A 113,697-nucleotide genomic window follows, 5' to 3' on the forward strand; every position below is an offset into this window, starting at 1 on the left:
GTGGTCGTGCGTGGATTGAGACAGCAGAACGGCGCGATGAGCGAGTGCCTACCCGCAGGCTGGGTCAGGCCTGCACCGCGATTACATTGAACGCGGCCGCGTCAGATCGCATTCCAGAAAAATCGCGCCGGGGATCGGATTGAACACGTAAGCGTCGATCGGCTCGAAACCCAGCGATGCATAGAGCCCGAGTGCCGCTTGCATAGTGGGCAGCGTGTCGAGACGCATGCGGCTATAGCCCGCTTCTTTCGCGGCCGCCAGGATACGCGTGGCGAGTTGCCGCCCCACATGCAGACCGCGTCCCGCCGGACGCACATACAGGCGCTTCATTTCGCAGATCGTGTCGTCGATCGGACGCATCGCGACACAGCCGACGATATCGTCAGGATCGTCGCCCGTGCCGTCGCTCGCGAGCAGCACGCGGCCGCGTGGCGCTGCGAATTTGCCCGGCAGACTGGCGAGTTCGTCGTCGAATTGCTGAAAGCAGAGATCGAAGCCGAGACTCTCCGCGTACTCGCGAAAGACGGTCCGTACAGCCTCGATCTGCTCGGGGAAGCGGGCAGTATGCAGATGGATCATGCGATGGGTCGGGTCATTGAACATGCAGCGGAAATCGGATCTCGAAGGTGGTCCCCACGCCCTCGCGCGACGCAAACTCGATCTGTCCATCGAGCACGCGGCATAGCTCCTTGACGATCGCGAGCCCGAGACCCGCGCCCGGGATTTCTTCGCCGGCCGCGCGCTCGAACTCGTCGAAAACGCGCTCGGCATCGGCGGGCGCAATGCCGACGCCGGTGTCGGACACGCGAATCGTCCAGTGTTCGGGGCCATGCATCGCGAAGCGGAATTCGACTTGTCCCGACTTCGTGTACTTGATCGCGTTGGACAACAGATTGACCGCGATTTGCTTGAGCTTCAGCCGATTCGACGTGACGACCGGCAGCGCCGCGTCGAACTCGCTGCGCAGCGAGAGTCCTTTCGCGTCGATCGACGGCTGTGTGGAAGCGATGAGTTCGTCGAATAGTTCACGCAAATCGACGTCTTCGAACACGAGTGTCGCCGTGTCGCCGAGTATGACCGAGTACTCGACCATCTGGTCGACCAGTTGCTTCATGTCGGCGGCCTGACGGTTCGCGAGTGTCAGCGCGGCATCGGCTTGCGACGGCGCTCGCTCGATCAGTTGCAGCGCGACCGAAAACGCGTTGAGGAAATTGCGCAGATCGTGCGCAACGCTGCGCGTAATCTGCATGCGTGAATCATACAGATCGCCGACCAGCCGTTGCTTGAGCGTCAATTCGGCATTCGCGCGTTCGAGCCGGCTTGTGTATTCGTCGATCTTGCGATCGCGCTCGCCGACCACTTCCTTGATCGACGCATACCTGACCACGCTGAACGCTTCGGCGAGCAGATGCCGCGCGCGGCTCTCGTGACGGCGCGAGCACGTCCGGTCGCGTTCGACGAATTCTTCGAGCGCTTCGACGAGCACCTGCTGAAAGAGGTCCAGTTCGCGCACCAGTTCTTCGATCCGGTAGCCTTGCTGCAAACGGACATTGCCGTGCTTCTTCGCGTCGCGCTCGATCGATGTTTCGGCGCGTTCGAGATCTTCTGCATCGAGCGCCATGCACAGCTGGTCGAGGATTTCCGGCAAATGGTCGGCCAGCTGTTGATACGTGAGCTTGTCCGCTTCGACGAGATCGGCGTCGATGGCGACGGCATCCATCCATTGACGCGTCAGACGGCCCCGTTCCGCACGGATGAAGTTGGCGAAATTGCGCAGCGGGCTCACGCGTCTGTCGGTCATGATGGATACCGGAATGGAGTTTCTACAACATACAAACACGCGAACAGTTCCGAACGCCTCGATTTGGCGCGGGCAGCGCAGGCCTATTTGCGCCGGCAATCGGCCAGGCATCCGATGCGCGCCCGCAACCGGGTCATTATCCGCGCAATTGCCGCGTGTGGAACACCTCTTGCGAGACTCTCATCAGACAAAGAAGCAAGTTTCGTCAGCAAACCATGATGTATTCGATATTGCTGGTGGACGACGAACCGGAAATTCTAGCCGCATGGCGGCTGATTCTGGAAAGCGAAGGGTATGAGGTGAGTTGCGCGAGCAACGGCGCCGAAGCGCTCGCCTGTGTCGTCGCTCACGTTCCCGACCTGATCGTTACGGACTGGATGATGCCGATCATGGACGGCGCGGAGTTGTGCCGCCGTTTGAAATCGATGCCGCTATCCGTCAACGTACCGATTCTGGTCCATACCGCGGTGCCGCCGTCGGACAGCGAAGCGCAGTACTGCAGCGCATGTTTGCTGAAGCCGATCGGGGCGGATCTCTTTCTGACCACGATCGCGCAACTCTGCGCGCCACGGTGTTGATACGGCACGATTCGCCGCGATTGCCGTGGTGTGAGCAAGTCAAGCGCGTGCCACGTCGTCGTTCAGCACATCGGTTGAGTCGGCCTTCAGGAAATCGACGAACGCGCGCAGCGGCGCGGGCACATGGCGATGGCCCGGATAGTACAGGAAGGGCCCTGAAAACCGCTGCCACCACGGTTCGAGAATCGCTTCGAGCGCGCCGCTGTCCAGATGCGGGCGCAGCATGTCTTCGAACAGGTGAATGATCCCGAGACCCGCGACCGCGCCGCTGACCGCGAGGTCGATCGCGGCGCCAGGCCGCACCAGCAGCGGTCCGGTCGGATTCAATTGCAGCAGCTCGCCATCGCGCTCGAAGTACCAGGTCGGCATCGCGCCGCTCGCGAACTGGCCGCGCAGACAGGCATGCGCGAGCAGTTCGCTGGGATGCTCCGGACGGCCGTGCGCGTCGAGATATGCAGGCGACGCGGCGGTCGCGAAGCGCTGCACGCGTGCGCCGATCGGCACCGCGATCATGTCCTGCTCGAGGCGCTCGTCGTAGCGAATGCCCGCATCGCAACCGATCGACAGCACATCGACGAAACCATCCTCCACGACGACCTCGACGCGAATGTCCGGGTACTGCTTCAAAAAGCGCGCGAGCACGTCGGGCAGCACGATGCGCGCGACGCTCGACGGCACATTGAGCTTCAGCGTGCCGGTCGGCTTGTCGCGAAAGCCGTTCAGCACATCGAGCGCCGCTTCCATTTCGCCGAACAGCGGCGTCAGCTTCTCGATCAGACGCAGCCCGGCTTCGGTCGGCGCGACGCTGCGCGTGGTGCGGTTCAGCAGGCGCAGCCCGAGTTTCGTTTCCAGACGCCGCACCGCGACGCTCAGACTCGACGCCGACACGCCGCTCACGCGCGCCGCGTCGCGAAAGCCGCCCGCGCGGCAAACCGACACGAAGGCGGCCAGATCATTCAGTTCCATGACGATTGATTGTGCAGAATTTTGAACAACCCGTACAAGTTAGACCCGTTTATTCAACAACGCAATTCCGGCGATACTGCCGCTCATCACTTCACAAGGAGATCGTGATGCCGAACTTCAGCTCCATCGACACTTTCGTGCTAGCCGGCCGTGCGGTGCGGCGCATGGGCTACGGCGCGATGCAGCTGGCCGGCCCCGGCGTATTCGGGCCGCCGAAAGACCGCGGCGCAGCGCTCGCGGTGCTGCGCGAGGCGGTCGCGTCGGGCGTCGACCACATCGATACCAGCGATTTTTACGGGCCGCACGTGACCAACCAGGTGATCCGCGAGGCGCTGCACCCGTACCCGCGCGATCTGACGATCGTCACGAAGGTCGGCGCGGTGCGCGACAGCGCCGGCGCCTGGCTGCCGGCGCAGGAGCCCGCCGATCTCGAGCGCGCGGTGCACGACAATCTTCGCAACCTCGGGCTCGATGCGCTCGACGTGGTCAACATGCGCGTGATGGGCAACGTGCACGAGCCGAGCGAGGGCTCGATCGAAAAGCAGGTCACGGCGCTCGCCGAACTGCGGCAGCGCGGGCTCGTGCGTCATATCGGCCTGAGCAACGTGACGGCCGCGCAGATTGCCGAAGCGCAGCGCATCACGAAGGTCGTGTGCGTGCAGAACCATTACAACCTCGTGCATCGCGACGACGATGCATTGATCGATGCGCTCGCGGAGCAGGGCATTGCCTACGTGCCGTTTTTTCCGCTGGGTGGCTTTACGCCGATTCAATCGTCGGAGCTGTCGGAGCTTGCGCGCAAGCTCGAGGCGACACCGATGCAGGTCGCGCTTGCCTGGCTATTGCATCGGGCGCCTAACATTCTGCTGATTCCGGGCACGTCTTCGGTGGCACATCTGCGCGAAAACCTGCAGTCGGCGAAGTTGAAGCTCAGCGACGAAGTGCTCGATCAACTGGATGCGATCGGCGCTGAAAAGGGCTGAAGGTCGGCTTTGCACCATGCGTCGTTTGCAACGGGCGACGGCGGTCCGGATCTGCCGTCGCCCGCCCGAATCGCGTTGACGGCACGGCGGCGCTCTACGGCCGATACCGCAGCGCGTCGATCAACATCACGAGCGCTCTCGACGATTGCCGGCGGCTCGGGTAATACAGGTGATAGCCCTGAAACGTCGGGCACCAATCCTTGAGGACCTGCTTTAGTTGCCCAGCGGCGACATACGGCCGTGCCAGATCTTCCGGCACATAAGCGAGGCCGCCTCCGGCGAGCGCTGCGCTCAGCATCTGTCCGGTGCCGTTGAACACGAGCTGACCTTCGACGCGCACCTTCAGTTCGTGTCCATCCTTCTCGAACTCCCACGCGAACAGACCGCCGTAAGTCGGCAGGCGCAGATTGATGCAGTTGTGTTCGGTCAGGTCCTGCGGTTTTCGCGGGCGCTTGTGCTTCGCGAAGTAGCCGGGCGCGCCGACCACCGCCATGCGCAGGTCCGGCGCGATGCGCACCGCGATCATGTCTTTCGCGACCTGATCGCCGAGACGGATGCCGACGTCGTAGCGTTGCGCGACGATATCGGTCAGCCCGAAATCGATGACGACTTCCACCTTGATGTCCGGGTACTCCGGCAGCAGTTGCGCGAGTTTCGGCTGCAGGATCGTGTTCGCCGCATGCTCGTCGGTCGTGATGCGGATCGTGCCGGCGGGTTTGTCGCGCAGCTCGCCCAGCGCCGCGAGTTCTTCCTCGATCTCAATGAAGCGCGGTGCGACGCTGTTCAACAGTCGCTCGCCAGCGGGCGTAGGCGAGACGCTGCGCGTGGTGCGCGTGAGCAGACGAATGCCGAGCCGCGCTTCGAGGCCGCGCATCGTATGGCTCAGCGCCGATTGCGACACGCCGAGTTTGGCGGCCGCTTTGGTGAAGCTGCGTTCGCGGGCGACCGCGATGAACGCGAGCAGGTCGTTGAAGTTTTCGCGCGGCATTCATGAATCCCGTTCATGGGGTTTTGCCGATTCTACCGGCTAGTCGCATCTGCGCGCAGCGATTAGATTTGGAAGCTACGCAGGTAGATCGAGCAGGAGCTCAGGCAATGACGAATCACGCAGAGACGAAATCGAAATCGGAAGCGCAGCCCAGCACGGCTCGCAATGCATTCGGCGATGTCGCACCGGCACTGGCGGACTACACCGACCGGATTCTCTTCGGCGAGGTGTGGGAGCGTCCGGGGCTGTCGCCACGCGAGCGCAGCTTGATTACGGTGGCGAGCCTTGTTGCGCTCTATCGCAGCAACGAACTGCCGTTTCATATCGGCAAGGCGCTCGATAACGGCGTTACGCGCGATGAGCTGATCGAGCTGATTACGCACCTCGCATTTTATTCGGGCTGGCCGACCGCGAGCACCGCGCTTGCGGTGGCACGGCAGGTTTTCGCAAGCCGCGACGCCGGAGTGCGTAAAGGAGACTGACGGATGGATTACCACTATCTGGGCCGCAGCGCCCTCAAAGTGTCGCCGCTATGTCTTGGCGCGATGATGTTCGGCGGCGAGACCGACGAGGCGACATCGGCGCGCATCATCGACAAGGCCTACGATCAGGGCGTCAATTTCATCGACACGGCCGACGTCTATCACGCGGGCCGCTCCGAGGAAATCGTCGGCCGTGCGATCGCGGGACGTCGCGACGACTGGGTCGTCGCGACCAAGTTCGGCTTTCCAGCCGCGTCTGGGCCGAACCGGCAGGGGCAGTCGCGCAAGTGGATCATGCAGTCGGTCGAGGCGAGCCTGAAGCGGCTCGGCACCGACTATCTCGACATCCTGTACTTTCACCGCACGCTCGACGATGCACCACTCGAAGAGGGCGTGCGCGCGATCGCGGATTTGATCCGCGAGGGCAAGGTTCGTTATCTCGGCGTGTCGAATTTTCGCGGCTGGCGCATCGCCGAGATCGCACATCTGGCCGATCAATGCGGGATCGACAGGCCCGTCGCGAGCGAGCCGCTGTACAACCTGGTCGACCGCAGCGCCGAAGTCGAGCAATTACCGGCCGCGCAACACTACGGGCTCGGCGTCGTATCGTATAGCCCGCTCGCGCGCGGCGTGCTCAGCGGCAAATACTCGCAAGATGTGCCGCCGCCTGCCGACTCGCGCGCCGGCCGCGGCGACAAGCGCATCCAGCAAACGGAGTGGCGTCCCGAGTCGCTGAAGATCGCGCGGACCATCGCCGAACATGCGGCACGGCGCGGCACGACGTCGATAGCGTTTGCGCTGGCATGGGTGCTGCACAACCGCCTCGTCACCAGCACGATTGCCGGGCCGCGTACCGAGGCGCACTGGGACAGCTACATGGAAGCTTTGCAATTTCAACTCGGTCCCGACGATGAACAACTCGTCGACAGTCTGGTTGCGCCGGGGCATGCATCCACGCATGGTTATACGGACCCCGGCTATCCGGTCAAAGGGCGGCGCGTTGCGTGAAGCGCGCGCCGGGGTGCACGGAGCGATTGCACGCCGTTCACACCGACGCCGCAATAAACTCGCGCAACCATTGATGCGCGGGATCGCGATGCACACGCTCATGCCAGAGCATCGCCATCTCGTAGCCCGGCACCTCGACCGGCGGCTCGACCATCCGCAATGTGTCCGAGCCGCGCACGAGACGCGCGGGCAGCATCCCCACGAGATCGGTGCTCGCGAGCACCGACTGCATGAACAGAAAGTGCGGCACCGACAGCACGACCTTGCGCGCGAGCCCCAGCTTTGCGAGTGTCTCGTCGGTGACGCCGAAAAAGCCGCCGCCATCGGGCGACACGATCACGTGTTCGAGCTTGCAGAACTGCGCCAGAGTGGGCCGGCGCTTCAGCTTCGGATGACCCGCGCGGCCGACCAGCACGTAGCGCTCGGCAAACAGCACGCGACGGCGCAAACCTTCGGGCGCGCCTTCGCTGGTATGAAAGCCGATATCGATGTCGCCCTGTTCGGCCTGGCGAGCGAGCCGCGGCGGCACCGCCTCGACGATCGCGAGACGCGTGCCGGGTGCCGCCGCGCGCAAGCCCGCCAGCATCGGCAGGATGATCGTCGACTCCGCGTAGTCCGTTGCGGCGATGCGCCAAGTTTGCGTCGCCGCGGCCGGATCGAACGGGCTGGTTGGCGCGACCGCGCGCTGCAGTGTTTCGAGCGCTTCGCGTAGCGGTTCGCGCAGTGCCTGCGCTTTCGCGGTGGGCCGCATGCCGCGCGGTCCGGGCAATAGCAGCGGATCGCCGAATACGTCGCGCAGTTTCGCCAGATGCACGCTGACCGACGGCTGCGAGAAGTTCAGCCGTTCGGCGGCGCGAGTCACGTTGTGCTCTTCGAGCAGCACATCGAGCGTGACCAGCAGGTTCAGGTCGAGTCTTCTGAGATTAACCACGGCAATACCTGACATATTCGGAATTCATTTCCAATATACCTCGGCGATGACTATCGTGACTGTTTTCAGCCACGAAGGTCTCGTCATGAACGTTCTTATCATCTATGCGCATCCGGAACCGAAATCGTTGAACGGTTCGCTGAAGGACTTCGCAGTCCGTCATCTCGAGCGGGCCGGCCATACGGTGCAGGTGTCCGATCTGTACGCGATGAACTGGAAAGCGTCGCTCGATGCACACGACACCATCGAGCGTCATAGCGCCGAGCGCTTCTTCGCGTCGCTCGAATCGAAGCATGCGTTCGAGAACAGCTTGCAGCGCGAGGACATTGCGCGCGAGCAGGACAAACTGAAGTGGGCCGATGCGGTGATCCTGCAGTTTCCGCTGTGGTGGTTCTCGATGCCGGCGATCATGAAGGGCTGGGTGGAGCGCGTCTATGCGTACGGTCTCGCGTACGGCGTCGGCGAACATTCCGATGCGCGCTGGGGCGAGCGTTACGGCGAGGGCCGTTTCGCGGGCAAGCGCGCGATGCTGGTCGTCACGACAGGCGGGTGGGAGTCGCACTACAGCGCGCGTGGCATCAACGGTCCGATCGACGACGTGCTGTTCCCGATCCAGCACGGCGTGCTGTATTACCCGGGCTTCGACGTATTGCCGCCGTTCGTCGTCTATCGCACGAGCCGTGTCGACGACGCGAAGTATGCCGAGGTCAGCGCGGCGCTCGGGCGACGGCTCGACACGCTGTGGACGAGCGCGCCGATCGCGTTCCGGCCGCAGAACGGCGGTGCGTATGAGATTCCGGCGCTCACATTGCGGGACGATCTGGCGCCGGGGCAGGTTGGGTTTGCCGTGCACGTCGAAGATGTCGGCGCGGCGAGCGCAACGCAAGCGAACGAAGCGGCGGAAGCCTGACTGGATCGTATGTTTCGCTGAAATTTGGTTGTAAGTCGCCATTGCTAGAGTCGTCGGCGTACACAGGCCGAAGCATGCCAGGACGGCTTTATTCTGGATGCCTGACGAAGGTAAGCAGCCGGAACGTAGCTGAATCGAGCGGAAGGGCGACCCACCATGAATCCAGTTCGTAGGTTCTGGCTCATTTTGATGCTGATCGCATCGCCGGCGTGGGCGTTCCAGTCGCGCGTCGTCACGATCCCGAGCGCGGCGATGCATCGTACGTTCGACGCCACCGTCGTGCTGCCCGATCAGTACGCGCGCGGCAACCAGGCCGCGCGCTTTCCGGTCGTCTATGTGCTGCACGGCTCAGGCGGCGACTACACGGACTGGACCGCGAATTCGCACATCGGCAAGCTCGCCGATCGCTATCACGTGATCCTCGTGATGCCCGACGGCGGCCGCGATAGCTGGTACATCGATAGTCCCGTCGATCCGCGCAGTCGCTATGAAACCTACGTGGGCACCGAAGTGGTGGGCTATATCGACAGCCATTTCCGCACGATCGCGACGAGGCAGGCGCGCGCGATCACAGGCTTGAGCATGGGTGGATTCGGCGCGCTACGCATCGCGCTCGACATGCCCGATGCGTTCGGCGCGGCGGGCAGCATCAGCGGTGCGGTGGACCCGCGCAGCAGCGAAGACGAGCCCGGCATCGCACGGGTGTTCGGCGACCCATCCCAACATGCGGACTTCTGGGATAGCGAAGCGATCGTCGCCAGCGCGGAGGATTTCGGCCGCGACCATATCGCACTGACGATCGATTGCGGCATGAACGACTCGCTCGTGCAGTCGAACCGTCTGCTGCACGAGAGGCTCGTCGAACTCGGCGTGCCGCACGATTACGCGGAGCGGCCCGGCGGCCATACATGGAAGTACTGGTCGAACGCGGTCAAATACCAGGTGCTGTTCTTTGCCGGCACGTTCAGGCAGGCGGCGCGCGAAGTGCGTGACGCACGCGCCGCGGCCGCGGCTTGAGCGGCGCACGCGGCTGTCCGCGTCAATCGATTCCGTGAAATACCGCGTCGTCCGGTCCCAGGTAGACGGGCGGGCGCCACGTGGCATCGCGCATCGAATGCTGGACCTGTTTGTCAACGCCGAGCAGTACCGCGAAAATCGCCATTCGCACCGGAATGCCGTTGTCGGTCTGCCGGAAAATCGCGAGCCGCGAATCGTGATTGAGGTCGGTGCTCAGATCGTTCGCGCCGGGGCGGCTGTCGCGCGGCAGCGGATGCATGATCAGCGTGTCGGCGCCGCACACGCTATCGACGAGCGCCTGGTTGATCTGGAAGTCGGGCGTGTAGCCTTCGAACGATTCGTCGGCGAAGCGCTCCTTCTGGATGCGCGTCGCATACACGACGTCGGCGCCGCGCAGACCGGTGCGCAGGTCATGCGTCTGTTCGATCACGTGACCATTGCGCGAAATCTGCTCGACGATATAGCCCGGCATTTCGAGCATCGGCGGCGAAATCAGCGTGAACTTGATGCCGCGATACAGCGCCAGCAGCTTCACGAGCGAATGCACGGTACGTCCGTACTTGAGGTCGCCGACGAGCGCGATGTGCGCGCCGTCGACGATCTTGCCCAGGCGCGAGAACTCACGCTGGATCGTGTACAGATCGAGCAGCGCCTGGCTCGGATGCTCGCCGGGACCGTCGCCGCCGTTGATCACCGGCACGTTGGTCGCGCGCGCGAATTCGGCGACCGAGCCTTGCTCCGGGTGGCGGATCACCAGCGCGTCGACATAGCCGCTCATCACGCGGCTCGTGTCGTAGATCGATTCGCCCTTCGCCATCGAAGAAAACGTGAAGCCGGTGGTGTCGCACACCGAGCCGCCGAGCCGGCAGAACGCCGCGCCGAAGCTCACGCGGGTACGGGTGCTCGCCTCGAAGAACAGATTGCCGAGCACCGCGCCTTCGAGCACGCGCGAGATTTTGCGGCGCCGCGCGATCGGCTGCATGATGTCGGCGACGCGAAACAGCGCCTCGACCGAGTCGCGCGAAAACTGATCGACCGACAGCAACTGCGGCTTGCCCTCGAACAGCATCTGGCTTGCAAGCGATTGCGAGTCTACGCTTTGCGTATATCCTTCGCCCGGCTCCGTATTGGCGACGATCTCCGACACGAAGCGCTCGACGATTTCCGGCATCGCCCGCGATTCCTGCGAGTCGTCCGGCAGCAGCCACGTATCCAGCGCCCGGCGCGACACGCCGATGCGGTTAGCGAACGTATCGCGCGTCATGTTCAGGCGACGCATCGCATCGCGTAGGAAGGCTTGTTGCGGAACGCTCATGAGGGCACCTGTCGCAAGTGTGGGGTCGGCGGGAGTCAGACAGCAAAACGCGTTGATGTACGCGGTGCGTATATTAGTTGCCGGCGCGTAGATGTCAAGCGTTTTCCTGCGCGAGCTGCTTCATGACGCGCCGAAGGCCCCGTGGCGCGGGTTTCGCGGTTACACTGCGGCTCATGCACTCCGGCCCTATGTTCCCGCTCCGTTCTTCGACCTTCGCCCGCGCCACTTTGGCGAGCGCGGCGGTTGCACGCGCGAACGGTGTTTCGCGTAACGTCGGCGCCAAAGCCAAAAAACAGCCGCTCATCTGACCGGAGCGCGCCGTTCCGTCGTCAGATGTGCGACGGAACGACTGGTCGACCGCCCGCCTGCGGCTTTCTCCTGTGTTCTCCCTCGCACCGCTGACCCGGATTCGATACGGTCGTCATCGAGGTAGAAAACATGTCTGATTTCTCGGGTATCTGGATTCCGCTGATTACGCCATTCGCCGACGGCGCCGTCGATCACGCCGCGTTGCGCGCGCTGGTGCGCCGCTATGCGGACGCCGGCGTGGCTGGGCTCGTCGCGCTCGGCACGACCGGCGAGCCCGCCACGCTCGACGCCGCCGAACAGGACGCCGTGCTCGCGACGATTCTCGACGCCGCGCAGGCCGACGCCGACGCCACCGACGCCACCGACGCGCAGCGGCGTCCGTTGCCTGTGCTGGTCGGCGTCTCGGGCAATCACACGGCGAGCATGCTCGCGCGGATAGAGCAGTTGAATCCGTTGCCGATTGCCGGCGTGCTGATCGTCGCGCCGTATTACACGCGGCCCGCGCAGGACGGCATCGTCGCGCATTTCAGCGCGCTGGCCGACGCCAGCGCGCATCCGGTCGTGCTCTACGACATTCCGCAGCGCACCGGCGTGCGGCTCGAACTCGACACGCTGCTGACGCTCGCCGCGCATCCGCGAATTCAGGCGATCAAGGATTGCGCCGGTTCGCTCGACACGACGCTCGCGCTGATTCGCGACGGCCGTCTGCAGGTGCTCGCGGGCAACGACCTCGAGGTCTTCTCGACGGTGTGCGCGGGTGGCAGTGGAGCGATCGCGGCATCCGCGCATTGGCGGCCCGAGCGCTTCGTCGCGCTGTACCGCGCGTTGACCGAGGGCAAGCTCGACGAAGGACGGCGCATTTTTCACGCGCTCGTGCCGCAGATCCAGCTCGCGTTCGCCGAACCGAATCCCGCGCCGATGAAGGCGCTGCTCGCGGCGACGGGGTGGGTGCGCAATGAATTGCGCTTGCCGATGACGCGCGCGAGCGCGGCGTTGACCGAACGGCTCGCGGCGTTGGGAGAGACGCTGCCTAGATAGCCACTCCGCTCGCGCCCATCGTTCTGCTGCGTAGCATGGCGCCGAAGTCGTCGGCGCTGACTGGCTTACCGAGCAGGTAGCCCTGCATTTCGTCGCACATCATCGAGCGCAGCTTGTCGAGCTGCGATTGAGTCTCGACGCCCTCGGCGACTACGTCCATTTCGAGTGAGTGCGCGAGCGCGATGATCGCCGACACGATCGCGCTGCCCGCCGCGCCGTTCGCGTCGAGACCGTGGGTGAAGAAGCGGTCGATCTTCAGCTGCTTCACCTGAAAGCGCTGCAGATAGGCGAGGCTCGAATAACCGGTGCCGAAGTCGTCGATCGAGATGTCGAAGCCGCTCGCCTGAAACGCGCGGATCACTTCGACGGTGCGCGCGGCGTCCTGCATCGCGACGCTCTCGGTGATCTCGAACATGATCTGCTCGCACGCGACACCCTCGTTCCTGACGATCTCCTGGATCGTCTCGACGAGGTCCGGCTGCAGCAACTGACGCGGCGACAGATTGATCGCCACCTTCATCGCCGGCAGGCCCTGTTCGATCCAGCCGCGAATGCGCCGGCAGGTCTCGCGCACGACCCAGTAGCCGATCTGCACGATCTGCCCGGAGCGCTCGGCGACCGGGATGAATTCGGCCGGCGTCAGCGCGCCCAGCTCCGGATCGTGCAGGCGGATCAGCGCCTCGGCGCCCGCGAGCGCGTCGCCGCCGTGCTGAAACTTCGGCTGGAACAGCAGCGAAAAACGCTCGTTCGCGAAGGCGTCGTGCAGCACTTGCTGGATCTGCAGCGTGCGCGTGGCGGCCTCGTTCATGCTGCGCTCGAAGAAGCGGTAGGTGCCGCGGCCGGCGCGCTTCGCTTCGTACATCGCGGCGTCCGCGTGCTGGAGCAGCGTCTCGACGCTCTCGCCATCGCGCGGATAGAGCGCAATGCCGATGCTCGGCATCACCTGCAGCGGTTGTTCGTCGCTCCACGTGCCCTGGCGCATCCGCTCGAGCACGCCGTCGGCGAGCGCGGCGGCGTCTTCGCCGCAAGTAAGATGTTCCGCGAGCACGACGAACTCGTCGCCGCCGAGCCGCGCGACGGTGTCGCTCGAACGCACGCATTGCTGCAGACGTTGCGCGAAGGCGGACAGCACCGCGTCGCCGGCCGAGTGACCGAGCGAATCGTTGATCGTCTTGAAGCCGTCGAGATCCATGAACAGCACCGCGAACGATGAGCGCTGGCGGCGCGCGACGCTAATCGCGCGCTCGATCCGCTCGGTCAGTGTCGCGCGGTTCGGCAGGCCCGTCAGCACGTCGAGCGTCGCGAGCCGCACGATCTGGCCGTTCAGCTTCGACACCGCGCCGAGCAGGAAGGTGGTGCGCACGTCGAAGCGCGACAGCATCAGCGTGACGATCAGCACCGCGAACGTGAGCAGGATCACCGCGGTGGCGAGCCATTGCGCGTCCATGTCGTTGGCCGCGCCGCAGATCGCACCGGGCGCGAAATCCGCGGCGCCCATCGCCGTATAGTGCATGCCGCTGATCGCGACGCCCATCACCAGCGCCGCGGCCAGACGTTTGCGCGCGATATGACGCTCGTGTTCATTGCTGAGCGCGCGCGCCATCCACAGCGCGGCGCTCGATGCGCCGATCGCGATCGCGATCGAGGCCGCGAACCATACAGGCTGATAGTGGATGGCGGGCGCCATGCGCAGCGCCGCCATCCCGGTGTAGTGCATGCCGGCGATACCGATTCCCATCACCACGCCGCCCGCCAGCAGCCGGGCCGGCGTCAGGCGTTGCTGGGTCGTCAGGAAGAGCGCCAGATACGAAGCGCCGATCGCGAGCGCCAGCGAACAGGCGGTCATCGCGATGTCGTAGCCGAGCGGGATCGGCAGCGAGAACGCGAGCATCGCGACGAAGTGCATCGACCAGATGCCGACGCCGAGCGCGAACGCGCCGCCGAGCCGCCAGGCATGCCGCCGGCGCGCCGAGGCGAGCAGGAAGATGCGGCCCGTCAGATCGAGCGCGGTGTACGACGCGAGTGTGGCGACCGCGAACGAAATCGCCACGAGCCATAAATTGTAGGAACTCTGCATGTTGGGTTCGCCGCGCGAGGAATGCGGCTTGACATCTTATCGGCACTCTTAGCATTTTGTTTAACTTATTTGCGCCTTTCCAACAGGGGCCAAAACGGGCTCGCGGACGATGGCGGAGCCGCACTGGAAGGCTTGTCCGAGGGCGGGCCGCGCTATGCGGCGGAGCGCGGGTCGGACGACGGATTGGCGTCCTGACGGCTGAGCGCGAAGCCCTCGTCGAGCCAGCCGGTGACGCCGCCCGCCATCAGCTTGACGGGCCGCCCAAGCCGGGCGAGCCGCAGTGCGCCGCGCGCCGCGCCGTTGCAGTGCGGGCCCGCGCAGTAGGTGACGAACAGCGTGTCCGGCGCATAGGCCGCGAGCTTCGTCGCGACGATCTTGCCGTGCGGCAGATTCAGCGCGCCTGGCACGTGGCCCTGCGCGAACAGCGCGGGACTACGCACGTCGAGCAGCACGAAGCCGGGCGCGCCGCTCGCGAGCGCGGCGTGGACGTCGGCGCAATCGGTTTCGAAGCGCAGCGACGCGTGGAAGTGTGCGATCGCGGCGGCGCTGTCGGCGGCGGGAATCGCGGTGACGGCGTTCGGAGCGGTGGTGAGGTTGTCGTGAGTCATGGCAAGGAACGAGGAGTTGATCGGGTGGTCTGGTGGCCGAGTCGATTGTGACGAGCGGCGGGTCACCCGGTAAGTGGCGTGATCGTCAATCTTCGGTAACATCGCGCCATGCACAATCATCTCGTCGTCGCGCTGGCCTACGACCGGCTCTGCACCTTCGAATTCGGTTGCGTGACGGAACTGTTCGCGCTCGAGCGTCCCGAGCTCGGCGTGCCGTGGTATCGCTTCGCGGTCTGCGCGGGCGAGCCCGGTCCCATCCGTGCGGCGGGCGGCATCACGCTGGCCGCGCCGTACACGCTGAAGCTGCTCGCGAGCGCCGACACGATCGTGATTCCGGGTTGGCGCGATGCCGACGAAGTGCCGCCGGCCGCGCTGCTGCGCAGGCTCCGCGCGGCGTACGAGCGCGGCGCGCGGCTGTGCTCGATCTGCTCGGGCGTGTTCGTGCTCGCGGCGGCCGGCGTGCTCGACGGCAAGACCGTGACGACCCACTGGCGCTACGCGGACAAGTTGCAGCAGCGCTATCCGCAACTGCGCGTGCGGGCCGACGCGCTGTATGTCGATGAAGGGCAGGTGATCACGTCGGCGGGATCGGCGGCCGGGCTCGACATGCTGCTGCATCTGGTGCGGCGCGATCATGGCAGCGCGGTCGCGAATCGGGTCGCGCAACGGCTCGTGGTGCCGCCGCACCGCGAGGGTGGCCAGGCGCAGTTCGTGCCGCGTCCGATGCCGCACGACGAAAGCGGACGGATCGCGAAGCTGATGGACTGGATGCGCAGCCATGCGGCCGAGCCGCATACGCTGAGTTCGCTGGCCGGGCGGGCGGCAATGAGCACGCGCACGCTGCAACGGCAGTTCCGCGACGCGACCGGCATGGCGCCCTATGAATGGCTCGTCAGGGAGCGCGTCGCGCTTGCCCGTGAGTTGCTCGAAGCCGCCACGCCGCTGCCGATGGCGCGCGTCGCCGAGCTGGCGGGGTTCGGCTCGGAGGAGTCGTTGCGGCGGCATTTTCGGCGGATCGCGTTGACGAGTCCCGGGGCGTATCGGCGCAGGTTTGGCGGGGAGGGGTGAGCGCGCGCGGCGCGCGGCCGCATCGGCGGCGGCGCCTGCGGCAGGAAACGTGGACGGCGCTCAGGAATGCGGCGGCCGCCCAGCCAGCGCCGATCACGGCGCTCGTCGCGACCTCGATCAACGAAGTGCGCAGCGCGCAGGGTTCGCTGAATCCGCGCCGAACCCGGCATTGAATTCGCGGCACGCGCCGAGGTCACAGCAGCAGGCACGCAGCTCACGTCGAGCTTGCTCATTCAACGGAACCCGCTATGTCCGACATCGCAAAGATCATCGCCAGCTTCAACGCCGGGCGCGACCCCGAACGGCTCGCGATGAAATACAAAGCCATGCGCGGCTCGCCGTTCGTGTTTTTGCGCGGCACCTGTCATCTGTTCTATCAGCGACTGCCGCGCGCGAACGTCCTCGACGACGCGCCGCACGTGTGGATCTGCGGCGACATGCACCTCGAAAATTTCGGCAGCTACAAGGGCGACAATCGCCTCGTCTACTTCGACAACAACGACTTCGACGAAGCCTGTCTCGCACCGGCTCCGTACGAGCTGGTGCGTCTGTTGACGAGCGTGCTGGTCGGCGCGGCCGACCTGAAGCTGAGCCGCGCTGAAGCGCTCGCGCTATGCCACACCGCGCTCGATGCCTACGGCGCCGCGCTCGCGTACGGCAAGTCGCGCTGGATCGAAGCGGAGACCGCGGTCGGCATGGTGCGCGATCTGTTCGTCGCGCTCGCGAGCCGCACGCGCGCCGCGCATCTGGACCGGCGCACGGTGCTCAAGGGCAAGACGCGCATGCTGAAGGTCGACGGCAAGAAAGCGCTGCCGGTCAGCGATGAGCGGCGCGCGGCGGTCGTGCAGTTCATGCAGCGGTACGCGGCGACGGAGCCGAATCCCGACTTCTACCGCACGCTCGATGTCGCGCGACGCATCGCGGGCACGGGCAGCCTCGGTGTCGATCGCTACGTGATTCTGGTCGAGGGCAAGGGCTCGCCCGACGGCAACTACCTGATCGATCTGAAAGAGGCGCTGTCATCGTCGGTCAGTGCTCACGTGAGCGCAACGCAGCCGAAGTGGCAGACCGAGGCGCAGCGTGTCGTCGAGGTGCAGCGGCGCAATCAGGCGGTCTCGCAGGCCTTTTTGCACGCGGTCGAATTCAATCAGCGCTCCTATGTGCTGCGCGGTTTGCAGCCATCGGAAGATCGCGTCGCCCTTGCCGACTGGGACGGCAAGCTGCCGCGGCTCGAAGCGGTGATCAACAGCATGGCCGAGTTGAGCGCGTGGGCGCATCTGCGCAGCGGAGGACGGCAGAAGTCGGCGATCGCGGACGATCTGATCGCGTTTGGCAGTCGGCGCGATTGGCAACTGCCGTTGATCGATCTGGCCACGCAGTGCGAGGCACAGGTCGCGGCGGATTGGAAGGCTTATTGCGAGGCTTATGACCGGGGGAGTTTCGAGGCGAGCGGCGCGGGCCAGTAGACGAGCTTCGTCTCGCCAGCCTGCGAGAGCGTTTTAGCGCCGCTGACGGCGTCGCGGTGATCGGCGCCGCTCGATGACGAGCTGGGAAGTTGCGCGAGTCAGGCCCGCTCGCGATTGACGAAGCGGGAAGCGCAGCAGAATCACGTGCGCGCGGGCCGTCCGGTCCGCGCGTCGAAAGTCGCGTTGTCTCATATGTGCCCCAGCAACTTCCACCAAAGCGGCCCAACCACCAGCCAGGCGACCATGTAAAACAGGCTCATCAGAAAGCCCGCCTTCCACCATTCACCCTGGGTCACGTAGCCCGCGCCGAACATCACCGGACCGGAGCCGATGCCATATTGCGTCAGGCAACCGTTCACATTGCTGAGAATGCCGAGCGAGACCGCGGCGACGAAGGGCGGGACGCCGGCGGCGACCATCAGCGCCATCGAAAGTGGAAACAGCGCGCTGATATGCGCGGTGGCGCTGGCGAAAAAGTAGTGAATGTAAACATAGATCGCCGCCACCAGCATATAGACGGCCAGCATCGGAAAGCCCGCGAGATGCGCGCCGAATTCCTTGCCGAACCAGGCCACCATGCCATATTCGTTGAGCTTGGAGGCCAGCATGATGAGCAGGCCGATCCAGATCATCGTGTCCCAGGCGGACTTCTCGTTCAGCGCGTCCTGCCAGGTCAGCACGCCGCTGATGAACAGCAACGACACGCCGATCGCCGCCGCGAGCGTCGCGCCGATGCCGAGATCGTCGCCAAACACCCACAGCACCAGCAAGCCGACGAAGATGCACGCCATGATGATTTCTTTGACCGAGATGGAGCCCATCGTCGCGAGCTCCCGTTGCGCGAGGTCGGTCGCATCGGGGGTGCGTCTGACATGCGGCGGGGCGATCCACAGCATCGCGATCGGAATCACGGCGAGGCACAGCAGACCGGGGATGGACGCCGCCAGCGCCCAGTCGAGCCAGCTGATCGACACGCCCTGGTCCGCGGCCAGCTTGACGGCCAGCGGGTTGCCCGCCATCGCCGTGATGAACATACCCGCCGTGATGATGTTCGCGTGAAAGGCGCAGAGGATCAGATAGCGTCCCACCTTCGCGCGTGACTCCGGATCGTCGGCGTGGCTGCCCAGCACTTCGGAAATCGCTCGCGTGATAGGCAACATCACGCCGCCCGCGCGCGCGGTGATGCTCGGCATCGCGGGGGAGATCACGAGTTCGGTCAGCACGAGCCCGTAGCCGAGTCCCGTCGTGCGCTTTCCCAGCAATCGCATGAACAGAAGCGCGATCCGGCGGCCAAGGCCGGTCTTGATCACGCCGCGTGAAATGAAAAACGCGAGCATCACGAGCCAGACGAGGTCGGTGCCGGTGGATCGGGTGACGTCGGCGAACGTCAGGACGCCGACCAGCACGCCGATGGTCGAGCCGATGATGGCAACCACCGACATCGGCAGCGGGGCGGTCATGATGCCCGCAATGGTCGCGACGAACACGGCGAACATATGCCAAGCCTTCGGCTGCAGGCCGGCGGGCGCGGGCAGAAACCACAGCACGAGGCCGACCGCGACCGGCACCAGATATTTCCAGATGCCCGCCGGCAGTCCGACCGAGGGCTTCGGCGTGGCGGGCGGGGAGCTGGTGGGTTGTGAAACCTTGGCAGGTGTGGGAGCCATGATGGACCTCGTGCCGGCGTTGCTGGGTCTTTTCGGAGTGCGCGAGAAAGCGTCACCGCTCGTGAAGCACGCTTTGCGTCGCCTCCTTGACGATGCGCGCGCTGCCCAGCAAGGCCTCGCGCTCGATAGGGTCAAGTTCAGGATAGGCGATCAGGCGCGCGCCCGCGCCATTGACGACCATCGGCAGCGACACGCACACGTCCGGTACGCCTTCCACTTCGGGCTGGACGATGCCGACCGTCAGGATCAGATCCATGTCGTGCACGATGGCCTCGCAGATCCTGCCTATCGCGCTGGCGATGCCGTAATGGGTGGCGCCTTTGCCTTCCTTGATGAGCTTCGCCGCCTCGTGAACGGAGCGCAGGATCAGATCCCTGCTGGCGGGGCCAAGCTCCTTGCCGTTCCTCGTCAGGAAGGTTTCGAGGGGCATGCCGCAGACGGTCGCGGCGGACCATTGGATTACCGCCGATTCGCCATGCTCGCCGAGCACATAGGCGTGAATCGCGGAGGCCACCACGCCGAGCCGTTCGGACAGCAGGGAGCGCAGCCGCCCGGTGTCGAGCGAGGTGCCGGTGCTGATGACGCGCTCGCGCTCGCCACGCAGCTGGTCGTACACGGCGCCGGTCAGAACGTCGCACGGGTTGGTTGCGATCAGGTAGATGGCCTCGGGCGCGAGCGGTGCAATGCGCCCGACGATTTCGGTCGCGATCTCCGCATTGGTTCTGGCAAGGTGCAGGCGCGTCTCACCGGGTTTGACCCCGGCGCCGGCCGTGATCACGACGATGTCGGCGTCGCGCGCGTCTTCGTAGTCCCCTGCGCGGAACCGGCTGTGCCCCCAGAATGCCGCGGCATGGGCGAGATCCAGAGCCTGCCCTTCAGCGCGCACCCGCGCGACGTCGATGATGACGACTTTCGCGCTCGGAATGGCCAACGCCACGAACAGGGCTGCCGATCCCCCAACCAGTCCCGCGCCGACTATAACGATCTTGGCCTGCCGCATCGCGAACCTCGTCAAGTTCGGGTTTCACCCCCGAAGCATAGTCGCACGCGCGCGTTTGTCATCAATCAGACCTTAGTCCTACACGGCGGCGGCGCGTTTTTCCGCCTCTGGAGAGAAGGCGAGCGCTCGGTGAGTTGCGGCGACATCGGTTGCTCGGCACGCCGCGCGCCTGCGAACTGGTGCCTGAATTCAACCGGTGTCATGGCCTTGGCGGCTTTGAATTGCCGGTTGAAATTCGCCACGTTTGCAAACCCGGAGCGCGTCGCAATGACGGAAATCGGCGCTTGCGTGTCCGTCAACATCCGGCACGCGTGGCCGATTCGCACACGCGTCACGTAGCGCCCGACGCTCTCGCCAAGATGCTGCGTGAAATGCCGCGTCAAAGAGCGCTCGGACAGCCCCGACGCCTTGGCAAGCGCGGAAAGCCGCAGCGGATGCGCGAACTGTGTCTCGATCAATGCGAGCGCGCGATTGAGCTGATCGGATTCGTGGCCAGTGGCTGCGCCGGTCCGCGCAGCGAATGCGCTTGGGGATGCGAGCGGCGTGGCGGGAAGCGTCGACAGCAGATCCAGCACGTCGAGCGCCGCCTGCAAGCGTTCGCGCGGTTTGTCGGACAGCAGGCGGTCCAGGTGCTCGCGCATGCGCGTGCCGGCACCCTCTTCGAATGCGAGGCCGCAGGCCGCTCTGCGCAACAGGTCGCAGAGGCTGTTGTATTCGGGGCAGACATCGGCGAGTCGCCGCAACCACGCGCCGTCGAACCAGACGACGATCGCGACCTGCGGGTGCGCCGCGTCGATCGAGCGGTTCGAGGCCCAGGTGTGCGGCAGATTCGGCGGCACCAGCACCAGATCGTCCGCGCCGTAGGTCGCGACCGAGTCGCCGATGTACCGCTTGCCCTGACTGTTCATCGTCAGCGTCAGCTCGTACTCGGGATGGTGGTGCCATTCGAAAGGGATGCGGGGCAGCCGGCGGTGATAAACCCTGACCGAACAGTCCCGGCCAAAATCCACATGTTCGAAAGCGGCTTTCATGTCCGAAATCGTCAAATCTTTGACCGGATAGTATCACGCGCGCACTGCTCGTTCGCGTACGCTTCAAGCATCAGAAACCCCATGGAGACGATGCAATGGCCTTGCAAATCGACGACCTGCCGGCAGCCATCCGTCAAGCGAAGCGCGAACTGCGCGCAATGCTGCCGAACTACCGTGAAGTGTTCGCCGACGTCGCAGCGGCGATGACGAAGGAGGCCGAGCGAATCGCAACGCTGCGTGAGCGCGGCGAGCCGGTGATTCCGGAAATCCAGTTCGCCGACATCGTCGCGAACCGCGTCACCGACGAGCAGATCGCGCTCGTCAAAGCTCGCGGCGCCTGCGTGATCCGCAGGGTGTTCGACCGGTCGCTCGTCGAGCAATGGGATCAGGACATCGCGGAATACGTCGAGCGCAACGACCTCGACGCCAAGCTGCTGAATCGCGCGGAAGACAAGTACTTCGGCCAGCTCGCTTCGAGCAAGCCGCAAATCTACGGCGTGTACTGGTCGAAGCCGCAGGTGCTCGCGCGCCAGTCGAGCGCGCTCACCCAGGCCCGCGTGTTCCTGAACCGGCTGTGGCGCACCGAGAGCGAAGGGCGCGTGCATTTCGATCCGAACCATGTGCCGGTGTATGCGGACCGCCTGCGTCGCCGGCCGCCCGGATCGGAATCGCTCGGATTGTCCGCCCATTGCGACGGTGGTTCGGTCGAGCGCTGGATCGAGCCGAATTTCCGCAACGTCTATCGCCATGTGTTCTCTGGCCACTGGCGCGACTACGATCCGTTCGATGCCGCGTGGCGCACCGAAGTCGAGGAGATCGCTTCGCCGGCCGTCTGTTCGATGTTCCGCACGTTCCAGGGCTGGACCGCGCTGACGCCGCAAGGTCCGGGCGACGGCACACTGCAATTGGTGCCGATGGCGAACTCGATGGTCTACATCCTGTTGCGCGCGCTTCAGGATGATGTCGCCGAAGACGATCTGTGCGGAGCGATGCCGGGGCGCGCGCTGTCGATCAAGTCCGAGTATCACGCGCCGCTGTTTCATGCGCTGTCTTCGATTCCGTTGATGCAGGCGGGCGACACCGTGTTCTGGCATAGCGACGTCATTCACGCGGTCGAGGACGAGCATCGCGGCAACGGTTATAGCAACGTGATGTATATCGCTTCGCTGCCGGCCTGCGCGAAAAACGATGCGTACCTGAAGCGGCAACTGCCGAGCTTTCTCGAAGGCAGGAGCCCGCCGGATTTTCCGGCCGATAACTTCGAAGTCGATTTCGTCGGCCGCGCGACGGCGGACGATCTCACCGAGCTTGGCCGTGCGCAGATGGGCTTCGATTCGTGAGCGGAAGGGACATGGCTGCCTCTGGACCGGGAGCGGAACTTGCTGCCATTTCAGCATGGCAACGACCCAAGGAGGACCGGCCATGGCCACCACACCGAACAAGGACGAAAACCCGCTCCGGCCGGATCAGTCCGACGTCGTGCAGACCGATCTGCCCGACATCGGTCCATCGCAGGACCCGGACGCGCCGCCGCTCGATCCCGACATCGACCCCGATCGCGAAGACGACAAGCCGTAGACGAGCGCATTCGCTCGATAAATAAAATAGATGTGCCGCTGGGCGGTTCAGTGCAGCGTCAATCGTGGCGACGGGCTGATGCCACGGCGCAGCGCGTGAGCGCGGCGTGTCCCTGCGCCGCTACAACTGACTCTCGATCGCGGCTTTGTCGATGACCGACCAGACTTGCTGGATCTTGCCGTCACCGAACTCGTAGAAGACGTTCTCGCAGAACTCGACGCGTTTGCCTTGCACGGGAAGCCCGAGAAACATGCCGATGGGCGTGCAATCGAAATGCAATCGGCTTGCGATATGCGGCGGCTCGCAAACCAGCATCTGAATCTCGAAGTGCAGGTCCGGAATTTCGCGGAAATCTCTTTCCAGCATCTCGCGATAGCCGGGCAAACCGATTCGTTGTCCGTTGTACTTCACGTCTTCGCCAACGAAGTCCCGCAGCTTTGACCAGTCCTGCGTGTTCAGACAGGCGATATATCCGCGGTAGAGTTTCGACAGATTGAATTCGCTCATCGCAATCGTCTTCCATGCCTAGGTAGATAAGCAGATTGTCGGCGATCTGGGATTTAGCGTTGAATGGCGGCTCGGGATCTTCGTCTGAAGCCGCAACCATCCGCTGCAGTCGAACGACCTCGATGCACCCCGCATCACCCTCGCACGGATGCGAGAAACCCTCTCCAGACAAACCCGGATTGCTGCTCCGATTTCGCCACTGTTATCGTTCACTCGACAGTGTGGAAGCGCTTCCACTTAAGCGTTCCCAGTAAGTTCGAACGAGAGCGCATCGAGTTCCGCCACACCCGGTTCAACGACCTCATCGCAGGAGAGAATCCGTGGTAAACAACGCATCCGCAGTCGTCGACGCCGAACAACCAAGCGCTCACGGCGACCCGCATTCCGATCCATTCACACCGCCCGCCGATTCGTCGCTATGGCGCCAGGATTTCCTGCTCGGCGCGGCCACCGCGTCGTATCAGATCGAAGGCGCGGTCAATGAAGACGGCCGCCTGCCGTCGATCTGGGACACGTTCTCGGCCACACCGGGCAAGGTGCTCGCGGGGGACACCGGCGCCGTCGCATGCGATCACTATCATCGCTGGGAACAGGACGTCGATCTGCTCGCGGGCCTCGGCCTCGAAGCGTACCGGCTGTCGACCGCATGGCCGCGTGTGATGGACGAAAACGGCGCGCCGAACCACAAGGGACTCGACTTCTACAAGCGCCTGCTCGGGCGGCTAAAGGAGAAGAACATCACGACTTTCGTCACGCTGTATCACTGGGATCTGCCTCAGCATCTCGAAGATCGCGGCGGCTGGCTCAATCGCGAAACCGCGTACCGTTTCGTCGATTACGCGGATCTGATGAGCCGCGAACTGCACGGCTTCGTCGATGCGTGGGCGACGCTCAACGAACCGTGGTGTTCGGCGTATCTCGGCTACGGCAACGGTCATCACGCACCGGGACTCTCGAACCTGCGTTTCGCCGCGCAGGCCATGCATCATCTGCTGCTCGCGCACGGTCTCGCGATTCCGGTGCTGCGCGCGAACGATCCGCGTTCGCACAAGGGCATCGTCGCGAACGTCGGGCGCGGCACGCCGAATAGCGACAGCGCCGCCGACCGTCGCGCGGCCGAACTGTTCGAAGTTCAGCACAACGCGTGGATTCTCGATCCGCTGTTCAAGGGCGAGTATCCGCAAGACCTGGTCGAGCTGTGGCCGGGCAGCGAGCCGCTGGTGCTCGAAGGTGATCTGCAGACGATCAATACGCCGCTCGATTTCCTCGGCATCAACTATTATTTCCGCACCAACGTGGCGAGCGACGGCGGTCATGGATTCAAGGACGTGCCGCTTGCAGATGTCGAGCGTACGCAGATGGGATGGGAGGTTTACCCTGACGGTCTTCGCGATCTGCTGACCGGCTTCAAGGACACCTATGCCAATCTGCCGCCGATCTACATCACCGAGAACGGCATGGCATCGGACGACAAGGTCATCGACGGCCGCGTCGAGGACACGCAGCGCATCTCGTTCCTGAAGCGCCATCTCGCCGCGGTCGATCAGGCGATCAAGGCGGGCGTCGACGTGCGCGGCTATTTCCTGTGGTCGCTGATGGACAACTTCGAGTGGGCTTTCGGCTATGAGCGGCGCTTCGGCATCGTGCACGTCGACTACCAGACGCAGAAGCGCACGATTAAACGCAGCGCGGAGCTGGTGTCGAAATTCCTCGAAGATCGCAAGGCGCAGGCGCAATAAACACAATCAAAACGACGCAGCAACGATGTAAAACCGGGTGGAGCTGGTTGGTATTTCGACTTGACACACGGGCGCGGAGCCTGGAGGAGACGGAATGAACAGCAACAGAATGGTCTTGCGAGGCGTAGTTGCGGCACTGGCGCTGTATGGCGTCGTCGCGCACGCGGAGCCGCTCAAGGCTAACGTGATTCACTGGTGGACCTCGGGCGGCGAGTCGGCCGCAATTCGTCAGTTTGCCGTCGCGTACGACAAGGCCGGCGGCCAATGGGTCGACAACGCGGTCGCCGGCGGGGACCAGGCGCGCGCCACCGCGATCAACCGCATCGTCGGCGGCGATCCACCCACAGCCGCACAGTTCAATACGTCAAAGCAGTTCCATGATCTGGTCGATCAGGGACTCCTGAATAACGTCGACGACGTCGCCGCGAAAGAAAACTGGAACGGCATTTTTCCGCAATCGATTCTCGACAGCATCCGCGTGAAGGGCCATTTCTACGCGGCGCCGGTCGACATCCATATGCCGGCGTGGTTCTTCTACTCGAAGCCGGTGTTCCAGAAAGCGGGCATCGCGAGCGAGCCCAAAAGCTACGACGAATTCATCGCCGATCTCGGCAAGCTGAAGAGCGCGGGCGTGATTCCGCTCGCGTTCGGCGGCCAGCCGTGGCAGGAGAAGATCACGTTCGACGCGGTGCTCGCCGATGTGGGCGGCCCGGACCTGTATATGAAGGTCTATCGCGATCACGATCAGAACGCGGTGAATTCCGAGGCGTTCAAGAAGGTGCTCGTGTCGTTCAAGAAGCTGCACGACTACGTCGACCCGGGCTCGCCTGGCCGCAACTGGAACGACGCGACCGCGCTCGTGACTTCGGGCAAGGCCGGCATTCAGATCATGGGCGACTGGGCAAAGGGCGAGTTCGTCGCGGCGAATCAGACCGCGGGCAAGGACTTCGGCTGCTTCCCGGGCTTCGGTCCGCGTTCGCCGTACCTGGTTGCGGGCGACGTGTTCGTGTTCCCGAAGACCGACAGCGCGTCGGCGATCAAGGCGCAGAATCTGCTCGCCACGGTGATGACCTCACCGTCCGCGCAGGTTGCGTTCAGTGCGAAGAAGGGCTCGATTCCGATTCGGGGTGACGTGGATGAAAGCAGCCTCGACATCTGCGCGAAGGAGGGCATCGCGATCATGAAGGACAAGTCGCGCCAGTTGCCGAACCCGGAAATGCTGCTGTCGCCCGACACGCAGGGTGCGCTGACTGACGTCGTGACGAACTTCTGGAACAAGAACGAGTCCGTCGACGACGCGCAGAAAGCGTTCGCCAGCGCACTGAAGGGCTAGGCCTCGCCATGCACGCGCTCAAGCTGCCAGCCGAGGGTTCGAACCCACCGGGCAAGTCGCAACCCAGGCCGCGAAACAAGCCGCTGAACCGGCGGTTTTCGATCGCGGTCTGGCTGGCCTTGCTGCCGATGCTCCTGACCGTCGTGTTCACGTATCTGGGCACGATGGTCTGGACCGCACGCGTGTCGCTCAGCAATTCGCACACATTTCCGTCGAACGACTTCGCGGGCCTCACGCAGTACGTACGGCTGTTCCACAACGACCGCTGGCTGATGTCGCTGCAGAACATCGTGATCTATGGCGCGTGCTTCATCGTCGCGTGCATGGTGATCGGTTTGCTGCTGGCGATCTTCATCGATCAACGGGTGGTTGCGGAAGGCGCGTTGCGCACGGTGTTTCTGTATCCGTACGCGATGTCGTTCGTTGCGACCGGGCTCGTGTGGCAGTGGATTCTGAATCCCTCGCTCGGGGCGCAGCAGGTGCTGCGCAACCTCGGCTTCCCGCATGCGCGCTTCGACTGGATCGTCGATCAGGACTGGGTCATCTACACGATCGTGATCGCGACCGTCTGGCAGGCTTCGGGCCTCGTGATGGCGCTGCTGCTCGCGGGCTTGCGCGGCATCGACGAAGAGTTGTGGAAAGCCGCGCGCATCGACGGCATTCCACGCTGGCGCGTGTATGCGAGCATCGTGGTGCCGATGCTCGGACCGTCGATCTCGACCGCGTTCGTGTTGCTGTTCGTGATGGTCGTGAAGCTGTACGACGCTGTCGTCGCGATGACCCAGGGCGGCCCCGGCACCGCCAGCGAAGTGCCGGCCAAATTCATCATGGACTATCTGTTCGGACGCGCGAATATCGGCCTTGCGTCGGCAGCATCGATCGTGCTGCTCGCGACGGTGCTCGCGGTTCTCGCGCCATTCTTCTATGCACGCAGCCGTGCGGCGCTGCGCGGGGAGAGAGGATGAACACGCTCGATTCCACGCTCAAAGGCGGCCTGCCGCAGCGCGCGCGCACGCGGCCTCGCCGTTCGGTGTTCTCGCCGGCGCGCCTCGGCATCTACGCGTTCCTGCTGACCGCCGCGGTGTTTTTTCTGTTGCCGCTCTACGTGATGCTGGTCACGTCGGTCAAACCGATGAGCGAAATCCGCCTCGGCAATCTGCTTGGGTTTCCGATGCATTTCACGCTGGACGCGTGGGTTGCCGCATGGCAGTCGGCCTGTACCGGGCTCGATTGCAACGGCATTCGGGTCGGCTTCTGGAACTCGGTGCGCATCGTCGCGCCGAGCACGGTGCTGTCGATCATGGTCGGCGCGGTGAACGGCTACGCGCTGTCGTTCTGGCGGCCGCGCGGCGCGGGCCTGCTGTTCGGCGTGCTGCTGGTCGGCGCGTTCATTCCGGTGCAGGTGATGATCTATCCGCTCGTGCGGGTGCTCGCGAGCGTGCATCTGTTCAGCTCGCTGCCCGGCATCGTGCTGATTCACACGATGTTCGGCATGCCGGTGATGACGCTGCTGTTCCGCAACTACTACGCGTCGATTCCGCAGGAGCTGTTCAAGGCCGCGCGCATCGACGGCGGCAGTTTCTGGCGCATCTTCTTTCAGCTGATGCTGCCGATGTCGACACCGATCATCGTCGTCGCGCTGATCATGCAGGTCACGAACATCTGGAACGACTACATTCTGGGCCTCGTGTTCGCCGGCACGAAGAATCTGCCGATGACGGTGCAACTGAACAACATCATCAACACGACGACCGGTGAGCGGCTCTACAACGTCAATATGGCGGCGACCATTCTGACGTCGATGGTGCCGCTCGCGGTTTATTTCATCTCGGGCCGCTGGTTCGTGCGCGGCATTGCGTCGGGCGCCGTCAAGGGGTAAGGCATGACAGACATGGCTAATACGATCGATGCGGCCGCCGTGCCGGGTGCAAGCGCGGGCGCTGCCTCCGACGCCGCGGCGCTCACGCATCCGGCCAATGTGGCGGTCCGCAATCTGACGATTCGGCTCGGCGCGAACACGGTGATCGAGAACCTCGATCTCGACGTGCTCGCCGGCGAGTTCGTCGTGCTGCTGGGGCCGTCGGGCTGCGGCAAGTCCACGCTGCTGCACAGCATCGCCGGATTGATCGACGTCAGCGACGGCAGCATCGAGATCGCCGGCGAGGACATGACGTGGGCCGATCCGAAAGATCGCCGCATCGCGCTGGTGTTCCAGTCGTACGCGCTCTATCCGACCATGAGCGTCGAGCGCAACCTGTCGTTCGCGCTGCGCATCAACGGCACGCCGAAGGCGGAAATCGCAAGGCGTGTCGCACGCGCGTCGGAGATGCTGCAACTGGGGCCGCTGCTCAAGCGCAAGCCGTCGCAGCTGTCGGGCGGACAGCGGCAGCGCGTCGCGATCGGCCGCGCGATCGTGCGCGAAGCCGATGTGTTCCTGTTCGACGAACCGCTGTCGAACCTCGACGCGAAGCTGCGCACCGAGCTGCGCCGTGAGCTGAAGCAACTGCACCACAGCCTCGGCGCGACGATGATCTACGTGACGCACGACCAGGTCGAGGCGATGACGCTCGCGACACGGATGGCCGTGATGCGCGGCGGCGTGATCCAGCAGTTCGGCACGCCGGCCGAGGTCTATGCGCGGCCGAACAACCTGTTCGTCGCGACCTTCCTCGGCTCGCCGGCGATGAATCTGCTGAAGGGCATGCTCGAAACGCGCGACGGCGTGCTCCACTTCTGCTCCGGGAATGCGCAGATCGACGTGTCGGCATACGAGTTCACGCAGGCACCCGCGCACGGTGTGCCGTGCGTACTCGGTGTGCGCGCCGAAGACGTGCATATCACGGCAGGCGGCAGCGAGCGCGGAAAAGTTTCGCTGATGGAGCCGATGGGCAACCACCGCGTGATCTGGCTCGACTATCATGGCGAACAGATCGCGTCGATCGATCAAACAAAAGCGCCGATTGCGGAGGATGACAGCGTGGCGTTCTCGTTCGACGCCGCGCATGTCTCGCTATTCGACGAAGCGAGCGGCGCGCGCTTATAACGCCGCGCCGCGTCACGCGCGAAGCGGCTCGTCGAGACAGGTTTGATGGAGAACCGCGTGGCAACACTCAAGGACGTCGCGCAACTGGCCGGCGTCGGCATGTCGACCGCCTCACGAGCGATTTCCGGCAAGGGACCGATTTCCGCCGATGCCGCGGCGCGCGTTAAGGCGGCGATCGAGGCGCTGAACTTCCGCCCGTCGTCGATCGGCCGGGCAATGGCGACGCAGCAGCTAGGCATCATAGGCATCTTCGTGCCGACCTTCTTTGGTCCGTACTACGGCACGATCCTGAAGCAGACCGACACCGAGTTGCGCGCGGTCGGCCGGCATGTCGTGGTCGCGACCGGTTGCGGCGAGGTGTCGCCGCGCGAGCAGGCAATCGAGGCAGTGCGCTTTCTGATCGGCCGCGATTGCGATGGCGTGGTCGTGATCAGCCACGATCTGCACGACGAAGACCTGATCATGCTGCATGGCATGCATCCGAAGATGGTGTTCCTGAATCGCGCGTTCGAGCAGTTGCCGGAAGCGTCGTTCAGCGCGGATCATCGGCGCGGCGGCGAACTCGCGGCGCGCACGCTGCTCGATCACGGGCATCGCGACATCGCGGTGATTTCCGGGCCCGCTACCGCGTCGGACAACGTGATGCGGATCGACGGCTTTTTCGCCGAACTCGCGCGAGCAGGCATTGCGCGCGACGACGTCCTGCTGATCGAATCCGACTTCTCGCCCGAAGGCGGCTACGCGGCCGCGCAGAAGCTGCTCGAGACGCAGCGGCGCGTGACCGGCCTGTTCTGCGCGAACGACACGATGGCTGTGGCCGTGCTCGCGCGTTTTCACCAGGCGGGCATTTCGGTGCCGAACGACATTTCCGTGATCAGCTACGACGACGACTACTCGGCCGCGTACGCGGCGCCCGGGCTCACGTCGGTGCATATTCCGACCGGAGACCTGACGCAAAACGCGGTGCGCTGGCTGATCAACCAGTGTTACGGCACCACGTGGGAGATCTTCCGCGAGTTTCCGGTCAGCGTGACGATGCGCGAATCGGTCGGGCCAGCGCCGATACAGAAGAAAAATACGCGTGGCGCAACCCGGTAGAAGGATTTGCCTAATCGTGGCAGTGTGATGTGTGGCGCGCGGACGCGCGCCGTCCCGGCTGTGTTATGCCGGCGCCGTTTCAAACTTGCGAACTAAACGGGGACGCGGCTACCAGCTATACGCGGCGAGGCTTTTCTCGTAGTCCAACGGATTTTTCTTCGAGTTTTTTGACGCGAGCCGTCGCGCGCTTATTCGCGTTTTCACTTACGGATGTGACGGTCTTTTAAAGGTCGTCGTAATTCTTCGCAAGACTGCTTTGCGGTTTTCCCTCATTAAACTTGCGTCAGATTTCTTTAAACTCCGCTGTAACAAGTTGTTACGGGGTGAGTGTGATGCTGGCCATCTTTCTGATCGCCTGTCCGATCGGCATCGCTGCGCTGTTTAGCTTTGCGCGCCATGTGGATCCGCAGACCGGACGTTTCAAACGGTAGATTTTTTTCGCGCGTTTTTTTCCGCGGCCGTGCCGTGGAAATTTTCGCATTGCGATTCGCATTCGTTGGTTCGTCGTCAATTTGAAAGGGGCAACCGTTTGCATCCTTTCGATTTGCTTTCTCGTTTTCGTTTTCGTCAATAGCCCGTTTTACCTTTCAGCAAGTCTTGCCTTGGCGTGCGGGTTCGCGGCACGATGCGCGATTACCTTCGATTTGGGTCGGCATCGCATATGCGAGATTCTCTGCAGAAAATGGCGGCACGTGCGAGCGTGCTGAAGGGCGTTCTTCCTTTGAGCCGGATCGCGGCGGCGCGTGATGCGCTGGCCGGTGTGCAGCTTGCGTCGATGGATATACCGCAGGTGCTCGGCTATGCGCGCATTGCCGGCATGCCGGCCGTCACCGGGCTTTATACGGTATTCCTGCCGCTCGTCGCGTTCGCGTTTTTCGGCGCGTCGCGGCATCTGGTCGTCGCTGCCGATTCGGCCACGGCGACGATCTTCGCGAGCCGTCTCGAGACGATGGCAGCCGCGTCGAGCGCCGAATACGCGGCGCTCGCGGCGATGGTCGCGCTGCTGACGGCCGGGTTGTTGCTCGTCGCGCGCATCTTCAAGCTCGGTTTTCTCGCCGACTTCCTGTCGCGCACCGTGCTGGTCGGCTTTCTCGCCGGCGTCGGCGTGCAGGTCGGCATCGCGATGCTCGCAGACATGCTCGGCGTGCCCGGACATGCGACGCGCAGTGTGGACCAACTGCTGCTCGTCGTGAGCAAGGCCGCGCAGATCAATCGGCCGACGCTGGCGATCTCGCTCTTCGTGGTGGCTGCGATTCTCGTCTGCAAGCGTTTCTGGCCGCGCCTGCCGGTGCCGTTGATCGCGGTCGTCGGAGGCATTGCCGCGAGCGACCTGTTCGGATTCGCCGCGCACGGCATCTCGATTCTCGGTCCGGTGGAGGGCGGCTTGCCGCCGCTGCGAGTTCCGTCGGTGACGTGGCAGCAGACGCTCGATCTCGTGCCGGTCGCGGCGTCGTGCTTCGTGATGATCGTCGCGCAAAGCGCCGCCGCGAGCCGGGTGTTCGCCGAGCGCTATCACGAGGTGGTCGATACCAACGCGGACCTGCTCGGCATCGCGGCCGCCAACGCGGCGGCGGCGTTTTCCGGCGCGTTCGTCGTCAACGGCAGCCCGACGCAGACCGCGATGGCCGATCGAGCCGGCACACGCAGCCAGTTCGCGCAGCTCGTGTTCGCTGCGGTCGTGGTGATCGTGCTGCTGTTTTTCAGCCGCTATCTGCAGTATTTGCCCCACTGCATTCTCGCGAGCATCGTGTTTACGATTGCGGTCGGCCTGATCAACGTGCAGTCGCTCTTTTCGATTCGCCGCGAAAGTCCCGGCGAATTCGCGCTAGCGTTGTTCACGGCGGCGGCGGTCGTGCTGATCGGCGTCGAGCACGGCATTCTGGTCGCGGTCGCGTTGTCGTTGCTGCGTCACGTCCGACACAGCTACCGCCCGCACACGATGATGCTCGCGCCCAATGGCGACGGCATGTGGGTGCCGGTGCCGGCGGTGCCCGGCATCGAGACCGCGCCGGGGCTGATCGTCTATCGCTTCGGCGCCGACCTGTTCTACGCGAACGATCATTTTTTCGTCGACGATGCGCGCCGCCTGATCGAGCACGCACCGAACGCCGTGCGCTGGTTCGTCGTCGATGCGAGCGCGATTACGGATGTCGATTATTCGGCGGCGCGCTCGGTGGGCGAGTTGTGCGCGGCGCTCAAGCGCGATCGGATCGAAGTGGTCTTTGCGCGCGTGAATCGTTATTTGCGCTCGGATATGGATCGGCATGGCATCACGCCGATCGTCGAGGAGCGCTGCATTTTCGGCACGCTGCATGAGGCGCTGAGCATGGCGGGGGTGGAGAAGCCGCATGAGCAGGTGAAGGGAGCGCCATAACGGGGAGGGCGCGTGCGGTATCGGAACGAGCAAAAAGTTGGTAGCAAACGTTGTCTGCGCCTCATTTTTTGTCGCCTGGCTGGATTAGGCTGATCTTTCGCTGCGATTAGCAGATATTAATTACAAAAACATGAACAGCTTCGACTCGACCATCGAAACATATCTGTCCAGCATACGCTTCGGTCATTTCACGACCCAATCGATACAAGCCATCGCCGACCTGTACTCCTTTAAAGGCTTGGTATTGATTCCGGTGCTTTGGTGGATCTGGTTTCAACGGGACGAACGCGCCCAATGGCGGCGCGAAATCGTGCTCGCGACGCTTCTCAGCGGTGTCGTGGCGCTCTTCGTCGGAAGGCTGCTGGCGCACTGGTTGCCATTTAGAGTGCGTCCCATCTATAACCCCGAACTTCATCTGCAGTTCGCACGCGGCGCGACCAAGGCTGCGCAGTTGTCGGATTGGAGTTCGTTCCCGAGCGATCACGCGATGCTATGGATGGCTATCGCCACCGGCATCTTCCTCGTGTGGCGGGGCATCGGCGTGCTGGCGCTTCTCTATACCGCGCTGTTCATTTGCCTTCCGCGCGCCTATCTCGGCTTTCACTATCCGACCGATTTGCTGGTGGGCGCCGCGCTGGGAATCGGGATCACGTTGATCCTGACGCGCGATGCGATTCGCAAGCGCTACGCGACCCCGGTGCTGCGATGGATCGAACGCTATCGGGGACCTTCGGCAATACTCGCCTTCCTTCTCTGCCTTCAACTCGTCACGCAGTTCGAAGAGTTGCGTGCTCTGGCGAGCGGCGTGTTCAAGCATCTATGACCCGCCCGGCGCCTCGCTTTCAGTGAGCTGAGATTAGCGAGCACCCTCTATTGCCATCTCATGCAATATTCTGTCTAATGAAATCAGAATAAAACGTCCGATTCATTCGAATCGCTGACACAGTCGACGGGGGTTCACTTCATGTACTCTCTGCTGCCGCTCAAGGCCCAGGTGTGTCGTCACGCGCGAACGCTCGCCGGGTATTTTCCAGCTCCATTTACACGCGACGAATCAAGCGGTGTCGACATCCTCGGTGTGATGACGCCGAGGCTGCTGAACGGGACCACGCTGCTGAACCTCAACTATGGCGAAGTTGACCGCTTCACCGACAAAACCCGCGCGACGGGCACCTTGTTCGTCGCGATAGGCGACGACTTCGTGCGCGTCGCCACTTCGGTCAAAAGGCAAACCGGCGAGCGGGCCGTGGGCACGGTACTCGACCGCTCGCACCCCGGCTATCGGATGCTGCGCAGCGGGCAGCCCTACACCGGTTACGCGACGCTATTCGGCAAGCAATACATGACACGGTACGAGCCGATCCGGGACAGTTCCGGCGACGTAATCGGCGCGCTATACGTCGGCCTCGATGTCAGCGAGGTGTGGAACCTGTCGATCGGAGCCAGGCTCGCGCTGCTGACCCTCGCCGCGAATACCGTACTCCTGCTGGGCTATGGTCGGCTGCTGCAGGCAGTGATCCTCCCGGACCAGGCGAGGAGCCCCGTCGGGGCGTCGCCGCCTTTCCTGCCAACCGCGGTGATCGGCTTCGGGCTGCTCGGCGCGCTGCTGGTCAGCGCGCTGGTCTACGTGACGACCCGGCGCGGTCTCGGCATGCAACTGCTCGAAGCGAAGGCCGCCGCGGAAAAATTGGCGGCCGGCGACTTGACCGCGCAAGTGCATGTCAGCCGGCGCGACGAACTGGGCCAGTTGATGCAGGCGATGAACGGCATCAGTGTCGGCCTCGCCTCGGTAGTCGGCAACGTGCGACGCGCGTCGGATATGATCGCGCTGGGCGCGCGCGAGATTGCCGCCGGCAACGCGGAGCTGTCGTCCCGCACCGAGGCGCAGGCCGGCTCGCTCGAGCAAACCGCTTCGACGATGGAGCAATTGACTGCGATGGTCCGAGCCAATGCCGAACGCGCTTCGCACGCCAACCAGCACATCGCGTCGGCCTCCGATCTCGCGGTCAAAGGCGGCACCGTGGTGGGCCATGTGGTCACCACCATGTCGCTGATCCGCGGCAGTTCACACAAGATCGTCGACATCATCAGCATGATCGATTCGATCGCCTTTCAAACCAATATCCTGGCTTTGAACGCGGCCGTCGAGGCGGCGCGCGCCGGCGACCAGGGGCGCGGCTTTGCGGTCGTCGCCGCCGAAGTGCGCAGCCTGGCCCAACGCAGCGCGACGGCCGCCAAGGAAATCAAGGCGCTGATCACCGACTCGGTCGGCAACGTCAACGCAGGCGGAGAACTGGTCGACCAGGCTGGCCGGGACATGACCGAAATCGTTACGGCGGTCGATAGTGTGGTCGCCTTGATGGGTGAGATCACCCACGCGAGCAACGAGCAAAGTACCGGCATCGGCGAAATCAATCGCGCGATCGGACACATGGACGAGATGACCCAGCAAAACGTTGCTCTGGTGGAGCAGGTGGCAGCCGCGGCGGCCAGCATGCAGGAACAGGCGTCCACGTTGGAGGATGCCGTGCAGGTTTTTCGGCTGGTAGGTGACGGGCCAAACTGATCATCGCGGTCAGTGCCGCAAGCAGCGCCCGCACTTTCCTGCACTAGAATGGGTTATTGCCGACGTCGTAACGTATCTGGTCAGCACGACGTGCAGGATTCTCGTTGGAGGAATGCCATGCCGACTTACCGGTACAGGTGCGAGAAGTGCGGTGAGATGTTCGAACATGCCGAGCATCTTGCTGAACATGAAAACGCTCATCCCGCTTGCCCGAAGTGCGGAAGCGAGAAGGTCCAGCACATACCCACGCCATTTGTGCCGAAAACGTCCCGAAAGAGCTGAAATCTGTCTTCGCGGTTCTCAGGGACGTTCGAACGTCGGTTCTCGCCTAACGACGGATCTTCGCTCGCCGATTCTCGCCGTCGCCTCGTGGAGATTGGGGGACCTGGCTGGGAGCGTGCAAATCTGGCAACAGGCTGCGATGTAAGCGCGCAAGTATCGTACCGCCGATCGCATGGAGGCCCCTAGCGGCCGCCCGGCAGAACTTGCGATGAATTGATCCCAGACATTGCAGCCACAGTATCTGCTTACCGCTCAAGCCGCACCACCGTGGTGGCCGCCCCAGAGCCGCAAAGCGGGAGCAGTGCTTCAAATCCGACGAACCGTTGAAATAGCCCTCGAATTGCCGCGAGGGCAGAAAAGAGTTCTGCACGAAAGCCCAACGGACGAAGAGAAATCACTTTCCCACCCCCGACCTTCTGCAGGGGGCTGGGCCGACGTATGCTGGAAATCCATGTGACTCGACTCTAATACTCGCCATGGATACGCGAGATGCGTTCGATATATCGCTAAGCGAAGTCGATTCGGCGTTCGAGGCCTTGGAACTAGCCCGTGCCACCTCGGGCGAGGATTCACTCGCTTACACCGAGGCGTGCGAGCGGTATCGCACTACGATTCTCAGGTGGAAGTCAATTTACGCGTTGCTGGCTGCCAATGGAGCGCGAACCATGATGCCAAACGTTGGTAAGGGACGGCGCCTGCTCGTCCTCCGCAGAGGACATGAGCCGATTGCCGAATCCATCTTCGTGATCGCCCGAGTGCGAGGCTTCGTTTCCACGCTTGAGACGTGCGCTGATGCGGTACGGGGGCAAATCGTGAGCGACGCGCAACTGACGGTGCTTGACGGCGACTGCCATCTTGCATCGAAGTTAAAAGCGATCGAGTTGATCAACAGGCACTGCCCGCAATGCCGCGTCGCGGTTCTGTCCAGTACGCTGTCTCCTTTCGCAGAGTGGCCGGGAGTCGATGCGGTCATCGACCGTGGCGCATCGCCAAAGCAGATGCTCGAGTGTTTCTGCCAACTGATTGATTCCTCCCGGCTCGACGACAGCGCTGTTCTTGCGCCCCCCCCCCCCGATATTGGCCTATGGTCGGCATGATTCATAGCGCGCTTGGCAAGCACGGATTCAGTCAGGCGTTTCGTGTGGTTTGCTGCGATCAGCGGGTCCAGCTTTAGGCATCGGCTTCGCAATTTCGGCAGCGACGAAGTGACCACTTCGACTTGACCATGGCAATCGAGAAGCGCTCGCGATAATCTGCAGCGTGCGCGCCGGACAGACCGGGGAATTCCGCCGAACAAGTTGCTGTCACGAGGGAGTTCATTTCACGATGCCTGACCAAGCCGGTAGCGAAGCTCTCACGATTTCAAATCAATCCGCTAGTGAACCCGCATTGCGTCAAGTTGCAACGTCGAGGCTGTTTCGCGGCTCGACGCTCGCCATGTTTCTGTCGGGACTCGGCACGTCAGCGGCCGCGCCACAGATCGTTCTTTTCCTGGTGAAGGAACTCGGCGCCTCGCTGCCGTTGGCCGGACTCTATTACTTGACGAGCCTTGCAGCTCCGGTGGCGGGGTATTTCGTCGGCCGGTACTCGGATCGCACCGGTAATCGCCTCGGTCTTTTCCGCCTGTGTGCTGCCGCGGGATTTGCAGGCTGGGCGGGGCTTGCCCTCTCTACTTCGGTCTGGATGCCGTTCTTCATCGCCGTTGCCTTGCTGGCCGTGTCCGGTGCGACCGCGTCGCAGATTTTCGCGGCTGTCCACGATGAACTGAGCCGCAATCCCGACGACGCAAACGAGCGTGTCGTTGCCATCATCCGCATGGCGCTTACCGGCGGCTGGATCGTCGGTCCTATGTTGGGAGCGTGGGCGGCGGCGGCCTATGGCCTGCGCCCCATGCTGTGGATGACCGCCATCTGCATGCTTCTTCAGATCGCACCTCTCGGAACGCTGAACCCCGTTGCAAGGCTGAAGACCGAGTCGGCGAGCGAGCCCGTGCATCACCACGCCAGCCTGCGAGCCATGCTTCCTCTGCTGGCGTTCACTGGACTCTTCGTGCTGGTCTACGCGGGGGAGCCGGTGAAGTACGGATTCCTGCTGATCTATATGGAAGAGCACCTGAATCTGAGTCCGGCCGTACGGGGAGCGGTCATCGGTGTGCAGCCTTTCATCGAGCTACTCATCATGCCCTTCAGCATCGGACTGGGCCGCCGGCTCGGCAACGTGTGGTTGATGTGCATCGCGGCCGCCTTGGGAGTGTTTGCTAACCTTTGCTTTGCGCTGTGGACGTCCGCAACGGGCATGTTCGCCGGACAGGTTCTGATGGGGGGTGTATGGGGCATCTTTATGGTGCTGGGCATCCTCGTTGCTCAACGCCTGCTTCCCAGCGCGGTGGCGACCGCATCGGCGATTTTCATGAGCTCGACGGCCCTCGCGTCGGCGCTAGGCGGGGTCGCCGGCGGTCTCGGGGTAAAAATGCTGGGCCTGCCGAATGTGTTCCTGCTGCCAGCGCTGTTCGCTGGTATTGCCGTGATCGGACTCGCATTGACGGCACGCACCGAAACCCGACGGCAGGCGTAACAATGCATCACGCTCAGCAGGTTGAGCGTATTCTATGAAGCCTCCTGACGAATTCGTCGGCAGGTCGTGAGGGTCTCATGGATACGACAGAGCGAATCATCAAGTGGCGCGGTCTGCGGCATGTAGACGGCGCCGTCAGCGAACCGCGCAACCCGCTGCCCGCGGTGTGCGACGTATCGGTGACGAACGTTTGCAACGCCGCATGCGACTTCTGCGGGTTCTCTCGCGAGAAGAATCTGGCGGGGCCGCGTCGCTATCTCGATCCTGAGGAATTCGCGCGCGCACTGCCGATCCTGCGCAGACGCCGGATTCGTTACATGACGCTGCAAGGCGGCGAGCCGCTGGTTCATCCCCAGATCGCATCGCTGGTGGCTTCGGCCACCAGGGCCGGCATTCAGTGCGGGGTGATCACGAACGGCTGGTTTCTGCCGCGCCACATCAAGCAACTAGCGGAGGCCGGCCTCAAGCGTCTGCTGATTTCCATCGATAGCGCGGACATGCGCGAGCATGAGCGTAATCGCGGCCTGCGCGGTCTCGAGGCCCGCATCCGCGAGGGCATCACTCAGGCCCATCGCTTCGGCATCGAGGTGTGCGCATCGATTACGGTGAGCCGTCTGGTCAATTACGAATTGCTTCCCGAGACGCTCGAGCGGCTTGGCTTCGATGCGGTCGTTTTTTCCTATCCGCGGCGCGAGGCGTTTGGATCGACATCGCTCGTGTACGACGAAGACTCGAAACTCGTCGACCTGAACACCGACGAACTACTCGAAGCGTTGAGCGCGATCGCGCGCCTGAAGAACCACTTCCGTGTGATGGACCCGAGCGCCGCGCTGGACGAGGTCGCGCGCTTCGTGCGCGGTGAACCGCAACTGGTTCCATGTATCGGCGGCAGCAAGTACTTTTATATCGACTGGAACCTCGATGTCTGGCGTTGCGAGGCATGGCCTGAGCCGATGGGCTCCGTGTTCGACCTCGACCGTCTGCCCGATCAACGGGAGCCCTGCAATGCCTGCATGATGGGATGCTACCGGCATGCCAGCATTCTGATGCACGGCGCGATCGCCGTGACCGATTCGGTGTACGCGCTGGGCCGGGGGCAGCTTCGCGCTGCTGTCAGCTTGTTGTTCCGGCGCAGTGTCGCGTATTCGCTGTGGGCGCTTTCGGTCGAGGAATTGCCTCGAGCGTCGCTGATGTCGTTCGCAAGACGGACTGGCGGACGCCGTTTCACGCCGCAAAGTGGATAGGGCTCGCCCATTCGAACGCTGGTCCGCGTTACTCGAGCGGCGCAATCGCGCCTTCCGACAAGGTCTTGATCACGTCGGTGATCTGGTCGCACGAACGTGCGCCTTCGATCAGAAGCATGCAGTCCGGAAAACCGCGAATATCGGACTGTGTTTCAATCATCGTCCGGTGCCGCTGCTGTTTATCTATGGCGGCCGCGACGCTCTCGTCGACACGCCCGCGACGCTGACGCGCGCTTTCATGAGGACGTAATCATGGCACCCGAAATCGAAAGAGTTGCTGCGGAGGACTTCTTTGCTGGCTTTGCGAGGCTCGACATCGAAACTGACGACGTCGCGTTTCGAGGCGTCATCGGCGGAACCGGATCGCCGGTGCTGCTGCTGCACGGCTATCCGCAGACCCACGTTGCATGGCGATTGATTGCTCCGACGCTCGCGAAATCTCACACCCTCGTCGTGCCCGACCTGCCGGGATACGGTGCCAGCCGGAGCCGCAACGATCAGCGGCGATGGACCAAACGCCGTATGGCCAGTGCGCTCGTCGCGTTGATGGCGCGGCTCGGGCACGAACGATTCGCCGTAGTCGGGCACGATCGAGGCGCTCGCGCCGGATACCGGCTCGCGCTCGACCACCCTCGGCGCGTCACTGCTTATGCATCGCTGTGCGTCGTGCCCACGCTCGATGCTTTCGCGACTGTCGATAAGACCTTTGCGCTCGACGCCTGGCACTGGTTTTTTCTGGCGCAGCCCGCGGACCTTCCAGAGCGAATGCTGGCGGCCGATCCTGACGCTTTCATCGACGCCGCGCTTGCGAAGATGGCCGGAGGACTCGAGCGAATCGATCCTCGGGCGCTCGCTGCCTATCGAGCCGCATTCCGGAATCCCAGCGTACGGCACGCGATTTGCGAAGACTATCGTGCCGCTGCTTCAGAGGATCTGGAACACGACGCGAGCGACGCAGCGGCGGGCCGAAAGCTTGCCTGTCCGGTGCTGGTGCTGTGGAGCGAGAAAGAGCAGAGGGCGAGGAAGGCTTCACCCACAGACACGTGGTCCAGGTGGGCAGAAAACGTGACCGGCAGGGGTCTGCCCGGTGGCCATCTGCTGCCCGAGGACGCGCCGAACGAGGTGTTGAACTCCCTGCAAGATTTCCTGATCGAACGGCTTTAACTGGCTGCTGGCACCGCGCTTTTGCGGCCGGACCCAGCGGCTGTGCTCGTCATCGGAAGCGAGAAATCCGTCAAAGGACCGATTCGATTGCCTAAGATCAAGTTACGCGCTCCGCGAGGAATGCACCGTGGCTCGCGAGCGTCTCAATCGTCGCGCAGCCGTTTCCCGCGCGCGACTTTTCCACAAGGAGGTCACGATGAAATCAGACGACAAGGGCGACGTGCGCGCTTTCGTGCAAACGGCGGAGCAGGGTGGCGAGCATGTCTGGGTAATCACGCTGGTCGACTTCGCGGCCCGTGAGGTCAGACGCTCGCTCGTTTCGGACGAGACATATGCGACCGCCGCCGCTGCCAGAGATGCGGGGCAGGCCCATTTGAAGGGCTTGGAGCAAGACCGCTAGGCCCACTCACCGCCGCCTTGTTTTCGGCCACGGAAGTACTAACGTTGGTCTATAAGTAAACCGGCGGTAACGGGGGCGCAAGAGGGCAAAGCTCATGGCCAGTACCCAAGGAAGCACCGGATCGCCGTTTGCGGCGTCCGTCGAAGCGGGCAGCTATCGCGTCACGCGACCGCAGAACGCAAGCGATGTGATCGACCTGCTGCAAAAGCGCGATATTCAGATCGTCGATCTGAAATTCACCGATCTGCCCGGACTCTGGCAGCATTTTTCGATCACGCTCCCCGAAGTTCACGACGACCTGTTCAGCGCCGGCATCGGTTTCGACGGTTCATCGATCCGCGGCTTCCAGGAGATCCACGAATCGGACATGCTGCTGCGGCCCGACCCGGCAACCGCCTTCGTGGACCCGGCTTGCGGCACGCCGACGCTGTCGATCATTTGCGACGTAGTCGATCCAGTGCTGCGACTACCGTATTCGCGCGATCCGCGCTACGTGGCGAAAAAGGCGGAGAACTATCTGCGCCAGACGGGCATCGCGACGACGTGTTATTTCGGGCCGGAGCTCGAATTCTTCATCTTCGACTCGATCCGCTTCGGCCAGGATCAGCACTGCGGCTATTACTACGTCGAGTCGGCCGAGGGCGACTGGACCACCGGCCGCGACGAGGGCGCCTACGGCGGCGGCAACCTCGGCTACAAGCAGCACTATAAGGAGGGCTATTTTCCGGTGCCTCCTCATGACACGCTGCAGGAGATCCGCTCGGAAATCGCGCTGACGCTGCAGCAGGCCGGCGTGCAGATCGAAGTGCATCACCATGAAGTCGCGACCGCCGGACAGAACGAGATCGACATGCGCTTTGCAACGCTGACCCGCATGGCCGACAACGTGATGATCTACAAGTACATCTGCAAGAACGTCGCGCGTCGGCACGGCAAGGTTGCAACCTTCATGCCGAAGCCGCTGTTCGCCGACAACGCGAGCGGCATGCATTGTCACCAGAGCCTGTGGAAAGACGAGCAGAACCTTTTCTACGACGCGGGCGGCTGGGCGCTGACTTCCGACATGTGCCGCTGGTACATCGGCGGATTGCTCCAGCACGCGCCCGCGCTAATGGCCTTTTGCGCGCCGACGACCAATTCGTACAAGCGCCTCGTGCCGGGATACGAGGCGCCCGTCAATCTGGCGATGTCGCAGCGTAACCGCTCGGCCGCGGCGCGCATTCCGATGTATTCGGATTCGCCGAACGCGCGGCGCGTCGAGTTCCGCTGTCCGGACCCGTCGGCCAATGCGTACCTGGCTTTCGCGGCGATGCTGATGGCCGGCCTCGACGGCATCGAAAACAAGACCGATCCTGGCGAGCCGCTCGATCGCAACATCTATGATCTGCCGCCCGAAGAAGCGCGCAACATACGGCAGGTGCCGGGCTCCCTCGAAGCGGCGCTGGCGGCGCTCGAAACCGACAACACGTTCCTGCGCAAAGGCGATGTCTTTACCGACGACGTGATTCAGACATGGATCGACTACAAGCGCAGCCGCGAGATCGACACGATCAAATTGCGCCCACATCCATGGGAGTTTTATCTGTACTTCGATATCTAGAAGAACAGGCCTCAAACCTCAAAGCAGGATCGGCGCGCAAATCAGTAGAAATACCGCGGAGTACTCGCGGCATGCAAGGAGAGTACGAGGCCATGGTTCGCGTGAGTATCGAAGGGCGCGAGATTCAGGCGCCGGGCAATTGCTCGATTCTGCAGGCCATGGGGCATGCGGGGCAGACTCTCGTCGAGGGTGTCGGCTGCATGTCCCAGGGCGTGTGCGGCTCGTGCCGTGTAATGGTGCGGCGTAGCGGCGAGCAGGAAGTCAAAACCGCGCTCGCCTGCGAGACCCTCGTCGAAGAGGGCATGCAGGTCGCCTTCCTCGATTACTTCACCGAGTCGGAACGTCACCTGTATCGAATGGAAGAGATCAGCGACAGCTGGCAGGCGCTCGGCAAGATCGCCGAGATCTTCCCCGAAGCGGCGCATTGCCGTCATTGCAGCGGCTGCGATCGCGCCTGTCCGAAGGGGCTGGACGTGCAGCGCGGCGTGAACCTGGCGGTCGAGGGCAATCTGCCCGCATCGAGCCAGGTGTTCGACGAATGCGTGATGTGCAACCTGTGCACGCTCGCATGCCCCGAGCATATCCGGCCCAACCATCTGGGTGTGTTCGTGCGCCGGATGATCGCGTCGCTTTCGCTGCGTCCGGCCAATCTGATGCGACGGTTGCAGCAGATCGAGAGCGGCGAGCTGAAGATCGACTTCGATGCGCCTGGCGCTCAACCGCCGCGCTGAGCGGAGCGAATCGTCATGTCCGCCGGCATACCCTACGAAACCGCGCGGCAGCGCTACCGCCCCGGGATGGCGGCCACGCTCCGCGGCGACGACGTTCCGGTCGATGAACTGCTGAAGGCTTATCACCCCGATCATGGGCCGCATGCGCGGGTCGCGCTGAGTGTCGGGGTCAATCGCGGCGAGCCGTGTCAGCCCGATCTCGCGCGGCATCTGCAGGCCAACGCGCTGATCGACGATGTCGATATCGCCGGCGCGCAGCTGATGACGACCGACGTGCTGGTAATCGGCGGCGGTGGTGGCGGCTGCGCGGCGGCGCTCACTGCGGCGAAGCAGGGCGCGCGTGTGATCCTCGCCACCAAGCTGCGTCTTGGCGACAGCAACACCGTGATGGCCGAAGGCGGAATCCAGGCGGCCATCGGCGAGGACGACAGTCCCCAACTGCACTTCGAGGACACGCTTCGCGCCGGACACTTCTGCGGCGAGCCCGAACTCGTGGCCCAGATGGTGATGGACGGCCCCGACGTGATTCGCTGGCTGATCCAGCTCGGCATGATGTTCGATCTGGAAGAGGACCAGCCGCTTGGCGGCAATCTGCTGCGCAAGAAACCCGGGGGCGCGTCGGCGGCGCGCATTCTGTCGTATCGGGACTATACGGGCCTCGAAATGATGCGCGTGCTGCGCGAGGCGGTGGACCTCGACCCGGGCATCGAGTTGTGGAACCGCTGCCCGGTGGTAGAGCTGCTGTCCGACGAGCACGGCGGTTGCGCCGGCGCGGTGATCTATAACCTCGAATGGCGTACCTTCGTGCTGGTGCGCGCGCGCGCCGTGATCCTCGCCACCGGCGGCGCGGGGCGACTGCATCTGAATTCGTTTCCGACCTCGAACCACTACGGCGCCACCGCCGACGGCCTCGTGCTCGCCTACCGGATCGGCGCGCGCCTGCGCGAACTCGACTCGTTCCAGTACCATCCGACCGGCATCGCCTACCCGCACCATCTGGCGGGCGGCCTGATTTCCGAGGCGGCGCGCTCCGCGGGAGCGAGACTGCTGAACGGCGCAGGCGAACGTTTCGTCGACGAACTCAAGCCGCGCGACGTGGTCGCGTCGGCGATCCTGCGTGAGTGCGCACTAGGCCGCGGGATCGAGCGCGACGGCCAGCCCGGGGTGTTCCTCGATACGCCCACACTCGAAATCGAGCATCCGGGCATTCTGGCCAAACGCCTCATCACGCTTCGCCATCTTGCAGACAAGTGCGGCATCGATGCGGCGCAGGAGCCCTTCCTCGTTTATCCCACGCTCCACTACCAGAACGGCGGCGTCGCGATCGACAAAGATGGCGCCACCAGCGTCCCCGGCCTTTTCTGCGTCGGCGAGATGACGGGCGGCATCCACGGCCGCAACCGTCTGATGGGTAACGCGCTGCTCGACATTCTGAGCATGGGCCGCCGTGCCGGCGCGAAGGCCGCGCAATCGAGGGAGTGGGTGGTGACGAACCGCGCCGGAATCGGTCATGTGCACGCGTGGCAGAGAGAGCTGACGCTGGCGGGACTGCCGCTTCACGTGAAGGCGCCGCAGCTCTTTCCCGCCTATGCCCATTTCGATCTGCGAGTCGATGCGGGATTGCGCGCGAGCGCGCGGGGTCGCGTGATCGGCGGCATCCGGTGACGGGAACCACGGAGCACGCGATGCAAACGCTGAATCAGTGCTTGATGAGGGACGATTTCCGTGTCGGCGCCGACCTCGATGCATGGTTCGCGCGCGGCGGCGGCGAGGGACTCGCCAAAGCGCTGGACGACCCAGAGGCGATCATCGCCGAGCTCGCCCGGGCCGACTTGCGTGGCATGGGCGGCGCTGGCTTCCCCACGCATCGAAAATGGGCGCCGGTTGCGGCCGCCCCTGACGGCGACAAGTACGTCGTTTGCAATGGCAACGAAGACGAACCGGGCACCTTCAAGGATCGCTTTCTGCTCGAACACACACCGCATCAGGTGATCGAGGGCGCGCTGATCGCCGCGGTGGCGACGCGGGCCAACCATGTCGTCTTGTACGTGAATCCGCATCAGACGGGCTCGCTCACCGCGACTCGCGAGGCGGTCAAGGAGTGGTCGGGGCACCCGCAATTCGCCGCTGTCGAGCGTTGGATCGGCGCACCCGTGTCGCTTGGCGTCGTGCCTAGTTCGGGGTTGTACATCGGCGGAGAGGAAACGGCGGTGATCGCGAGCGTCGAAGGCGGCTTTCCGTTTCCTCGGCGCAAACCGCCTTTCCCGGCCGAGCAGGGCGTGCACGGCGCGCCGACCATCGTCAACAACGTCGAGACGCTGGCCCACGTGCCAGGGATTCTGCGTCACGGCGCGCAGTGGTACCGCGAGCTCGGAGCGGGGAGCGCGGCCGGAACCAAGCTCTATTCTCTTTCCGGCGACGTGCTGCGTCCCGGCCTGTACGAACTGCCAATGGGCACGAGCCTCGAGACGCTGGTGTTCCAGCACGGCGGCGGCATGTTGCAGGGCAAGGAGTTCAAGGCGGTCTTCACGGGCGGCCCATCGAACACGCTGCTGACCAAGCGCGATCTCGACGTGGCACTGGACTTCGATTCGGTGCGTCAACGCCGTTCGCGTCTGGGGACGGGCGCGATGATCGTAGTGTCGGAAGGCACCAGCATCGTGCGCAAGGTCGCGGACTACGTGAGCTTCTTCGCCCAGGGTTCGTGCGGGCAGTGCCCGCCTTGCAAGGGCGGAACGTTTCAGATGATGCGGCTTCTGAACCGGCTCGACACGGGCCGCGGCGTGCGTGCCGATCTGGATGCACTGGAGAATCTGTGCCGCGTTCTTCCCGGCAGCGGGCGTTGCGGTTTGATCGATGGCGCGGTGACGGTGGTGGAGAGTTCCATCGATCAGTTCCGCGCGGAATATGAAGCGCTGTTGATGGCGTAGGGGCAGGGCGGCCGATAGCGCGGCTAGAACGGCCAATACAACGGCGCAATGAACACGACCACCGCCATCGACCACAACACGATCAGCAGGCCGATCTTCCAGTAGTCGCCGAACTCATACGCGCCCGGGCCGTACGTGACGAGGTTGACCGGCGTGCTCATCGGCGTCATGTGCGCCGCGCCCGCACCGAGCGCGACAGCGACCAGGAACGGCGTCGCCGACACGCCGAGTTCCTGCGAGGTGGCGACCGCGATCGGCACCGTCACGAGCGCCGCCGAGTTGTTCGAGATCACCTGGGTCAGCACCGCGGCCACGCAGAAGAGTCCCGCCAGCACCGCGCGCGGACCGCCCGAGCCGACCGCCTGGATCACGTAATCACCGATCTGATACGCGAGTCCGGTGTTCGACATCGCGGTGGCGAGAGGAATCAGCGCACCGACCAGCACGCAGGTATTCCAGTCGATCGTGTACAGCTGGTTCAGTGTGATCACGCGCGTCAATACCATCGCGGTCACGCAAATCAGCGTCGCCACCGCGGGCGGTACCGCGTTCGTCGCGAGCAGGATGACCAGCACCGCGAGGATCACGAGCGCCTCGCGCGCGCCACGACTCAGTGCGATGGTCTGGCGCCGTACCATCTGCGGAGAATCGACCATCAGTATCTGCGGGTCGGAGAAGTGCTTGTCGAGCGCTTCCCATGTTCCCCTGAACAGCAGATGGTCGCCCGCGAGCAGCGTGGTCGACGGCTCGGGCACGTTGTTGCCGCCGCGCTGTATCGCGAGCACGATCAGATCGCCTTCGTGCGTCGCCATGCCCGGAAACACGGTTTGTCCGATCAGCCCCGAGCGCGGTGGTATCACGACTTCGGCGAGACCCGAAGAGCGATTGAACAGCGCATTCGTGACCGCCTGCGCTTCGGCGAGCGGCTCGCGAATCGCGAGATGCAAGTCGTTCGCGAGCCGGGCGACGCCTTGCGCGTCGCCGCGCACCAGCAGGTGATGGCCCTCGCTCGCTTCTTTCTGCGCGAGTTCGGCGCCTTCATCGTCGGTCAGGCCGAGCACGCTGACGCCGGGGTATGGCGACAGATCGATGCCGTCGAGCGTCTTGCCGATCAACGGCGAGCCCGCGCGCACGCGCAGCCGGAACACGCCGTCCGCGAGCCGGTATTGCTCGACCAGCGTGTGCGCGTGCTGGCTGAAATCGGCCGGCAGCGAATTCGAGCTGCGCCTGGGCAACAACAGCGGGCCGAGTATCAGAATGATCGCAAGGGTGCCGGCGAACAGCGGCAGACCCACGACCGACCATTCGAAGAAGCGGATCGGCGCGCCACCGAGCGTATCGGCCGCGCTCGATGCGATCACGTTGACCGGACTGCCGAGCAACGTGAGCTTCGCGCCGGTCAGGCACGCGATCGACACGGGCATCATCAGCTGCGACGGCGCGAGCTGCGTCTGCACGCAGATGATGACCGCGATCGGCAGCATTGCGACGACGGCGCCGTTCATGCCGATCAGCGCAGTGGATACCGCGGACAGGATCAGCAGCGACGCGATCAGTCGCTTGCGGCTGCTGCCCGAATGGCGAATCAGCCACTGTCCCGCCCATGTGCCGACACCGGTCGTTTCGAGGCCGATGCCGATGCCGAGCAGCGCCGCGATGAACACGATCAGCGGATCGCCGAAGCCGCTCAACGCCTCGCGCATCGTCAGCACGCCGGTCAGGTACAGCGCGATCAGCGACATCACCGCGACGACGGCGGCCGGCACCTTGTTCCAGATGAACAGCGCCATCGTCACGGCGAGGACCATCGAGGTCACGATCATCGGGTTCATCTGTTTTTTCCCGTCGTATGGAGCTGCGCGTCGCGGCCGGCTGTTTCGCGCCCGGTGCGAGAGCGCGGCAGCCTCGCCTGCCGGCCAATGCGGGAGCCGGTGCCGCTCCTCAATACCCGAGCGCGGCACCGTCGCCGCGCGGATCGGCGCCGCCTTCGTAAAAGCCCTGTTCGCGGTCGACACCGATCGCGTGCGCATGTCCCATGTTGTCGTTCCAGTCGGTGACCATCTGCACCGGCTGGCCGCGGCGCTTCAATTCGCGCACGACCTCGTCGGAGATGCGCCCCTCGAGCGACATGTTGCGCGACTTGGTACCCCACGTGCGGCCCATCAGCCAGCGCGGCGCCTCGATCGCCTGCTGCACGTCGTAGCCGAAGTCGACGATGCGGGTGACGAGCGCGGCCTGGGTTTGCGGCTGACCTTCGCCGCCCATCGAGCCGAACGCGAGGCAAGGCTTGCCGTCGCGGGTCATCAGTGCGGGAATCAGCGTGTGGAAAGTGCGCTTGCCCGGTTGAAGGCAGTTCGGGTGGTGTTCGTCGAGCGAGAAAAACGCGCCGCGGTTCTGCATGATGATGCCGGTGTCCCCGCCGAGCACGCCGCTGCCGAAGTCGTGATAGATGGACTGGATCAGCGACACCACCATGCCGTCCTTGTCGGCCGCGCAGAAGTAGCAGGTGTCGCCGTCCGGCGCGCGGCGGTCGTGCGGGTACTGATAGGCGATGCCGGGCGGGACCGTCGAGACGTCGAGCGCGCGTTCGGGGTCGAGCAGCTTGCGGCGTTCGTCGCAGTAGGCCTTCGTGATCAACTGGTCGACCGGAATCGTGACGAAGCGCGGGTCCGTCAACCACTCTTCGCGATCCGCGAACGCGATCTTCACCGCCTCGGCCAGGTGGTGATAGTAGTCCGCGGTGCCTTCGCCCCACGCGGTCACGTCGTAGCCTTCGATCAGGTTCAGGATCTGCAAAGGCGTGAAGCCCTGCGTGTTGGGCGGTAGCTCGTAGACCGTATGACCGCGATACGTCGTGCTGATCGGCGTGACCCATTCCGCACGGTACGCGGCGAAGTCGACCGGTTGCAGCGGCGAGCCGGCGGCGCCGACGCCGTCGCAGATACGCGCCGCGAGATCGCCTTCGTAGAAGCCGGCGCGCGGGCCCTGATCGGCGAGTTGCTGCAACGATTGCGACAGCGCGGTTTGCACGAGCTTCTCGCCGTCGGCGGGCACGCGGCCGCCCGGCATGAAGATCGCGGCCGTTTCCGGGTAGCGCGTGAGGATCGGCACGTCCTGCACGGTCCAGTCCGCGAGCGAGCGGGAGACCGGCACGCCGTCGCGCGCATAGCCGATTGCCGCCGCAAACAGTTCCGCCCAGTTCAGGCGCCCGAAGCGCTCGTGAGCGAGACGCCAGCCGTCGATCGCGCCCGGCACGGTCAGCACCGCCTGCGGGCCGCGCGCCGCGATTTCGTTGTCGATGGCGATGCCGCGATAGTGGGCTAGTGTCGCGCCTTGCGCCGCCGGTCCGCTCGCGTTGATCGCGTGAATCTGATCGCTGTTGCCGTCGGCGATCAGCCAGAAGCCGTCGCCGCCGAGCCCGGCCATGTGCGGATAGGCGACGCACAGCACCGCGTTCGCGGCAATCGCGGCATCGACCGCAGTTCCACCGCGTTGCAGCATCTCGACACCGGCCTGACTGGCCAGATAGTGCGGTGTGGCGACCATGCCATGCGGTGCGCGCGTGGGTGGGCGACCGGTACGAGGCCCATTAGGATGACTCATGGTGAAAAGCTCCCCTGAGGATGAGCCGCCGCAATGGCCCAGGCGCCTGATGCTTGCCGGGAGTGTGCGACGGCAAAGCAACTGCGGCGAAGGAACGCGCGCGCCGCTTCGATCAGGAAGCCCGATCGTCGAACTCGACGCCCGCGTCTCTGACTTTGTCGTTGGAGTGATCCATGAACCGCGTGATGATCGGCAATGCTCCACCGGCGATCACGCAGAGCAGCCCCAGCCCCAACAGCAGCATGTTGCCGGTGACCGAACCCCTGCTGGTGAGCGGAAAGCCCGCGAACATCAGGAGCAGCGCCAGGGTTTCCGCAACGAGCTTGTCCATACGGGTTACCTCACGCGAATATCACGAGGAGGATCGTGCCGATGCCGGTCAGGATGGCGACGATGACCGTCCACGGAAGGGCCAGCTTCATCACCGCGCCCTCCTGGCCCTTGATGCCGGAGATGCTGGTGCCCAGCACGATGTTCGCCGGGCCGATCGCGTTGCCATACGCACTGCCGGCGGCCTGCGCGGCGATGATCGCTTCGGTCGGCAGCGAATGAAGTTGCGCGACGTCGCTCTGCAAGCCGCCGAACAGCACGTTCGACGCGGTGCTGCTCGACGTCATGAAGGCGCCCAACGCGCCGATCACGCTCGCGATGCCCGCATAGACGAGCGGCGGCGACACATCGGCGATACCGTGCGCGAGCACCTGGGTCTGGCCGCTATGGTCGAGCACCCGGCTCGTAACGAGGAAAGCGATGACCGGCAGCGATGCGGGCACGCCGTCGACGATCAGCGAGCGCCCCAGATTCTCGCCGCCATGCCGCGATTGCCACGCGCCGTAGAAGCCGTTCACGCGGTACACGATCCACACGACGATCGCGGAGATCAGCAGCATCGTCCCCGGGTGGGTGAACGGCGAGAACGGCGCGTAACGCTCGACGGCCGCGTTTCGCACGCCAAAGCCCGTGGTCACTTCGGGAAACGGCAGGCCGATGCGGAATTGCCGCATCGCATCGTTCAATGGGCCAATCAGCAGAATGCCCAAGGTAACGACCGTCAGCACGACATAGGGCAGGAATGCCATGCCAAGACTCATCACCGGCTCTTCGGTTTCGGTCTGCATGCCGACGGCGGCCGGGTCCATCGCGGGGCGATCCGGGACTTCGGCGGCGGGAACCGGCTCCCTGAACCGACGCCAGCGCGAAAGCGGATACAGGGCGACCATCGCAACGGTTGCGGCGAGGAACGTCGACAGTTCAGGGCTCAGGAACGCGAAGATCAACTGGCCGAAGCCGAGGATCGTGCCGAGGATCAGGACCAGCGGCCATCCGTGACGCACCGCTGCCCAGCGCCCGTATAACCACACAATCAGCAGGCCGCCGAAGTACGTCGGAATGAGCAGCAGCAGGCACGATTCGAAAGCGGCGCGTCCCACGTCCTGGATGTCGGCCACCTGCAACGTTGCGAGCCAGCCGACACCGAGTGTGCCGAAGAAGCGTGCCCATGCGTGCGCGATGATCGAGATGGTGGCGGCATGGACCGGTCTCACACCGATCGCGAGCAAAAGGGGGGCGACGACAGCAATCGGCGCGCCGAAACCCGCAATGCCTTGAAGAAAAGATGAAAACACCCAGCCGAGCCCGAGAATGACGAATAAGTCATTTCGGCTGAAACGGGAAATGCCGTGTCGAAGTGCGTCGTAGCCACCGGCCTGTTTGGTGATCTGATAAAGCAGAAGCGCCGGCCACATTACATAGAGAATGAATATGGCGTCCCATACGCCTTTGCCACTCGCGACAGCCAAAGTCGTGATCGGAGTGCGGAATGCGAGTACGGCAATCAGGCCGGCGACGAACATTGCGCCAGGGCCCGCCTCGGGCGCCCGCCAACGCAGTGGCACGAGAAAGACAAGCAAGGCAATGATGGAAAGTGTTGCCAGAATCCAGTGAATTAGATCGACTGGAAGGGTTATGTCATTCATCGCTCTCCCTCTCGCAGTTGATACGCCTCGAATGCTGTGAGGGGGCACTTTTCTGTATGGCCCGAGCTAATAATAGTTCGTTTTCTTAATGCCGCAAGCTAGGAGCGGAAACGGGGATTTTATTGCGCTGCGGAAATTGATGTTTTAGCGCGGCGGGTTTTCGTCTGCAAAGGCGATGTGCGGATTTGAATAAACGATAATTAACGTTTTTAAATCGGCGTGGCGAACGCCTTTTGAAAAAATTGGCGCGCGATCGAATCAGCGCGCGCAAATCGATGACGGGAATGGATGCGGGCACCGGGACACTCACTCGTCCGCGAAAAAATGACCGATGAAGAAACAGCCGGCCGCAAGCGCAGCGCCCAGTACCGCGACCGTATAGGCAAGCCTGGAGCCATGCCACAAGCTATCGAACCATTGATGCAACTGCGCCATCAGCACCGCCGCATTGCCGCCGATTTGCTGTAGCTCGATCTGATAGCGCGGATCGACCATGCTGTACATCGCGACCGCGTTATCCGGCGGCGGCACGCTGACGTAAATGAGCAGCGCGGCGATCAGACTGACGACGAGGATCGCCGCGCCGGTGAAATAGAGCCGCTTCTGCAGCGGCGAGCGATGAGTGGAGGAAGGTGCGTCGTGATCGTTGCCGTTCATCGTTTCGTGGGTGGGCGCCTTGGCAGCCGTCAATGATGGAGCCGAACCGCCAGTATCGCAGAGCGCAGCCTGGGGCCAGGCGGACGCGCTCAACCCATCTAGTTCTTCGACGTCAGCAGCTTGATCCCGGCAATCCCGAACATCACCGCGAGCGAGCCGTCGAGCCAGCGCCGGATCGCCGTATAGACGCGCCGCGCGGACGCCGTCGAAAACAGCATCGCGTAGCTGCTGAACACCGTCGCGCCGATCACCATGCAGCCAAGCACGACCGGCATCACGTGCGCGGCGCCGTGTACCGGCGACATCGCGAGCGACACGATCGACAGCCACACGAGCACCGCCTTGGGATTGGTCAGATGCAGCAAAAGGCCGCGCAGATAGAGCCGCCCGAGCGGTTCGTCGACGCGCGCCGCGCTCGCGGCCGGCTTGCCGGCGCTCAACGCCGAGCGCGCGGACTTGAAGCCGAGCCACAGCAGATACAGCCCGCCCGCGATCCGGATCGCCACGAGGCATTCCGAGTAGGTGGCGAGCACCGCCGACAGCCCGAGCGACGCGAGCAGCGCCCATGAGAACGAGCCCGATACCACCCCGAGCGCGAACGCCAATGCCGCGCGCCGGCCCGCGCTCATCGCGAGCGACATGATCGCGAGATTGCTCGGCCCAGGGCTCGCGGTGCCGACGAAATAGGCGCTGTAGGCGATCAGGACATCGGCGGTGAGCACAGGGCTGGCGATCATGGCGGGTAGATGTAAGGGCGGGGTGCGTGTTCGGCAATGCCATGCAACGCACCACACGGCCGGTTGAATGAAGCAACGATTCTGCGCGCCGTCGCGCGCCGCTCACAGATACAGTTGCGCGTACGTATGGCAGCACACTCGATTCGAAGCCGAATCGAACGTGCGTTGAACGCGGTGCGCCAAGCGCTCAACCGTGCGCCGCGCTCGCAATACACTCCGCCAACGCATCGGCGACAACCGGCCGACTGTGCCGCGGCCGCAGCACGAGTCCGATCTCACGCTCGAAAGTCGCATCGCCGAGTTCGAGTGCGACGACGCCCGCCGGCCATTTGCCGAGCCCGGCCGTATTCGGAATCAGCGCGACACCCATGCCGCGCGCGACCAGTTGCACGATCGCCTGCAACTCGTCGAGCTCGACCGCATCGCGCACCCCAAGGCGCGCGCGCCGCAGAAAACGATCGACTAGCCGCCCGCCGAACGACGCGCGGTCGTAGCGGATGAACGGCTCTCTGCGCAGCAGTTCACGCCACGAGCGGCCGCCGCGCACGAGCTTTTTCGGCGCGAGCAGCACGAACGGTTCGGCGACGAGCGTGCGCCATTCGAGCTCCGACGGCAGCGCGAACGGCGGCTTGATGATGACGGCCAGATCGAGCTCGCCCGAATCGACCTGGCCGAGCAGCCCCAGCGACACGCCCGGCACCGCGCGAATCCGCCAGCCGGGACGGTCGACGCGAAAGCGCGCGAGCGCGTCGGCCAGCAGCGCCACCTGCGCGGACGCGATCGCGCCGACCCGCAGCATGCCGCTTTCGGCGGCGCCGCCGCTGCGCTCGGAGAGCCGCGCGTAGAGCGTCATCATTTCCTCGGCGAGCGCGAGCGTTTCGCGGCCCGCCTCGTTGAGCGTCGCCGAGCGGCCGGTGCGGTCGAACAGCGGGAAGCCGAGTTCCTGCTCGAGCCGCTGCATCTGCGCGCTGACCGCCGATTGCGTGAGCCCGATGCGCGCGCCCGCGCCGGAAAACGTGCCGTACTGGCTGACGGCGATGAAGGTTTTCAACTCGCTGAGCATGATCGATCAATCGATTTTGGTGATGGTCAGGTCAAATATATATCGTTTCTCAACATTTTTATTCATGGTTAGACTTTGCCTCATCTGAGCCGATTCCCTGCCGTGCGAGTCGTGCCAGTCGTAACCCAATCCTCACACCCACCCAGCGGGTCTTCCTATCATGAGCGTTGCCGAAACCGCTTTGCCGCCGTTCCACCTGGCGTTTCCTGTTCACAGCCTCGCCGCCGCGCGCGAGTTTTACGGCGAATTGCTCGGCTGCCCGGAAGGGCGCAGCTCGGACGCGTGGGTCGATTTCAATTTCTACGGTCATCAGATCGTCGCGCATCTGGCGCCGGATGAAGTCGGTCACCGTCATACCAGTGCCGTGGATGGCGACGCGGTGCCGGTGCGCCACTTCGGCGCGGTGCTGTCGATGGAGCAATGGCAGGCCGCCGCGGATAAACTGCAGAAGGCCGGCGTCGAATTCATCATCGAACCGCATGTGCGCTTCAAGGGCGAGGTCGGCGAGCAGGCGACGATGTTCTTCCTCGATCCGTCGGGCAATGCGCTCGAGTTCAAGGCGTTCGCCGATATGTCGTCACTGTTCGCCAAATAAGCGTCGCTGGCGTTGACGCCGGCACACGGATAGCTGCAAATGAGAAGGCCGGTCGACCATTCAGGTTTGACCGGCCTTTTTCGTTGAAGGGGAATGACCGCGCGAAGCAAAATCGACTCGTGTTGCGAATAAAACTGAAAGCATGTTTCACAATATTTCGAACGACGGCCCTGCGGTGAATCAGCAAACGTTCCATTAACTGCGCGTAAATTTATTCAACAAACGTTTGCCTGGCGCCTAATTAGCTGCAAATCCGGCAATTGCTTTTCGCCTTCAAAAATGGCGCATTTGCTTTCAACAAGCTTCCTGACAATTTCGCCATTCTCGCGCCATGCAGGCGTTGGTGCTACCGATCTAGCATAAGCGGAGATTCAATCCCTCCCTCCACCCGCATTTTCTCTGGCCCGTTTCAATGTGGATCGTCAACGTAGCGCTTAAGCGGCCATACACGTTCATCGTGATGGCGATTCTGATCGTGCTGGCGACGCCCTTCGTGCTGTTCACCACGCCCGTCGACGTGCTGCCGGAAATCAACATTCCGGTCGTCAGCATCATCTGGACGTACACCGGGCTGTCGGCCGAGGACATGGCCACCCGCATCACGTCGGTCAACGAGCGGAGTCTGACCACGACGGTCAACGACATCGAACATATCGAATCGCAGTCGCTGCCCGGCATCGCGATCCTGAAGGTGTTTCTGCAGCCGAACGCGAACATCCAGACGGCCATCGCGCAGACGGTCGCCGTCGAGCAGGCGCAGTTGAAGCAGATGCCGCCGGGCGCCACCGCGCCGCTCGTCATCAGCTACTCGGCTTCCAGTATTCCGGTGATCCAACTCGGTCTGTCGAGTCCGAAGCTCTCGGAGCAGGACCTGAACGACACCGCGCTGAACTTCCTGCGTCCGCAACTCGTGACGATTCCGGGCGCGGCCGTGCCGTACCCGTATGGCGGCAAATCGCGGCTGATCTCGGTCGACCTCGATACGCGCGCGATGCTGGCCAAGGGCCTGACGCCGGCCGATGTGGTTAACGCGTTCAACGCGCAAAACCTGATTCTGCCCACCGGCACGGCCAAGATCGGGCCGAAGGAATACACGATCGACATGAACGGTTCGCCGCCGACGCTGGAAGGCCTCAACGATATTCCGGTGCGTACCGTCAACGGCGCGACGACCTATCTGCGTGAAGTCGCGCATGTGCGCGACGGCTACTCGCCCCAGACCAACATCGTGCGGCAGAACGGCCATCGCGGCGTGCTGATGTCGGTGCTGAAGAACGGCAACGCGTCGACACTGTCGATCGTCGATACGTTGAAAGGCCTGTTACCGGCCGCGCGCGCCGCGCTGCCGCCGGATCTGCAGATCACCGCGCTGTTCGACCAGTCGGTGTTCGTGAAGGCGGCGGTGCAGGGCGTGGTGCGCGAGGCGCTGGTCGCGGCCGCGCTGACCGCCGCGATGATCCTGCTGTTCCTCGGCAACTGGCGCAGCACCTGCATCATCGCGATCTCGATTCCGCTGTCCATCCTGTCGTCGCTGATCGTGCTGCACGCGCTCGGGCAGACCATCAACATCATGACGCTGGGCGGCCTCGCGCTCGCGGTCGGTATCCTGGTGGACGACGCGACCGTGACGATCGAGAACATCGAGCGGCACCTGCACATGGGCACCAATCTGCACGACGCGATTCTCGACGGCGCCGGCGAAATCGCGGTGCCGGCGCTGGTGTCGACGCTGTGTATCTGTATCGTGTTCGTGCCGATGTTCTTCCTGACCGGCGTCGCGCGCTATCTGTTCGTGCCGCTCGCGGAAGCGGTGGTGTTCGCGATGCTCGCGTCGTACATCCTGTCGCGTACGCTGGTGCCGACGCTCGCGATGCTGCTGATGGGCCACGCGCACAAGCCGAAGGCGGGCGCGAAGCCGGGTCTGTTCACGCGTCTGTATCACCGCTTCGACGCCGGCTTCGAGCGCATGCGCGCGGCCTACATCATGATCCTGAGCAGCCTGCTCGTGCGCCGCAAGATGTTCGGCACGCTGTTCCTCGGTTTCTGCGTGCTGTCGATGGGTCTGTTTTTTGCGCTCGGCGAAGACTTCTTCCCGAGCGTCGACGCGGGCGACATCCGTCTGCACATGCGCGCGCCGACCGGCACGCGGATCGAGGAAACCGCGCGGCTGGCCGACGAGGTCGAGAAGGTGATCCGCGAAGTCGTGCCGCCCAAAGAGTTGGGCACGATTCTCGACAACCTCGGCCTGCCGTATAGCGGCATCAACCTGTCGTACAGCAATGCGGGCACGATGGGCACGCTCGACGGCGAGATCCAGATCGCGTTGAACGAAGGCCACGAGCCGTCGCAGATCTACATGGACAAGCTGCGCACGATCCTGCCGCAGCGTTTCCCGGGCGTCGAGTTCTTCTTTCAGCCCGCCGATATCGTCACGCAGATCCTGAACTTCGGCCTGCCCGCCGCGGTGGACGTGCAGATTGCCGGCGCGAATCAGCAGGGCAACCTCGATGTCGCGCGCAAGCTGTTGAAGCAGGTGCGCTTGATTCCCGGCACCGTCGACACGCATATCCAGCAAAAGCTCGACGAACCGGTGCTCGGTCTGAACATGGACCGTACCCGCCTGCAACAACTGAACCTGACCGCGAACGACGTCGCGCAGAACGTGCTCGTTTCGCTATCGGGCAGCTCGCAGACGTCGCCGGGCTTCTGGGTCAACAACAGGAACGGCGTCGAATACAGGGTCCAGGTGCAAACGCCGCAGTACCAGGTGTCGTCGATCGACGAGCTGCTGCGCACCCCGGTGTCGGCCACGATGAACGGGCCGACGCAACTGCTCGGCAACCTCGTGCAGGTGTCGCCGAAGAGCCAGTTCGCGGAAGTCACGCATTACAACATCCGGCCGGTGATCGATCTTTTTGTGAGCGTTGAAAAGCGCGATCTGGGCAGCGTGGCGAATCAGGTCGACAGGATCGTCAACGAGGTGCGCGGTACGCTGCCGCGCGGCAGCACGATCACCGTGCGCGGCCAGGTACAGACCATGCGCAGTTCGTTCTTTGGGCTCGGCATCGGCGTCGCGATGGCGATCGTGCTCGTGTATCTGCTGATCGTCGTGAACTTCCAGTCGTGGGTCGATCCGCTGATCATCGTCAGCGCGTTGCCGGCGGCGCTCGCGGGCATCATGTGGATGCTGTTCCTGACCGGCACCCACTTGAGCGTGCCGGCGCTGACCGGCGCGATCATGACGATGGGCGTCGCGACCGCGAACAGTATTCTGATGGTCGCGTTCGCGCGCCAGCGGCTCTCGGCCGGCGCGCCGCCGCTCGCGGCCGCGCTCGAAGCCGGGGCGAGCCGGATCCGTCCGGTGTTGATGACCGCGTTCGCGATGATCATCGGCATGATTCCGATGGCGCTTGGTCTCGGCGAGGGCGCCGAGCAGAATGCGCCGCTCGGCCGCGCGGTGATCGGCGGCTTGCTGTTCGCGACCGTATCGACGCTGTTTTTCGTGCCGCTCGTGTTCGCGGGCATTCACTCGTGGCTTGCGCGCCGTCATCGCAACGGCGGCGGCGACAACGGCGGCGATGGCGGTGGAACGGGCGGCAATGGCGGTGGAACAGGCGGTGATGGCGGTCGAAGCAGTGGCCATAGCGACAGCCCCGCGCCGGAACACAGCAGTGCGGCGACGCCCGCGTAAAAGTTAAACGATGGTTGACTGAGATGACCGAAAAAACTCATGCATCGCTAGCGATCCCCACGCGGGAAACCGAACAGGGGGAGCACCTGCTGCCGCCGCGCCATCGCGAATGGAGGCACGCGAAGATCGCGATCCTCATCGTGTTCGTGCTGCTCGCGATAGGCACGCTGCGCACGGTGATCGCGAACGTGATGCAAAACCGCGAAGTCACGGCGACCGCGCAGCAGAACGCCACGCAGTACGTGAACGTCGTCACGCCACAGCAGACCGACGGCGGCGGCAACACGCTGCTGCCGGGCACGTTGCGCGGCTATGTCGAATCGCCGATCTATGCGCGCGCGACCGGCTATCTGCTGCACTGGTACGTCGATATCGGCGCCCGCGTGAAGCAGGGGCAACTGCTTGCCGAGCTCGATACGCCGGAAATAGACCAGGAACTTGCACAGGCGCTGGCGCAGCGTCAGCAGACCAATTCGAGCCTCGCGCTCGCGAAGAGCTCGCTGGAGCGCTGGCAGCAGCTGCGCCAGCGCGATGCGGTGTCGCAACAGGAACTCGACGAACGACAAAGCACCTACACGCAGGACCTCGCGAATCTCGCCGCTGCCGATGCGAACGTCAAGCGTCTGCAGCAGCTCGAATCGTTCAAGCGGATCATCGCGCCGTTTGCCGGCGTGGTCACGCAGCGCAACGTCGACGTCGGCGATCTGATCGACGCGGGCAGCGGCACGAGCCGGGCCCTGTTTGCGCTCGCGCAGTCGGACCCGTTGCGCGTCTATGTGCAGTTGCCGCAGGCCTACGCGCAGAACGTCGCGGTCGGGCAGAAGGTCGTGGTCACGCAGGCCGAGCTGCCGGGCCAGCAGTTCAACGGCACGATCACGCATATGTCAGGCGCGATCGACGTGCCCACGCGTTCGTTGCAGATCGAAGTGACGCTGCCGAATCCCGACGCCAGGCTGCGCCCCGGCGCCTACGTGCAGGTCGAGGTGCCGGCCGCCGCGCACGAGCGCCTGACGGTACCGGGCAACGCATTGCTGTTTCGCGCGGAGGGTCCGCGCCTCGCGGTCGTCGATGCGAAGGGCAACGTGAGCCTGCACAAGGTCGTGATCGCGGTGGACCTCGGACAGCAGCTCGAAATCGAAAGCGGTATCTCGCCGACCGATCGCATCATCATCAATCCGAGCGACTCGATTGCCGACGGCGATCATGTTCAGGTGCAGCCGCTGCCGAAGAACGGCAAGGAGGCGTCTTGATGTTCGCGGCTTCCCGCCGGGCGCGCCCACGCTGCACCGCGTTCACCGCGCTGGGCGCTTGCGCCGGCGCGGCCTTGCTCGCCGCCTGCACGGTGGGTCCCGACTATCAGCGTCCGCAAGCCGAGGTGCCGCCCGAATGGCACACCGATTCGTTCTGGCGCGTCGCCGCGCCGTCGCATGCGCCGATTGCGCCGGACTGGTGGACGGGCTTCGCCGATCCGACGCTCGCGACGCTCGAAACCCAGGCGCTCGCGCAGAACCAGACGCTCGCCGCGGCGAGCGCGCACTACGAGCAGGCCAAGGCGACACTCGCGAACACCAGCGCGCAGCGCGTGCCGGAAGTCAATTTCTCGGCCCAGGCCTCGCGCTTTCGCATTTCGCACGACCGGCCGCTGACCAACTACGCGACGCCGACCCAATCGACGGTACAGAACAACATCCAGCTCGGACCCACGCTCAGCTACGACACCGATCTGTTCGGCCGCATCCGTCGTGAGGTGGAGGGCGCACAGGCGTCGGCCGAACAGTCGGCGGACGATCTCGCGAACGCACGGCTCGTGCTGACGACCGATCTCGCCACCGACTACTTCTCGCTGCGCGAGCTCGACAACGAGATCGACGTGCTGAACCAGTCGGTGAAGCTGCAGCAGAAGGCGCTCGACTACGTGAACACCGAGCACGATCTCGGTTCGGTATCGGGCCTCGACGTGCTCCAGCAGAAATCGCAGCTCGATGCGACGCGCGTGCAGGCGCAACTGCTGCTGAATCAGCGCGCGCAATTCGAGCATGCGATCGCCGCGCTGGTCGGGGTGCCGGCGCCGCAGTTCGCGATCGAGCCGAAGGTGCTCGACATCAAGCCGCCGACGGTGCCGCTCGGCGTGCCGAGCGACGTGCTGCAGCGGCGGCCCGACGTCGCATCGGCGGAACGCGCGATGGCGGCCGCCAACGCGCAGATCGGCGTGGCCAAGGCCGCGTTCTTCCCGAGCCTGACGCTGACGCCGGGCATCGGCTGGGAGAGCACCGAGTTCGCCAATCTGCTGAGCGCGCCCACGCTGATGTGGACGCTCGGCGCGGCGGTCGGCCAGGTGATCTTCGACGGCGGGCGGCGCGCGGCCAACGTCAAGTTTGCGAGCGAGGGCTACAAGGCGACCGAGGCGAATTATCGGCAGACGGTGCTGAGCGCGTTCCAGGAGGTGCAGGACGGCATCACCGGACTGTCGGTGCTCGATGGCGCAGCGAAGCAGTCGCGCGAGGCGGTCGAGGATGCGCAGCGGCTGCTGTCGCTCGCGAACGATCGTTATTCGGGCGGGCTCGTCGCGTATCTGAATGTGATCGACGCGCAGGAATCGCTGCTCACGAGCGAGCGCACGGATGTGCAGATCCATGGGCAGCAGTTGACGCTGTCGGTGGCGCTGGTGAAGGCGCTGGGCGGCGGTTGGGATGGCGGCGCGCAAGGCAGTGCGATGGCCGCGAACGAGGCACATGCAACCGACGCTGCGGCGATGCCGCAGCAGGCGTCTGCCGGCGGCGCGCAGCGGAAAGATGCACCGGCTCCTGCGCGCTGAATCGAGGGCGTTCGTATAATGCAAGGTTGACAGCCATTAGTGGCGGGGATGCGGATGAAATTGCTGATTGTTGAAGACGAGCACAAGGTAGTGGACTACCTGCGCTCCGGTTTGACAGAGCAGGGCTGGGTCGTCGACGTCGCGCTCGACGGCGAGGAGGGCACGCACCTGGCCACCGAATTCGATTACGACGTGATCGTCCTCGACGTGATGCTGCCCAAGCGCGACGGCTTCAGCGTGCTGAAGGCGCTGCGCATGCGCAAGTCGACGCCGGTCATCATGCTGACCGCGCGCGACCACGTGAACGATCGCGTGCGCGGCCTGCGCGAAGGCGCCGACGATTACCTGACCAAACCGTTCTCGTTCCTCGAACTCGTCGAGCGTCTGCATGCGCTTGCGCGCCGCACGCGTTCGCAGGAGTCCACGCTGATTTCGGTCGGCGATCTGTTCGTCGATCTGATCGGCCGCCGCGCGACTCGGGACGGCGTGCGCCTCGACCTGACCGCGAAAGAGTTTCAACTGCTCAGCGTGCTCGCGCGCCGCCAGGGCGACATTCTGTCGAAGACCGCGATCACCGAGCTCGTATGGGACGTCAATTTCGACAGCCACACGAACGTCGTCGAAACCGCGATCAAGCGGCTGCGCGCGAAACTCGACGGCCCATTCCCGTCGAAGCTGCTGCACACGGTGCGTGGCATGGGCTACGTGCTCGAAGTGCGCGAAGAGGCCGAGTCATCATGAACCGCTCGATTGCCCGCCGCCTTGCGTCGATGTTCGCGCTGGTGGCGCTGTTCGTGTTTACGCTCGTCGGCAGCGGGCTCTTTCTGGTGCTGCGCTCGCAGCTCGAACATCATCTGCGCGAGTCGCTCGACGATCGCACGCAAATCGCGCGCATCATCGTCTCTCACGCGGTGACGCCAGAAAAATGGCGGATGGCCCGCGAAAAACTCACCGACATGACGCCGCACGACCGCAGCACCATGTACTCGGTGACGAGCGCGGAGCCGAACTTCCACTTCGGCACGCCGGTGCAGGGAACGGTCACGAAGAGCTGGCCCGGCGGCTACGCGCGCATCGCGCCGGAGGGCGGCGGCCCCGACATGCTGACCTCGACGGTGATCTTGCCGGCCAATGGCGCGCGGCCTGCGGTGCAGTTGCAGGTCGCGGCGAGCTATTCGCCGAACCTGCGCACGATGCGCGTGTTCGGCTCGGCACTCGCGGCGCTGTCCGCGCTCGGCAGTCTTGCGGTGCTGCTGCTCAGCTACTCGGTCACGCGCATCGGCCTCGCACCGCTCACGCGTCTGACGCGCGACGCATCCGCGGTCAGCCCGAACAACCGCTCGCAGCGGCTCAATACCGCGTCCTTGCCGCTCGAACTGAACGATCTCGCCAACTCGTTCAACGGTGCGCTCGAACGGCTCGACGGCGCCTACGGCCGCCTCGAATCGTTCAACGCGGACGTCGCGCATGAACTGCGCACGCCGGTCACGATCCTGATCGGCCAGACGGAGGTGGCGCTGACGCGCAACCGCTCGGTCGACGATCTGCGTCACACGCTGCAATCGAACCTCGAAGAATTCGAGCGGATGCGCGCGATCATCAACGACATGCTGTTCCTCGCGCGTGCCGACCAGGGCGAACGCGCGACGGGGTTGATCGAGGTGTCGCTCGCGGCCGAAGTCGCGCATACGCTGGAATTTCTGGAGATTCCGCTCGAAGAGGCGCGCGTGCATGCGAAGTTGCAGGGCGATGCGTTCGCGCGCGTGAACCGCTCGCTGTTCGGCCGCGCGTGCACGAACCTGCTGATGAACGCGATCCAGCACTGCGAGCCGGGCGCGACGATCAGCGTGACGATCGCGCGCGGGGAAGGTGCGATGCGCGACCAGGTGCGCGTCGCGGTGGCGAATCCGGGCGAGCCGATCGCGCCGGACGTCCTCGAACATCTGTTCGACCGTTTCTATCGCGCGGAAGTCTCGCGCACCAATAGCCGCGAAAACCACGGGCTCGGACTCGCGATCGTGAAGGCGATCGCCGAGATGCATCGTGGCACCGTATCCGCGCACAGCGCGAACGGCATCAACACGTTTTCGTTTTCGATGGCGGCGTCGGTGATGTCCACTTCGGGCGATATACCGGCCGCGCGTGCGAGCGCGAATGCCAATGCGAATGCGGCCGGCGTCGCCGCCGATACATCCTATTCGTCGCTCGCGAAAGGCAAGTCGGCCTGAACCGGCAGGCGCGGCTTCAGCGCCTGTTCGCTGGCCGAGCTCAGCGTGCTGATGCGCACGCCCAATAGCCGCAGCTTGCGGTTCAACTGCACGCGTCGCAAACATTCGGTCGCCGCGCGGCGGATTTCGGTCGCGTCGGCGGTCGGTTCATCGAGCGTCAGGTCGCGTGTGACGGTGCGGAAATCGTCGTAACGCAGCTTGATGCCGATCGTGCGGCCCACGTAGCCCTTGCGCACGAGATCGTCGGCGACACGCACGCACAGCCCCGTAAACGCGTTAGATAACGCCGGCCGATCGTGACGCGGATGCAGATCGCGTTCGAAGGTGGTCTCGCGGCTGATCGACTTCGGCTCCGATTCGACCACCACCGGCCGCTCGTCGTGACCCTGCGCAACTTCCATCAGCCACGCGGAATAGCTGCGCCCGAAATTGTCCTGCAACAGCCCGGCGTCGGCGGCGGCCAGATCGCCGACCGTCGCGAGGCCGAGCGCGCTCAGCTTCTCCGCCGCCTTCGGGCCGATGCCGTTGACCTTGCGCACCGGCAGCGGCCACACGCGCAGCGGTATGTCGGCTGGCGTGAGGATCGTCAGGCCGTCGGGCTTGTCGAGTTCGGAGCCGATCTTCGCGAGCAGCTTGTTCGGCGCGACGCAGATCGAACACGTGAGACCGGTGGCCTGATGAACGGCCTCCTTGATGCGCCGCCCGATGTCGGCCGATTCGCCCGGCAGCTCGGTCAGGTCGATATAGATCTCGTCGATGCCGCGATCCTCGATGCGGTCCGTGAACGTCCTGACGGCCGCCTTGAAGAGGCGCGAGTAGTGGCGATACGAATCGAAGTCGGTCGGCAGCAGGATCGCGTCGGGCGCGAGCGCGGCGGCCTTCATCATGCCCATTGCCGAAAACACGCCGAGCGCGCGCGCCTCGTACGTCGAGGTGGTGACGACGCCGCGGCCCGCGTAATCGCGCAGCTTCGCGAAGCGCTTGCTGCCGTCTTCGAGCAGTTGTGGCGCGCTGTTGCGGCCGCCGCCGATCACCACCGCGCGGCCGCGCAGTTCCGGATAGCGCAGCAGTTCGACGGACGCGTAAAACGCGTCCATATCGAGGTGCGCGATGCGGCGGGATGGCGAATTCATGGAAATTGAAGCGGGCGATGGGAATGAACGAAAGCGGTGACGGCGCGCGTCGCGACGCCGGTAGGCCGTAATGGTACCTTGCCGGGCGCGCCACCGGTCAGGGTCGCCGCGGCTGGCCGCATGCGTGGCATTCAACGCAATGTTGCAAAAGCGGCTCCAGTAACTATTCTTCACACTGAAATCCGCAGGTTGCGTGGCGGGTCCAGGCGGGGCCGCAACCGCTGCAGCCGAATTCGCCGCGACCGTCCACCACCGGGCTCGACTGATGATCAAGCGCATGTGGCTGATTTCGGCGTATATCGCACTCGGCTGCGCCGCAACGGTGCTGCCGGTCCTGATCAGCATCTATATCGCGAACGAAGACGTCGCCCGCCGCGAGCAGCGAGATCTGAGCCTTTACGCGGAGAAGGCCATGATGCGCACGGAACTGGTCACATATCAGGGCTTTGCCGCGATCGCGGACCTGCAGGCCGAGCACGCCGAGCCGTGCTCGCCGGAATACCTGAAACGGGCTGCCCATGTGATCTTCAACTACCGCTACGTGCGGGACGCGGGCGCGTACGGCGACGGGCGCTATCTTTGCTCGCCTCTTCTGGGCGAGGTTCGGACCCAGGATGTCGAACTGCCGCCGCCGCGCTGGCGCAGCAACGACGGCTACCTGGTCTGGTTTCAGCAAAAGAATCCGCTCAGCGACTTGCGCGAGGATATCCAGATCGGGCGCAACGGCGAATACGTGTCGATCGATCCCCAGTCATATGTCGATGTGATGGATCCAGCGGGAAGGGCTATCGCTACGATCAACACGGAGATCAATTCGATCGTTGCACTGTCGTCCGGCGCGGACCCCGACGAGATGCTCCATGCATGGAAGCAGGCGGGGCGCGTCGATAGCGATGAATGGAACTACGCGGTGGCACGCTCGGAGACGCGCGCCCTCGGTGTCGTCGTCAAAGGCCGGCGCACCAGCCTGCTCAGGGACTGGCCCGGGCTGCTGGCGACGTGGCTATCGATCGGCGTCGCGATGGGCGCCGCGTTCGGCTGGTTCGCGTTCAAACGGATCTCGCGGCAGGTGTCGTTCCAGGCCTCGCTCGAATGGGCGATCTCCCACAAAACCATCGACGTCGTCTATCAACCGATCGTGAATCTCGCGACCAGCGAATGCGTCGGCGTCGAAGCGCTGGCCAGATGGAATCTGAACGGACGCGATATCTCGCCGAATATCTTCATCGCATTGGCCGAGCAGCATGGCCTGATCCAGTCGTTGACCGACCTCGTGTTCGATAAAGCGCTGCAAGATCTGGCAGAGCTATTGCGTTCGCGGCCGTCGTTCTACGTGTCGGTCAACGTCAGCGGCGAGGATCTGCGCACGCCGCGCTTTCTGAACCTGATCACCGCGAGGCTCGCCGGAACCGGCCTGCGTCCCGCGCAGATCAGGATCGAAGCGACGGAGCGCAGTTTTCTGAACGCCGATGTGACCCGGCAGACGATCGCGGCCTTCAGAAGCGCCGGCCACCCGGTCTATATCGACGATTTCGGCACCGGCTATTCGAGCCTCGCCTATTTGCAAACCTTTATGATCGACGTGCTGAAGATCGACAAATCGTTCGTCGACACGATCGCTCAGGAGGCGGCGTCGAGCATCGTCGCGCCGCATATCATCGAGATGGCGCACGAATTGGGGGTGGAAATCGTCGCGGAGGGGATCGAGCGCAGCGAGCAGGTCGAGTATCTGGTGCGCCGGGGCGTTCAGTATGGCCAGGGCTGGCTGTTCGCGAAGGCGATGCGTCGCGAGGAACTGCTCGCATGGCTCGAGGCGCGCCGCGCGTCGCATGCGCCGGCGCAGCCCGCGATCCAGTAGTTCAGCGCCCGGCCTGGCCGGGCGCGATGCGCTTACTGCTTGATGCCTTCGGCCTGGATATGCAGCGTGGTTTTCATGTTGAAGCCGTACGCCTTGCCGAAGTCGATGCCGAAATCGTCGCGATTGAACGTCGCGACCGATTCCGTGCCGCACACTTCGCGCTTCAGCATCGGGTGCTGGATGCACTTGAACGATTCGATCTTCAGGTTGACCGGCTTGGTCACGCCGTGCAGCGTCAGCGTGCCGATCACTTCGACCGGCTTGTCGCCGTCGAAGCGGATCTGCGTGCCCTTGTAGGTCGCGGTCGGGAACTTCGCGGTGTCGAAGAACTTGTCGCCGACCAGCTCCTCGTTGAGCTTGTCGTTGCCGATGCCGACCGAGCTCAGATCGATCGTCGCCTCGACCGTGCCGGTCTTCGCCGCGCGATCGAGCACGACGGTGCCGTTGGCTTTCTGGAACTTGCCGCGCCAGATCGACAGGCCGCCGAAGTGGTCGGTCTCGAAGCTCGGCGATGTGTGCGTCGGATCGAGCAGATAGGTCTCGGCGGCAGCCATCGCGTTGAACGAGCATGCGGCGGCGAGCGCGCCGGCGGCGAGCAGGAAGGATTTCTTCAAGTTGGACTCCAGGGGTCTAAAGGTAATGCAGTGCTGCTGTGTTGAACGTTATTTGTTTGCCGCGACCAGATGAAATTTGATGACGACTTCGTCGGCGACCACTGACGTGTCTTTCCATTCGCCGGTGCCGACGTCGAACTGCGTGCGCTTGATCGGCAGCGAGCCGTCGAAGGTTTGTGTGGCGCCCTGGCTCGCGATCACGACGGGCACGACGACCGTTTGCGATTTGCCCTTGATCGTCAGCTTGCCGGTCACCTTGTACTGGTTGCCGCCGGCCGGCGCGATCGAGCTCGACACGAAGGTCGCGCTAGGGAAGGCGCCGCTGTCGAACCATTCCTTGCCTTGCGCCTGCTTGTTGTAGTCGTCGGCGCCGAGGTCGTAGCTCGCGGTGTCGATCGACACGTTCGCACTGCCCGCGGCCGGCTTCGCCGGATCGAAGTTCAGCTGCGCGGAGAACTTCCGGAACTTGCCGTCGACGGGCACGTTCATCTGTTTGGTCGTCGCGATCACGCTGCTTTTCGCGAGGTCGACGTCGGCGTGCGCGAGGTTCGCGCCGATGAGCGCAAGCGCCGCGAAAGAAGCGAGCGCCGCGCGATGAGCGGAGAGATAAAAGGGTGTCTTCATGATGGTACGCATCCTATCCGAGCTTCGCGGCGTGATTGCACACCGCGAGGAATTTGATTGCCAACCAGTCGTAACCAATCGACAGGCATTGTGCCTTTCTTCAAGCTGTCATGTCGTTATGCATGGGTCTTCAGAAACGGCACCATGCGCGCGAGCAGGCCGTCACGATCGACGAACTGATGCTTGAGCGCCGCGAGCACGTGCATCAGCACCAGTGCGAGCAGCGTGTAATTGAGCAGCACGTGCACAGTGCGCAGCGTGGCCTTCAGCGCCTGATCGGGACCGATGATGGTCGGCAGCGGCACGACGCCCAGATACACGACCTGAATGCCAGCCGCCGAGCTGTAGAAGTAGCCGGACAGCGGAATCGCGAGCATCAGCAGATACAGCAGGCCGTGCACCAGATGCGCGGCGGCCTTCTGCCATGCGGGCGTTGCGGCATCGAGCGCGGGCGCGCGGTGCGTCGCGCGCCACAGCACGCGCAGCAGCGCGAGCGCGAACACGGTCACGCCGATCCATTTGTGCCACGAGAAGTATTTGAGCTTCGTCGGCGTGAAGCCTGGGATATCCGTCATGATCCAGCCGATGTAGAAGCCGCAGATCATCAGCGCGGCGATCAGCCAGTGCAGCGCGATTGCGGCGCCGTGGTAGCGCGTGGGAGCGGAAGCCTGTGTTTGCATCGTTTTCTATCCGTTGCTCGCGATAAGCCGCGTGGGAATGCGGATAGTAGGGAGGCCAATAGAAACTGAATAGGGGGTGCGCGGGAACAGATTGTTTCTTCGTTGACGTTAATTGTGTTGAAAGGCATGCGCGTGACGAGGCACGCCGACTGCCGTGGACCGGTCGCTGCGGCAACCGCTGTGGTAACTTGTGGCCCCGAACAACAAGGTTGCGCGCGCTTTGCGCAGCCACCGACATAACCCAATATCCGGGCTTTAAGCTGTGAATTCCGTTTTTCTTTCCTGGGGCATTGCCGCGGCCGCCACCGCCGGTGTGATCACACGGCCGTTCAAATGGCCCGAAGCCGTGTGGGCCGTCGCGGGCGCGGTGCTGCTCGTCGTGCTCGGCCTGTTGCCCTGGCATCTGGCGATCGAAGCGATCGGCAAGGGCACCGACGTCTATCTGTTCCTGATCGGCATGATGCTGCTATCCGAAGTCGGCCGCCGCGAAGGGCTGTTCGACTGGGTCGCTGTGCTCGCGGTCAATCATGCGCGCAGTTCGCCGCGCAAGCTGTTCGTACTCGTGTATCTATTCGGCGTGGTGATCACCGCGTTTCTTTCCAACGACGCCACCGCCGTGGTGCTGACGCCCGCCGTGTTCGCGGCGGCGAAGAAAGCGAAGACGCCGCCGCTGCCGCTGCTGTTCGTCTGCGCGTTCGTCGCCAATGCGGCGAGCTTCGTGCTGCCGATTTCGAATCCGGCCAACATCGTGCTGTACGGCAATCACACGCCGCCGCTGGGACCGTGGATGCTGCGCTTCGCGCTGCCGTCGGTGCTGTCGATCGGCGCGACCTTCGTGATGCTGCGCTGGACGCAACGCGACGCGCTGGCTGGCGTCTGCGAGGCGAATCTCGACGCGGTCGAGCTGTCGGCGAGCGGCCGGGTCGCGCTCGCGGGCATCGCGGTGACGGCCGGCGCGCTGCTGACGGTCTCCGCGTACGACATCCAGCTCGGCATGCCGACCGCGATCCTCGGCGCGCTGACCGCGCTCGTCGTGCTGATCAAGGAACGCAAATCACCGCTGCCGATGATCCGCGAAATTTCGTGGAATGTACTGCCGCTCGTCGCTGGGCTGTTCGTGCTGGTCGAGATGCTCGATCACACCGGCGTGATCAGCACGTTCGCGGGTGCGCTGCGGCGCGCGACCGAGCACAACGAAATGGAAGCGGCCGCGTGGGCCGGCACGAGCATCGCGGCGCTCAGCAATCTGATCAACAACCTGCCGTCCGGACTGATCGCGAGTTCGACCGTGATGCAGGCGCAGAGCCCCGAGCGCGTGATCGACGCGTTCCTGATCGGCGTCGACCTGGGGCCGAACCTGTCGATCAGCGGCTCGCTCGCGACCATCCTGTGGCTCAACGCGATTCGCCGCGAAGGCGAAGACGTCGGCTTCATGAAATTCCTGAAGGTCGGTGTGCTGGTGATGGTGCCCGCGCTCGTGCTGGCGCTTGGGGCACGGATTCTAACGGGCTGAACGGACGGCTGACCGGTCCTTGCTCCGCGGGATTGCGCGGGACCCGCGGCGTGCGGCGCCGGCGAGCTGGTCCAGTTGCGCGCCGACCGAGCGCAGCCTCGCTTCGAGGTGAGCGACGCGCTGACGTTGCGCGGGCACCATCGACGACCGGTTCAACGCATGCAGCCGGCGATGCCAGTACGACAGCGGAAAACGGTCGCGCGCTGAAAGTGCATTGAAAACGACTTCGAGGTGGGCAATTTCCCTGTCGATATCTTGGTAACTCATCACAAAGGTCCAGGAAAGATGTGGGGATAGGGGCGCGCGAACCTGAAAGGGACAGCAAGCTCCGTTCCATCCCGCCTTTATGTAGTCAAAATCAGCCGTGACGGCGCAAAGCGCCACATGTGAGCGCGCCTCGCGCGCTGCGCGATGGTAAGAAGCGGCAAAGTCCATGCAAGCTTTACTGGCGGCGCTCCACCTTTCAACCAGACAACGGGAATTCACCAGGCGTGCGCGCCAGGCGCGTGTCCTATGCTGAGTCAACGGCGTGGCCCGGCCGTGTGCGATCGAAAACCGCCCGCGCGGGGGCCCGCAACGCGCTTTCAATGCGGCACGATCACCAGCGGTTGCGCATAGCTGACGGTCGGCGCGGGCACCACCGCATAGTTGGGCGCGGGCGGCGCGACCGCGGCGGCGGTGGCGGAAGAGTTCGCCGGCTGTACGGGCGGCGCCGCGACGATGGTCGCGGCCGCCACCGGAACGGCGACAGGCGGCGCCGACACGTACACGGGATTGATCGGCACCGGGTAGTAGACCGGCCGTGGCGGCGGCGCGTAGACCACGGCGGCGGGCAGATACACGACGACTCTCGCGTAGGCAGCGGAAGAACAGGCGAGACCGATGGCGGTGAAAGTCGAAGCACAGGCGAGACGGATACTCATTTGGGACTCCTGATGCGTGAAAGCCGACAGACGGCAGGCGGAACGATACGCAGCAGGTCCGCGAAGCGAAACCGCAAACTCATTTCATTCGATGTCACGCGGCACCGGCACTGGGCGCCGTGACATGATTCGACATGATTCTTGAATTGCGATCGCGCGGCGTCTGACCAAGAATTCGGCCTGTCATCGAAACGGATCGCGGCACCCAGCCAGGCGACGGTCGATGTTCCAACCGAAGGAGTCAGTCATGAAGAAGTTGCTCGCCACCGTGCTGCTGTGCTGCGCGTCCACCGTCACGTTCGCTCAGGCCGCCGCGCCGCAAGGTATCAGCCAGCAGCGCATGGAGCGCATGGAGCGCATGGAGCAGCAGTTGCAGACGCGCTTTTCAACCGCGAACACCACGCACGACGGCAAGCTGACCCGTGAGCAGGCGGCGGCCGGCATGCCGATGCTCGCGCGTCATTTCGATGAGATCGACATGCAGAAGGCCGGCTACATCACGCTGCCGCAGATCGAGGCGTTCATGCAGAAACGCGGCGCCGCACACTGAGCGGCTCGGACATCGAGGAGCTTTCGGATGGAACGCCCCGCCAGGATCATCGTGCTCGACGACGAAGCCGAGTTGCGCAACATGCTGCTGCGCTTCCTGCGCGGCCAGGGTTTCGACGTGCGCGCGGCCGAGGACGGCAAGCGTCTGAACCGCTACCTGGAGCGAGAGCCGTTCGATCTGCTGATACTCGATCTGATGATCGGCGAAGAGGACGGCCTCGAGATTTGCGCGAAGCTGCGCGCGCAAGGGCAGACCTTGCCGATCCTGATGCTGACCGCGAAGGGCGATCCGCTCGATCGCGTGACCGGCCTCGAAACCGGCGCCGACGGCTACCTCGCGAAGCCGTTCCTGCCGCGCGAGCTGGTGGCGCGAATCAATGCGCTGCTGCGCCGCCAGAAGATGGCCGCCGGCGACGTCACGGTGACGTCACAGCGCGTGCGTTTCGGCAACTTCACGCTCGATGTCGGCAAACAGGAGCTATCGCGCGCGGGCGAGCCGCTCGAGATTCATTCCGCGCAGATGCTGCTGCTGGTCGCGCTCGCGTCGTCGCCGAATCGCGCGGTGAGCCGCGACAACCTGCTCGCGCGTGCGCGAGGGCGCGATCATGATGCGCTCGATCGCAGCATCGACGTGCAGGTGCTGCGGCTGCGGCAGATCGTCGAGGACGACCCGTCGAAGCCGCGTTTCATTCGTACCGTCTGGGGCGTCGGCTATATGCTCGTCGCCGATGTCGAATCATGATGCGCTCGCTGTCACGCATGCTGCTGCCGCGCACGCTGCTCGCGCGCAACATCGCGCTATTGATCGCGCTCGTGATGCTGAGCCAGATCTGCTCGATCGTCGTGCTGCTGCATTACGTGCAGCGGCCACGCGTCGAGCGCGCGGCGGCCGTGTTCGCGACCTACGTGACGACGCTCGACAACCTGCTCGCGGCCACTCCGCCCGCCTCGCGCGCGGCGCTGAGCGCACGACTCGACGCACGCGAGCAATTGCCCCCCGAAGCGACTGACACGCCGCCGCACGATCTGTTGCACGCGTATCGCACCTATCAGCGCGGCGTGTTCATCGACAGCCTGCAGAAGCACCTGCCCGCGGATATGCCCGCGCGCTGGCAGACCGAGGGCGCACAGCGGCTGTGGATTCGCATGCATGGGTCGCTTGCCGGCGCCGGCAACGCGGCGGGCTTGGCGAGCGCGCCATACTGGATTGCGCTGCCGGTTCCCGACGACGCGCAGGGCAGCGGCCTCGAAGCGGCGATCTTCCTGTCGTTGGGTCTCGGCGTGCTTGCCGCGCTCGCCGGCTACGCGATCCAGCTGCATCTGAACGAACCCTTGCACGAGCTCACGCAAGCGGCGCGCCGCGTAAGCGCCGGCGATCTGCCCGCACCGCTGCCGACCGACGGCCCCGCCGAAATTGCCGCCGTGGGCAGCGCATTCAATCAGATGACGCGCGCGTTACAGGACGCCGAAGCGACGCGTGCGTTGATGCTCGCGGGCATCTCGCACGACATCCGCACGCCGTTGACGAAGCTGCGCCTGTCGATGGCGATGGCGATGCCGCAGGGGGCCGACAGCAGCTTCGTGATCGCCGCCGAATCGTATCTGGACCAGATCGAGACGATCCTGCAGCAGTTCATGGACTACGCGGGCAGCGGCGAGCGCGAGGAAGCGCAGCCCGGCGATCTGAACGCGCTGATCGAACGGCTCGCGGGCGACTTCTCTGGGCTCGGGCATGAGTTCGAACTTTCGTTGGGCAGTTTGCCGGCCGTTCCATATCGGCCGATCAGCATGATGCGGCTGCTGATGAACCTGATGCAGAACGCGATCGTCTACGGCGGCAGCGGGCTCGCGGTGCGCACGTGGGCGACGCAGGACACGGTGACGGTCGCGGTCTGCGATCGCGGCAAAGGTTTGACGGCGCAGGAGTTGGAAAAGCTGAAGGCGCCGTTCCAGCGTGGCCGCAATGCGCGTGCGCACAGCGGCGGCACGGGGCTGGGTCTGTCGATCGTCGAGCGGATCGCACGGCTGCACGGCGGCGGCCTGCAGTTTCATCCGCGCGAAGGGGGCGGCCTCGAAGTGTGGGTCGTATTGCCGGTCAAGGCGGCATAACCGTGAAACGGGAGGAGGGCGCGGTGTTGTTGCCGCTCACTCGCGATCGAGCCACGCGTCGAGCCCGACTCGAAACGCGACGCCCGCGATCACCGGCACGGTCAGCATCAGGATGATGCCGAAGTTCGGGATCTCGTCGCCGTACATGATCGGGTTGTACAGCACGACGCCCGACACGATCGCGAACATCACCACGCCAATGGCGACCATGAGGAGATTGCGCACGGATAGGGACAGCGTCTTGCGCTTCGGCTTGTCGTTCGTGTCGTGAGCGCCGGGTGCTTCGTCGTGTTGGGCAGGCATGATGGTTCTCGTGGCAAAAGATGCGGCATCGGAAGCGGCCGCGGTGGATACCGCGCCCGGCATCATACCCGCGCGCGCACGGCTGATGCGGTTGTCCGCGCCGTTGCGGGTACTCATCCTTACCAACAATATATGCCATTCCAGTCTGCGATTTCAGGCGTCGGCTTGCGACCTCGCGGGAAGCGCCATTGCAGCCATCTGATGTAGCACGTCTGAAGCATCATGTAGACACCTACGCCACGGCGGCAGAGGTTCGGTATCTGGACTAGGACGTCGCTTCGGTGTGATCGAGCCATTGCGCGAACTCGTGCCGCAACTGCGCGATATCGAGCGGCTTGCCGAGGAGCCGCGCACCCGGAATCGCCGTCCCGATCTCCGCGCTGCGACCGTAGCCCGACACCAGCAGCACGCGGATTGCGGGCTGCACTTGCCGCACGGCGCGCGCGAGTTCATCGCCGGACATACCGGGCAGCGTGAGGTCGGTCAACAGCACGTCGTAGTGTTGCGTGTTCGCGAGCGGCAGCGCTGCTTCCGCGCTCGCGACCGCGGTGCACGCGAGACCTAGCGCGCCCAGCAGTTCGCCAAGCGCCTCGCGCGATTCGGTGTCGTCCTCGACGAACAGCACGCGTGCGGCTTCCTGGGCCGCCTTTTGCGGCCTTTTCTTCGGCTCTTTTTTCGACGTTTTCTGCGGCGCCTTCGTCGCGCCATACGTGTTGACGGTTTCGTACGCCGCGGGCGGAACGCATGCGGCGATACGCGCTTCTCGCATCTCGGCCGCGCGGTCCGCGCGGGTGGCGCCCGCGCGTAGAACGTTACGCACCAGACGGGCGAGATCGTCGCGCCGGTACGGCTTCGACAGCAGCGTGATGCCCGCGTCGAGCTTGCCGTGGTGGACGATTTCGTCGCGCGTATAGCCCGATGTGAACAGCGTGGGCAGCGGCGGGGTGCGCGCGGCCGCGCGTTGCGCGAGCTCGACGCTCTTCAGCTTGCCGGGCATCACGACGTCGGTGAACATCAGATCGATCGGCACGTCGCTGTCGATGAACTCGAGCGCCGCGTCGCCATTCGACGCGGTCAGCACCTTGTAGCCGAGCTGCGCGAGCATTTCGACCGCGGTCAGCCGCACGTCGGCATCGTCCTCGACGACGAGTATCGTTTCGCCGCCGCCAACCGATGCCGCGGTGCCGTCGACGGTCTCCGGCGTCTCCGCCTCGCAGCAGCGCGGAAACAACAGCGACACGGTCGTGCCGCGTCCCACTTCGCTTTCGATCGACACCTGTCCGCCGCTTTGTCGCGCGAAGCCGAACACCATGGACAGGCCAAGGCCGGTGCCGTGGCCGTCGGGCTTGGTCGTGAAGAACGGTTCGAACACGTGTTGCAGGACTTCGGGCGGCATCCCCGAACCGGTGTCGGCAACCGAGAACTCCACGTATTCGCCGGGCGACAGGTCGGGTTTGCCGCGGCAGAACGCGGCGTCGAGCGTGCGGTTGGTCGCGCGCACGGTGAGCACGCCGTCGGTGCGCATCGCGTCGCGTGCATTGATCGCGAGATTGAGCAGCGCGTTTTCGAGCTGATTGCGATCGACCTGCACGTTCCACAGATCGTCGCTGAGCACCGTGTCGATCCGCACCGTTTCGCCGAGCGCGCGGTGCAGCATCTCGCTCATGCCGGTCAGCAGGCGGCGCGGATTCAGCACGGTCGGCGACAGCGGCTGACGCCGCGCGAACGCGAGCAGATGCGCGGCGAGCTTCGCGCCGCGTCTGACGGCATCGGTCGCGGCGGATAGACGCCGCTGTGTGACGGGGTTGTCGTCGGCGTCGGCGGCGAGCATCTGCAGATTGCCGTTGATCACCTGCAGCACGTTGTTGAAGTCGTGCGCGACGCCGCCCGTCAGGCTGCCGATCGCTTCCATCTTCTGCGCCTGGCGCAGTTGCTCCTCGGCGAGCGCGCGCGCCGCGATCGAATCGGCGACGCGCTGTTCGAGTGTTTCGGTCAGCTGAAGAAGCTGCTGTTCGGCGATCTTGCGCTCGTGAATGTCGATCAGCACGCCCGGAAAGCGCGTTGGTTCGCCGTGTTCGTCGAACTGGCAGCGGCCGTTCGCCTGCACCCACATATAGCCGCCGCCGGGACGCCGGATCCGGTACTCGGCGCGAAACGGCTCGCCGCTGCGGATCGCTTCGGCGGTCAGGCGGTCGTTGAGCTCTTGGTCGTCGGGATGGATGATCTGCGTGGCCGCATCGCGCGTGACGCCTTTCGACGCTGTATCGCGCCCAAATGAAAAGGTGCGCGCGAAGCGTTCGTCGCCGGTAACCTCGCCCGTGCGCACGTCGAGCACCCAGGTGCCGAGCACCGCGCCGGTGTTCAGTGCAAGTTGCAGGCGTTCGTTGGTCTCGTGCAGTTCGGTTTCGGCTTGCTGGCGCAGGCGCTCGGTGAGCACGCGCCCGGTGGTTTCGACGACCATCGAGAGCACACCGGCCGGCGCGCCGCTGTCGCCCGCGACCGGGCTGTAGTACAGATCCATCCACACGTCTTCCGGCTTGCCGTCGCGCAGCAGCACGAGCGCCTTGTCGCGATACGACAGCGTGCCGCCAGCGAGACAGGTGGCCATTACGTGACGATTGAACTCGGCGACTTCGGGCCAGCCGTCTTCGACTGGACGGCCGAGCAGATACGGATGCCGGCCGCTCGCGAAGACCGCATAGGCGTCGTTGTAGATCATGTAGCCGGGCTCGTCCCACAACAGCACGAGCGGCATCGGCGACGCGAGCATCGTCAGGACCGTCGAGGTCAGACTGCGCTGCCAGTTTTCGATCGCGCCGAGGCTGGTCGCGCGCCAGTCGAATTCGCTGATGCGTCGCGCCATCTCGCCGCGCCAGCCGGCGCAGCCGTAGTCTTGTGCCGGAAAAGGCATGCAGCGCTCCACCTGAATTCACGTCGAAAATGGTCGGCTCGGGACCGAAGCTTCGCAGGCTTCGCGCAGCCTCGCGAGCTGCAATTATTGTATGGCACATCGCCATACCGTTGATGCTTCGCGGACGCTATTCGGGGTTTTGCCGGGTAAGCAGCCATGTCCGAAAACGTACCGATTCGGCACGTGGTTCGATGCACGGGCAACATTTACCGCGAAGTGCGTTTGCTGCACAGCGAAAGCGGAAGAAGCGCCCGCATTTTCCGGCGTGGATCGATACGCGCCGTACGCGCTATGCGAGGGATGCGAATGAAACTGAGGCGTCAGTTGGACAACGACAGATACTGCGAAGTCAACGGCACTGGCGGGAACGGCTGCAAACCGGTCTGCTTGTTGAAGCTATAGCGCACGTACACGGCCGCAAGCCACTCGCGATACTCATAAGCGTTGCCGAACGACGCGGTTGCGCCGACCGCGAGCTGCGGCGCGAGCTGATATTCGCCGACGCCGCTGATCGAATACGACACACCGGTCTTGCTCTGCCCCGGGTAGACGGCGGTCAGACCGTTGCCGAGGGATTGCGCGGCGGCGGCCGCGTCGCCCTGGCGCGACGAGCCGTCGTTCAGCGGGAAGTAGTTCGACGCGTCCTCGCGATAATGCTGCACGCCGATCGAGCCTTTCACGTCGTACGTAAACAGGCCTGCGCGGCCCGACCATTCGACCGGCAGATTCAGGATCACGTACTGCTGCGGACTGAAGTAGCCGCCCTGGCCGTATGTGAAGAACGACAGATTGCGGTTGTAGCCCATGATCGTCGTGTTCACGCCGACCGTCAGCGTCTGGTCGGCGTCTTTCAGCAGACGCGTGTAGACGCCGCCGCCGCCCTTGACCGCGTTGTTGCTCGGCACGTTGGTGCCCATGTAGTGCTGATACGACGCGTTCACGTACAGGCCGCTCGTGTCGTCGTCCCACGTGAGGCTGGCGCGCGCGCCGGTCGATGTGACGCCGCCCCATTCGAGGCCGGCGGCCGCATCGCGCGCGCCCGCGTACGACAGCAGGCTGTCCGTCACCGCGCGCCGCGCGACCGCGATCGAGTACGACACCTTGTCGGTGATGCCGCCGTTGTATTGCGCGCCGCCGACGATGTTGGTCTCGCGGAAGCCGATCGGCGTCACGCCGATATCGCCGCTGATGCTGCGGCTGTCGTAGCCGACCGACAGGCCCACACCGCTCGCGGTCTGGCTGCCGTAGTTGTTGGTGCCGTTTTGCGCGGCGTTCTTTGACGAGTTGGTCGAAAGCCCCGCGCCGAAGCGCGCGAGCGTCGAGGTGCTGTTCGACGCGGTGCCGGCGTCGAGCGTGACCGGGGTCGCGCTCACGACCACGTGGCCGTTGCCCGCCTTGATGCGCCCCTGGATCGGCGCCTCGATGTCGGTGAGCGACGACAGGCCGTCCTCGCCGACGCGATTGCGGAAGATCAGGCCGCCCGACACGGTGCTCGACTGCTCGCGATTGATCTGCGCGAGCTCTTCGGCGACGCCGAGCGTCTGCGCGTTCGCGGCGTTCGTCTGCGGGTTGTTCTGTGCGCCGCCGCCGGGCGGGTAGTACGGCTGCGCGTAGCCGGCCGGCGGTTGCGGAATGTACGGCTGCTGCGCGTAGTAGCCCTGATTCGGGTATGGCGGCTGCGGTTGATAGGGCTGCTGCTGTGGGTACGGCTGGTACGGCTGATATGGCTGATACGGCTGCGCGTAGCCCTGCTGCTGCGGATACGGCGGCGGTTGCTGCGCGTAGACCGGCGCGGGTTGGCTCGTTTTAGCGGTGCTCTTCTTCGTGTTCTTCTTTGCGCTGGCGCGTGTCGATCCGTACGGCAGCGGCGTCGTCGACGCGGCGTTGGCCTGCGCTTCGCGCGCGGCCGGCGACATCGGCCATGGTGTGGCCGCATAGCCGTCCTGCGCGCCGTAGGGCTGCTGCGGATACGCCGGCTGCTGCGCATAAGGCTGCGGCTGCGGATAACCCGCGTTGTACTGCTGCTGCGGCATCGGCTGCATGGGCGCTGGGCCTTGCCCCGGATAAGGCTGCAACGGCGCGCCCGACTGGCTCGAGCCGTAGGATTCCTGGCCGTAGCCGCCGACTTCGGCGGCGGAGCGGGGCGCTCCATACGGGGCGGCGACGGGTGCGGGCGGCGCGGCAGGCGCGTTATAAGGCGCCGCGGCGGGCGCCGTATAAGGCGCGACATACGGCGCGGGCGGAGGGGGCGGCGGATAGTTCGGCACGGTCTGCGTCGGCGAGGAAGACTGCGTATTCAGGAACGGAAGCGCGGGACGCGCGGCATGGTCGGCGTCGCTCGAAGTCGCGATCGCCGTCTTGCCTTCGAATGGATTGGTGCCCGGCAGCGGCGTCGCGCCGATCTGGCTCATCGCCGCTTCCCAGCCGCGCGGCACGTTGCCGCCTGCGGTACGGGGCGCGTTCGCGACCAGCGGCGTATTGGCCGCGACCAGTGAGCGTTGCAGATAGGTCGACGCGAGCGACAGCTTGCCCTGGGCGCGATACATGCGGCCCACGGTCGCGAGCACACCCGGATCGTTCGGTGCGAGGGCAAGCGCCTGGTTCGCGAGCGTTTCGGCGTAGCTGAACTGCTTCGAGCCGGCCGCGGCCGAAATCGCCGCCTGCAGCAGGCTCAGGTCGTCGGGGCGGCGCTGCAGCGCGACGCGGAAGCTCGTGAGCGCGTTGCGGTCGTCGCCCGCGCTCGCGTACATGCGGCCGAGCGCGGCCTGCAGGTCGGGGTTGTCGGGCATCGCGGCGAGCCACGGCGCGATCACCTCGTAGGCGCTCGCGAGATCGCCGCGCAGACGTACCGCGTCAGCCTGCCGGACGACGATGCCGAGATTCAGGTTGTCGAAGTCGGTGCGCTGCTGCGGCGTCAGTTGCATGCTCTGCAACTGGCGCATCACGTTGCCGAGCTCGACCTGCTGGTTGGCCGCGGACAGAATGCCCGCGTATTGCAGCAGCAGATCGGTGTTGCCCGGCGCCGCGCTCATCGCGGCACGCACGAGACTCAGCGCACGGCTCGGATCGCCGGCCTGCTGGTACGCGCCGGCGATCACGCCGATCAGCTCGGGGTTGTTGCCGGCCACCGGCTCGGCGGCGCGCAAGGTCGCGATGGCCTGCTGCGTCTGGCCGTTCTTCGCCATGCGCGTCGCGAGATCGGCCTGCTGATGCACCCACAGCCGATGCTGCAGCGTCGTCATCGCGTCGGTGCGCTGCGCGGGCGCAATGCGGTCGAGCTGCGCGAGACCGGTCGACCAGTCCTGGGTTTCCGCCGACAGCAGCGCGCTCGCGTACAGCGCATCGGTCATGTCCGGATGGGTGGCGAGCAGACCGTCCATCATGCTGCGCGCATTCGCGACCGCGCCCTGGCGCACGTAGATGCGCGCGAGGTCGAGCCGCAGCCACGGATCGTCGGGCTTGTTCAGCAGCGCGTCCTCGAACAGGCTGCGCGCGGTGCCGAGATCGCCGCGCGCTTCGGCCGCGCGTGCCTGCGCCGCCTGCGCGTCGCCGCGCAAACGGTCGATGCCGCCGACCTTCGCCTGTTGCTCCGCGTTCAGCTGATTGGCGAACTGCAGCGCCTCGTCGGCGCGGCCCTGGGCGGCGAGCGCGCCGACGAGGCCGCGAATCGCGTCCGGGTTGTCGGCCTGGCGGCGCAGCGCCATCCGGTACGCCTGCTCGGCGCCGGCCGGGTCGCCGGTCTGAAGCAGCATTTCGCCGAGCTGCACCTGCGCGGTCACGTCCGAAGGATTCAGCGCGATTGCGCGCTCGAACAGCGCCTTCGCCTTCGCGAACTCGCCGTTGCTGCGCGCGCCGATCGCTTCGCTCGTGTAGGTCCAGTAGGTCGCGCTGTCGAGCGCGGTTTTCCAGCGCGCCGGATTGGGGCCGCGCGACGCGCGCTCCAGGTAGTTGCGCGCGTCGGCGAAATGCTCCTGCTTCAGCGCGGCGATGCCCATGCCGCCGAGCGCGTCGGTATCGTTAGGACTGTTTGCGAGCACCGACGAGAACCTGGCGCGCGCGGTCACGATATCGTCGCGGTCGAGCGCGGCGAAGCCCTCGGCGATCACGCGGCCGCGCGCGTCGGCGGCGGCGTTTTGCTGCGCGCGGGCGCGCGCCGCGGCGTCCTGCTGCACCATCGAGTCGAAGCGCGCCTTCACCGCGGCATCTTCACCGGCGGTCTGGAAAAACGACTCGTACAGCGCGGCGTCGGAGGGCCGCGCATCGAGCCACAGCAGCGCCTGGCGCCAGCTCTTTTTGGCCGCCGCGCCGACCGAGGTGTCGCCCGCGAGCTTCTGCAGCCGCGCGATACCGTCGCGCCGCGTGACGTCGCGATAGGTCAGATGCTGCGCGTACGCGAGTGCGAAGCGCGGGTCGTTCGGGTTGTCGTGCGCGAGCTGTTCGAGGCCCCGGCGCGCTTCGTCCCACCCCTGCGGCGTCGCCGACAGCGCCTGGTAGTACTCGAGTTGCAATTGCGGCGTGGCGGGTTTGCCGGTCAGCGCGCGCTGATACTCCTGCACCGCACTCGCGCTCTGACCGGCTTGCGCGAGCCGGCGCGCTTCGTTGATCGTCTGATCGCGCGGGCTGGTCTGGCCCAGCCGGCGGCCGAGCTCATCGAGATTCGGATAGTTCGGCGCGGCCGCCTTCAGCCGCGCGAGGTACTGCTGCGCGCCGGCGCCGTCCTTGCGGTCGGCCAGCACCATGCCCATGCCGAACAGCGCGTCGGGCTGCTTCGGATCGATGCTGAGCACCTTCTGCCAGGCCTGCTCGGCGAGATCGCCGCGCTGATGCGACTGCCAGTACTTGCCCTGATCGATCAGCACGGTGAGCGGATCCTGGGTCGCCTGCGCGAGCGCATCGGGCGCGGTCGCGGCCGCGCAGAGCACCGCGCCGACGGACAGCGCGATGCGCAGCGACGCGGCCAGAGCGTTCAATCGCATGCGGCCCTCCACGCGGGCACGAGACTGCCGGCTTCATCGAAGCGGAAGCGCCCATCGATGAACCCCGTGCCGAACAGACCCAGCACACGATCGTAGTAGACCGGTTCGCGGCCCGGCACGCTCGCGTCGAGCGCGGCGAGCCGCGTGCGCGCGAGGCCGAGGCCGTGCTCGTCGCCCAGTGTCTTGAAGTACGGCGCGAGCGCGCCCCAGTAGCTGAGCGGGCCTTCGCCGCTCGACGCGCCAGTGGTTGACGACACCTTCTCCGGCGGGAAGCCGTTCTGCGCGACCTTCGCGCGCATGCCGCCGAGCGCGCCGAGCCACGGCTTCGCGAGCGGATCGGCCGGCGACGCGAGGCCGGCCCACAGATAGACGCGGATCGCGTCGTAGCTGCCGACGTCGCCATTCTTCGGATCGACGACGAACCGGCCGTTCTGCCACGCCGCCCAGTCGGGCGCGAAGCCTTGCGGCGACACGGTTTTGACGAACTGGTAGGCGTTGTCGGCGAGCTTGGCCCACGGGCCGTCCGGCACCTCGTGCGCGAGCGCGCGCAGCACCGGCAGCGGCAGATAGCTCGGGTTCAGACGCGTGACGCTGCCGTTCCTGAAACCCTGCGCGCCCGGCAGCAGCATCGGCCCGAGGCCGGACAGATTCGCGACTTCGTCGTGCGCGATGCGCTCGGCCAGCGCCTGACCGAGCTGCGTGTAGGCGGGGTTGTGCCACAGACGGCCCGCCTGCAACAGATCGTAGGCGATCCAGAGGTCGGAATCCGATGCCGAATTCGGATCGAGCACACCGTACGAGCCGTCCGGCTTTTTGCCCCATTGCCACGCGGGCAGCCGCAGGCTCTGCGGGTCGAACTGGTTGCCCGCGAGATTCGCGCGGGTCCAGCCGAGCAGCTTGTCGAAGGTCGCCCGGTCGTTGGCGACCAGCGCGAAAAAGAGCGCGTAGGACTGGCCTTCCGAGGTGGTCTGCTGGGTCGGCGTCGAGTAGTCGATCACGCGGCCGTCGGCCTGCACGAAGCGTTGCACGAAGGTTCGCCAGGCGCTCCAGTCGCCGCAGGCGGCGCCGTTCTGCGCGGCCTGAGCGGGGCCGCTCGAAGCCGCAAGACTCGCCGACGCCGCGATGCCGATCCCGAGCGCCAGCGCAAAAGAGCTTCTTCTGTCGATCCTAAACCGCATACGAGTCATATCCGTTTCCATCAGTCCTTCAGTCGACGCGCGGCAAGCGCGCGCAGCGTCCGGTAGCACAGGCCCGCGATGATCAGCGCGGCGAGCACGCCGCCGAACAACAGCAGCAGCGGATGCGACGACAGCGCCCAGCGCAGATACTCCTGCGGCGACAAATGGCCGACATAGTATGCGGAGCCGTTCGACGTGATGGTGACGTCGCGGCCATGGATCACGGCCATCGCGCCTTGAATCTTCGGCAGCACGTCGGCGTCGAGCAGCGCGGCGGACAGGTCGGCGTCCGACGGACCGGCCGCGCTGATCAGCGCAACCGCGCTGCGGCCGCTCTGCAGCGGCGACTCGAAGCCGGTCAAGAGCGCCGCGCCGTTCGAGCTGACCATCGTCAGATCGGCGCGCGCGGGTGTGCGCTCGACGCCGCGCTCGCCGTGCCACCAGTCCCGCAGCTTGAACACGAGGTCGGTGAGCTGGAACGTGTGCGCGTCGCCGTTACTGGAGAACGGCATCGACTTCGACCAGCGCTGCAGCAGCGGCTGCTTGCCGGGCGCGCCGAACACCAGCAGGTCCTTGTCGGCGAAGTGGTCGACGTCGGCCGCATGGGTGACGGTCACACCGGCGACCGGAAAGCCGGTCGATTCGCCCATCCGGCCCATCGTCAGCAGATACAGGCTGTAGTCGCTCGCGTCCGGGTCGTCCGGCAGCACGACGGCGGTCTCGGAGAGATCCGCCATCCGCGTGAACGGGAAGCCGCTGTTGGCGAACGCGGCCAGGTCGGGCAGCGCCATGTAGTGCGGGAACGACGACAGATCGATCGTCGAGTTCGGATCGATCGCGCCGACCACGTTCTGCAGCAGGCGGCCCGCGCATTCGCCGGTGTTCGGGATGTCGTAGTAGAAGTGCAGGCGCAGCTGTGTGCGCGGCGTCATCAGGAGCGGCGGGATGCGGATGTTGCGGCGCGCGTCGGCGGTGCCGTCGGGCATGATCAGGTTGAAGTAGCGGCTCAGCTCGAACACCGACGTAGAGCGTGCCGGAATCGGCAGCGCCTGCACGAAGCCGTTGTTCACGCTGATGTTCAGCGACGAGCGGTCGCGCTTGGGCCGCACCGTGTAGCGGTAGCGCAGAGCGATCGGCGCGCCGCGCGTGTGCCACATGAACAGATCGGGCGCTACACGCATGTTGATGCGCACCGCGTCGGCGTCGTAGCCGAACACGGTCAGGTCCTTCGGATCGGCGAGTTCGCCGAAGCGCACCGCGCGGTCGGTCGCCAGCCAGTTCGGAGCGTCGTACGGCACGCGCGGCGTGATCGCGTTCAGCGACGTGATCGTCGCGCTCGCGCCGGACAGCGTGCTATGGCCGATGCCGAGCGACTTCGCGGCGGTCTTCAGCTCGGCCTCGTCGCGGCCGAGCACGAGCAGCAGCTTGCCGCGCGCGTTCGCATCGCGCTCGACCACCGCGATGGTCGGCCCGGTGATCTCGGGAATCGTCACGCCGGCCGGATGCTGGTCGCTGGTCGCGAACACGACCGCGTTGCCTGACAGCGGCGGGTTGTCGAGCTGGGTCGGAAACAGCGCGCCGCGATAGCCGGCGAGCGAGCCGAACCATGACGCGACGATGCCGGCCGCTTCGAGCGTGCCGTTGCCGGGTTTCTGCGCGAACACGAACGGCAGTTCGAGGCGGCGCACGTCGCGGCGGTCGAAGAACGGCTGCGGCAGAGCGGCCAGTTCCGCCTTCGTCGCGAGCGACGAGTAGGTCAGGTCGAGCGAGCTCGCGTTGCTGATCGTCGCCCACAGCGACGAGTTCGCGGGGTCTTCGCAGGCGGTCGTGTAATGGCCGATCAGTTGCAGGTTCAGGTGGTTGAACTCGGTGATGAAGCGCGGATCGATCGTGATGTCGCGCGCGACCAGCATGCCGGCCTGCTCGTGCGGCAGCGGCAGTGTCGCGGCGACCTCGCCGTTGATCAGCACCTTCAGTTGCGACAGGTTCGCCAGCAGCGCGGGCGAGTAGCTGTAGATTAGATGCAGCGTCGCGCCGGTCACGACCTCGTCGCCGCGCACCGAGAACGCGATGCCGTTCTGGCCGTCGACGCCGCGCAGTTGCAGCGGGTCGAGCGCGCCGAAGTCGGCAAACGTTAGCGTTTGACGACGGCCTCCGGGCACCAGCGTGCCGGGCTCGGCGGTAGTCGGCGTGCGCATGCCGAGCGCCTTCACCGACGACGCCGCGAGCGCGGGCGTCGGCGCGGCGAGCTGGTCCTGAGCGATTGCGTTCGGATCGAACGGTACCGCCGCGCTCGGCGCGGGCACGTTGCCGACACCGGTCGCGACTTGCGGGGTTTGCGCCGCGGCGGCGGTTGCCGGAGCAGCCGCTTCAGCGAGCGGCACGAACGACGCCAGCGCGGTCTGCAGCGCAAGCCAGCAGGCGACGCCGCGCATGATTCGCCGCGAGTGTCGCGAGCCGTGGAGGGCGAACAGACGCGATTGGGGTTCCGTGCTGTTGCGCCCGTGAGCCGGGTGTTCGGTCTTGTCGTTCGGCATCCGGTAGCCCATAGATCAGTCTTTCGTTTTTAGCTTCTTGACGTCCGCGGGACGGCTTTTGATCGAACTGCGCAAGTCGTCGTACAGATGCTCGAACAGACCCGCGATGCCGCGCACGCCGACCCTCAGCACATGCGACAGGCCGCGCAGCGGCGTGTCCGTCTCGCGTCCCTCGGCCCAGCCGGTCCACGCGTCCGCGCGGGCGAAGGTGGTCTTCACGAACTCGTACTCCTGTTCGGGCGACAACGACGAAAAGCGCAGGCCCACGCGGCCCGGCCCGGTAAAACTGACGGTGGCGGGAAACGCGTACTCTTCGTCGCCGCGGAATAGCGACACGGTCACGGGCTCCTGCATCGGCACTTCGATCATGCTGGGCAGCGCGACACCGACACCGCCTTCCGAGTAGTCGATCGTTTCGCATGCGAGCGTGCGGCCGGTCGAGAACTTCAGCATCACCGGCATCTTCATCGCGACGCGGGGCACCGCGCGGATCTGGCGACGCTCGCTCGCGGCGGCCACGCTCGCGCCGAGGATCAGCATGTTGTAGCTGGTCCACGCGAGATTGAGCAGCGTGGTCTCGACGATGCTGCGCACGTGCCAGTTCAGATAGATGTGCACGAGACCCGCGAGGAAGCCGAGCAGGTTCAGGAGCAGCAGGAACAGATACGGCCGCGAGATCGACCAGTCGAAGTAGCTCTTCTCGATCACGCCGCCCTTGGCCGTCACGTTGAACTTGCCGAGCTTCGGATTGATCAGCGCGAGCAGCGTCGGCGCGGTGATGTACGACGCGAGCACCGACTCGTACACCTCGGCCCAGAACGAATGGCGGAACATGCGCTGCATCCGCGAGTTCGTGATGCTCGCGTGCATCATGTGCGGCAGCGCGTAGATCGCGATCGTGCTGGCCGCCGCTTCGATCACATGCGCGCCGAAGAACAGGTACGACAGCGGCGCGGTCAGGAACACGAGACGCGGCACGCCGTAGAAGAAGTGCATCATCGCGTTCAGATAACAGAGCCGCTGGCCGATCTTCAGCCCCTTGCCGGTGAGTGGATTGTCGATCCGGAAGATCTGCGTCATGCCGCGCGCCCAGCGGATGCGCTGGCCGATGTGACCCGACAGGCTTTCGGTCGCGAGGCCGGCGGCCTGCGGAATCGCCAGATACGCGGTGGTGTAGCCGAGGCGGTGCAGCTTCAGTGCGGTGTGCGCGTCTTCGGTCACGGTTTCCACCGCGATGCCGCCGATCTCTTCGACCATGCTCCGGCGCAACAGCGCGCACGAGCCGCAGAAGAACGTCGCGTTCCACAGATCGTTGCCGTCCTGCACGAGGCCGTAGAACAACTCGCCTTCGTTCGGCACCTTGCGGAAGGTGCCGAGGTTGCGCTCGAACGGGTCGGCGGAGAAGAAGTGGTGCGGCGTTTGCAGCATCGACAGCAGCTTGTCGCGCAGGAACCAGCCGAGGCCGATCTGCAGGAACGAGCGGGTCGGAATGTGATCGCAGTCGAAGATCGCGAGGTACTCGCCGCTCGTGATCTTCATCGCCTCGTTGATGTTGCCGGCCTTCGCGTGACGGTTGTGCGTGCGGATCGTCCAGTTCACGCCAACTTCCTCGCAGAACGCCTTGAACTCGGGGCGGCGGCCGTCGTCGAGCACGTGGATCGACATCTTGTCGGCCGGGTAGTCGAGCGCGAGCGCCGCGTAGACGGTCGGCTTCACGACGGCGAGCGGCTCGTTGTAGGTCGGGATGAACACGTCGACGGTCGGCCATTCGTCGCGATTGGCGGGCAGCGGCATCGGCTTGCGCTTGAGCGGCCACGCGGTCTGGAAGTAGCCGAGCATCAGCACGAGCGTCGCGTAAACCTCGGCGGAGACGAGCAGCAAACCCCAGGCGGCGTCGAGCGGCTGCTCCCAGCCGGTCGTTTCGGTCAGACGCCAGTACATGTAGCGGCCCGACGCGACGATCGACAGCATGATCATCACCATCGTCGCGTAGCGGCCGGGCAGACGCCGAAACATCAGCGCGAGCACGAAGCACAGCGTCGCGAAGGTCAGCTGCTGATAGAACTCGAGCGGCACCGTGAACACGAAGTACAGCATGTACAGCGCGAGCAGCGTGACGAGCCCGGTGACGATGCGGCTGTTCCAGAAGTTCGCTTCGATGAAGCGTTCGAACCGCGAAGGCTCGCCGCCCTCGGGTTCGCGGGAGGAGGCTGGGCTGCTCATGCGACGTTCCTCGGCTGGGCGGCGATCGCGTCGAGCGCCGCCATGAGCCACGCGCCGCACGCGCGCAAATCGGCGGCGGCCTGGCTCAGTGGATCGTAGTGAATCAGCGTCGTGTCGCAGGCGAGCGCTTCGCTGACGCCTTCGTCGAGATGAATCACGCCGGGGAACACCTTGCCGGCGAGCATCTGGCGCAACACCTTCAGCACGTCCTTGGTCAGCTGGCGCGACTGGTCGATCTGGTTGACCACGTAGCCGACGCCGCCGAAGTCCGCGCGCGGCGCCGCGTAGGTTTCGATCAGCCGCTCCATGTGCGGGATCGCCGCGTACGACGCGGCGTCGGCGAGCACGATGTTCAGCGCGAAGGTGGCCGCGCTCAGCGCGGTTCGCACGTAGACCGACGAGCCGGGCGGCGTGTCGATGATGACGATGTCGGACGCATCGAGCCGCAGGCTCTGCAGCGACTGCGCGAGCCATTGCGGATGCTGGTCGATATGCGCCTCGAGGCGGCGGCGATCGTCTTCCAGCAGCGCGCCATAGGGCAGCACCGTCACGCCGTCGATGCCGTCGAACATCACCGTTTGCCACGGGTTGCCGGAGAGCGTTGCGCGCGACACGCCGTCGATGCTGTCGAGCGGCACGCCGAAGTGCAGACGCAAGGCGTTCTGCGGATCGAGATCGAGCGCGATCACGCGCCGGCCGCTGTTGGCGAGCACGGAGGCGAGATTGGCGGCGAGGGTGGTCTTGCCGACCCCGCCTTTGGCGGATACCACGGCAATGACTTTCATGGCCGACGCGAACCGTTGCTGAGCCAGGACGGGAAGCCGCCGCGCGCGGGACCGCCGGATGGCTGGGCGCTTTGCACGGGCGTGCCGCGCAGACGGTCGAAGAGCGAGTTCAGCGACGTGGTTTGGGGCGCGGGCACGGCAGCTTGCGGCGGCGCGGATGGGTTCTGCGCGGCAAACATCTTGCCGAGGATCGACGGTGGTTGGGCCGGTTGCGCGGGCGGGACAGCGTAGGTAGGTTGCGTGGCCTGTAACGGTTGCATCGGCGCTGCCGGTGCGGCGCTGACGCTAGGTGCGACCCATGCGGGCGCGGTCGGTGGAACCGAAGCTTGCGACGCTGCCGGAGCCGGTGCGGATACCGGCGGGATCGGCGCGATAGGCGCGATAGGCGCGATATGCGCGGGTGGGGCAGCAGCCGGCACGCCGGGCGCGGCAGCGATGCCCGATGACGCGACGCCCGCCGCCGCCGCGCGCGCGGCAGCCTCGTCGGGTTCATCAGCGGTTCTGAAGCGCGACGCGCCACTCGGCGCCGCCGGCTGCGCGGGAGTCGCCGGCACCGGTGGAATGTCACGCCGGTGAGGGCGCGTGAACAGCGGCGCCTTCGCGCGCGTCACCGATGCCATGTCCTTCGGTGTCGTGTCCTCATGGACGGCGACGGGCCGTGGCGCCACGCTCGCCGGCGGCTGCTGTTTCGGGTCGCGAAGCTGGCCGATCGCCGGAATGGCCGGCTGCGTCAGTTCGAGCGTGACGAGCAGCGGCCAACGGGTGCGCGCGGCGCGCGCGTCGTTTTCGCGACCGATCTCCTGGTACGCGTTGGCGTCGCCGCCGAATTGCTCGAACAGTTTTTCGATGTCGCTCGATGAACTCATGATGCCGTCGTCTGGTACATACCGTGCATTGCCCCGAGCCGATGTCTCGGAGCGCTGTTTTATTTGAACTGCCTTTCCTGCTTCCACGCGTCGGCTGTATCGACGTCGCACATTTTTTGCGCTACTACCGCACTGTCTTGAACCTGGTATGTCGTTCCGCAGAGCCGCTGATGCTCAGGCGGGATGACGGCCGAGGCGGAATTCGAGCGAGCTGTCCTCGCCGAATGCGCTCGTCTGCACGACCGACAAACCCTGCGCGCCCAACGCGCTCAACCACGTCTGATAGGCGCCTTCGAGAAACGCCGGCGTCCAGGCAAGCGCCGAATCGCCGAAGGCCAGCAGCGGCGCGCAATAGTGAATGATGCGCAGCGACTCCGCCTCATCGGCGAGTGCGACATAACCCCAATCCATCTGTTCCCAGTGAGCGTTCAACACCTGCTCGAGCTCGGCCGTCGATGAGCAGGCGGGCAGCGGATGCGCGAGCGCGAAACGATTGCCGACGCGATGCATCAGCTGACGCAATTCGTCGCGGCCGATTTGCGCTTCGAACTCGCTCGCCAGTGCGCTCAGCATGCCGCGCCACTGCGGTGAGATCTGGCGTTCGAGCAGATATTCGAGGATTGGGACCATGTTTTTCGGAAGTGGTCGCTGCCTGTTGCACATTCGCAAACGTTTGCCCAATTGAGCAGCGGAGTCGTTCGGCAATCGCACGCCGCGCCATTTACGTCATTTCTACCGGAATGTCTAGCGTGTCCGGCACACTCGTCAGAAGTCTACTTAAGACAGTGACTTTTAGCCAATTTCCATTGATGCGCATTCGAGACACATGAATTACGTAATTTTTGCTGATTCAAACTAAATTGAAACGTTTGCCTTCGCTTCATGCAAAAAGACTTGCGCAACATAGAAATCATGCATTCGGCGAGTGGTAATTCGCGCGAATCGAATTGCGGCATTGCCTGAAATCGTAATGAAAGTTATCGTCGCTTGCCGGCAGGGCCGAGAACGATCTCCGATTCAAAACAATTCGTAATGGGTACGCGGCGAACGTTAGCCATAAATGTTTATCGAACGTTTGCCGATAACCATTGGCGGAGTGACCGGAAACCCAGCCTGATCAGCCTCTATGTCTGCCATCCCAACGCAGCACCTGTCCCAGCCGAGTATGCGTGAGCGCTTTCACCGGCGCTCGCTCGAGCATCAGCGGCCGCTTGCCCTCGTGAAGCTGGGCTTCACGGTGCTTGCGTTCCTGTCGATGGTGGCGGCGCGCGAACTGGTCGGCGCGCCGGCCGCGCCGCTCGGATACCGGCTACTGTGCGCGTTCGTGCTTGCGCTGCTGGTACTGGCGATCCCATCCACGAAATCGACGGCGCTGTTCGGCGCAATCTGCGTCGCATACGAGCTGGTGCTGATCGGCGGGCTCGTGCTGAATGCGCAAGGCCTGGCACAGCCGTTGCCGTGGCTCTTGCCGGCGTTCGTCGTGATACCGATCTGCGCGGCGCCGATATGGCTCACGCCCGCGCATTTCGCCACCGGCAGCGCGCTGTTCTACGCGGTGGCGATCGCGTTGCTGCGCGGCAAATCTCAGGCGCCCGAGGTCGACGTGGCCGTGTGGACGTGGGTCATCGCAATCGGCGCGCCGACGACGGCGGTGTTCCATTTCGCCTTCTACCATTTCCGGCGCAATCACTTTCTGCTCGAAAGCCAGCTCGCGCAGCTCGCCGCGACCGATTCTCTGACGGGCCTGCAAAACCGCCGCTCGTTCGTCAAGCACGCGGAGGCACGACTTGAGACGCTGGCGCCGGGCGCGCAGATCAGCGCGATCTTCCTCGACATCGACAGCTTCAAGTCGCTCAACGACCGCTTCGGCCATGCGGTCGGCGACCATGCGCTGTTTCAGGTCGCGCAGGTGCTGAAGGACGCGGTCGCGCTTTACCACAGCGTGAGCCGCATCGGCGGCGAAGAGTTCGCGCTGCTGATCGACGACGACCTCACCGGCGCGCTGCAATTCGCCGAGCGGCTGCGCCTCGACATCTCCGCGATCGAACGGCCGGACGGCAATCTCACCGCGAGCTTCGGCGTGGCCGAGCACCGGCGCGGCGAAAGCTTCATGGTGCTGCTCGATCGCGCGGACGAAGCGTTGCTGCGGGCGAAGCAGACGGGCCGCAACCGTGTCTGCGCGGAGCGCGCGCTACCGTTCGACGCGCTGCAGCTGCCGTTCGACGACGTGCTTGCGCCGCGTTACCGCTGGGAAGACTTCTATCTGATCTCGCACTTCCAGCCGCTCTACAGCCTGTCGCATCAGAAGCAGGTCGGTTTCGAGGCGCTGCTGCGCGGTGAGCACGACGACGGCACGCTGGTGCCGCCGGTCGTGATGTTCGCGCCGAAGCCGTCGAGCGACGAAGGCGCGCTCGACCGCGCGAGCCACGCGGTGCATCTCGGCAACGCGCGCCGCGCGCTGCCCGGCGATGCGTGGCTGTTCCTGAACATCCTGCCGTCCACCTTCGTCGCCGACGGCTATGCCGACCAGTTGACGAAGATCGTGCGCGCCGCGGGGCTCGAACCCGAGCGCGTGATTCTGGAGATCCTCGAATCGCATGGCAGCAGCGTCGACGAGATGTCGCGCGCGGCGGCGCGCTATCGCCAGCACGGCTTCCTGATCGCCGTCGACGACTTCGGCGCGGGCCAGTCGAACCTCGACCGGCTGCTGCGGATTCGGCCGGACATCGTGAAGCTCGACGGCGAGCTGATTCGCGCGACCACGCACGGCACGCAGCAGCCGATCCTGCCGAAGCTGGTCTCGCTGCTGCATCAGGCGGGGATGCTGGTGGTCGTCGAAGGTGTCGAGACGACCGACGAGCTGATTCTCGCGGTCGAGTCGAATGTCGATTTCGCGCAGGGCTATCTGCTCGGGCGGCCCGCTGTCGAGATCGCGCCGCCCGAGTCGGTGCATCGCCAGATCGACGATGCATTCGACGTCATCGCGCAGGGCCGCGCGCATCAGTATGCGTTGTTCGAATCCGAGCTGGAGCCGTACCGGGTCGAACTGCGGCGCGCGGCCGACGGCTTGCGCGCCGGCGTCACGATGGACGACGCGTTCGCGCTGCTCGCGACCTTCAAGCGCTGCATCAGCTGCTTCCTTCTCGACGATACCGGCCGCCAGATCGGTCATGAGGTGCGCGGGCCGGCATGGTGCAAGGACGCCGCGTCGCTGCAGCCGGTCGCGAATCCGCGCGATGCGCGCTGGGATCATCGGCCGTACTTCCGCAATGCGGTGCTGCTGCCCGGCGAGGCGATCACCAGTAATCCGTATCTGTCGCTCGCGAGCGGGCGGCCGTGCATCGCGGTGACACTGGCCGTGCAATTGGCGAACGGGCGCTGTGTGATGGGGGTCGAGCTGGATTGGTCGGCGCGAGGCTTGCCCTGGCCGGCGGGGGAGTAGGGGAAGGCCGCGAGCGCGGATGGGGGGCGGCCCGCGGCTTTTGCGTCCGCTTTTGCGCTAATACCCGCCTTTGACCTGCGGTGCCATCGCCGCCGTGTTTTTGTACGACGCGGCGAGGTCCGCGGCTGCGCGACTCAGCAAGCCGGTGTCCGTGCCGACCGCGACGAAGCTCGCGCCCGCTGCCAGATATTCAGCCGCCAGCGCGGGATCGGGTGCGAGCACGCCCGCGGCCTTGCCAGCGCCGCGCACGGTATCGATGCCGCGGCGAATCGCGTCGCGCACGCGTGCGTCGCCCGGTTTGCCCAGCAATCCCATCGACGCGCTCAGGTCCGACGGCCCGAAAAACACGCCATCGACGCCATCCACGCGCGCGATCTCCGCGAGACTGTCGAGGCTCTGCACGGTTTCCGCCTGCACGATCACGCACAGTTCGTCGGCGGCGGTGTTCAGATAGTCGGGCACACGATTCCAGCGCGACGCGCGCGCGAGTGCGCTGCCGACGCCGCGAATGCCCAGCGGCGGATAGCGCGTGGCCGCGACCGCATCGAGCGCCTGCGCGGCCGTGTCGATCATCGGCAGCAGCAGCGTTTGCGCGCCGATGTCGAGCAACTGCTTGATCAGCGCGGCGTCGCTCTTCACCGGCCGCACGACCGGATGCGACGGATACGCGGCGACCGCCTGCAACTGCGACAGCGTGCTGCGTACGTCGTTCGGCGCGTGCTCGTTGTCGATCAGCAGCCAGTCGAAACCGGCGGTGGCGAGCAGTTCGGTCACATAGGCGTCGGCGAGCGCGGCCCACAAGCCGAACTGCGGCCTGCCGTCAGCGAGTGCGCGTTTGAAGGGGTTGGTCGGCAAGGACATGTCGTTGCTCTCAGATGAAATTCAAACCGATGCCGCCCAGCGGGCCATAGTCGACGTGGAACGTGTCGCCCGCGCGGGCCGGAATCGGGCTCGTGAATGAGCCGCTCAGGATGACGTCGCCCGCGTTCAATGATTCGTCGTACGGAGCAATCTTGTTGGCGAGCCACGCGACGCCGGTGGCCGGATGGTTGAGCACCGCCGCCGCGAGCCCGCTTTCCTCGACCGCGCCGTTCTTGTACAGCAGCGCGCCGACCCAGCGCAGGTCGACGTCGAGCGGACGCACGGGCCTGCCGCCGAGCACGACGCCCGCGTTGGCGGCGAAGTCGGAGATCGTGTCGTACACCTTGCGCGGCGCGCGCGTTTCGCGATCGAACTGCTCGATGCGGGCGTCGATGATTTCGATGGCCGGCGTTACATAGGCGGTCGCGTCGAGCACATCGAACAGCGTGACGCCTGGCCCCTTCAACGGTTTGTTCAGCACGAACGCGAGTTCCACTTCGACGCGCGGCGCGATGAAACGATCCGCGCGAATGTCCTGGCCGCTGTCGATGAACATGCTGTCGAGCAGCGGCGCGTAGTCGGGTTCGTCGATCTGCGACGAGCGCTGCATCGCGCGCGACGTCAGGCCGATCTTCCTGCCCTTGATGACATGGCCTTCGGCGAGTTTCAGCTTGACCCACTCGCGTTGAATCGCGTAGCCGTCCTGTACGGTCATCTGCGGATACTGCGCGGAAAAATGGCGCAGCTGCGTGCGGGTCTTTTCCGCGTGATCGAGTTGCGCGGCGAGGTCGCGGATGGTTTGTTCGTCTAGCATGATGTGTCAGCCCTTGAGCCGCGCATGCAGATTGTTGTGCTTCCAGGTGCCAGCTTCGCTGAACTCGTTGATTTCGAGCGACAACGCGAGCCCCTGCCTTTCGAACTCAGCGGCGAAGCACTGCTTGATCAGCGCGAACAGCGCGTCGCCGGTCACCTTCTTGACGGCCTCCGAGCGACCCGCGCCGATCTTCAGGTTTGCGTGCAGGAACGCGGCGTCGGGACGCCCATCGGCGATGCAGTACTGTTCGCAGCGCAGCGCGCGCACGCGAATGCCGCCGAGCGGATAGACGCGCTCGCCGTTGTCGCGCTGCGCGTCGAGGCACTGCGCGAGGTCTTTGCAGAGTTCGCTGAGCCGTTGAGCATCCGCGAGGTTGGCGCTGTATTCGAGTGTCAAGTGAGGCATGGCGATTTCCTCGCGAGTGTCAGACGGGTAGCGGCGTGACCGGGAAGATCGCGTTGATCTGACCGGTGCCCGAACTGCCGAAATAAGGCGTGATGACTTCGACCTTGCCGTCGTAACGATCCCAGCCGAGCGCACCGAGCAGCATCGCGGTATCGTGCATGCCGCCTTCGCCCCAGCATTTCTCGTTGTAGAGCGGCAGCATGTCGCAGAAGGTCTTCCAGTCGCCGGCTTCCCATATGCGCACCACGCTGCGATCCATCTGTTCGAGGAACGGGCTCCAGACTTTGTGCAAGAACTGATCGGCGGTGCCGTTGTTCGCGAAGTGATGCGACAGCGAGCCGCTCGCGAGAATGGCCACGGTACCGTCGTAGCGTTCTTCGATGGCCTTGCGCACCGCGAGGCCGAAGCGCGCGCTGGTTGCGAGGTCGTGCCACATGCACCAGCCCGCAACCGACACCGTCTTGAAGTGCTGATCGCCGTTCATATAGCGCATCGGCACCAGCGTACCGTATTCGAGTTCGAGCGTGGTCTCGCTGTGCGCGCGGCTTTTCACGCCCATTTCGTTGGCGACTTCCGCGATCAGCTCACCGAGCCCGACATTGCCCGGGTACGCGTACGGCATGTTCCTGATGAAGTGCGGCAGCTCGTTGCTCGTGTACACGCCTTCGAATTTCGGCGCGCAATTGATGTGGTATTCGCTATTCACGAGCCAGTGCACGTCGAACACGACGATCGTATCGACGCCGAGTTCGCGACAGCGTCGGCCGATTTCGTGGTGTCCGTCGATCGCGGCCTGACGGCAACCCTTGTGCGGACCGTCCAGCTCGGATAAATACAACGACGGCACGTGTGTGACTTTTGCTGCCAGCGCGAGCTTGCCCATCGCGGTCTCCCAGTCTTTTCGATGTCGCGGTTAGACGCCCCAGCGCGGAATATGATGCGAGCCGAGCGACACGCAGACGTTCTTCGGTTCGAGGAACACTTCATAGCTCCATGTGCCGCCTTCGCGGCCCACGCCCGACGCTTTCGTGCCGCCGAACGGCTGACGCAGATCGCGCACGTTCTGGCTGTTCACGAAGCACATGCCGGCTTCGACGGCGGCCGCCACGCGCAACGCGCGGCCCGTGTTCTCGGTCCAGATATAGCTCGACAGACCATACGAAATATCGTTGGCGAGACGGATCGCCTCGGCTTCATCGTCGAACGGAATCAGGCATGCGACCGGTCCGAAGATCTCTTCCTGCGCGATGCGCATGCGGTTGTCGACGTCGACGAACACGGTCGGCGTGACGAAGTTGCCGTGACGCAAGGCGTCGGGCAACTCGGGCGTATCGAGGCCGCCGCACGCGAGCGTCGCGCCTTCCTTCGGGCCGAGTTCGATATAGCTGCGTACCTTCGCGAGATGCCCCTGGCTGATCATCGGGCCGACGATCGTGCTGTCTGCGAGCGGATCGCCGACCGTCAGACGCTTCGCGCGCTCGATAAAGCGCTCCGCGAAGTGCGCGTAGATGGAGCGCTGCACGAGAATGCGCGAGCCCGCGGTGCAGCGCTCGCCATTGTTCGAGAAGATCATGAACACCGCGGCATCGAGCGCGCGTTCGAAGTCGGCATCGTCGAAGATCACGAACGGCGACTTGCCGCCAAGCTCCATCGAGAACTTCTTCAGGCCCGCGGCTTGCACGATGCGATTGCCGGTCGCGGTCGACCCGGTGAACGACACCGCGTGCACGTCGCGATGCGCGACGAGCGGTTCGCCCGCTTCCTTGCCGTAGCCGTGCACGACGTTCAGCACGCCCGCCGGAATGCCCGCTTCGAGCGCGAGCTTGCCGAGCATCGACGCGGTCAGCGGCGACAGCTCGCTCATCTTCAGCACGGCGGTGTTGCCGAACGCGAGGCAGGGCGCGACCTTCCAGGTTGCCGTCATGAACGGCACGTTCCACGGCGAGATCAGCGCGCACACCCCGACCGGATGAAACAGCGTGTAGTTCAGATGCGAGTCGGTCGGGTACGTGTGGCCGTCGACGCGCGTGCACATCTCGGCGAAATAGCTGAAGTTGTCGGCCGCGCGCGGCACCAGTTGCTTGCGCGTCTGCGAGATCGTCTGACCGGTGTCCTTCGTTTCGGTCTCCGAGATTTCCGGTACGTGCTTCGTGATCAGCTCGCCGAGTCTGCGGATCAGCTTCGCGCGTTCCGCAGCGGGTTTCGCGGCCCAGGCGGGGAACGCGCCTTTGGCCGCTTGCACGGCCGCATCGACTTCTTTCGCACCGCCGCGCGCGACTTCGGCGAGCACTTCCTGCGTGGCTGGATTGACGGTTTCGAAGTAGTCACTCGAGGTGCACATCTCGCCGTTGATCAGATGGTCGATCGGCATTGCCTTGTCCTTTTGCTGTTCGCTGGGTTTTTGCTGTCCATCAGGCGCGGCCGAAGTCCGCGTCCGATGCGATCGTGTTGACCAGGCGGCCGAGGCCGTCGATCTCGCAGACGACTTCATCGCCCGCGTTGACGTTGACGATGCCTTCGGGCGTGCCGGTGAGGATCACGTCGCCTGGAGCAAGCGTCATGAAACCGCTCAGATATTCGATTAGCGCGGGAATGTCGGTGACCAGATCGCGCGTATTGCCGCACTGCTGACGCGTGCCGTTGACGAACGTGCGCAGCTCGAGCTGCGTGACGTCGGCGATGTCGGCGGCGTCGACGAACCAGGGGCCGAGCACCGTGCCGCCGTCGCGATTCTTCACGCGCAGATTCGGGCGATAGTAGTTTTCGAGGTAGTCGCGAATCGCGTAGTCGTTCGCGATCATGTAGCCGGCCACGTGCTGCATCGCGTCTTCACGCGCGACGTTTTGCGCGGTTCGCCCGATCACGACCGCGAGCTCGCACTCGTAGTGCATGAACGTGACGTCGGCGGGGCGGCGCGTAACGCCGCGATGGCCGAGTACCGTGCCCGGTCCCTTCAGAAATACCAGCGGCTCTTCCTGCTTGCTGAACTGCAGTTCCTTCGCGTGCTCCGCGTAGTTCAGGCCGAGCGCGAAGATGGTGCCGACTTCGATCGGGGCGAGCCAGACCACTTCGTCCTCGCGACACACGCGGCCGTCGGCGAGACGGACACCCTGCGCGTGCAGATACGCTTCGTGAATCGCTCCCGCATAGGCAACGCGGCCGCGCATCATGATTGTTCTCCGTGGTGTTGAGCGACGCTCACGAACGAGACGGTCAAGGGCGGCAGCGTACCGATCGACAGCGTGGCGGTATCGCCGACATGCGCGACCGGCGAGCCGTGCCGCACGCCGAGCGTGAGCACGTCGCCCGCGTTCAGCGTCATGAAGTCGGTGACGTCGGCGAGTAATTGCGCGACGTTGCGCACCGACGATGCGGTGCTCGCCATAAACGGTTCGCCACCGTTCAGCGAGACGGCGATGCCGAGCCGATCCGGCGCGGCGACATGGCGCGCGGCGACGAGCGCGGGTCCGATCACGCAGAAGCCGTCGCGTGCGCGCAGCCGTACGTTCGGGCGATACACGTTGGTATGCGGCACGCTCAGATCTCCGACCAGCGTATAGCCAGCGATATAGTCCGCCGCGCACTCGACGCCGACACGCGTCGCGGTGCGACCGATCACGATGCCGAGCGACGCGCCGACCTCGACGCCGAGCGCGTCATCCGGCACGACCACGCGCGCCCGATGCCCGGCGAGCGTATTGCGCGGCTTCAGATACAGAATCGGCGCTTTCGGCGGCGCCTTGTACGGTGCCGCATGCATTGCGTCGCCCAGCGCGTTCAAGGCGGCGCGATCGTTAAGCAGGACTCCATACACCGCGCCGCTAACCGGCGCGCGACACGCGACGCCGCGCGCGAGCAACGCGGCCGCGGTGTGCGCGTCCACGTCGCGAGGCAGCGCGTCGCCTTCGGGATGCAATAGATGATCGGCAAGGGCAAACATAGGTGCGCAGCCTCGTGACGAGATTTCAGCGAAAGTTCGGCGAAAACACTAAGATGTTAGTAGTATCCGGCTTGATATGATTGACGGTCAATAGGCTGTCGGTTGATCGCGGGTTTTCCCGTAAGCTTCGACAGCTTTTCTTACCGATTCCTTGCCAACATGTCCGCTGCGTCCACCCGAGTTTTGCACCGCAATCTGCCGATGCTGTTGTTACGCGCTCGCGAAAAAATGATGGAGCGTTTTCGTCCGTTGATCACCGCGCACGGACTCACCGAGCAGCAATGGCGAGTGATTCGTGCGCTCAACGAGCACGGCCCGATGGAGCCGCGCCAGATCTCCGACATCTGCACGATTTCGAGCCCGAGCATGGCCGGCGTGCTCGCGCGCATGGAGAGCATGGAGCTCGTGACGAAGGAACGTTTCGCGGAGGATCAGCGACGCGTACTCGTGTCGCTGACCGATACGAGCGTCAAACTGGTGCGGGTGATTTCGAAGGATCTCGAGGCGCACTATCGCGAACTCGAGCGCAAGGTGGGACCGGAGATCGTCGAGCGCGTGTATCGCGCGGTCGACGATTTGCTGGCGGGGTTGTCGGAAGAGGATGAGTGACGCGGCGGCTTACCAGCCGTAAAACCTCTGCCACGCGACGCTGCTGCCGTCCGGTGCGACCGCGTGATATTCGGGAAACTGTGCGCCGGTCGCGCACGCGTGGTTTGGCATGATGCGCAGTTTCATACCGATCGGAAAGCGCTGCGCGATGTCGTCGCTCTGTGCATCGGCGTGCGGATCGGCCTGAGCCGCCGCAAGAATCCCGTGCTCCTGGTTGGCGCCGCTCACGACATAGCCCGGCAGCAACGTGCCATTGAGCAAACACGGCTGCCCATAGCCGAAATCGTGCGACTGCCGCGAGGTGCCGCGATCGCGGCTTAGCGCCATCCAGCCCGCGTCGAGAATCGCCCAGCCTTTGTCTTCCTGATGACCGATCACGGTCGTGAGTACGCTGAGCGCGATGTCATCGAGCGTGCAAACGCCCACGTTGTGCATGACCAGATCGAACAGCACGTAGACGCCGGCCCGCACCTCGGTGACGCCTTCGAGATTGCGTGCGGCGAGCGCGGTCGGCGTCGAACCGACGCTGACCGCCGGACACGCGATGCCCGCTTCGCGCAGCCGCTCGGCGGCGCGCACGCAGCCGGCGCGTTCCTGCTCCGCGAGCGCGGCGAGCGCTTCACGCGTATTCAACTCATAGCTCGAACCCGCATGGGTCATCACTCCGCCGACTTTCACACCGTTCTCGTGCAGAATCCGCCCGACGTCGAGCAGCGTCTGCTGTTCAGGCTGGATTCCGGAGCGATGGCCGTCCGTATCGACCTCGATCCAGACCTCGAATGTTTCGCCGTGCTGGTCGCCGAACCCGGCAATCGCCGCGGCGGCGGTCGGGTTGTCGACCACCAGCTTCAGATCGCAGCCCTGACGACGCAGCGCGAGCGCGCGCGGCAACTTCGACGGAACCATGCTGACGCCGTACAGGATGTCGTCGACGCCGGCCGCGAAGAACGCTTCCGCTTCCTTCAGCGTCGATACTGTGATGCCGCGCGCGCCGGCGGCGATCTGCGCGCGCACGACGTCGATGCACTTGGTGGTCTTCACATGCGGCCGGAACGCGACGCCGAGCGCATTCATCCGCCCTTGCATCCGAGCGATGTTCTTCTGCATCCGCGCGACGTCGATCAACGCGGCCGGGGTTTCGATCTGTTCGAGTTTCATGTTTGCACCTGAGGAACGAGGTGAGGTTCCAGGGTCAATGACGACGATCGCGGCCAAAGCTTGCGAGCCACGGCACGAGCCCGTCGAGCGATGCCGCTTCGACCTCGGGCGCTTGCGCACCCGCAACGAGCGGGAGGCCGACGTGGTTGTGCCAGTAGGTCCGCAGACCCACGGCCGCGGTGCCGAACATGTCGTAGCTCGACCCGGCGACGAAGGCGGCGCGCCGCGGTTCGACGCCGAGCTCGTCGAGCGCGAGGCGGTACGGGAGCGGGTCCGGCTTGTAGACGCCGGCTTCCTCGGCGGTCACGATCGCGTCCCACCGCACAGGCAACAGCGCGGCCGCCTGCAAGCCGAGCCGCGTCGAGCAGTTGGTGACGACCGCGAGCTTGCAGTGCGGCGCGAGCGCGCGCAATGCATCGAGCGCGCCAGGCCACGGCTTCAGGTTCAGCCAGTCCGTTTCGAGCGCGTTCGCGGCCGCCTCGGACAAACCGACTTGCGAGGCGGCCTCCCGCACCAGTTGTTCGTAGGGAACGTACCGGCCGCAGCCGTACGTCAGCCGCAGATAGGCGGCACGCCATGCGCGGCCCGCTTCGTCGGAGCCTGCCGCGCGGTTCCACGAGGTCCACGAGTCGAGCAGGGCGGTGAGCAGGTCGAACAGCACCGCGTCGGGGTAGGCGGGGGTGTCGGTGGCGTGGGCGGCAGCAGTCATGATTGCATGTGGGCCGGCTGTTGAGGATGAGTCGATTATAGGTTTTCGACAGGTCGTCAGCGTTCAGATGGGATGACTCTTAGATTCAGACGAACTGAATCATCGTCGCCACGGTGGCAGCGGCCTGAAGCGGCTTTGCAGATACTGCATGAAATGGCGCGTGCGCGCCGGCAGCCCCGTGCGCTGATGCGTGAGCGCGATCACGTTCGCATCCGGCGCTTTCCAGCCCGGCAGCAGACGCACGAGTTTGCCCTTCGCAAGGTCGTCTGCGACGTCCCATTCGGAGCGCAGAATCACGCCGCGTCCCTCGCAGGCCCATTGGCGGATCACGTCACCGTCGTTGCAGCTCAGATGCGCGGACACGCGCACGCTGCGGCGCGTGCGGCCCTTGCTGAACTGCCACAGCGACACGTCCTCGTTGTTTTCGCGCAGCACGATGCAGGGCAGCCGGCTCAACGCTTCCGGCGATTCGGCTTGGCCGATTCGCTTGACGAGCGCGGGCGCCGCGCAGACGAAACGCGCGTTCGGCGCGATCGTATAGCCGATCAGGTTCGACAGCGGCAGTTCGCCGATATGCACGACGATATCGAAGCGATCGAGCGTTTCGGTCAACGGCCGGTCGGACAGCGTCAGCGCGACGTCGATATCGGGGTTCTGGTGCTGGAACTCGCCGATCAGCGGCGCCAGATGGCGTCGTCCGAAACCGAGCGGCGCATTGATCTTCAGCGTGCCGACGAGGCCGCCGCGGCGAGTTTGCAGATCGTCGAACAACGCGTCGAACTGCGCGATCAGCTCGGCGCCGCGCTCGCACAGCAGCAGGCCTTCGTCGGTGAATTGCAGGCGGCGCGCGCTGCGGTTCACGAGCTGCGCGCCGAGCTTCTTTTCGAGTTGCTGCAGACGCTGCGTGACCGCCGACGGCGACAGCGCGAGCCGCCGCGCGGCGGCGATCAGGCTGCCGCTCGCGCGCAGTGTGAGCAGGAAGCGGATATCGGCCGAATCGTTCATGAGGGGAGGTGGGTGCAATGGCGGAGCGTGGAATCCAGCAGCATAATGCGTCCCGATCGATCACAGGGTAAAGTGGCGCTTCCGGTCTATCGATTCAATCATTGGAAGAGAAGTCCCATGTCGTTGCCTCATGAGTCGTCCGCGAACGACGCAGCGCCCAATACTCCGCTGAAACAGGCGGTTTTTCTGCATACGGGCTGGCGCAGCGCGGGCACGTGGGTGTGGTCGCGGCTGCGCGAGCTCCAAGGCGCGGCCGGTTTCTACGAGCCGCTCAGCAACGTGCTCGCCGATCTCAAGCTCGCCGACGTGCCCGCCTCGCGGCCGACCTTGACCTCGGGGCACCCGCCGCTCGCCGCGCCATACTTCGACGAATACCGGCCGTTTTTGCGCGAAGACGCGCGCGGCGTCGCGGGTTACGACCGGCGCTTCAGCATCGATCGCTTTACGCGCGAGCCCGATGCGACATTCCCGTCACTGCAGGCCTATTTGCGCGCGCTGAGCGCACACACGATCGAGCAGGGCCGCGTGCCCGTGTTCAAGTTTTGCCGCACGGGCGGTCGTCTGCCGTGGCTGAAGCGCGCGTTTGCCGAGGCGCTGCACGTGGGCGTGCTGCGCAATCCCGCGTCTCAGTTCGCGTCGGGTTGGCTCCTGCGGCAGCAATGGAGCAATGCGTTTTTTGTCGCCGCGCCGTTTCGCGTGCTCGGTCTGAATCAGATCGATCCGCTGGTGAGCGAGGCGATCGGCGTGTGCGGCGTGCGCCTGCCGCCGCTGCCGCCGATGCCTGATGACGCCTATGCGGTCGCGTGCGAGCAGTTCGCGCGCACGGTGGACAGCGACAACGCGTATCGCGCGTTCATCGCGTTGTGGATTCTCTGCGCGCTGCGCATGGGTGAGGGCGTCGATCTGCTGATCGATATGGAGCGGCTCGGCGAGTCGCGCGGCTACGCGACCAGTCTGAGCGCCGCGTTCGACGCGCAATGCGGCTTGGCACCCGACTTCACGAGCGCGCGCGATCTGGTCGTTGAAACGCGGCGCAGCGCGGCGCGCATGACGGGCATCGACGGCGGCGCGTTGCGCGCCGTGCACTCCGCCGCGCTGAAATTTCTGAAGGCGCAGCCGGGTATCGACCCGGCCTTCGTCGAGGTGGTCCGCCACAAAATGGTGCTGGCCAACGAGCTGACCGAAACGTGGCGCTAGCCCGCCGCCGACACCGCCGCGCGCAGCCCGAGCAGATAGCTGTCCACGCCGAAGCCGCAAATCTGCCCTTTGACGATCTCCGCGAACACCGACTGATGCCGGAACGCTTCGCGCGCGTGAATGTTCGACATGTGGATCTCGACCACCGGGACGGTCAGGATCGCGAGTGCATCGCGAATGCCATAGCTGTAGTGCGTCCATGCGCCGGCATTGATCAGCACGCCGTCGGCGTTGTCGGTGAACGCCTGGTGAATGCGCTCGCACATCGCCGCTTCGCTATTGGTCTGAAAGCTGTCGACCCGCACGCCGAGCTCGTCGCCGAGCGCGCGCAGCCGTGCGTCGATTTCTTCGAGCGTGATGGTGCCGTATTGCGCGGGATCGCGCTTGCCGAACATGTTGTGGTTGATGCCGTGCAGCATCACGAATGTTTTCATATAGCCATCCTGAGTGATCAACTGAGTAGTATCGACGCGACTTCAGCTTGTTTTAGTGGACCGCCGCCGCGACAGCGCGGGTCGTATCGACGACCGCGCCGGTCCTCGCCGCTTCGACGATCGCCTCGGTGATACGCAGATTCTGCAAACCGTCCTGCGCGCTGACGAGCGGCGGCTCCTTGCCGTGAATCACGCGCACGAAATGCTCGAGCTGCAGCTTTAGCGGATCGTCGCGCGTCATGTCGGCGACGCTGACGTCGAACGGCTTCCACCACGAGCGGTCCGCGGCCTTGGCGTAGGTCTTTAGGCGCATCGTCGGTACCGCGAGCGAGCCGAAGGTGCCCGCGATCGCGTAGCAGTCTTCGTCCGGATACGACGGATAGGCCTTGTTCTCTTGCGACGTCTGCTCCCAGCTGCGCGCGCTCGCGGCGGTATCGGACAGCATGAAGCTGCCGAGCGCGCCGTTCGCGAAGCGCAGGTTGATCGCGACCGTATCCTCGACCGGAAAGCCGCGCGTGGCATGCGACGAGAAGGCCTGCACGGCGACGATGTCGCCGCACAGCATGCGCAGGTTGTGCACCTCGTGAATCATGTTCAGCAGGATCGGACCGCCGCCGGGCTGGCGCCGCCACTCGGCGTCGGCGAAGTACTCGTCGGGTTTGAAGAACACCGCGCTGCCCATCACCGCGACGAGCTTGCCGAGCCGTCCCTCGTCGATCAGCTGCCGCGCGCGCGCCATGATCGGACTGTGCGCGCGATGATGGCCGATCAGCAGCGGCACGCCGCTGCGCTCGGCGTCGGCGGCGAGCGTTTCCGCTTCGTCGACGCTCGGCGCGATCGGCTTTTCGAGCAGCGTCGGCACGCGCGCCGCGAGGCAACGCGACGCGTGTTCGACGTGCAGCTGGTTCGGCGTTGCGAGAATCACGCCGTCGGGGCGATCGCGTTCGAGCAGCTCGTCGAGCGTGCGGAACAGCGGCACGCCCGCCTCGGCCGCGAGCGCGGCGGCCGCGGGCGACGGATCGACGATCGCCGACAGCGTGCACGCGTCGCTTTGCTGCGCGACCGCCATATGAGCGCGGCCGATGTAGCCCGCGCCGGCGACGGCGATCCGGGTGCTGGTCATGAGCGGGTTCCCTGAAAGTACTGATTAGACGCGCTAACCGGCAAGCGGGCTCAAGCAACGGCCTTTTTTCCCGCGGCCATGCTTTGCGCGCGCATCGTTTCGTAGCTGAGCTTGTCCATCGGCACGACGTTCTTTTCGCCGAGGTCGCTGAGCCGCACACGGAAGTTCTCGCGCGCGCTCCATGCGGCGATCGCGCAGACGATCGTAATGCCGAACGTGATCGCGCCGATCGTCAGCGGCACGTTGTGCGATCCCGGCGGCGCGACGTACGCGAACAGAGCCGGCAGCAGCGCGGTGATCGTCGTGCCGATGTTCTGGCCGATCGCCATCGCGGAGACGCGCGAACGCGTCGGGAACAGTTCCGGGTAGAAGCTCGGGAAGATCGCGTTGTAGCCTTGATAGATGACGCCCCACATCAGGATCGACATCACCATCGCGAGCGGCACGTTGTGAATGCTGATCGCGTACAGATACGCGAAGGAAAGCAGCCCGGCGCCGAGCGAGCCGACGATGATCGGCAGACGCCGCCCGATCCGGTCGGACAGATTGCCCACGTACGGAATCACCAGCACCGCGACGATGTTGCCGATCACCGGAATCCACAGATACAGGCTCTTCGAAAAGCCGATCCCGTACGATGGCTGCACCGCGTAGGCCGCGCCGAAAATCGTCGCGACGACCGGGATCACGTTCATCAGCGAGCACAGCACGACGCGCAGCATGTCGCGCCAGTTGTACTTGAACGCTTCGACGATCGGCGAGCGCGGCACACCGCCGCTCGCGCCTTCCTTCTCGAACGCCGGCGTTTCGTGGACTTCGCGGCGGATGATGTAGCCGGCGATCAGCACGATCGCGCTGAGCAGGAACGGAATGCGCCAGCCCCACGAGTTGAACGAGGCGTCGTCCATGTAATACGCGAGCGGCAGGAATACCGCGGCGGCGAGAATCTGGCCTGCCTGCACGCCTTGCAGCGTGAAGCTCGCGTAATAGCCGCGTCGTCCGAATGGCGCGTGCTCGAGGATCATCGAGCTGGCGCCCGAGATTTCACCAGCGACCGCGAAGCCCTGGATCAGCCGGAGCACGACGAGCAGCACCGGCGCAAGAAAGCCGATCTGGTGATAAGTCGGCAGCAAACCGACCGCCATCGTCGATAGGCCCATCAGGAACATGCAGAGCAGCAGTACATTCTTGCGGCCGTGTGTATCGCCCCAGTGCCCGAGCACGATTGCGCCGATCGGCCGCGCGACGTAGCCGACGCCGTAGGTTGCGAGCGATGCGACGATCGCGATCTTGGGGTTGCCGGAAGGGAAGAACAGTTGAGGAAAGATGAGCGCGGCGGCCTGCGCATAGATGAAGAAGTCGTAGTACTCGAGTGCCGAGCCGATCCAGCCGCTGGCGGTTGCCTTGCGCGCCTGCGAGCTATGCCCGCTACTTGCCGATGCGTTCGTTTGCATGTCGTCTCCTGAATGGGAAATGTTTTTTGTCAGCTTCTACGGCTGAATCATTGGCGCTTTTAAACGGGCACCGCGCAAGCCAGGATTTTCCTGATCTCCTTGCCGCGGTGCAGCACAACGGCATGGTCGACGCATGTCATGCGCCGCCGCGGCGCACTGCGGGTTAACCATGTCTCATCGCGCGGGGCATTGCATTCAGACCGGCATTCAAACGACCGGCCCTTGCCCAACCAATCCGTTGGAGCTAGGGTAATAGCGTTATGCGCCGACACAATGCGTCCAGATGCAAAATCAGAATGCGCTCACAGCCACGAATGAATCCTTCCTGCGCGATCTGCAACTGTTCTGTCATATCGCGCGGCGCGGCAGTTTTGTCGCGGCCTCGACGGAGATGGGGCTGTCGCCGTCGCATGTGAGCAAGCGCATCGCAATGCTCGAAGCCGGTCTGGGCGTGAAGCTCTTTCAGCGCACCACGCGCCGCGTCAGCGTAACGAGCGACGGCGAAGCCGCGCTGCAATGGGCGCAAAAAATCCTCGATGACGTGCAGGGCATGGCCGACGCGTTCGCCGATCGCCGCACCGAGCTGAGCGGCCTATTGCGCATCAGCACGAGTTTGCGGCTCGGCCGCAAGCACGTGTCGCCGATTCTCGCGATGCTGCGCGAGCGTCACCCGAACCTCGAAATCTGGCTCGAACTGCTGGATCGGCGCGCGGATGTGGTCGGCGAGAACTTCGATATCGACGTGCGCGTGGGCGAAGTGCAGGAGCCGCATCTGATCGCGCACAAGATGGTGGAGAGCGCGCGCATTCTGTGCGCGTCACCGGCTTATCTCGAGCAGCACGGCGCGCCGGTCGAACTCAACGATCTGACCGGCCACGATTGCCTGCTGTTTCGCGGCCGCGACGACCGCTTCGGGGTCTGGCGTCTCAGTGGGCCGCACGGCGAAAAGAGCGTGAAGGTGACGGGCACGGTCGCGTCGAATCTGAGCGACATCGTCGTGCAGTGGGCGAAGCAGGGCTACGGGATCGTGATGGTGTCGGTCTGGGACGTGGCCGAGAGCCTGCGCGCGGGCGAACTGGTGCGCGTGCTGCCCGACTATCAGCAATCCGCCGATGTGTGGGCGGTGACGGCCGAGCGCTTGTCGTCGTCGGCGCGGATTCAGGTGTGCATCGAGTTTCTCAGGGAGCAGCTGACACACGGACCGTATGCACTGGTGACGCGCGGCGTGGGCGGACTCTGAACTGCGCCTGCCTGGGTCCGGCGCTCACCGCTTGCGTGCTTACACGCTCGATGCCGTATCCTCTTCCGCCGCGTCGAGCTCGCTGCGCTGAAGCGTCGTGACGGAGTCGGGAAACACCGTGGCGGCCGTGACGGGCCGCGGGTCTTCGATGCTGTAACGCAGGCGCCAGCCTTCACGATAGAAGCGCAACTGCCGGTATCGCATCAGATAGACAAGACCGACGAGCGCCGCGCCGAAGCCCGATGCCGCGCCGACGCCGAGCGCCCAGCGCGGGCCGAAACGGTCGGCGACCCAGCCGACCACCGGCGCGCCGAGCGGTGTGGTGCCGAGCGCGATTGCGAGCAGGATCGCGATGACGCGGCCGCGCATCGCGGGCTCGGTGGTCAGTTGCACGAGGCTATTGGTCGAGGTGGTGAAGGTCTGCGTCGACACGCCGATCACGACCAGCACGATGCCGAACAGCACGTAGTTCGGCATCAGCGCGGCTGTCGTGCAGCCGATGCCGAATATCGCGCCCGCGCCGAGCAGCAGCCCGATGGTGGGCCGCGCGCGGCGCGCGGCGAGCAGTGCGCCGGTGACCGAGCCGATCGCCATCGTCGAACTGAGCAGGCCGTACTCGCTGGCGCCGGCACGGAACGCGGTGACGGACATCGTCGAGATGAAAATCGGGAAGTTCAGGCCGAAGGTGCCGATCAGGAACAGCATCAGGAGCGCCGCCTTCAGATCGGGACGCGTCCACACATATTTGAAGCCTTCGACGAAGCTGCCGCGCGAGCGCACATTGCGCGGCTTGATATGCAACTGGTCGAGCCGCAGCATGCGCAGCGCGCCGAGCACCGCGACGAACGACAGCGCATTGATGAGAAACACCCAGCCGCTGCCCACCGACGCGATCAGCAGACCCGCGACCGCCGGGCCGAGCATACGCGCGGCGTTGAACGACGTGGAGTTCAGCCCGACCGCGTTGGCGAGATCGCGTTCGCCGACGAGGTCGGATACGAAGGTCTGACGCGCGGGGGAATCGAACGCGGTCACGCAGCCGAGCAGCCCCGCGAACACGTAGACCTGCCATAGCTGCACGAGCCCCGTGACCGTGAGCAGACCGAGCGCCAGTGCCAGCGTGCCCATCGCCGTCTGCGTCGCGAACAGCAGTTTGCGGCGATCGAAGTGATCGGCCGCGTAGCCGGTGAGCGGCAGCAACAGCATCTGCGGGCCGAATTGCAGCGACATCACGATGCCCACCGCCGTCGCGTTGTGATGCGTAAGCTCGGTGAGCACGAGCCAGTCCTGTGCCGTGCGCTGCATCCACGTGCCGATGTTCGAGACGAGCGCGCCGCTCGCCCAGACACGATAGTTGAATATGCGCAGCGAACGGAACGTGGTGCTCACGGCAGGGGTGTCCTCAACGCGGGGTGGACGGCATGCGGGTAGTGACTCGCTTCAATTCGGGCTTTAAGCACGCGAGCGTTCGAGCAGATCGAGCACTTCCTGCGTCGTGCCGGTTTCGCCGAGGCGCGGGAAGATGCGCGTGATGCTGTTGGTGTGCGCGTCGGCGTTCAGATCGGTCATCGCGTCGACGACGAGCGTGACGTTCAGGCCGGCCTCGCTCGCGAAACGCGCGGTCGATTCGACGCCGATGCTGGTCGCGATACCGACGAGCACCACTTGCGTGACGCCTTGTTGTTGCAGATACGAGGCCAGATCGGTGTTGGTGAAGGCGCCCCACGTGCGCTTCGTGACCAGATGGTCCGACGGCTGCTGTTTCAGTTCGGGCAGCAGATCGGCGAAACCGGCCGGGAAGTCGGCGGAGTGGCGACCTTGGTCGGTGCGGCCCGGTGCGCCGGCGGTGACGTTCACGAGCACGACCGGCAGGCCGTGGCGGCGGAACGCGTCGAGCAGCGTAACCGAGCGTTCGACGATCTCGCCGGCCGGATGGGGCGCGGTGGGCAACGCGACGACGCCGCGCTGCAGATCGACGACGACCAGTGCGGTTTTGGCATCGAGGGTAGTGAGTGCCATGAGGTGCTCCTGCGAGTGGCGAGACGCGCGTGCGCGCATCGCGAGTTACAAATCGACGAGGCGTTTCAGCAGATCGACGCCCGTCGCGAGCTGTTGCTGTTCGGCTTGCGTGAAGCGCGTTTGAATCGTGCGATACAGCCAGTCTTCGCGCGCCGCGCGGCTCGCCTTGACCTTCTTGCGAAAGGACGGCGTCAGCGATAGAACCGTCTGCCGTCCATCGTTGGGATCGGGCGCGCCGTTGACGAGCCCCGCGGCTTTCAATGCCGCGAGCGTTTCTCCCATCGACTGCGGACGCATGCCGTGGGCGCGCGCGAGCGCGGTGACCGTGGCCGGGCCTTCGCGTTCCAGCAAATTCAGCACCTGCACCTGCGACGGCGTGAAGTCGCCGACATGCGACTCTTCGCGCAGACGCCGGCGTAGCTTGCCCACCAGCACGCGCAGGTCTTCGGCCAGCGTATGGAGTTCTTCCTGCGTAACGGGGAGAGGGGACTTGCTCATGCGATGAGCTCGCGCGATGACATGATCTGAAGGTATCCTGCTAAGGCTACCTTCGTATTTCGCTCGGGTCAAGATTTGATGTGACGGGACGCCGTACGCGAGGGCGGCGCGACGATCGCGCTCAACGCGCCCGCATCCGCCGGTTGAAAAAGCGCCATGCCGCGGCGCCGGCCAGCATCGCACCGCCGAGCGCGAGGCCCAGCAACACCAGCGAACTCAGATGCTCGCGCACCACCGGGACGTTGCCGAACAGATAGCCGGCCGCGATCAGCGACACGATCCACAGCGCCGCGCCGGCGGTGACGAACGTGACGAACCGCGAGAACATCATTTGCGACACGCCCGCGGCGAATGGCGCGAACGTGCGCACTACGGCGATGTAAGGTGACAGCAGGAAGGTCAGGCGGCCGCGCGCTTCGCTGAACGCGTGGGCGCGGCTCAGCGCATTGCGGTTCAGCCAGTAGTAATTGCGGGTGTAGACCTTGTCGCCGACCGCGTGGCCAATCGCGTACCCGACGATGCTGCCGCCCACCGTCGCGACGAACAGCAAGGGCGCGATGATCCACACGTTCAATGCGCCGGTGGCCGCGAGCGCTCCGCAGATGAAAATCAGCGGATCGCCGGGTAGAAAGAACAGCGGCAGAAAACCGTATTCGACGAACACGACGACGAACAGCAGTGCGTAGATTGCCGTGCCGAATTGCACGATCAGCGTACTCAGGTGCTGGTCGAGGTGCAGCGCGATCTGCAGCACATTCATCAGGTTCATGTTGGCATGAGCCTCGGGTGGCGTTCGGATCTGATGAGTGTAGTCCCGCGAGCGTGGGTGCAGGGTGCTTGCGCGAGTTTATGTCGTTTGACGCTTGTCGATGTTGCCGCGCCGATGTCAAACTCGGGTCGTCTTCATCAGATGCAAGGCCATGTCGCGCGACTCCGTCATCACCTTCCGTTTTGCCGCGCCGCACGAAGCGGAATCGATTCGTGCCATCGAATTCGAAGCGGGCCTGCGTTTCGTCGGCGTCGGCATGACCGGAATCGCCGACGCACCGCCGATGGCGCGCGAGGTCGTCGAGCGCAAGATCGATGCGCGCGAGATCATCGTCGCGCTCGATCAGCAGGAGATTTGCGTGGGCTTCGTGATGTTCGAGCCGCAGCCGGCGCGCGTCTACGTTCAGGAGCTCGATGTACTGACCTCGCACGCGGGTAGGCGCATCGGCGCGGCATTGATCGAAGAGGTCGCGCGAATCGCGCGGGCGCGGCAATTGACGCAACTCGTGCTGTCGACGTATCGCGACGTGCCGTGGAACGCGCCGTACTACCGGCGGCTCGGCTTTCGCGACCTCGCCACAGTAGAGCTCGACGCGGCATTGCTCGCGCGGCGCGACGCGCATATCGCGCGCGGGCTCGATGAGTCGAAACGGGTGTTCATGCAGCGCGATCTGGTCTAGCGCGCAAAAAAAGCGGCGGCCGTGGCTGAAATTCAGTCGCGCCCGCCGCTTCATCATTTCATACAGCGGACATGAGCCCGCTGTCACTGCCGATTACACCGCTTCCAGCGCCGGATAATCGGTGTAGCCGATTTCACCACGCGCATAGAACGTCGCCGGAACCGGCTTGTTCAGCGGCGCATCTTCAGCGAAGCGGCGCACCAGATCCGGATTCGCGATGTACAGCTGACCCCAGGCCACCGCATCCGCTTCACCGGCGTCGAGCACCTGCTGCGCGGTTTCCTTCGTGAACTTCTCGTTCACGATGTACGGGCCGCCGAACGCTTCCTTCAGCTGCGGGCCGAGGCGGTCGTCGCCGAGCGCTTCACGCGCCGCGATAAACGCGATCTTGCGCTTGCCGAGTTCGCGCGCGACATAGCCGAACGTTGCGGCCGGATCGGAGTCGCCCATCGTATGCGCGTCGCGGCGCGGCGCGAGATGCACGCCGACGCGGTTTGCACCCCACACGCTGATGCACGCGTCGGTGACTTCGAGCAGCAGACGCGCGCGGTTTTCGATCGGGCCGCCGTAGGCATCGGTGCGCTTGTTGGTGCTGTCCTGCAGGAACTGGTCGAGCAGATAGCCGTTCGCGCCGTGCACTTCTACGCCGTCGAAGCCTGCGGCCTTGGCGTTTTCCGCGCCCTTGCGGAATGCTTCGACGACACCGGCGATTTCATCGAGCTCGAGCGCGCGCGGCGTCACGAACGGACGCTCGGGACGCACGAGGCTCACGTGACCGCCGGCCGCGATCGCGCTCGGCGCGACCGGCAACTCGCCGTTCAGGAACACCGGATCCGAAATACGGCCGACGTGCCACAACTGCAGGAAGATCTTGCCGCCCGCGTCGTGCACGGCCTGCGTGACGAGCTTCCAGCCTTCGACCTGCTCCTGCGACCAGATGCCCGGCGTGTCCGCGTAGCCGACGCCCTGCGGCGTGACCGACGTCGCTTCGCTGAGGATCAGGCCGGCGCTCGCGCGTTCGGCGTAATAGCGCGCCATCAGCGCGTTCGGCACGCGAATTTCCTCGGCGCGCTGACGCGTGAGCGGCGCCATGATAATGCGGTTCGGCAGCGTGATATCGCCAATTTGCAGGGGATCGAAAAGAGTCGGCATGAGAGTTCACCTTTGGCGGCGGGCAGGGCCCGAGCCTCATAAAACTGCGTGAAAAAGGAAACGCGGCGATGCGAGTGCGGTGCTCAGAGCGTGGTGTTCATGTATTCGAGGAACGCCTGGATGACGGGCTCGTTGCGTTTGAAAAACACCCATTGACCGACCCGTTTCGACGTGACGAGCCCCGCGCGCTGCAATGCGGCGAGGTGCGCCGACACGGTGGACTGCGACAGGCCGCAGCGCGCGTCGATCTTGCCTGCGCACACGCCGTGGTCGAGCGGCAGCTCCTGATCGGCGAAATGCGCTTGCGGTTCGCGCAGCCAGCCGAGAATCTCCCGGCGGACCGGGTTGGCCAGCGCTTTGTGGATCGCATCGAAATCGGGCGTCATGTGGATGGTTTCAGGGGGTTCGACAAGCGGCACGCTGGTTGGCGTGCGCGCAACTGCATCGCTACAGTACGAATCATATATCGTAATTTAGCGATATGGGTGAAGGCACTACTGCGAATGGGGCGATAGGTTATTGACATGAAGTTTTGTTCGCGCTGAGTGGCGGTGCGCGGCGATTGACGAGCAATTACGAGTTGCAGCCTCGCCGTGCCGGCGCGATGAGTGCGTCACTGGCGCTGCCGTGTTGGAT

At 64.7% G+C, this 113,697-nt stretch carries 102 protein-coding genes and 1 pseudogene (1 of these 103 only partly in view); 49 read left to right on the plus strand and 54 right to left on the minus strand.

Features of this window, described 5'->3' with window-relative positions; all coding sequences use genetic code 11:
• Positions 1 to 90, plus strand: the final stretch of a protein-coding gene (locus tag AB3X94_RS27920) for a hypothetical protein (RefSeq protein WP_368589367.1). It extends 150 nt beyond the left edge of the window; 90 of the gene's 240 nt are visible here — the last part of the coding sequence; its start codon lies beyond the left edge, outside the window; it ends in the stop codon at positions 88 to 90.
• On the opposite strand, the gene AB3X94_RS27925 is transcribed toward AB3X94_RS27920, so the two are convergent.
• Positions 82 to 579, minus strand: a complete 498-nt coding sequence (locus AB3X94_RS27925; RefSeq protein WP_368613283.1) for a GNAT family N-acetyltransferase — start codon at positions 577 to 579, stop codon at positions 82 to 84. The genes AB3X94_RS27920 and AB3X94_RS27925 overlap by 9 nt on opposite strands.
• Positions 580 to 592: 13 nt before the next feature.
• Complete coding sequence (locus tag AB3X94_RS27930) at positions 593 to 1,801, minus strand: sensor histidine kinase (RefSeq protein WP_176107759.1); 1,209 nt, start codon at positions 1,799 to 1,801, stop codon at positions 593 to 595.
• Between the two features lie 215 nt (positions 1,802 to 2,016).
• Between AB3X94_RS27930 and AB3X94_RS27935 the strand changes: the two genes are divergently transcribed.
• Positions 2,017 to 2,379, plus strand: a complete 363-nt coding sequence (locus tag AB3X94_RS27935) for a response regulator (protein ID WP_176107760.1) — start codon at positions 2,017 to 2,019, stop codon at positions 2,377 to 2,379.
• A gap of 39 nt (positions 2,380 to 2,418) precedes the next feature.
• Here AB3X94_RS27935 and AB3X94_RS27940 read toward each other — a convergent pair whose 3' ends face one another.
• Positions 2,419 to 3,345, minus strand: a complete 927-nt coding sequence (locus tag AB3X94_RS27940) for a LysR family transcriptional regulator (RefSeq protein ID WP_368589370.1) — start codon at positions 3,343 to 3,345, stop codon at positions 2,419 to 2,421.
• A gap of 107 nt (positions 3,346 to 3,452) precedes the next feature.
• Here AB3X94_RS27940 and AB3X94_RS27945 point away from each other — a divergent pair, with 107 nt between their 5' ends.
• On the plus strand, positions 3,453 to 4,328 hold the full coding sequence (locus AB3X94_RS27945; RefSeq protein WP_368613284.1) for an aldo/keto reductase family oxidoreductase: 876 nt from the start codon (positions 3,453 to 3,455) through the stop codon (positions 4,326 to 4,328).
• Between the two features lie 94 nt (positions 4,329 to 4,422).
• Here the strand turns inward: AB3X94_RS27945 and AB3X94_RS27950 are convergent, their stop codons facing one another.
• On the minus strand, positions 4,423 to 5,316 hold the full coding sequence (locus AB3X94_RS27950) for a LysR family transcriptional regulator (RefSeq protein WP_176107763.1): 894 nt from the start codon (positions 5,314 to 5,316) through the stop codon (positions 4,423 to 4,425).
• A gap of 107 nt (positions 5,317 to 5,423) precedes the next feature.
• Between AB3X94_RS27950 and AB3X94_RS27955 the strand changes: the two genes are divergently transcribed.
• Positions 5,424 to 5,798: a carboxymuconolactone decarboxylase family protein gene (locus AB3X94_RS27955; protein WP_176107764.1), complete on the plus strand. Its 375-nt coding sequence runs from the start codon at positions 5,424 to 5,426 to the stop codon at positions 5,796 to 5,798.
• A gap of 3 nt (positions 5,799 to 5,801) precedes the next feature.
• A complete protein-coding gene (locus tag AB3X94_RS27960; RefSeq protein WP_368613285.1) occupies positions 5,802 to 6,806 on the plus strand; it encodes an aldo/keto reductase in 1,005 nt (334 codons plus the stop codon).
• Between the two features lie 37 nt (positions 6,807 to 6,843).
• On the opposite strand, the gene AB3X94_RS27965 is transcribed toward AB3X94_RS27960, so the two are convergent.
• Positions 6,844 to 7,752 carry a LysR family transcriptional regulator gene (locus tag AB3X94_RS27965; protein ID WP_176124698.1) on the minus strand — a complete coding sequence of 303 codons (909 nt, stop codon included), beginning with the start codon at positions 7,750 to 7,752 and terminating at the stop codon, positions 6,844 to 6,846.
• Positions 7,753 to 7,822: 70 nt separating this feature from the next.
• Here AB3X94_RS27965 and AB3X94_RS27970 point away from each other — a divergent pair, with 70 nt between their 5' ends.
• Both AB3X94_RS27970 and AB3X94_RS27975 read left to right on the plus strand, forming a co-directional pair.
• Complete coding sequence (locus tag AB3X94_RS27970; RefSeq protein WP_368613286.1) at positions 7,823 to 8,647, plus strand: NAD(P)H-dependent oxidoreductase; 825 nt, start codon at positions 7,823 to 7,825, stop codon at positions 8,645 to 8,647.
• Between the two features lie 156 nt (positions 8,648 to 8,803).
• Positions 8,804 to 9,664, plus strand: a complete 861-nt coding sequence (locus tag AB3X94_RS27975) for an alpha/beta hydrolase family protein (protein WP_176107768.1) — start codon at positions 8,804 to 8,806, stop codon at positions 9,662 to 9,664.
• Positions 9,665 to 9,686: 22 nt separating this feature from the next.
• On the opposite strand, the gene AB3X94_RS27980 is transcribed toward AB3X94_RS27975, so the two are convergent.
• Positions 9,687 to 10,979, minus strand: a complete 1,293-nt coding sequence (locus AB3X94_RS27980; RefSeq protein ID WP_176107769.1) for an aspartate carbamoyltransferase — start codon at positions 10,977 to 10,979, stop codon at positions 9,687 to 9,689.
• 438 nt (positions 10,980 to 11,417) lie between these two features.
• Between AB3X94_RS27980 and dapA the strand changes: the two genes are divergently transcribed.
• A complete protein-coding gene (gene dapA / locus AB3X94_RS27985) occupies positions 11,418 to 12,326 on the plus strand; it encodes a 4-hydroxy-tetrahydrodipicolinate synthase (RefSeq protein WP_368613287.1) in 909 nt (302 codons plus the stop codon).
• Here dapA and AB3X94_RS27990 read toward each other — a convergent pair.
• A complete protein-coding gene (locus tag AB3X94_RS27990; RefSeq protein WP_176107771.1) occupies positions 12,319 to 14,403 on the minus strand; it encodes a bifunctional diguanylate cyclase/phosphodiesterase in 2,085 nt (694 codons plus the stop codon). The genes dapA and AB3X94_RS27990 overlap by 8 nt on opposite strands.
• A gap of 152 nt (positions 14,404 to 14,555) precedes the next feature.
• Positions 14,556 to 15,011: a rhodanese-like domain-containing protein gene (locus tag AB3X94_RS27995; RefSeq protein WP_176107772.1), complete on the minus strand. Its 456-nt coding sequence runs from the start codon at positions 15,009 to 15,011 to the stop codon at positions 14,556 to 14,558.
• Between the two features lie 108 nt (positions 15,012 to 15,119).
• Between AB3X94_RS27995 and ftrA the strand changes: the two genes are divergently transcribed.
• From ftrA to AB3X94_RS28010, 3 genes are all read left to right on the plus strand, one after another.
• Positions 15,120 to 16,079, plus strand: coding sequence for a transcriptional regulator FtrA (ftrA, locus tag AB3X94_RS28000; RefSeq protein WP_368613288.1), 960 nt, complete (start codon positions 15,120 to 15,122; stop codon positions 16,077 to 16,079).
• The gene (locus tag AB3X94_RS28005; protein ID WP_176107774.1) at positions 16,076 to 16,252 is read left to right on the plus strand and encodes a hypothetical protein; all 177 of its coding nucleotides are present in this window, start codon (positions 16,076 to 16,078) and stop codon (positions 16,250 to 16,252) included. Before ftrA ends, AB3X94_RS28005 begins: the two co-directional genes overlap by 4 nt.
• Positions 16,253 to 16,327: 75 nt before the next feature.
• Positions 16,328 to 17,545 (plus strand): DUF2252 domain-containing protein, encoded by a 1,218-nt coding sequence (locus tag AB3X94_RS28010; RefSeq protein WP_176107775.1) that lies wholly within the window; start codon positions 16,328 to 16,330, stop codon positions 17,543 to 17,545.
• 188 nt (positions 17,546 to 17,733) lie between these two features.
• Here AB3X94_RS28010 and AB3X94_RS28015 read toward each other — a convergent pair whose 3' ends face one another.
• From AB3X94_RS28015 to AB3X94_RS28025, 3 genes are all read right to left on the minus strand, one after another.
• Positions 17,734 to 19,212 carry a DASS family sodium-coupled anion symporter gene (locus AB3X94_RS28015; RefSeq protein WP_176107776.1) on the minus strand — a complete coding sequence of 493 codons (1,479 nt, stop codon included), beginning with the start codon at positions 19,210 to 19,212 and terminating at the stop codon, positions 17,734 to 17,736.
• A 52-nt stretch (positions 19,213 to 19,264) separates the two neighbouring features.
• A complete protein-coding gene (locus tag AB3X94_RS28020) occupies positions 19,265 to 20,212 on the minus strand; it encodes a lactate dehydrogenase (RefSeq protein ID WP_176107777.1) in 948 nt (315 codons plus the stop codon).
• Positions 20,213 to 20,277: 65 nt separating this feature from the next.
• A complete protein-coding gene (locus tag AB3X94_RS28025) occupies positions 20,278 to 21,243 on the minus strand; it encodes a helix-turn-helix domain-containing protein (RefSeq protein ID WP_368613289.1) in 966 nt (321 codons plus the stop codon).
• A 95-nt stretch (positions 21,244 to 21,338) separates the two neighbouring features.
• On the opposite strand from AB3X94_RS28025, the gene AB3X94_RS28030 reads away from it, so the two are divergent.
• Both AB3X94_RS28030 and AB3X94_RS28035 read left to right on the plus strand, forming a co-directional pair.
• Positions 21,339 to 22,583, plus strand: coding sequence for a DUF1479 domain-containing protein (locus tag AB3X94_RS28030; RefSeq protein ID WP_368613290.1), 1,245 nt, complete (start codon positions 21,339 to 21,341; stop codon positions 22,581 to 22,583).
• 82 nt (positions 22,584 to 22,665) lie between these two features.
• Positions 22,666 to 22,821: a hypothetical protein gene (locus AB3X94_RS28035; protein WP_368613291.1), complete on the plus strand. Its 156-nt coding sequence runs from the start codon at positions 22,666 to 22,668 to the stop codon at positions 22,819 to 22,821.
• A 120-nt stretch (positions 22,822 to 22,941) separates the two neighbouring features.
• Here AB3X94_RS28035 and AB3X94_RS28040 read toward each other — a convergent pair whose 3' ends face one another.
• Positions 22,942 to 23,328 (minus strand): ester cyclase, encoded by a 387-nt coding sequence (locus AB3X94_RS28040; protein WP_176366676.1) that lies wholly within the window; start codon positions 23,326 to 23,328, stop codon positions 22,942 to 22,944.
• A 320-nt stretch (positions 23,329 to 23,648) separates the two neighbouring features.
• Here AB3X94_RS28040 and AB3X94_RS28045 point away from each other — a divergent pair, with 320 nt between their 5' ends.
• From AB3X94_RS28045 to AB3X94_RS28105, 13 genes are all read left to right on the plus strand, one after another.
• The gene (locus tag AB3X94_RS28045) at positions 23,649 to 25,067 is read left to right on the plus strand and encodes a GH1 family beta-glucosidase (RefSeq protein ID WP_368613292.1); all 1,419 of its coding nucleotides are present in this window, start codon (positions 23,649 to 23,651) and stop codon (positions 25,065 to 25,067) included.
• Between the two features lie 94 nt (positions 25,068 to 25,161).
• Positions 25,162 to 26,400, plus strand: a complete 1,239-nt coding sequence (locus tag AB3X94_RS28050; protein ID WP_368613293.1) for an ABC transporter substrate-binding protein — start codon at positions 25,162 to 25,164, stop codon at positions 26,398 to 26,400.
• 8 nt (positions 26,401 to 26,408) lie between these two features.
• Complete coding sequence (locus tag AB3X94_RS28055) at positions 26,409 to 27,365, plus strand: carbohydrate ABC transporter permease (RefSeq protein WP_176124737.1); 957 nt, start codon at positions 26,409 to 26,411, stop codon at positions 27,363 to 27,365.
• Positions 27,362 to 28,279 (plus strand): carbohydrate ABC transporter permease, encoded by a 918-nt coding sequence (locus tag AB3X94_RS28060; RefSeq protein WP_176107785.1) that lies wholly within the window; start codon positions 27,362 to 27,364, stop codon positions 28,277 to 28,279. The genes AB3X94_RS28055 and AB3X94_RS28060 overlap by 4 nt, the downstream gene beginning before the upstream one ends.
• A gap of 3 nt (positions 28,280 to 28,282) precedes the next feature.
• The gene (locus AB3X94_RS28065) at positions 28,283 to 29,443 is read left to right on the plus strand and encodes an ABC transporter ATP-binding protein (protein ID WP_368613294.1); all 1,161 of its coding nucleotides are present in this window, start codon (positions 28,283 to 28,285) and stop codon (positions 29,441 to 29,443) included.
• Between the two features lie 45 nt (positions 29,444 to 29,488).
• The gene (locus AB3X94_RS28070) at positions 29,489 to 30,541 is read left to right on the plus strand and encodes a substrate-binding domain-containing protein (RefSeq protein ID WP_176366681.1); all 1,053 of its coding nucleotides are present in this window, start codon (positions 29,489 to 29,491) and stop codon (positions 30,539 to 30,541) included.
• A gap of 661 nt (positions 30,542 to 31,202) precedes the next feature.
• Positions 31,203 to 32,915, plus strand: coding sequence for a SulP family inorganic anion transporter (locus AB3X94_RS28075; protein WP_176107788.1), 1,713 nt, complete (start codon positions 31,203 to 31,205; stop codon positions 32,913 to 32,915).
• 130 nt (positions 32,916 to 33,045) lie between these two features.
• The gene (locus tag AB3X94_RS28080; protein WP_368613295.1) at positions 33,046 to 33,738 is read left to right on the plus strand and encodes a phosphatase PAP2 family protein; all 693 of its coding nucleotides are present in this window, start codon (positions 33,046 to 33,048) and stop codon (positions 33,736 to 33,738) included.
• Positions 33,739 to 33,879: 141 nt separating this feature from the next.
• Entirely contained in the window at positions 33,880 to 35,481 is a 1,602-nt protein-coding gene (locus tag AB3X94_RS28085) for a methyl-accepting chemotaxis protein (RefSeq protein WP_368613296.1), read from the plus strand.
• Positions 35,482 to 35,598: 117 nt separating this feature from the next.
• Complete coding sequence (locus tag AB3X94_RS28090; protein WP_018433560.1) at positions 35,599 to 35,763, plus strand: FmdB family zinc ribbon protein; 165 nt, start codon at positions 35,599 to 35,601, stop codon at positions 35,761 to 35,763.
• 476 nt (positions 35,764 to 36,239) lie between these two features.
• Positions 36,240 to 36,860 (plus strand): hypothetical protein, encoded by a 621-nt coding sequence (locus tag AB3X94_RS28095; RefSeq protein ID WP_368613297.1) that lies wholly within the window; start codon positions 36,240 to 36,242, stop codon positions 36,858 to 36,860.
• A gap of 229 nt (positions 36,861 to 37,089) precedes the next feature.
• On the plus strand, positions 37,090 to 38,337 hold the full coding sequence (locus AB3X94_RS28100; protein ID WP_368613298.1) for an MFS transporter: 1,248 nt from the start codon (positions 37,090 to 37,092) through the stop codon (positions 38,335 to 38,337).
• 77 nt (positions 38,338 to 38,414) lie between these two features.
• Positions 38,415 to 39,581 (plus strand): radical SAM protein, encoded by a 1,167-nt coding sequence (locus AB3X94_RS28105; protein ID WP_368613299.1) that lies wholly within the window; start codon positions 38,415 to 38,417, stop codon positions 39,579 to 39,581.
• A 28-nt stretch (positions 39,582 to 39,609) separates the two neighbouring features.
• Here the strand turns inward: AB3X94_RS28105 and AB3X94_RS28110 are convergent.
• Positions 39,610 to 39,723: pseudogene (locus AB3X94_RS28110) on the minus strand (MerR family transcriptional regulator); the annotation flags it as partial.
• Between the two features lie 110 nt (positions 39,724 to 39,833).
• On the opposite strand from AB3X94_RS28110, the gene AB3X94_RS28115 reads away from it, so the two are divergent.
• The 6 genes from AB3X94_RS28115 (at position 39,834) to AB3X94_RS28140 (ending at position 46,406) form a co-directional block, all read left to right on the plus strand.
• Positions 39,834 to 40,745 carry an alpha/beta fold hydrolase gene (locus AB3X94_RS28115; RefSeq protein ID WP_176107794.1) on the plus strand — a complete coding sequence of 304 codons (912 nt, stop codon included), beginning with the start codon at positions 39,834 to 39,836 and terminating at the stop codon, positions 40,743 to 40,745.
• A gap of 196 nt (positions 40,746 to 40,941) precedes the next feature.
• Positions 40,942 to 41,145, plus strand: coding sequence for a hypothetical protein (locus AB3X94_RS28120; RefSeq protein ID WP_013091358.1), 204 nt, complete (start codon positions 40,942 to 40,944; stop codon positions 41,143 to 41,145).
• 94 nt (positions 41,146 to 41,239) lie between these two features.
• Positions 41,240 to 42,745 carry a type I glutamate--ammonia ligase gene (gene glnA, locus AB3X94_RS28125; protein ID WP_176107795.1) on the plus strand — a complete coding sequence of 502 codons (1,506 nt, stop codon included), beginning with the start codon at positions 41,240 to 41,242 and terminating at the stop codon, positions 42,743 to 42,745.
• A gap of 92 nt (positions 42,746 to 42,837) precedes the next feature.
• Positions 42,838 to 43,476 (plus strand): 2Fe-2S iron-sulfur cluster-binding protein, encoded by a 639-nt coding sequence (locus AB3X94_RS28130; RefSeq protein ID WP_176107796.1) that lies wholly within the window; start codon positions 42,838 to 42,840, stop codon positions 43,474 to 43,476.
• A gap of 15 nt (positions 43,477 to 43,491) precedes the next feature.
• Complete coding sequence (locus AB3X94_RS28135; RefSeq protein WP_368613300.1) at positions 43,492 to 45,141, plus strand: FAD-binding protein; 1,650 nt, start codon at positions 43,492 to 43,494, stop codon at positions 45,139 to 45,141.
• 20 nt (positions 45,142 to 45,161) lie between these two features.
• Complete coding sequence (locus tag AB3X94_RS28140) at positions 45,162 to 46,406, plus strand: NADH-quinone oxidoreductase subunit F (RefSeq protein WP_368613301.1); 1,245 nt, start codon at positions 45,162 to 45,164, stop codon at positions 46,404 to 46,406.
• A 23-nt stretch (positions 46,407 to 46,429) separates the two neighbouring features.
• Here AB3X94_RS28140 and AB3X94_RS28145 read toward each other — a convergent pair whose 3' ends face one another.
• The 7 genes from AB3X94_RS28145 to AB3X94_RS28175 form a co-directional block, all read right to left on the minus strand.
• On the minus strand, positions 46,430 to 48,238 hold the full coding sequence (locus AB3X94_RS28145; RefSeq protein ID WP_368613302.1) for an SLC13 family permease: 1,809 nt from the start codon (positions 48,236 to 48,238) through the stop codon (positions 46,430 to 46,432).
• Between the two features lie 109 nt (positions 48,239 to 48,347).
• On the minus strand, positions 48,348 to 50,009 hold the full coding sequence (ggt, locus tag AB3X94_RS28150) for a gamma-glutamyltransferase (RefSeq protein ID WP_368613303.1): 1,662 nt from the start codon (positions 50,007 to 50,009) through the stop codon (positions 48,348 to 48,350).
• 112 nt (positions 50,010 to 50,121) lie between these two features.
• Positions 50,122 to 50,340: a hypothetical protein gene (locus AB3X94_RS28155; RefSeq protein ID WP_013091366.1), complete on the minus strand. Its 219-nt coding sequence runs from the start codon at positions 50,338 to 50,340 to the stop codon at positions 50,122 to 50,124.
• A gap of 10 nt (positions 50,341 to 50,350) precedes the next feature.
• Positions 50,351 to 51,985, minus strand: coding sequence for an L-lactate permease (locus tag AB3X94_RS28160; RefSeq protein WP_176107801.1), 1,635 nt, complete (start codon positions 51,983 to 51,985; stop codon positions 50,351 to 50,353).
• Positions 51,986 to 52,291: 306 nt separating this feature from the next.
• Positions 52,292 to 52,642: a hypothetical protein gene (locus AB3X94_RS28165; RefSeq protein ID WP_176107802.1), complete on the minus strand. Its 351-nt coding sequence runs from the start codon at positions 52,640 to 52,642 to the stop codon at positions 52,292 to 52,294.
• Between the two features lie 98 nt (positions 52,643 to 52,740).
• Positions 52,741 to 53,379 (minus strand): LysE family translocator, encoded by a 639-nt coding sequence (locus AB3X94_RS28170; protein ID WP_176107803.1) that lies wholly within the window; start codon positions 53,377 to 53,379, stop codon positions 52,741 to 52,743.
• A 187-nt stretch (positions 53,380 to 53,566) separates the two neighbouring features.
• Positions 53,567 to 54,442 carry a LysR family transcriptional regulator gene (locus tag AB3X94_RS28175; protein ID WP_368613304.1) on the minus strand — a complete coding sequence of 292 codons (876 nt, stop codon included), beginning with the start codon at positions 54,440 to 54,442 and terminating at the stop codon, positions 53,567 to 53,569.
• Between the two features lie 160 nt (positions 54,443 to 54,602).
• Between AB3X94_RS28175 and AB3X94_RS28180 the strand changes: the two genes are divergently transcribed.
• The 6 genes from AB3X94_RS28180 (at position 54,603) to AB3X94_RS28205 (ending at position 63,771) form a co-directional block, all read left to right on the plus strand.
• A complete protein-coding gene (locus tag AB3X94_RS28180; RefSeq protein WP_176107805.1) occupies positions 54,603 to 55,037 on the plus strand; it encodes a VOC family protein in 435 nt (144 codons plus the stop codon).
• A gap of 412 nt (positions 55,038 to 55,449) precedes the next feature.
• Positions 55,450 to 58,728 (plus strand): efflux RND transporter permease subunit, encoded by a 3,279-nt coding sequence (locus tag AB3X94_RS28185; RefSeq protein ID WP_368613305.1) that lies wholly within the window; start codon positions 55,450 to 55,452, stop codon positions 58,726 to 58,728.
• Positions 58,729 to 58,751: 23 nt separating this feature from the next.
• Entirely contained in the window at positions 58,752 to 59,978 is a 1,227-nt protein-coding gene (locus tag AB3X94_RS28190) for an efflux RND transporter periplasmic adaptor subunit (RefSeq protein WP_368613306.1), read from the plus strand.
• Entirely contained in the window at positions 59,978 to 61,543 is a 1,566-nt protein-coding gene (locus tag AB3X94_RS28195; protein WP_368613307.1) for an efflux transporter outer membrane subunit, read from the plus strand. Before AB3X94_RS28190 ends, AB3X94_RS28195 begins: the two co-directional genes overlap by 1 nt.
• A gap of 54 nt (positions 61,544 to 61,597) precedes the next feature.
• Entirely contained in the window at positions 61,598 to 62,284 is a 687-nt protein-coding gene (locus AB3X94_RS28200; RefSeq protein WP_013091374.1) for a heavy metal response regulator transcription factor, read from the plus strand.
• Positions 62,281 to 63,771: a heavy metal sensor histidine kinase gene (locus AB3X94_RS28205; protein ID WP_368596719.1), complete on the plus strand. Its 1,491-nt coding sequence runs from the start codon at positions 62,281 to 62,283 to the stop codon at positions 63,769 to 63,771. The genes AB3X94_RS28200 and AB3X94_RS28205 overlap by 4 nt, the downstream gene beginning before the upstream one ends.
• Here AB3X94_RS28205 and dinB read toward each other — a convergent pair.
• Positions 63,738 to 64,904: a DNA polymerase IV gene (gene dinB / locus AB3X94_RS28210; protein ID WP_368613308.1), complete on the minus strand. Its 1,167-nt coding sequence runs from the start codon at positions 64,902 to 64,904 to the stop codon at positions 63,738 to 63,740. The genes AB3X94_RS28205 and dinB overlap by 34 nt on opposite strands.
• Before the next feature lie 277 nt (positions 64,905 to 65,181).
• On the opposite strand from dinB, the gene AB3X94_RS28215 reads away from it, so the two are divergent.
• Positions 65,182 to 66,762: an EAL domain-containing protein gene (locus AB3X94_RS28215; protein ID WP_368613309.1), complete on the plus strand. Its 1,581-nt coding sequence runs from the start codon at positions 65,182 to 65,184 to the stop codon at positions 66,760 to 66,762.
• A gap of 32 nt (positions 66,763 to 66,794) precedes the next feature.
• Here the strand turns inward: AB3X94_RS28215 and AB3X94_RS28220 are convergent, their stop codons facing one another.
• From AB3X94_RS28220 to AB3X94_RS28230, 3 genes are all read right to left on the minus strand, one after another.
• The gene (locus AB3X94_RS28220) at positions 66,795 to 67,376 is read right to left on the minus strand and encodes a YceI family protein (protein ID WP_176107812.1); all 582 of its coding nucleotides are present in this window, start codon (positions 67,374 to 67,376) and stop codon (positions 66,795 to 66,797) included.
• Between the two features lie 48 nt (positions 67,377 to 67,424).
• A complete protein-coding gene (locus AB3X94_RS28225; protein WP_176124806.1) occupies positions 67,425 to 68,000 on the minus strand; it encodes a YceI family protein in 576 nt (191 codons plus the stop codon).
• A gap of 116 nt (positions 68,001 to 68,116) precedes the next feature.
• Positions 68,117 to 68,680, minus strand: coding sequence for a cytochrome b (locus tag AB3X94_RS28230; protein ID WP_176124808.1), 564 nt, complete (start codon positions 68,678 to 68,680; stop codon positions 68,117 to 68,119).
• Between the two features lie 262 nt (positions 68,681 to 68,942).
• On the opposite strand from AB3X94_RS28230, the gene AB3X94_RS28235 reads away from it, so the two are divergent.
• Positions 68,943 to 70,193, plus strand: a complete 1,251-nt coding sequence (locus tag AB3X94_RS28235) for an arsenic transporter (RefSeq protein WP_368613310.1) — start codon at positions 68,943 to 68,945, stop codon at positions 70,191 to 70,193.
• Here AB3X94_RS28235 and AB3X94_RS28240 read toward each other — a convergent pair.
• A complete protein-coding gene (locus AB3X94_RS28240) occupies positions 70,182 to 70,628 on the minus strand; it encodes a hypothetical protein (RefSeq protein ID WP_368613311.1) in 447 nt (148 codons plus the stop codon). The two genes, AB3X94_RS28235 and AB3X94_RS28240, sit on opposite strands and share 12 nt — an antisense overlap.
• A 149-nt stretch (positions 70,629 to 70,777) precedes the next feature.
• On the minus strand, positions 70,778 to 71,116 hold the full coding sequence (locus AB3X94_RS28245) for a hypothetical protein (RefSeq protein WP_176107817.1): 339 nt from the start codon (positions 71,114 to 71,116) through the stop codon (positions 70,778 to 70,780).
• Positions 71,117 to 71,363: 247 nt separating this feature from the next.
• Here AB3X94_RS28245 and AB3X94_RS28250 point away from each other — a divergent pair, with 247 nt between their 5' ends.
• From AB3X94_RS28250 to AB3X94_RS28260, 3 genes are read left to right on the plus strand one after another with little or no spacing between them, the layout of a single operon-like run.
• On the plus strand, positions 71,364 to 71,666 hold the full coding sequence (locus AB3X94_RS28250) for an EF-hand domain-containing protein (protein ID WP_368613312.1): 303 nt from the start codon (positions 71,364 to 71,366) through the stop codon (positions 71,664 to 71,666).
• A gap of 27 nt (positions 71,667 to 71,693) precedes the next feature.
• Complete coding sequence (locus AB3X94_RS28255; protein ID WP_368613313.1) at positions 71,694 to 72,407, plus strand: response regulator; 714 nt, start codon at positions 71,694 to 71,696, stop codon at positions 72,405 to 72,407.
• Positions 72,404 to 73,774, plus strand: coding sequence for an ATP-binding protein (locus AB3X94_RS28260; RefSeq protein ID WP_368613314.1), 1,371 nt, complete (start codon positions 72,404 to 72,406; stop codon positions 73,772 to 73,774). Before AB3X94_RS28255 ends, AB3X94_RS28260 begins: the two co-directional genes overlap by 4 nt.
• Positions 73,775 to 73,810: 36 nt before the next feature.
• Here AB3X94_RS28260 and AB3X94_RS28265 read toward each other — a convergent pair whose 3' ends face one another.
• Entirely contained in the window at positions 73,811 to 74,077 is a 267-nt protein-coding gene (locus AB3X94_RS28265; protein WP_176107821.1) for a hypothetical protein, read from the minus strand.
• On the opposite strand from AB3X94_RS28265, the gene AB3X94_RS28270 reads away from it, so the two are divergent.
• Complete coding sequence (locus AB3X94_RS28270) at positions 74,076 to 74,279, plus strand: hypothetical protein (RefSeq protein ID WP_176107822.1); 204 nt, start codon at positions 74,076 to 74,078, stop codon at positions 74,277 to 74,279. The genes AB3X94_RS28265 and AB3X94_RS28270 overlap by 2 nt on opposite strands.
• A 63-nt stretch (positions 74,280 to 74,342) precedes the next feature.
• On the opposite strand, the gene AB3X94_RS28275 is transcribed toward AB3X94_RS28270, so the two are convergent.
• From AB3X94_RS28275 to bcsD, 8 genes are all read right to left on the minus strand, one after another.
• A complete protein-coding gene (locus AB3X94_RS28275) occupies positions 74,343 to 76,988 on the minus strand; it encodes a response regulator (protein ID WP_368613315.1) in 2,646 nt (881 codons plus the stop codon).
• A gap of 320 nt (positions 76,989 to 77,308) precedes the next feature.
• Entirely contained in the window at positions 77,309 to 81,964 is a 4,656-nt protein-coding gene (locus tag AB3X94_RS28280; protein WP_368613316.1) for a cellulose synthase subunit BcsC-related outer membrane protein, read from the minus strand.
• Positions 81,955 to 83,142: a cellulose synthase complex periplasmic endoglucanase BcsZ gene (gene bcsZ / locus AB3X94_RS28285; RefSeq protein ID WP_176107825.1), complete on the minus strand. Its 1,188-nt coding sequence runs from the start codon at positions 83,140 to 83,142 to the stop codon at positions 81,955 to 81,957. Before bcsZ ends, AB3X94_RS28280 begins: the two co-directional genes overlap by 10 nt.
• Positions 83,143 to 83,162: 20 nt before the next feature.
• On the minus strand, positions 83,163 to 85,691 hold the full coding sequence (bcsB, locus tag AB3X94_RS28290) for a cellulose biosynthesis cyclic di-GMP-binding regulatory protein BcsB (RefSeq protein WP_368613317.1): 2,529 nt from the start codon (positions 85,689 to 85,691) through the stop codon (positions 83,163 to 83,165).
• A gap of 3 nt (positions 85,692 to 85,694) precedes the next feature.
• On the minus strand, positions 85,695 to 87,902 hold the full coding sequence (gene bcsA, locus AB3X94_RS28295) for a UDP-forming cellulose synthase catalytic subunit (RefSeq protein WP_176107827.1): 2,208 nt from the start codon (positions 87,900 to 87,902) through the stop codon (positions 85,695 to 85,697).
• Positions 87,899 to 88,687: a cellulose biosynthesis protein BcsQ gene (bcsQ, locus tag AB3X94_RS28300; protein ID WP_176366711.1), complete on the minus strand. Its 789-nt coding sequence runs from the start codon at positions 88,685 to 88,687 to the stop codon at positions 87,899 to 87,901. The genes bcsA and bcsQ overlap by 4 nt, the downstream gene beginning before the upstream one ends.
• Complete coding sequence (gene bcsP, locus AB3X94_RS28305; RefSeq protein WP_368613318.1) at positions 88,684 to 89,553, minus strand: cellulose biosynthesis protein BcsP; 870 nt, start codon at positions 89,551 to 89,553, stop codon at positions 88,684 to 88,686. The genes bcsQ and bcsP overlap by 4 nt, the downstream gene beginning before the upstream one ends.
• A gap of 174 nt (positions 89,554 to 89,727) precedes the next feature.
• Positions 89,728 to 90,183: a cellulose biosynthesis protein BcsD gene (gene bcsD, locus AB3X94_RS28310; protein WP_368613319.1), complete on the minus strand. Its 456-nt coding sequence runs from the start codon at positions 90,181 to 90,183 to the stop codon at positions 89,728 to 89,730.
• Between the two features lie 496 nt (positions 90,184 to 90,679).
• On the opposite strand from bcsD, the gene AB3X94_RS28315 reads away from it, so the two are divergent.
• Positions 90,680 to 92,995 (plus strand): EAL domain-containing protein, encoded by a 2,316-nt coding sequence (locus AB3X94_RS28315; RefSeq protein WP_368613320.1) that lies wholly within the window; start codon positions 90,680 to 90,682, stop codon positions 92,993 to 92,995.
• A gap of 57 nt (positions 92,996 to 93,052) precedes the next feature.
• Here the strand turns inward: AB3X94_RS28315 and hpaI are convergent, their stop codons facing one another.
• Genes hpaI through AB3X94_RS28350 form a run of 7 tightly spaced genes read right to left on the minus strand, consistent with a single transcriptional unit; the run spans position 93,053 to position 99,015 of the window.
• Positions 93,053 to 93,856: a 4-hydroxy-2-oxoheptanedioate aldolase gene (gene hpaI, locus AB3X94_RS28320; protein WP_176107832.1), complete on the minus strand. Its 804-nt coding sequence runs from the start codon at positions 93,854 to 93,856 to the stop codon at positions 93,053 to 93,055.
• Positions 93,857 to 93,866: 10 nt separating this feature from the next.
• Entirely contained in the window at positions 93,867 to 94,670 is an 804-nt protein-coding gene (gene hpaH / locus AB3X94_RS28325; RefSeq protein WP_368613321.1) for a 2-oxo-hept-4-ene-1,7-dioate hydratase, read from the minus strand.
• A 6-nt stretch (positions 94,671 to 94,676) separates the two neighbouring features.
• On the minus strand, positions 94,677 to 95,075 hold the full coding sequence (locus AB3X94_RS28330) for a 5-carboxymethyl-2-hydroxymuconate Delta-isomerase (RefSeq protein ID WP_368613322.1): 399 nt from the start codon (positions 95,073 to 95,075) through the stop codon (positions 94,677 to 94,679).
• A gap of 19 nt (positions 95,076 to 95,094) precedes the next feature.
• Positions 95,095 to 95,958: a 3,4-dihydroxyphenylacetate 2,3-dioxygenase gene (hpaD, locus tag AB3X94_RS28335; protein WP_368613323.1), complete on the minus strand. Its 864-nt coding sequence runs from the start codon at positions 95,956 to 95,958 to the stop codon at positions 95,095 to 95,097.
• Positions 95,959 to 95,988: 30 nt separating this feature from the next.
• Positions 95,989 to 97,446 (minus strand): 5-carboxymethyl-2-hydroxymuconate semialdehyde dehydrogenase, encoded by a 1,458-nt coding sequence (gene hpaE, locus AB3X94_RS28340; protein WP_368613324.1) that lies wholly within the window; start codon positions 97,444 to 97,446, stop codon positions 95,989 to 95,991.
• Between the two features lie 40 nt (positions 97,447 to 97,486).
• Positions 97,487 to 98,245: a fumarylacetoacetate hydrolase family protein gene (locus AB3X94_RS28345; protein ID WP_368613325.1), complete on the minus strand. Its 759-nt coding sequence runs from the start codon at positions 98,243 to 98,245 to the stop codon at positions 97,487 to 97,489.
• Positions 98,242 to 99,015 (minus strand): fumarylacetoacetate hydrolase family protein, encoded by a 774-nt coding sequence (locus AB3X94_RS28350; RefSeq protein WP_368613326.1) that lies wholly within the window; start codon positions 99,013 to 99,015, stop codon positions 98,242 to 98,244. The genes AB3X94_RS28345 and AB3X94_RS28350 overlap by 4 nt, the downstream gene beginning before the upstream one ends.
• A 201-nt stretch (positions 99,016 to 99,216) precedes the next feature.
• Between AB3X94_RS28350 and hpaR the strand changes: the two genes are divergently transcribed.
• The gene (hpaR, locus tag AB3X94_RS28355; RefSeq protein ID WP_176107839.1) at positions 99,217 to 99,624 is read left to right on the plus strand and encodes a homoprotocatechuate degradation operon regulator HpaR; all 408 of its coding nucleotides are present in this window, start codon (positions 99,217 to 99,219) and stop codon (positions 99,622 to 99,624) included.
• A 9-nt stretch (positions 99,625 to 99,633) separates the two neighbouring features.
• On the opposite strand, the gene AB3X94_RS28360 is transcribed toward hpaR, so the two are convergent.
• The 3 genes from AB3X94_RS28360 to AB3X94_RS28370 all read right to left on the minus strand — a co-directional run bounded on the left by AB3X94_RS28360 (position 99,634) and on the right by AB3X94_RS28370 (position 102,496).
• A complete protein-coding gene (locus AB3X94_RS28360; RefSeq protein ID WP_368613327.1) occupies positions 99,634 to 100,782 on the minus strand; it encodes a DSD1 family PLP-dependent enzyme in 1,149 nt (382 codons plus the stop codon).
• Positions 100,783 to 100,816: 34 nt separating this feature from the next.
• Positions 100,817 to 101,491: an HAD-IA family hydrolase gene (locus AB3X94_RS28365; protein WP_368613328.1), complete on the minus strand. Its 675-nt coding sequence runs from the start codon at positions 101,489 to 101,491 to the stop codon at positions 100,817 to 100,819.
• 99 nt (positions 101,492 to 101,590) lie between these two features.
• Positions 101,591 to 102,496, minus strand: coding sequence for a LysR family transcriptional regulator (locus AB3X94_RS28370; protein WP_176124843.1), 906 nt, complete (start codon positions 102,494 to 102,496; stop codon positions 101,591 to 101,593).
• Positions 102,497 to 102,613: 117 nt separating this feature from the next.
• Here AB3X94_RS28370 and AB3X94_RS28375 point away from each other — a divergent pair, with 117 nt between their 5' ends.
• Positions 102,614 to 103,693, plus strand: coding sequence for a hypothetical protein (locus AB3X94_RS28375; RefSeq protein WP_368613329.1), 1,080 nt, complete (start codon positions 102,614 to 102,616; stop codon positions 103,691 to 103,693).
• Here the strand turns inward: AB3X94_RS28375 and aroQ are convergent.
• The 3 genes from aroQ to AB3X94_RS28390 are packed head-to-tail and all read right to left on the minus strand — an operon-like array spanning position 103,690 to position 106,704.
• Positions 103,690 to 104,127 (minus strand): type II 3-dehydroquinate dehydratase, encoded by a 438-nt coding sequence (gene aroQ, locus AB3X94_RS28380; RefSeq protein WP_013091411.1) that lies wholly within the window; start codon positions 104,125 to 104,127, stop codon positions 103,690 to 103,692. The genes AB3X94_RS28375 and aroQ overlap by 4 nt on opposite strands.
• A gap of 52 nt (positions 104,128 to 104,179) precedes the next feature.
• Positions 104,180 to 105,250 carry a Gfo/Idh/MocA family protein gene (locus tag AB3X94_RS28385; RefSeq protein WP_368613330.1) on the minus strand — a complete coding sequence of 357 codons (1,071 nt, stop codon included), beginning with the start codon at positions 105,248 to 105,250 and terminating at the stop codon, positions 104,180 to 104,182.
• 50 nt (positions 105,251 to 105,300) lie between these two features.
• Complete coding sequence (locus tag AB3X94_RS28390) at positions 105,301 to 106,704, minus strand: MFS transporter (RefSeq protein ID WP_176107845.1); 1,404 nt, start codon at positions 106,702 to 106,704, stop codon at positions 105,301 to 105,303.
• A gap of 283 nt (positions 106,705 to 106,987) precedes the next feature.
• On the opposite strand from AB3X94_RS28390, the gene AB3X94_RS28395 reads away from it, so the two are divergent.
• Positions 106,988 to 107,944: a LysR family transcriptional regulator gene (locus tag AB3X94_RS28395; protein ID WP_368613331.1), complete on the plus strand. Its 957-nt coding sequence runs from the start codon at positions 106,988 to 106,990 to the stop codon at positions 107,942 to 107,944.
• Between the two features lie 39 nt (positions 107,945 to 107,983).
• On the opposite strand, the gene AB3X94_RS28400 is transcribed toward AB3X94_RS28395, so the two are convergent.
• From AB3X94_RS28400 to AB3X94_RS28415, 4 genes are all read right to left on the minus strand, one after another.
• The gene (locus tag AB3X94_RS28400; RefSeq protein WP_184228333.1) at positions 107,984 to 109,333 is read right to left on the minus strand and encodes an MFS transporter; all 1,350 of its coding nucleotides are present in this window, start codon (positions 109,331 to 109,333) and stop codon (positions 107,984 to 107,986) included.
• 63 nt (positions 109,334 to 109,396) lie between these two features.
• Positions 109,397 to 109,963, minus strand: a complete 567-nt coding sequence (locus AB3X94_RS28405; RefSeq protein WP_368613332.1) for an isochorismatase family protein — start codon at positions 109,961 to 109,963, stop codon at positions 109,397 to 109,399.
• Between the two features lie 45 nt (positions 109,964 to 110,008).
• Positions 110,009 to 110,461 carry a MarR family winged helix-turn-helix transcriptional regulator gene (locus AB3X94_RS28410; protein ID WP_176107849.1) on the minus strand — a complete coding sequence of 151 codons (453 nt, stop codon included), beginning with the start codon at positions 110,459 to 110,461 and terminating at the stop codon, positions 110,009 to 110,011.
• A gap of 121 nt (positions 110,462 to 110,582) precedes the next feature.
• Positions 110,583 to 111,230: a VTT domain-containing protein gene (locus tag AB3X94_RS28415; protein WP_368613333.1), complete on the minus strand. Its 648-nt coding sequence runs from the start codon at positions 111,228 to 111,230 to the stop codon at positions 110,583 to 110,585.
• Positions 111,231 to 111,381: 151 nt separating this feature from the next.
• On the opposite strand from AB3X94_RS28415, the gene AB3X94_RS28420 reads away from it, so the two are divergent.
• Positions 111,382 to 111,909, plus strand: a complete 528-nt coding sequence (locus AB3X94_RS28420; protein WP_368613334.1) for a GNAT family N-acetyltransferase — start codon at positions 111,382 to 111,384, stop codon at positions 111,907 to 111,909.
• Between the two features lie 93 nt (positions 111,910 to 112,002).
• Here the strand turns inward: AB3X94_RS28420 and AB3X94_RS28425 are convergent, their stop codons facing one another.
• Positions 112,003 to 113,061 (minus strand): alkene reductase, encoded by a 1,059-nt coding sequence (locus tag AB3X94_RS28425; RefSeq protein WP_176107852.1) that lies wholly within the window; start codon positions 113,059 to 113,061, stop codon positions 112,003 to 112,005.
• Between the two features lie 83 nt (positions 113,062 to 113,144).
• Positions 113,145 to 113,447 (minus strand): helix-turn-helix transcriptional regulator, encoded by a 303-nt coding sequence (locus AB3X94_RS28430; RefSeq protein ID WP_176107853.1) that lies wholly within the window; start codon positions 113,445 to 113,447, stop codon positions 113,145 to 113,147.
• Positions 113,448 to 113,697 lie beyond the last annotated feature (250 nt).

It is taken from the genome of Paraburkholderia sp. BR10923 (assembly GCF_040948765.1).
Taxonomy (GTDB): Bacteria; Pseudomonadota; Gammaproteobacteria; order Burkholderiales; family Burkholderiaceae; genus Paraburkholderia; species Paraburkholderia youngii.

Coding starts and splice junctions, on each gene's coding strand:
- AB3X94_RS27925 (WP_368613283.1), bottom strand. CDS start 579: ATGATCCATCTGCATACTGCCCGCTTCCCCGAGCAGATCGAGGCTGTA.
- AB3X94_RS27930 (WP_176107759.1), bottom strand. CDS start 1,801: ATGACCGACAGACGCGTGAGCCCGCTGCGCAATTTCGCCAACTTCATC.
- AB3X94_RS27935 (WP_176107760.1), top strand. CDS start 2,017: ATGATGTATTCGATATTGCTGGTGGACGACGAACCGGAAATTCTAGCC.
- AB3X94_RS27940 (WP_368589370.1), bottom strand. CDS start 3,345: ATGGAACTGAATGATCTGGCCGCCTTCGTGTCGGTTTGCCGCGCGGGC.
- AB3X94_RS27945 (WP_368613284.1), top strand. CDS start 3,453: ATGCCGAACTTCAGCTCCATCGACACTTTCGTGCTAGCCGGCCGTGCG.
- AB3X94_RS27950 (WP_176107763.1), bottom strand. CDS start 5,316: ATGCCGCGCGAAAACTTCAACGACCTGCTCGCGTTCATCGCGGTCGCC.
- AB3X94_RS27955 (WP_176107764.1), top strand. CDS start 5,424: ATGACGAATCACGCAGAGACGAAATCGAAATCGGAAGCGCAGCCCAGC.
- AB3X94_RS27960 (WP_368613285.1), top strand. CDS start 5,802: ATGGATTACCACTATCTGGGCCGCAGCGCCCTCAAAGTGTCGCCGCTA.
- AB3X94_RS27965 (WP_176124698.1), bottom strand. CDS start 7,752: ATGTCAGGTATTGCCGTGGTTAATCTCAGAAGACTCGACCTGAACCTG.
- AB3X94_RS27970 (WP_368613286.1), top strand. CDS start 7,823: ATGAACGTTCTTATCATCTATGCGCATCCGGAACCGAAATCGTTGAAC.
- AB3X94_RS27975 (WP_176107768.1), top strand. CDS start 8,804: ATGAATCCAGTTCGTAGGTTCTGGCTCATTTTGATGCTGATCGCATCG.
- AB3X94_RS27980 (WP_176107769.1), bottom strand. CDS start 10,979: ATGAGCGTTCCGCAACAAGCCTTCCTACGCGATGCGATGCGTCGCCTG.
- dapA (WP_368613287.1), top strand. CDS start 11,418: ATGTCTGATTTCTCGGGTATCTGGATTCCGCTGATTACGCCATTCGCC.
- AB3X94_RS27990 (WP_176107771.1), bottom strand. CDS start 14,403: ATGCAGAGTTCCTACAATTTATGGCTCGTGGCGATTTCGTTCGCGGTC.
- AB3X94_RS27995 (WP_176107772.1), bottom strand. CDS start 15,011: ATGACTCACGACAACCTCACCACCGCTCCGAACGCCGTCACCGCGATT.
- ftrA (WP_368613288.1), top strand. CDS start 15,120: ATGCACAATCATCTCGTCGTCGCGCTGGCCTACGACCGGCTCTGCACC.
- AB3X94_RS28010 (WP_176107775.1), top strand. CDS start 16,328: ATGTCCGACATCGCAAAGATCATCGCCAGCTTCAACGCCGGGCGCGAC.
- AB3X94_RS28015 (WP_176107776.1), bottom strand. CDS start 19,212: ATGGCTCCCACACCTGCCAAGGTTTCACAACCCACCAGCTCCCCGCCC.
- AB3X94_RS28020 (WP_176107777.1), bottom strand. CDS start 20,212: ATGCGGCAGGCCAAGATCGTTATAGTCGGCGCGGGACTGGTTGGGGGA.
- AB3X94_RS28025 (WP_368613289.1), bottom strand. CDS start 21,243: ATGAAAGCCGCTTTCGAACATGTGGATTTTGGCCGGGACTGTTCGGTC.
- AB3X94_RS28030 (WP_368613290.1), top strand. CDS start 21,339: ATGGCCTTGCAAATCGACGACCTGCCGGCAGCCATCCGTCAAGCGAAG.
- AB3X94_RS28035 (WP_368613291.1), top strand. CDS start 22,666: ATGGCCACCACACCGAACAAGGACGAAAACCCGCTCCGGCCGGATCAG.
- AB3X94_RS28040 (WP_176366676.1), bottom strand. CDS start 23,328: ATGAGCGAATTCAATCTGTCGAAACTCTACCGCGGATATATCGCCTGT.
- AB3X94_RS28050 (WP_368613293.1), top strand. CDS start 25,162: ATGAACAGCAACAGAATGGTCTTGCGAGGCGTAGTTGCGGCACTGGCG.
- AB3X94_RS28055 (WP_176124737.1), top strand. CDS start 26,409: ATGCACGCGCTCAAGCTGCCAGCCGAGGGTTCGAACCCACCGGGCAAG.
- AB3X94_RS28060 (WP_176107785.1), top strand. CDS start 27,362: ATGAACACGCTCGATTCCACGCTCAAAGGCGGCCTGCCGCAGCGCGCG.
- AB3X94_RS28065 (WP_368613294.1), top strand. CDS start 28,283: ATGACAGACATGGCTAATACGATCGATGCGGCCGCCGTGCCGGGTGCA.
- AB3X94_RS28070 (WP_176366681.1), top strand. CDS start 29,489: ATGGAGAACCGCGTGGCAACACTCAAGGACGTCGCGCAACTGGCCGGC.
- AB3X94_RS28075 (WP_176107788.1), top strand. CDS start 31,203: ATGCGAGATTCTCTGCAGAAAATGGCGGCACGTGCGAGCGTGCTGAAG.
- AB3X94_RS28080 (WP_368613295.1), top strand. CDS start 33,046: ATGAACAGCTTCGACTCGACCATCGAAACATATCTGTCCAGCATACGC.
- AB3X94_RS28085 (WP_368613296.1), top strand. CDS start 33,880: ATGTACTCTCTGCTGCCGCTCAAGGCCCAGGTGTGTCGTCACGCGCGA.
- AB3X94_RS28090 (WP_018433560.1), top strand. CDS start 35,599: ATGCCGACTTACCGGTACAGGTGCGAGAAGTGCGGTGAGATGTTCGAA.
- AB3X94_RS28095 (WP_368613297.1), top strand. CDS start 36,240: ATGGATACGCGAGATGCGTTCGATATATCGCTAAGCGAAGTCGATTCG.
- AB3X94_RS28100 (WP_368613298.1), top strand. CDS start 37,090: ATGCCTGACCAAGCCGGTAGCGAAGCTCTCACGATTTCAAATCAATCC.
- AB3X94_RS28105 (WP_368613299.1), top strand. CDS start 38,415: ATGGATACGACAGAGCGAATCATCAAGTGGCGCGGTCTGCGGCATGTA.
- AB3X94_RS28115 (WP_176107794.1), top strand. CDS start 39,834: ATGGCACCCGAAATCGAAAGAGTTGCTGCGGAGGACTTCTTTGCTGGC.
- AB3X94_RS28120 (WP_013091358.1), top strand. CDS start 40,942: ATGAAATCAGACGACAAGGGCGACGTGCGCGCTTTCGTGCAAACGGCG.
- glnA (WP_176107795.1), top strand. CDS start 41,240: ATGGCCAGTACCCAAGGAAGCACCGGATCGCCGTTTGCGGCGTCCGTC.
- AB3X94_RS28130 (WP_176107796.1), top strand. CDS start 42,838: ATGGTTCGCGTGAGTATCGAAGGGCGCGAGATTCAGGCGCCGGGCAAT.
- AB3X94_RS28135 (WP_368613300.1), top strand. CDS start 43,492: ATGTCCGCCGGCATACCCTACGAAACCGCGCGGCAGCGCTACCGCCCC.
- AB3X94_RS28140 (WP_368613301.1), top strand. CDS start 45,162: ATGCAAACGCTGAATCAGTGCTTGATGAGGGACGATTTCCGTGTCGGC.
- AB3X94_RS28145 (WP_368613302.1), bottom strand. CDS start 48,238: ATGAACCCGATGATCGTGACCTCGATGGTCCTCGCCGTGACGATGGCG.
- ggt (WP_368613303.1), bottom strand. CDS start 50,009: ATGAGTCATCCTAATGGGCCTCGTACCGGTCGCCCACCCACGCGCGCA.
- AB3X94_RS28155 (WP_013091366.1), bottom strand. CDS start 50,340: ATGGACAAGCTCGTTGCGGAAACCCTGGCGCTGCTCCTGATGTTCGCG.
- AB3X94_RS28160 (WP_176107801.1), bottom strand. CDS start 51,985: ATGAATGACATAACCCTTCCAGTCGATCTAATTCACTGGATTCTGGCA.
- AB3X94_RS28165 (WP_176107802.1), bottom strand. CDS start 52,642: ATGAACGGCAACGATCACGACGCACCTTCCTCCACTCATCGCTCGCCG.
- AB3X94_RS28170 (WP_176107803.1), bottom strand. CDS start 53,379: ATGATCGCCAGCCCTGTGCTCACCGCCGATGTCCTGATCGCCTACAGC.
- AB3X94_RS28175 (WP_368613304.1), bottom strand. CDS start 54,442: ATGCTCAGCGAGTTGAAAACCTTCATCGCCGTCAGCCAGTACGGCACG.
- AB3X94_RS28180 (WP_176107805.1), top strand. CDS start 54,603: ATGAGCGTTGCCGAAACCGCTTTGCCGCCGTTCCACCTGGCGTTTCCT.
- AB3X94_RS28185 (WP_368613305.1), top strand. CDS start 55,450: ATGTGGATCGTCAACGTAGCGCTTAAGCGGCCATACACGTTCATCGTG.
- AB3X94_RS28190 (WP_368613306.1), top strand. CDS start 58,752: ATGACCGAAAAAACTCATGCATCGCTAGCGATCCCCACGCGGGAAACC.
- AB3X94_RS28195 (WP_368613307.1), top strand. CDS start 59,978: ATGTTCGCGGCTTCCCGCCGGGCGCGCCCACGCTGCACCGCGTTCACC.
- AB3X94_RS28200 (WP_013091374.1), top strand. CDS start 61,598: ATGAAATTGCTGATTGTTGAAGACGAGCACAAGGTAGTGGACTACCTG.
- AB3X94_RS28205 (WP_368596719.1), top strand. CDS start 62,281: ATGAACCGCTCGATTGCCCGCCGCCTTGCGTCGATGTTCGCGCTGGTG.
- dinB (WP_368613308.1), bottom strand. CDS start 64,904: ATGAATTCGCCATCCCGCCGCATCGCGCACCTCGATATGGACGCGTTT.
- AB3X94_RS28215 (WP_368613309.1), top strand. CDS start 65,182: ATGTGGCTGATTTCGGCGTATATCGCACTCGGCTGCGCCGCAACGGTG.
- AB3X94_RS28225 (WP_176124806.1), bottom strand. CDS start 68,000: ATGAAGACACCCTTTTATCTCTCCGCTCATCGCGCGGCGCTCGCTTCT.
- AB3X94_RS28230 (WP_176124808.1), bottom strand. CDS start 68,680: ATGCAAACACAGGCTTCCGCTCCCACGCGCTACCACGGCGCCGCAATC.
- AB3X94_RS28240 (WP_368613311.1), bottom strand. CDS start 70,628: ATGGACTTTGCCGCTTCTTACCATCGCGCAGCGCGCGAGGCGCGCTCA.
- AB3X94_RS28245 (WP_176107817.1), bottom strand. CDS start 71,116: ATGAGTATCCGTCTCGCCTGTGCTTCGACTTTCACCGCCATCGGTCTC.
- AB3X94_RS28250 (WP_368613312.1), top strand. CDS start 71,364: ATGAAGAAGTTGCTCGCCACCGTGCTGCTGTGCTGCGCGTCCACCGTC.
- AB3X94_RS28255 (WP_368613313.1), top strand. CDS start 71,694: ATGGAACGCCCCGCCAGGATCATCGTGCTCGACGACGAAGCCGAGTTG.
- AB3X94_RS28260 (WP_368613314.1), top strand. CDS start 72,404: ATGATGCGCTCGCTGTCACGCATGCTGCTGCCGCGCACGCTGCTCGCG.
- AB3X94_RS28270 (WP_176107822.1), top strand. CDS start 74,076: ATGATGGTTCTCGTGGCAAAAGATGCGGCATCGGAAGCGGCCGCGGTG.
- AB3X94_RS28265 (WP_176107821.1), bottom strand. CDS start 74,077: ATGCCTGCCCAACACGACGAAGCACCCGGCGCTCACGACACGAACGAC.
- AB3X94_RS28275 (WP_368613315.1), bottom strand. CDS start 76,988: ATGCCTTTTCCGGCACAAGACTACGGCTGCGCCGGCTGGCGCGGCGAG.
- AB3X94_RS28280 (WP_368613316.1), bottom strand. CDS start 81,964: ATGCGATTGAACGCTCTGGCCGCGTCGCTGCGCATCGCGCTGTCCGTC.
- bcsZ (WP_176107825.1), bottom strand. CDS start 83,142: ATGCGGTTTAGGATCGACAGAAGAAGCTCTTTTGCGCTGGCGCTCGGG.
- bcsB (WP_368613317.1), bottom strand. CDS start 85,691: ATGGGCTACCGGATGCCGAACGACAAGACCGAACACCCGGCTCACGGG.
- bcsA (WP_176107827.1), bottom strand. CDS start 87,902: ATGAGCAGCCCAGCCTCCTCCCGCGAACCCGAGGGCGGCGAGCCTTCG.
- bcsQ (WP_176366711.1), bottom strand. CDS start 88,687: ATGAAAGTCATTGCCGTGGTATCCGCCAAAGGCGGGGTCGGCAAGACC.
- bcsP (WP_368613318.1), bottom strand. CDS start 89,553: ATGAGTTCATCGAGCGACATCGAAAAACTGTTCGAGCAATTCGGCGGC.
- bcsD (WP_368613319.1), bottom strand. CDS start 90,183: ATGGTCCCAATCCTCGAATATCTGCTCGAACGCCAGATCTCACCGCAG.
- AB3X94_RS28315 (WP_368613320.1), top strand. CDS start 90,680: ATGTCTGCCATCCCAACGCAGCACCTGTCCCAGCCGAGTATGCGTGAG.
- hpaI (WP_176107832.1), bottom strand. CDS start 93,856: ATGTCCTTGCCGACCAACCCCTTCAAACGCGCACTCGCTGACGGCAGG.
- hpaH (WP_368613321.1), bottom strand. CDS start 94,670: ATGCTAGACGAACAAACCATCCGCGACCTCGCCGCGCAACTCGATCAC.
- AB3X94_RS28330 (WP_368613322.1), bottom strand. CDS start 95,075: ATGCCTCACTTGACACTCGAATACAGCGCCAACCTCGCGGATGCTCAA.
- hpaD (WP_368613323.1), bottom strand. CDS start 95,958: ATGGGCAAGCTCGCGCTGGCAGCAAAAGTCACACACGTGCCGTCGTTG.
- hpaE (WP_368613324.1), bottom strand. CDS start 97,446: ATGCCGATCGACCATCTGATCAACGGCGAGATGTGCACCTCGAGTGAC.
- AB3X94_RS28345 (WP_368613325.1), bottom strand. CDS start 98,245: ATGATGCGCGGCCGCGTTGCCTATGCGGGAGCGATTCACGAAGCGTAT.
- AB3X94_RS28350 (WP_368613326.1), bottom strand. CDS start 99,015: ATGTTTGCCCTTGCCGATCATCTATTGCATCCCGAAGGCGACGCGCTG.
- hpaR (WP_176107839.1), top strand. CDS start 99,217: ATGCTGTTGTTACGCGCTCGCGAAAAAATGATGGAGCGTTTTCGTCCG.
- AB3X94_RS28360 (WP_368613327.1), bottom strand. CDS start 100,782: ATGAAACTCGAACAGATCGAAACCCCGGCCGCGTTGATCGACGTCGCG.
- AB3X94_RS28365 (WP_368613328.1), bottom strand. CDS start 101,491: ATGACTGCTGCCGCCCACGCCACCGACACCCCCGCCTACCCCGACGCG.
- AB3X94_RS28370 (WP_176124843.1), bottom strand. CDS start 102,496: ATGAACGATTCGGCCGATATCCGCTTCCTGCTCACACTGCGCGCGAGC.
- AB3X94_RS28375 (WP_368613329.1), top strand. CDS start 102,614: ATGTCGTTGCCTCATGAGTCGTCCGCGAACGACGCAGCGCCCAATACT.
- aroQ (WP_013091411.1), bottom strand. CDS start 104,127: ATGAAAACATTCGTGATGCTGCACGGCATCAACCACAACATGTTCGGC.
- AB3X94_RS28385 (WP_368613330.1), bottom strand. CDS start 105,250: ATGACCAGCACCCGGATCGCCGTCGCCGGCGCGGGCTACATCGGCCGC.
- AB3X94_RS28390 (WP_176107845.1), bottom strand. CDS start 106,704: ATGCAAACGAACGCATCGGCAAGTAGCGGGCATAGCTCGCAGGCGCGC.
- AB3X94_RS28395 (WP_368613331.1), top strand. CDS start 106,988: ATGCAAAATCAGAATGCGCTCACAGCCACGAATGAATCCTTCCTGCGC.
- AB3X94_RS28405 (WP_368613332.1), bottom strand. CDS start 109,963: ATGGCACTCACTACCCTCGATGCCAAAACCGCACTGGTCGTCGTCGAT.
- AB3X94_RS28410 (WP_176107849.1), bottom strand. CDS start 110,461: ATGAGCAAGTCCCCTCTCCCCGTTACGCAGGAAGAACTCCATACGCTG.
- AB3X94_RS28415 (WP_368613333.1), bottom strand. CDS start 111,230: ATGAACCTGATGAATGTGCTGCAGATCGCGCTGCACCTCGACCAGCAC.
- AB3X94_RS28420 (WP_368613334.1), top strand. CDS start 111,382: ATGTCGCGCGACTCCGTCATCACCTTCCGTTTTGCCGCGCCGCACGAA.
- AB3X94_RS28425 (WP_176107852.1), bottom strand. CDS start 113,061: ATGCCGACTCTTTTCGATCCCCTGCAAATTGGCGATATCACGCTGCCG.
- AB3X94_RS28430 (WP_176107853.1), bottom strand. CDS start 113,447: ATGACGCCCGATTTCGATGCGATCCACAAAGCGCTGGCCAACCCGGTC.